Below are 115,343 nucleotides of genomic sequence, written 5' to 3'. Positions count from 1 at the left end.
CGCAACGGCTACTCTCTGGTACTGAACGGACTGGAAAAAGGAATTAATGACCAAGCCAAACAACGTGCCATCGTGATGCACGGCGCCGCTTATGCCAACCCTAACATAGCCGCTTCTGCCGGCCGCCTGGGACGAAGCCTGGGTTGTCCTGCCCTGCCGCAGGCACTTGCCAAACCGATAATCGACACGATTAAAAAGGGCAGTGTGCTCTTTATCTATGCTAACAATAAGGATTATCTGGCCAACAGCACTTTCCTGTCCCCACGGCAAACGGAGTATCTTTCATGGGCACAGTCTGCCAATTGAAAATTTTATCATACCTTTGCGGAAAGGTATATTCATTCTAACAAAGACAATTATGAAGAAATTTACTTGCGTACAAGACATCGGCGACCTGAAATCAGCCCTGGCCGAATCATTCGAGATCAAGAAAGACCGGTTTAAATATGTAGAACTGGGACGTAATAAAACCCTGTTGATGATCTTCTTTAACTCCAGCCTCCGCACCCGCCTCAGCACTCAGAAAGCTGCGCTTAACCTGGGTATGAACGTAATTGTGCTGGACATCAACCAGGGAGCCTGGAAGCTGGAAACGGAACGTGGCGTCATCATGGACGGTGACAAACCAGAGCATCTGTTGGAAGCCATTCCGGTCATGGGATGTTATTGCGACATTATCGGTGTACGTTCGTTTGCCCGCTTCGAGAACCGCGAGTACGACTATAACGAAGTAATCATCAATCAGTTTATACAACATTCCGGACGCCCGGTATTCTCCATGGAAGCGGCCACCCGCCATCCGTTGCAGAGCTTTGCCGATCTTATCACCATCGAAGAATATAAAAAGACTGCCTGTCCGAAAGTAGTAATGACCTGGGCACCGCATCCGCGTCCATTGCCACAGGCAGTCCCCAACTCGTTTGCCGAATGGATGAATGCCACTGACTATGAATTTGTCATCACCCACCCTGAAGGTTATGAACTCGACCCGAAGTTTGTAGGAAACGCACGGGTAGAATATGACCAGATGAAAGCATTCGAAGGAGCCGACTTTATATATGCCAAGAACTGGGCAGCCTACACAGGTGACAACTACGGACAGATTTTGAGTACAGACCGCAACTGGACCGTAGGCGAACGCCAAATGGCCGTAACCAACAACGCCTACTTCATGCATTGCCTTCCGGTAAGACGGAACATGATTGTGACGGACGATGTTATCGAGAGCCCCCAATCCATTGTAATCCCGGAAGCTGCAAACCGCGAAATATCAGCAACAGTAGTATTGAAAAGACTGTTGGAAAATCTATAATAACAATGAACGATCAACGATGAACAGGGTTGCACATGATTGCTGTTCATCGTTGATCGTTATTTCTCTACTTTCTCTCCCGCTTCCTGCCAGGCATTAAATCCCTTATCCAGTTCGTAAACTTTATAACCTTTCTCACTGAGGATGGCAGCCGCTTTCTTGCTGCGCTTACCACTACGGCAATACAAAGCTACCGGCTTATCTTTCTGAAGCGTAGAGTCTGCCATAGCGGCAAACGAATCATCAAGCACATTGATATTGATAGTCCCCGGGATATGGCCTTCAGAGTACTCGGCCATTGTACGGACATCCAACCGCTGTACGCTCTCGTCCTGAATCAGTGAAGCAAACTCCTTTACCGGCACTGTCTTGAAATCCCCTTTCGACTGCTGGCAAGAAAAGAGAGATGACAATAAAAACCATATTCCCATAAGCATTGAATTCATTTTCGACATATAATTTAGTAATTGTTTGATTCTATAACGACGTGAGTTCAACAGGATTTAATCGTTTGATTATTTGATAAATAACAATAATACCCGCAAAGTTATAATGCTTAATTATAACATTTTCAAGTCTCTTATCGCTATGTTTGCTGAAAACAAAGTTATTGAAATATTCTGTTTAACAAATGATTTCTGTTAGTTTTTTGATACCCTGTTGAAAAATATAACATAAATTCTGAAACACTTCTCAAAAGCAGAAATATCACCAAAATCTAAGAATGCCGTAGGTGATTCAATTCTCATTATGTTTCATACCTTAGATTACAGACGTTTGGAACATTATTATCAGCAATATGTATACACACATTTGACTCACCTGTTTCTCCATCTGATTTCCTATGATCATTATCGAAAACAAAGGACATATAATCAAAAACTCCTCAAAAAGTTGTTTATTAACTGAATACAATTGATTACCCTACTCAACAGCAACACACCGGAGAACACCTATGAGCATTCACGACAGAATATTGCTCAAGAAAAAATCTATCACCGAAACTATCAATGATGAACTAAAGAACATCGTCCAAATAGGGCATTCCAAACATAAGCTTTTCAAATCTTGTTGTAAATCTACTGAGCAGCATTGCTGCATATTGTTTCTTTCCCCAAAGTTGATTGTCAACATCGAAAGAGATGTCAATAATTCGATTACCATATTTTAACAACACCCATTGTGTTTACATCAAGTTATCCCATAATAATCAAGAAGTTAGGAAACAATATTTAATTAAAGCCCAATATATTATATTACAATTTTACAACTCAGAAATTATTCCTCAAACAAGTTCCTAGAAATATCGTTTTTTCATTGTTTTCAGATAAATATCTGTATAATTAGGGAATTTGTTTTCAGGTATAAAAAGATGTTGGACCTTTCCATTTATCAGCAAAAAATAACATACATACATGGAGCCTTCTATTTTTAATCCACTTTTTTTCTTACCAAGATTTATTGTCCCTTCCTCACTAAATTTCATTTTAGGATTAAAATCAGAAGTTAAAAACCATACACATTGCCCCATATCAGTAGGCTCAAAGGACTCTTTTATCTTATTTAAAGCATACTCAACACAAATGCCACATGATTGAGCAGAATAATAGCAGACAAATACTGTATCTAAATGAATCCAAGGCAAATCTAACTCTAAACCATTATTCATACTGGCCTCATAAATATTATCCTCAATATACATTCTCTCTATTCCAAAGTCAGGATTATCTTCTTCTTTTGGTTTCTGAGTAATATTTGCGCACATAAATAATATTATAACTGTTATTATTAAAATCGAAAAAGCCATCAAAAGGCCAGAAAACAAAATCACTTTTATTCTCATTTCTGTCATTTAAATGTATATTTAATTATTATTGGATTATCGTCAAAAGTTACAGTTTCAAATTTCAATCGGTCTCTACTATTAAGTACATCTGGATTCAATGCAAAATTTAGTTCCCGAGGGCTTACATAAAAGTAGAGATAATTATTATCCATTAAAAACGGGAAACAGTCACACCCCTCCTTCAAAGAATTAAATGTGAGACAGGTCCCTTCTTTTTTATTTAATATCAAATGGTAATATCTCTTCTTCAGTCTAAAACGAGTTATATAATAATCAGAATTCTCACCATAAGCTAAAAAACATGTTGCATAATGGCTACTTACGTTACGACTATGATTAACATAAAATTCGATCGACTCCTCTTTAAGAGTCGAAATATCAAAATTATATTCCATAAAATTCCATTGAAATCTAGGTTTCAGAGTTCCATCTTCACAAATGGTAAATACATCGCCATTATAAGCTTGCACAAAGCAAACAGTATCATTATGCATATAAAATGGACTATAAGAATGATGATAAGGGGTATTAGTAAAAATAAAACTTGGTACATCATAATTCTCAGAAGTTATTTTTTTCTCTTTTATATCATAAAGCATAATCTTATTACCTTCTTTTGTGTTACTAAAGAAAACATATTTGTCGGGAGATAAATTTGCAAAATAGTTAATAGAATGTACTGTTTTGGGTAAATTTACACGCTGCTTAAAAAATTCCCCAGAATGATCATAAATATTAATATATCCCATAGCAGACATTAATTCCAAATTTTGGTTATAAGGATTAAAACTGAAATCATATAATAAAGTATACTCTTCTGGAGCAGAGCCTAATTTATTAATCTTATCTAAATATTTGCCACAAGAGTCAAATTTAAAGATTGTATTTTGAGTGTAATCTAAAACATAATAATTTCCATCATTCACTAAAATTTTTCTTAGAGGATAGCCTAATGCAGACTCCTCAGTCATCTCTAAAGGAATTATTTCCACCTTAGAAAAAATATCATAGATAGAAACTACATTATTTTTATCTATATTTACTGTCTTTATGCCCTTTACATCTCTTGGAGTGATTGTAGACGAACGCCTACATGCTGCAAGTCCCATTGCTATAATAATAAAAACAAGTATATTTTTCATAATTTAAGCCTCAGAGAAATAAATATTAAAACAATTTGAGTAAAAAGCTATAATACATTAGCACATTGTATATTAACACTTTTTACTCAAATTCATAGTTTCTGCTCTCAAAAGTTATACATAACCCTCAAAATCATTTTATATCGATACGTTTAGATCCCCCCTATTATTGTACAAAAATTCACCAAGTTAACATACCAAGAACTACAATAGTCGCTTTGATATCCAGTAAAAGTACAAAAGAAGTAACAAGTACCATATAATCCCTCTTGATATCCCATTTTGAAACAAGTACCAGAACTACCTCCACTACAAGTTACTTCAACAGGGCCAATAACCTCAGCATAAGATAGCTGTTCCACGCCAACCAAAGAAAACAAATCGGAATTCACATTCTGAGTTCTTGATATAGAGACTCCCAATGTGATAACCATAATAAATAACAAAACACTCCCCAATAAAATGTTCTTTTTCATAAGCTTCTTTTTTAAGATTAATCAAATATCGTTTAATGGTCACAATATACACATAAATAAAGAGGGTGTCCGAAAAGGGTACCCTCTAACTTTTTTCTTTTTTTGTGATTTATCCAACAACTTATAAAAATGCCCCTCATGAAACTCAATTTTCTCCCTTTATCAGTCTTATAATCCTTTCCATCCCTCCCTTTCTTAGCCTTTTTCTGCTTGCAGATCATTTTTCCGATGTTAAATGCAATAGCCAATATTCCAAAGTCCATGACAATCTTCTCCAAGCCTTTATGCCTGAACCTCTTGTACTCTTTATTCCATTTTATTTGCCCGAAGACCGCTTCCACCTCCACCGGTCTTTTGCTCCTATGTTCAAGCCCTTTTGATGAAGTGAGTTTCTCACGTGCCAGTTGCTTGTACCGCCTTAATTTATGATTCACCTTGATCTCCCTGTTTCCTCTCCCTTTGTGACATTTATTTTGTAGGGGACATCCCTGACAGTTCTTAGCACGGTAAACACTTATTTCACTTTCATATCCATTATCATTGACAGCCTTTATCGTGTAGGCAAATTTCATATACTGTCCCATCGGACATACAAAGTAATCTTCCGGTTCGTTATAATACAAATTATCTTGTTTGGAGATGTCACATTTCCATTTTTTTGTTTGTTCCATATGAAAATAATTATATTTCACATAAGCGCTTATACCGAAGCGTTCCATAAACTCATAATTTTCCTCACTTCCATATCCGGCATCCGCACAAACCTCTTTCATGAACCGGCAGTATCTCATCCGGCCATACAATAGAAATGAAATCAACGTCAACGTATCACCCGGATTGTGATAGAAAGCATAGTTTGTTATGAACTGGTTTTCCGTGGATATCTGTAGATTATATCCCGGTTTAAGCTGACCGTTCCTCATGTGGTCTTCTTTCATGCGCATAAAAGTCGCATCAGGATCTGTTTTGGAATAGCTGTTTCTTTCCCCCATTATTTCCAAGTGTTTCTCATATTCCTGCAGCTTAGGTAAGTACTCCTCATTAAGCTTTTTAATCTGACGAAGTTCACGTTTATTGCGGTTCTCCAGATTAATGGCATCTATTTTTTCTTTCAGAGCATGGCTGTCAATAGGAAGAGTTGATTCTCCAGGAGCGGTGTTGTCACCGAGAATACCCTCATCAATTTGAGAAAGTATACATTGAATCTTATTTTCCAGACGATCCTTATACTTTTCCACACTTTTGCGCCAGACGAAAGTATAACGGTTGGCTGCCGACTCCATCTTGGTCCCGTCGATATATTGTTTTTCCAGGCTGATATATCCCAACTCAACAAGCATGAGCACAATCTGAGTGAACAAACTGTGGATACAACTCTTCAAACGCTTGCTGCGGAAATCATTGATGGTACGGAAGTCGGGAGTGGACTTGCCCGAAAGCCACATGTAAAGGATGTTCTCCTGAAGTAGACGTGCTATCTTACGACAAGAGTACACATTGTTCAGGTAGGCGAAGAACAACACTTTCAAAAGCATGCGGGGATAATAAGCAGGACAACCACCACCCTTATAAGTAGATAACAACGGACTGATGTCAAGCTTATCAACAATCTGGTTGACAAGCCGGACCGGAGCATCCGAAGAAATATTTTCATCAAGACGGCAAGGAAATAAGGAATCCATACCTTGAGAATACTCCTTAAATTGTATATTTGCACTATCGATTAACATGCTCTAAGATAAACATTTTAGAGCAAATTAAAAAGTCCGAGCTTGGGAAAGTTCGGACTTTTACATAAAAAAAGAGGGTACCCTTTTCGGACACCCTCTTTTAATAAATTCTCAAGACATGGTGAAATGAGAACACAAAATAAGAATAATATCTAAAGTCGTTTAATAACAAAAACGCTTTCCAATATCACTTAAATATACTCCACCCAATACAATCATACACATCTCTACAGAATTAAATAATAAATTCAAAACACAACTTTTTAGTAATTAATGATTAGTGACTGGGTACGTACTCAAACTGATAGGTCTTCACCTTCCCGTCATACGTATGCAAGCTGAAATAAATCATTGCCGGTTCGGCAGCACTTGCCGCATACCGGCCCAACGACACCGAGACATAAGCCCGTTTGGTATAGGCTTCCATATCTCCTCCATTATCATGATAGAGCATCAAACGGACAGTTAACCGCCCTGTTACGGCATCCCTCACAACGGACTCTTCAATGAAATGGAACCTGTGTTTCTCACTTTGTGCTTTGATGGAGAGGGTCATATTCAGAAAATCACGCCCCATCCAGATACTCAGCACATCAACCGGGTCCAGTTTCAAACCATTTCCGAACTCCGCAGCGGGTACCGGGGCAGGAGATACAGTATTGGCCAATGCATAAATCCGCACCTCCTTCTGCCCACCGGCGGACGAGATTACTTCATAATTACTCACCACGCGGCTACTTCCATTCGGGAATAATTCCGTCCGGGTGCGGTCTTCTGCCACCACCAGACGCTCTCCCTTATCCGTTACCAATGTTTGCAAAGTACCGTCTGCTCCCGCCTCAGCGGTCAGAAACTCCAGTTTCACAGGAGGGTAAGAGGCTCCCTCTTCTTCATTACAGGAGATCAGGAAAGCAGAGAGCAATACAAGTCGGGCGATATGCAGCACCCATATTCTCATTGACGTGCAGCTAAGTAATTCACAAGCGGATTAGCATACATCAGCAACAACTTTTCACGCAAGAATGGAATATCCTTATCGGGTATCTCAATCTTTCCAAGCTGTTTCTCCATATAGGCTTCGAAACGTTGTTTGTCGGCCAATGTATAATGGGACTCAAAATCATTTTTGCCGGTCAGCAAGTCATGAGCCACATAATTGCCCGGGTAGAGTCGATAATTGCCATGAATGCGTTCGTCGATCCATGTAGAGATGCGTGTAAACAACTCAGGCTTAGGCAAAGAACGATCCACTGTCGAAAGCAAATCATTGAGGCAGGCCCCGGTCTGGAAGTGTACCTTACCTTTATAACCAAACAGACCGGTCTGCATATTTTTCAGATCGTCTTCCATGGTCTTCTTATACCCCTCTATATCACGTTTCAACTGGAACTCCTGTGCTTTCAGGTAATCGCAAGGATCATATTCGTAAGAAATAGCAAGAGGAGCAATATTCATCTCCATCAGACGATCCACTACATCACCCTCTCCACCCATCGCAAGCATCTTGAGCACACTGTCCTGGGTGCGGTCATTGGAGTCCTTGGCACGTCCTTCACGCTGTGCAATCCAGATGGACTGGTTCTTTTGACCAATCGTATAGTGCATATAACGGGACATACGTGCCGATGATTCAAGCATTTGCCGCATAGTCAGTGCGCGCTGTACGATAAATGATTTATTGACCCGGACAAACTTTTTGATCCACGGATAAATCAGCAGGTTATCACCAATGGCAATTTCCACCGTATCCATCCCCTGGTCGACTAACAGTACCGACAAGAAGCCGGAATCGAGGATTATATCCCGGTGATTCGAAATGTATGTGTATGCCTTACTCTTGTCCGGAATAGCCGTATGATCTAATGAGATACCATCAGTACACTCCCCCGCCAGTTTCCACAGCAGACCGTAACAGAAGGTCTTCTGAAATTCCAGTTTCGTTTTGCAGGCACGCATCTTTTGTGCCAACATCTCAAAGGGAACATCCGGTATCACCCCGGCAACCACTTTCTGAAAAGCCGGATCGGCAATCAGTTCTTCGAAAACTCCGGGGAGCTCTTCGTCGTTGTAAGGACGGATTTCATCAAACTCGGTTGTATTCATAGCTTTCATTCTTTGTATAAGCTACGAGAGCCACGCTATCTTATACCACACCAAACTTGCGGTTTGTGCAGCCTGTAGCCCATTGCTCACAGCTTACAGTTAAAATTTATTCTCAATAATATCAGTCATTACATCTTTTATATCCATTCCGGCAGCACGCACCTGTTGGGGAATGAAGCTGGTAGCGGTCATACCCGGTGTGGTATTCACCTCCAGAAGATTAATCTTTTCACCTTCCGTAATGATATAGTCTACGCGGATAATGCCCGAACATCCCAATATATCATAGATAGCCGAAGTCAATGCCTGTACCCGTTCGGTCAGTTCTTCCGATACACGTGCCGGAGTGATTTCGTCTACTTGTCCGTTGTACTTCGCATCGTAATCGAAAAACTCATTATGCGTCACTACCTCAGTCAACGGGAAAACGACCGATTTTTCTTTCGTCTTATAACAACCGCAAGTCAATTCTGTTCCGGCCATAAAAGCTTCTATCATTACCTCTTCCGCTTCGCCGAAAGCTTTAGCGATAGCCGGCTGAATTTGTTCGCGCGTTTTTACCTTTGTCACTCCAAAACTGGACCCTCCTAAATTGGGTTTGATGAAGCAAGGCAGACCGATCTTCTCTATCACATCCTCATCGGAAACAGTCTGTCCCTGACGCAACAACAATGATTCGGAGATACGTACGCCAAATGCCTTGAGATACTGGTTGCAGACAAACTTATCGTAAGTGATGGCAGCAGCCAATACACCACAACACGAATACGGAATGCGCATCATGTCGAAATACCCCTGCAAACGTCCGTCTTCACCCGGCGTCCCATGAATGGTGATATAGGCAAAGTCGAATACAACCTTCTCCGCCCCATTCATAAAACTAAAGTCGTTTCTGTCTACCGGCGTTTTACTTCCGTCCGGCAACTGCACTTCCCAGCGACGGCCTTCCATTTCTACGATGTACAAATTATACTTCTCCTTATCAATGAAGGAGTAAATGCCCTGTGCACTACGCAGGGAAACTACGATTTCGGAGGTATCGCCTCCTGCCACGATGGCAATGTTGCGTTTCATTCTAAATCTCTGTTGCTAATATAGCCTCGCCACTTCTCTATCAACCGGGTCATATCATCCGGCAACTCCGAAGTGAAATGCATCTCTTCACCAGTGACGGGATGCACAAACCCCAGCGTCATGGCGTGCAAGGCCTGCCGCGGACAAGTGTCGAAGCAATTGTTTACAAATTGTTTGTATTTACTAAAGTGAGTTCCCTTCAGGATTTCGTGACCTCCATACCGTTCGTCATTAAAGAGTACGTGACCGATATGCTTCATGTGTACGCGTATCTGGTGCGTACGCCCTGTTTCAAGAATACATTCCACCAGAGTGACATATCCCAGACGCTCAAGTACCCGGTAATGGGTGACAGCATGTTTTCCTTGAGCCGGGTCGGGCATAACGGCCATTTGCATCCGGTCTTTCGGATTACGGGCGATACTCCCCACGATGGTACCTTCGTCCTGATCGACAATTCCCCATACGAGTGCACGGTATCTGCGTTTGGTAGTCTTGTTGAAAAACTGAATGCCCAAATTGGTTTTGGCATCCGGAGTTTTAGCAATGACCAGTAACCCCGAAGTATCTTTATCGATGCGATGTACCAATCCCACATGAGGGTCGTTAGCATCATAGTCCGGATTATCTTTCAGATGCCAGGCGATGGCATTGACCAATGTACCATGATAGTTTCCGTGTCCGGGGTGCACAACCAGCCCGGCAGGCTTGTTCACCACCATCAGGTATTTGTCTTCGTAGACAATATTCAAGGGAATGTCTTCAGGAATAATCTCATTATCGTAGCGGGGACGATCCATCATCACCGTAATCACATCCAGCGGTTTCACCTTATAGCTACTCTTCACGGGCTTGCCGTTAGCCATGACAAAACCGTCTTCAGCAGCCTTCTGTATGCGATTGCGCGAAGCATTGACGATGCGTTCAAACAAATATTTATCTACCCGGACCATCGCCTGCCCTTTGTCCACTACCACACGGAAATGCTCGTAGAGCTGGTTCTCGTCACCTACAGGTTCTATATCATCCAATTCGTCCTGTTCAAGTTCGTCAGGCAATTCTTCTATCATGCGTTTTTTCTACGTATACGTTTCTTACATTAAAACCAGGAATCGTCTTCAGTCCCGGAATCATCAGCAGAAATGGCAGCATTTTCTACCATATCGACCGAATCGGCTCCGGCAGATTGTACCCCGTCACCCACCATCAGAGTCAAAGTAGCACCGATAGGAGCTTTATCTCCAATCTGCAACTGGCGTCCCTGATAAATGACACCATATACCCAGTCCTTCTCTCCGCTCACCATCCGGTTCTCGGTCAGCTTAAAGCCGGCAGCCATTAACTTTGCCTGTGCCTGACGCACGGAGCTGTTATCGGCCACATCGGGCACTACGCACAAAGGAGTACTGAGTGTATTTATTGTGAGGTAGATCGTTCGTCCTTCTTTCACTTTCTGCCCGACCGACGGATTAAGATCAAGAATGATGCCGGACGGTTTGTTCTTTACATAATTGGAATCGGACACAACATAAGTCAGTCCCTGATCCCGGAACATCTTTTCAGCCTCGCTTACAGACATCCCTTTTACGTCGGGCACCACTACAGCTTGGCCATGGCGTGTGTATATATCCAATCCTTTAAGTGCGCCGAACACAATGAGCACAGCCACCACAACCATGGCTATGATGTTTACCCAGAAGAATCTATTGGCTTTGAAAGAAAAAAATTCTTTTATCGTCATAATTATAAGCTGTTAATCCGGACAAAGATACTATTTTCGCTACACAGTATCACAGAGTTTCACTGAGTTTTTGATAAAAGCTTATTAAAACAAAAAGAAGCAAAGGAATCTTCCTTCACTTCTTCTTATTCGTTTGCTATGGCTAATACTTATGCCTTCACTCCGTTGTATTCGTCAGAAACAGTCAGTTTCTTACGACCTTTAGCGCGACGCGCAGCCAATACTCTACGACCGTTAGCTGTAGCCATTCTCTCACGGAAACCGTGTTTGTTTTTTCTCTTTCTGTTAGAGGGTTGAAATGTTCTTTTCATTACTGTATCTTGTTTTATGTTATTATTTCTACGGATTCGGGCTGCAAAAATAGGCACTTTTTTTAAATAAACCAAGAGTTAAGTCATTTTTAGTCAAAACATTTTGTGTTTTTTGCCGATTTAGATTACTTTTGCACCCGAAAAGGTTCGAAGATAACTCAATAACAATCTATAAAATAAAGAATATCAAGTATGATTAATGCTCAAGACATCAAGAACGGAACTTGTATCCGCATGGATGGCAAACTGTATTTCTGTATCGAATTCCTCCACGTTAAACCTGGAAAAGGTAACACTTTCATGCGTACTAAACTGAAAGATGTGGTAAGCGGATACGTTCTCGAACGTCGCTTCAACATCGGTGAAAAGTTGGAAGATGTACGTGTAGAACGTCGTCCCTACCAGTTCTTATATAAAGAAGGTGAAGACTATATCTTTATGAATCAGGAAACTTTCGACCAACACCCGATTGCCCACGACTTGATCAACGGTGTAGACTTCCTGTTGGAAGGTGCCGTTCTGGAAGTAGTATCTGATGCTTCTACTGAAACCGTACTTTACGCTGATATGCCTATCAAAGTTCAGATGAAGGTTACTTATACAGAACCGGGCATGAAAGGGGATACAGCTACTAACACATTGAAACCGGCTACTGTAGAATCAGGTGCAACCGTTCGTGTTCCGCTATTTATCAACGAAGGCGAAACAATCGAAATCGATACTCGTGACGGCTCTTATGTAGGTCGTGTAAAAGCATAAACAGGTTAACTGCCGAAAAAAAATGTGGCCTCTATCCCTTACGGGAATAGGGGCCGCATTTTTTTATTACCATCCATGACGGTTATCGAAAAATAATGGCATATATTTGCAAGTCAACAACCGATTATCATTAAACCTATGCGATACTCCGTTATTATCCCCGTTTACAATCGTCCCGATGAAGTGGACGAATTATTGCAAAGCCTCACTACCCAACATTTCAAGGATTTCGAAGTCATAGTGGTAGAAGACGGATCATCTGTCCCTTGCGAAGCGATAGTAAATAAATATCAAGGGAAACTGGACATACATTATTACGCCAAACCAAACTCCGGCCCGGGACAGACCCGTAATTACGGGGCCGAACGCAGCGGAGGGGACTACCTTATCATATTAGATTCGGACTGTATCCTTCCCGAAGGATACTTCGATGCAGTGGAACAGGAACTTTCTGCCACCCCGGCCGATGCCTTTGGCGGACCGGACCGGGCACATAGTTCTTTCACTGATATACAGAAAGCGATCAATTATTCGATGACTTCTTTCTTCACTACCGGAGGCATACGCGGGGGTAAAAAGAAAATGGATAAGTTCTATCCGCGAAGTTTCAATATGGGTGTCCGCCGTGAAGTCTATCAGGCATTGGGAGGCTTCTCTAATATGCGCTTCGGCGAAGACATCGATTTCAGCATTCGCATTTTCAAAGGAGGATACCGATGCCGTCTCTTTCCCGGTGCCTGGGTATACCACAAACGGCGCACAGATTTTAAGAAGTTCTTCAAGCAGGTACACAACTCCGGCATTGCGCGTATCAACCTCTATAAAAAATATCCCGAATCGTTGAAAGTCGTCCACCTGTTACCGGCTGCATTCACATTAGGAGTTACACTTCTGCTATTATGTACTCCCTTCTGCCTGTTCAGTCTTGTCCCGATTCTGCTTTATACATTGCTGGTCTGTCTGGATTCTGCGCTGCAAAACAAAAGTTTACGCATCGGCATCTATTCCATCGCTGCCTCTTTCATCCAACTTATCGGATACGGAACGGGATTCTGGCGTGCGTGGTGGGAACGCTGTGTATTGGGAAAAAACGAGTTTGAAGCTTTCCGCAAGAACTTCTATAAATAAAAAAGGCGGTCTTTCAGTTGTTGATATAAAAAGAATACAAACACTCTCTATCCGACTTATGAAAAACAAACAAAAACTAAACATCAACCAGTGGTCCAAAGCCGATAGGCCACGCGAAAAAATGATGGCAAAAGGTGCCGAAGCATTGAGCGACGCCGAGCTGTTGGGCATCTTGATAGGTTCGGGCAATACGGAAGAGAGTGCCGTTGAACTGATGAGAAGGGTACTTGCCTCTTGCGACAATAACCTGAATGAACTGGGGAAATGGGAAGTACGGGACTTTTCCTCGTTCAAGGGCATGGGACCCGCCAAAAGTCTTACTATCATGGCAGCTCTTGAACTGGGGAAAAGGCGCAAACTACAGGAAAGCAAAGAGCGTAAACAAGTCAGATGCTCAGAGGACATTTACAGGCTGTTCCACCCATTAATGTGCGACCTGCCACAAGAGGAGTTCTGGATCCTACTTTTGAATCAGGCATGCAAAGTAATCAGCAAATTACGTATCAGTACAGGGGGGATTGACGGAACATACGCCGATGTACGCACCATCTTGCGGGAAGCCCTGATAGGACGTGCCACACAGATAGCTCTGATTCACAATCATCCGTCGGGCAATGCAAAACCAAGCCAGGAAGACAAACGCCTGACGGCAGCTATACAAAAAGCGTCGCAAACAATGAACATTACCCTGACGGATCATATCATTGTCTGCGACGGTTGTTTTTATAGTTTTGCTGACGAAGGGCTTATCTGATTCGTCTCCGGCAACTGACTCCGGAAAATTAAAGCTGTGTTTCTCCCTCGATGTAATTCTCAAGAAACAGGTTCTCACCATCAAACACCGCATAAGAGAAATAATTGATCCAGTCGCCCAGAATAAGTATACGTGCGGTAGCACTTAACATCAAGTCAAGTTCAATGTGACGGTGACCGTAGATGAAGAAGTTTATATCGGGATGATTTTTCAGATACTCCTTTGTGTAAAGCACCAAGAACTCCTTATCTTCACCCATATAATCAGGCTCTTTCCCCCCTTCACGTTTCAATCGGCTATGTTTGGCCCAATTCAGTCCTAAATCCATACTCCAACGGGGATGAATGGCGGAAAATAAAGTCTGCAACGTACGACTATGGAACATCGTGCGCAGTAACTTAAACTTTTTGTCCGGATCGCCCAGTCCGTCACCATGCGCCAAATAGAACTCTTTCCCATAGATTTCCGTAGTCACCGGCTCACGGTGAATCGTCACCCCACACTCCCTGGTCAGGTAATCGCCACACCAAAGATCATGGTTGCCCGTAAAGAAATGCACCTCTACTCCCATATCAGTCAGTTCAGAGAGTTTTCCTAAAAAACGGGTATAACCTTTGGGCACCACCAAACGGAACTCATACCAAAAGTCGAACATGTCACCCAGCAGATATACCGCGGCAGCTTTATGTTTTATGCTGTCGAGAAAATTGACCAGGCGCCGCTCCTGTGTACGTCCGTGCTCTATGGCACGTGAACCCAAGTGGGCATCAGAAAGGAAATATACGTTCTTCATACTGTAAGAATGGATCGTTTAAGAATAGAGGTAAAACAGTAACGATTATAAAAAGCCCAGTTCCAGTTTAGCCTCTTCACTCATCATATCTTTGTCCCACTCCGGCTCAAAAACCAGATTGATAGTGGCGGAATTCACTCCCTCAATTGACTCTACTTTCTGCCGCACATCTTCCATAATGAAATCTGCCGCAGGACAATTAGGAGCGGTCAGGGTCATATCGATAGAGACCTCTCCCTCTTCGGCGACGTCTATCTTGTAGATCAGTCCCAGATCGTATACGTTTACCGGTATCTCGGGATCGAATACGGTTTTGAGCATATCTACTATCTTTTCTTCTATTTCAAACTTAGTCATTTCTATATTTCTTTGAAAGTTTACAAGACAAAGCTAAAGAAATTCTTTGAAAGATAGAGAATATTGAGGATAAATTAACGTCAACGAGGCAAGTTCATTACAAAACACACAGAGTACACAGAGTTTATTAATACGTATATCAACAAATCCTCTGTATACTCTGCGTGCTCTATGGTGAACTTATCTGCCGGTTACTTATATCCGCCCGCTTTTGCAATGCGTCTCGGAATCTCTGTATTATCCATTTTACCGATGAACAGATCAGAACCGGCACCGATAGCAAACACCGGCACATATCCTGCAGAATGCCCACCGCTGGTCCAGCCTACCATAGCGATCTGATCCATCACCTCTTTGGCTTTGGCTGCCATCGGTTCAGTCTTGGCATACATACTCTCGGCAAATTCTACTTTATTTTTCACGAATGACTTTTCATATTCGTCACGCAGTTTCTTTTCCTGCTCCCACGAGATAGGAAGTACAGACCAGAAGCCCATCTGTTCGGACAACAGATTTTTAACGTCTTCCCAAGCCACATGGTTGTTCTTAGCTTTGCGCAAATCACTGATCTTCTTAGACAATTCTTCAGCAGATGCCTTCTGGTTTTCAAGTGCTTTAAGATTCAGAGCGTATCTTCCGGTTCCCAATGCCATACCACCTGTCTCATGATCGGCAGTTACTACAATCAGGGTTTCTTTCGGATGTTTTTTGTAAAATTCATAAGCAACTTTGATCGCATTATCCATATCGGCTACTTCGTGGAACACTGTAGCAGCATCATTTCCATGGCATGCCCAGTCTATCTTACCACCTTCTACCATCAGGAAGAAACCTTTATTTTTTCCTTTGGTCAGAAAATCAATCGCGCTTTCCGTTATCTGTGTGAGGGTTAAGTCACCTTCTTTACTGTCGATAGCATAAGGCAAAGAACCCGCATCGGCACCTTCCTCCTGAATCAAAATCATCTTACCGGCTGTGGCAGCTTTAGCCTTATAATCGTTATATCCACGGGCAATGGTGTAACCGGCTTCTTCGAACATCGGGAAAACGCTCGGAGCTTCTTTTTTGTCGTAAGTAGTAGTCGGTTTCAGGAAACCGGCACCGGCATAAAAGTCAAAACCGGCTTTAGGAAGATCGGTAGCTATTTCATAATACATATTACGATCCGGCTGGTGTGCATAGAAAGCTGCAGGAGTAGCATGATCGACGCTTACACTGGTAGTAACCCCAACCTTCTTGCCGGCTTTCTTAGCTTTCTCGGCAACAGTCTGTAAGGGATTCTTCTGATCATCCATGCCAATAGCACCATTATAGGTCTTTTCACCGGTTGAAAGGGCTGTCCCGGCAGCAGAAGAATCTGTCACAGAGTTGGTAGCAGAAAAAGTAGTAGCCATCGTTCCGACGGGAAACCGGGTGAAAAGCAAAGGCTCCACACCAATGCGCCCTTTCTGGATTTCGGCACGGTACATCTCCGTACCATTTACTTGGTTCACACCCATTCCATCACCAATGAAATAGAAAACATATTTTGCCTGAGCATTCGCAATAACTGCCACACAGACAAAAAGAAAGAAATAAAAAAGTCGTTTCATTCTTGTATCATTTAAGTTTATTTGAGTTAGTGATAGCAAAGATAAAACTTTTAAAATGAAGAAAAGGAGAAAGGGGTATGAATATTCTGTTAAATAGCTCGTCCCCGGCTGCTTAGCGCTCAAAAACGGATTGCCTCCCTCCACACCCAAACTATATAAAAAGCCGGAGTACAGAGAATAAATCTCCGCCTCCGGCCTTTCCTCTATATTACTTATCAACCTTTATTTATCCAGGATAGCCATTGTATCAGACGCAATCAGCAATTCTTCGTCTGTAGGGATCACCACTACCTTCACTCTTGAGTCATCAGCTGAGATAATGGCCTCTTCACCACGAACCTTATTCTTTTCAGCGTCGAGTTTCACGCCCAGAAATTCCAGTCCTTCACAAACACCGGCACGGCAAGTTGCCTGATTTTCACCGACACCACCTGTGAACAGGATAACGTCTACGCCTCCTAAAGCAGCAGCATATGCACCAATATATTTCTTAATGCGGTAGAAATACATCTGTTCTGTCAAGATAGCCTGAGGATCACCTTTTGCAACGGCAGCCTCCAAGTCACGCATATCACTTGAACCGTTCATCATACCAGCCACACCGCTTTTCTTATTCAACAGGTTGGAAATGCCTGTAGTTGTCAAACCTTCCTTATCCATAATGAATGTTACAGCTCCGGCATCGATATCACCAGAACGGGTACCCATCATCAAACCTTCCAACGGTGTCAATCCCATAGAAGTATCGATACATTTGCCATCTTTGATAGCGGCGATCGAACCACCATTTCCGATATGGCAAGTAATCAGTTTCAGTCCTTCCGGTTTAATCCCCAGATATTCGCACACGCGCTGTGAAACGTAACGATGGGAAGTTCCGTGGAAACCATAACGACGTACACCGTACTTTTTGTACAATTCATAAGGAATAGCATACAGGTATGCATATTCCGGCATGGTTTGGTGGAATGCAGTGTCGAATACACCGATTTGCGGAACATTCGGCAGAATAGCCGTAATGGCATCAACTCCTTTCAGGTTAGCAGGATTGTGGAGGGGAGCCAGATCGTTGCAGGCAGCGAAAGCTTCAAGCACTTCTTTAGTCAGTAATACTGATTTACTGAAGCGTTCACCCCCGTGTACCATACGATGACCTACGGCATTGATCTCTTCAAGTGATTTGATAGCGCCATATTCCGGGCTTACCAAGGTATTCAGGATGAACTCTACCCCTACAGTATGTTCCGGAATATCCTTCTCAAGGATTTTCTTCTCACCGTTGGGCAAAGTCAGTTTCAGGAATGAATCTTTCAAACCGATTTTTTCGATTCCTCCCTGGGCAATCACTTCTTTGCTGTCCATATCGAACAGCTTGTATTTGATAGATGAACTACCACAGTTCAACACTAAAACTTTCATATCTGATTTTCGATTTAATTATTTACCATTCTTTGCAGCAATCGCCTGATTGGCTGTGATTGCAATCATTCTGTATACGTCTTCAATAGAACATCCGCGTGAAAGATCGTTTACCGGGCGGGCAATACCCTGAAGAATCGGGCCTACAGCATCGGCATGTCCCAAACGCTGCACCAGTTTATAAGAAATATTACCAACTTCCAGACTCGGCACAATCAGCACATTTGCCTCACCGGCAACCGGAGAACCGGGAGCCTTGCTCGCACCTACCGAAGGAACCAGAGCAGCATCCGCCTGCATTTCACCATCGATATTCAAATCGGGTGCCATCTCTTTAGCTAATTTCAATGCCTCTACCACCTTGTCCACATTTTCATGCTTTGCCGAACCTTTAGTAGAGAAACTAAGCATTGCTACTTTCGGATCAGCTATTCCTGCTACCGCCTGAGCAGTACGCGCTGTACAAACGGCAATCTGTGCCAGTTGTGAAGCGTCCGGAACCGGAGTTACAGCAACATCCCCCATCACCAGCAGACCATTCTGACCGCATTCCGGTGCATGTGTCAACAGCAGCATAGCACCCGACACACATGTAATCCCCGGAGATGTCTTTATAATCTGGAGAGCCGGACGAAGCACATCTCCCGTAGTATTACGGGCACCCGCCAATTGTCCGTCAGCGTCACCACTTTTAATGATCAGACAGCCCAGATACAACGGATCGAGTACCAATTTACGGGCTTCTTCGATAGTCATACCTTTTTTCTTACGGAGTTCGCACAACAATTGCGCATATTCTTCTTTCTTCGGATGATTCTCAGGATCAATAATAGTGGCCCTGTTGATATTTCCGAGTCCCCATTTGGCAGCGGCAGCGTTAATTTCTTCCGGATTACCCAAAAGAATCAAATCTGCAACTTCATCTGTCAAAATCTGATTGGCAGCTTTCAAGGTACGTTCCTCTGTACCTTCGGGAAGGACAATGCGCTGGCGATTAGCTTGCGCACGCGCAACGATAGAGTTAATTAAATTAAGCATAGATATTTAATATTGTATATAAATTCAGTAGGGTGTGTTATTTCACGCCGCAAAAGTACACAATATTGCAATATCAACATTGCAATTCGGGGTATTTTTTACCCCGAACCTGCAATTATTATAATATTTAACACTAACGGATTATTTCCGGAGCTACACTCTTGAAACGATCCATACACATTCCTATCGGTGCACCGATATAAGTAGGATCACAAATAAGATATTTTTTACCATCCAGCAAGATGTAGTCACCCGAGATTTCTTCGTTGAACCGGACAGCCGAAGCGATATGGTTCGGATAGTCGAGCAGCACAGCGTCCAATCCCATCAAGTCTTTCACCAGATTGGAGAACAAGATGGCACGGTCCTCACAGTCACAAGCCGGATAATAAAAGTTCTCGTCCATGAAGAAAGGCTTTTCATAGCCAAATTGTTCACCATCTGTCTGATATTGAAATGAATTCTGTACAAAATCAATCAGAATGTTCGCAGCATCCTTCTCTGATTTTCCCTTTATAGCTGTCTGCAAAGACGGATAAAGGGCACTCTTCAACTCTTTGCTCATGGGTGTTTTATAGTAGACAGCAACTTCACATTGCGGATAATCTTTATAAAAGTCCATCAGGTTCTTATTGACAACCGCATTGATTTGAAGAAGAGATTTTTCCGAAGGAGACACTGTTTTACCCAACTCTTGCATACCGAACTGTGGCACAGCGTTCAAATCCATACACACCAGATTCTTGGCATTGGCAAAATCCTGACTGTAGGTATAAACAGCCATCGAACCGCCCTTATCTGCTTCAAACACATAGTACTTGACGCCCTTGAAAGTAATATACGGAACACCGAATATAGTTCCTGCCGGAGCCACCAACAACTTCAGCTTATCGTTTATTTTAGACAGACGCACCTTATATCCACATTTATTGAGAATAAACATCTGTAAAAAAGCAACATCATCTTTCCGGACAGCACCACACATTTGTACCCCTAACTGTTTAATGAACAGCAAGAATGCCCAGTCGTTCATCCGGTGCTCATTCTTCAAACGGACGCAATCGTTAATCAATTGCTCGTGATCGGCTTTACACAACCGGCTCCAAGCAGCCGCAACTTTACTCTCGCTTGTCCCCCCCAGTACAAAGTCTTCAATAATATCCGTAGCCACCTCAAACTGAGTACCATAGAACTCAATCACATTGCGACGGGCCGAACTTCCGGGCAGCGGAACCGGGATATCAACTTTCACAGGAGTATAAGGTTTACCCGGTACATAGACACTGGGTGCCGGCTTATCTGCTACCGCAGGCAGATCCGGCTTTTTAACTTCCACATTTACTTTATCCCCTACTCCCGGTCTATCGGACACAGGTATTTTGGGAGCCGCCGGCTTAATCTCTACCGGAGCAGGGACAGGTTTCTTTTTATCGAAAAGTGTCGGTTTCACCGGTTCCGGTCGCGTCGGCATTGAATCCCCCACAGAGGCATTATACTTTTGCCACACTTCCTTCAGAAATGTGGCAAACTCTTCGTCTGCTTTATTTTTAAAGTCTTTATATTCTTTCTGCTGTTTCTTTTGGAAATTATCAAACTCCTTCTGATAGTTCACATCCTGTGCCATAGCAACGGATGGAACCAGAAAGAGTGACGCAAAAACGAAAGAAAAGTAAAATTTCGTTTTCATCATAATAAGTGATTAATGATTAACGGTCAGTAGTTCGGGAACCACTATTTTATAAGTACCATATCATAAAAAGCACAACGCTGAACTGCCGGAATAGAGTACACCCACTCTAATACATTCTGATAAGTGACCTCTTTAGTAAACGGAATATCCTCTTTAGTTGCCACCATCATCATATTTATCTTCTCGCTCTCCTTGTTATGCTGTTTCTCCATACGATAGTCCACAGCATTACTGAAAGGAATCGAATATTCTTTGCCGGCTTTCAACAACGTATTGGGTTCGTAACTATTAGGATAAAGCAAAGCTCCCCCATTACTGTCGAACCAGAAAAACTTCAAGTATGAATCCGTACCATGTACAGTCAATTTACAGTGAAACACATCCCCCTCACGATAGAGTGTCTCCACCCCTTTCACTTCGAGAGCATACGAACTGTCCGGTTTATCCTCTTTCTGCACTTCGGCATCGATGGTTACTACCTTATACAAGCTGCGTGTATCTGTGTCCCAAACCTCTTCTACCTTTTTATTAGTAATATTCACCATTCCTCCGATAGCAAGCACATTCATTTGCGAATAAGCTTCGTGGAGCTCCTGTCCGTCTTCCTGGGTAATCTGCCCAAAAACAGACCACACATTCTCCATCACGCCCGCCTTTTGCAAAGCAGCTTTCTTTGCTTCCATAAAAGCACGCTCTTCCGCCTGCTTCAATGTGATGTCATCGCTGACCTGCCAACGCCCTTGTACACCTTTCACTTTTACGGGTTTCTGCGCGTAAAGAGCGCTGGCAGCGGTCAATAAAAGTACAGCTAAAATTCCTAATAGCCTGTTTACGTTCATTCAGTTTGCCTTTTTATATTAAAACTCACTGAGCAAGTTTATCCAGTTCTTTAGCCAGTTCCGGTGATTTTTTAGCCAATTCTTCGCTAAGCGCTTTGACAGCAACTTTGTTTGCCGCCTCCAGACTGTAACCAATGGTAACCATTACCTCAACATTTTTATTTGGCAATGTCCTGTACACTTCCACCAAAGGAATAGTGCGCCCCAACGTTCCGCTGATAATACTTTTTCCGGCAGCTACAGCACTCGACAGGCTGGCCGCTTCTTCCTGTCCCATATCGTCATTGGCAACTTTCGATTCAATCAGTTGAGTCACCTTTGTCTGAACCTGTCCGGCAATGTCAATCTTAGCAGTATTGGTTGCCTGCATAGCCGCAGCCGACTGATTTCCACCAATCACTCTTGCAGTTGCTATATACCAATATGGATTGCCATTCATATCGATTTCCATCTGTTTTTCCCATGAATTTTCCAGCTGTTTGTCCAACGGCAATTTACCTACCGGAGTCTTGAAGCCTTCTTTTGCCAACGCTTTCGCCTCTTTGCGGGCTTCTTTAATCGCTTTTTTCTGCAAATCTTTGTTGATTACTTTTTCGTCCTTTTGAATTGCTTTATAAGCCTTACCTGTCGCTTTTTCTTGTGCAAATGCATTTAAAGAAATCATCATTGCCAGTGTTGCAAAAACACTGATTAATAAACTCTTTTTCATGTCAATTCTGTTTTTAGTAGTTAATATTCGTTATGTATATTCGTTTTTCATTTTGCAAAAATAGATAAAGTAATCCATTTCGTTTACTTTTTCTTGATTTTTTTGTAGTTGCCCACTGTTAAAAAAGAATCTTCGTACCATATTAGTTGATACCCTAACTCTATTTTTCATAACTTTGCAACGTTTTCAAAATTCAATAGGTAATAGTATGATACGTCAGTGTGCCATTTTATTTGGCTGTTTGGCTTTGGGTGAATTGATTGTTTATCTCACGGGGATTAAGCTCCCGTCCAGCATCATCGGGATGTTGCTGCTCACCCTTTTTTTAAAATTAGGTTGGATCAAATTGCATTGGGTGCAAGGAATGTCCGACTTTCTGGTTGCTAATCTTGGTTTCTTCTTCATCCCCCCGGGAGTGGCCCTGATGTTGTATTTCGACATCATTGCGGCGCAATTCTGGCCGATTGTGATAGCTACCTTAGTCAGTACCCTGCTGGTGCTTGTCATCACCGGATGGGTTCATCAATTAACACGTAAACTCAAATGAACTATTTAGAAAATGAATTTTTCCTGTTGGCAATCACTTTTGGGATTTACTTCTTTGCCAAGCTTTTACAGAAAAAGACAGGAATTCTGTTGCTAAATCCGATCCTGTTGACTATTGCAGTCATTATTATCTTCCTCAAAATAACAAACATCTCTTTTGAGACTTACAATCAGGGTGGACATCTGATTGAATTTTGGCTGAAGCCGGCAGTCGTAGCACTTGGAGTTCCTTTATATCTGCAACTTGAAACCATTAAAAAGCAGCTGCTTCCCATCATTCTGTCCCAATTGGCCGGCTGTATCGTCGGTGTGATATCAGTAGTATTGATAGCCAAGTTAATGGGAGCCTCGCAGGAAGTAATTCTGTCACTTGCTCCTAAATCGGTAACCACTCCGATTGCTATGGAAGTCACTAAAACATTGGGGGGAATTCCGTCACTGACAGCAGCTGTAGTAGTATGTGTAGGTCTGCTGGGTGCTGTATTAGGTTTCAAGACCATGAAAATCATGCACGTAGGTAGTCCTATAGCTCAAGGACTCTCCATGGGTACGGCCGCACATGCCGTCGGCACCTCAACGGCTATGGACATCAGTAGCAAATACGGAGCCTATGCAAGTCTTGGCTTAACACTCAACGGTATATTTACCGCATTGTTGACTCCAACTATTTTACGAATGTTAGGCATTCTCTAACAAAATCGTTTTATCTTTGTTATATATAAACAGTTAATTAGGAAACAAAAACTTTATGATCGCATTCAAAGATATAACGATCCAGGATAAGGATACCATCACAGCTTACACGATGAATAGTTGTCGCCGCAACTGCGACCTATCTTTTTCAAACTTATGCAGCTGGCGGTTCTTGTATCACACCAAGTTTGCCATAGTCGATAATTTTCTGGTTTTCAAATTTTGGGCCGGTGATGAACTGGCTTATATGATGCCTGTCGGTGAAGGAAACCTCGAAAAGGTATTGAACGAACTGGTTGAGGATGCCCGGCAGGAGGGCGAACCTTTTTGTATGCTGGGTGTCTGTTCGTGTATGCGCGAAGACCTTGAGGCTATCATGCCCGGTCAGTTTGGATTCACGGTTGACCGTGATTATGCCGACTACATTTATTTGCGCAGCGATCTCGCAACACTGAAGGGAAAAAAATTCCAGTCAAAGCGGAATCACATCAACAAATTTCGCAACACATACCCTGATTACGAATACACTCCGATCACCAAAGACAGAATCCAGGAGTGTCTGGAACTGGAAGCAAAATGGTGCAAAGCCAATGACTGTGACCAGCAGGAGGGAACCGGAAACGAGCGCCGTGCTTTGCTCTATGCCCTCAACCATTTCGAAGAGTTAGGATTAACGGGAGGTATCCTGCATGTCAATGGTCAGATTGTAGCTTTTACTTTCGGCATGCCGATCAATAAAGAAACCTTCGGTGTACATGTAGAAAAAGCAGATACGAATATTGATGGAGCTTATGCCATGATCAATTACGAATTTGCCAACCACATCCCCGAACAATATATTTACATCAACCGTGAAGAAGATTTGGGAATAGAAGGGTTGCGTAAAGCTAAGCTCTCATATCACCCGGAAACGATTCTGGAGAAATATATGGCTTGTTTGAAAGAACAACCTGTAGAAATGATAAAATGGTAGCATACTGATGATAAGAGAACAGGTAAAATCATTATGGAAATTGTGTTTCGATGATAGCGAAGCATTCATCGAACTCTACTTCCGGCTTCGTTATAACAACGAAGTCAACTTAGCCATCCAAAGTGGCGAAGAAGTGATTGCTGCGCTCCAAATGCTCCCTTATCCCATGACGTTTTGTGGTCAAACCGTGCCTACTTCATACATATCCGGCGCATGCACTCATCCCGACTATCGAAGCAAAGGAGTGATGCGCGAACTACTGTCACAAAGTTTTGCACGTATGCTCCGCAACGGTGTCCTGTTTAGTACGCTTATTCCCGCTGAACCCTGGTTGTTCGGTTATTATGCAAAAGCAGGTTATGCCCCGGTTTTCCGCATCTCTCACCAATCCTTCTCTCTTTCAGAATTACCTGCCGATTCGGAAACGGGCAGCATTGAGGAAGTTACAGAATACCAAGAAGATGTTTATCAATATTTGAACGGCAAATTATCAGAACGTACCTGTTGTTTACAACATACGTCTACTGATTTCAAAGTAGTTCTTGCCGATCTTGCCTTGACACAAAATACCGCTCTCGTAGCCCGAAAGGACAATCGAATAACGGGTATAGCTGTTGTCTATAAACACGATAATACCTCGTATATCAACGAGTTATTTGCTGACAATGAAGCTGTCCGGGCACAATTGCTCTGCCGGGCCGGGCTAAGGAATGGCACCGACCGGATCATTCTTCAACTTCCTCCTGTAGCCTCCCTGCCCAACGAAACATTAGGAATGGCACGTGTCATTGATGCCCGGACAGTTCTTCAGCTCTACGCAGCCAGTCATCCGGAAATAGAAATGAACATTGAACTGACCGATGAACAATTGTCAGCCAATAACGGATATTATTATCTTTGCAATGGAAAGTGCATGACCAGTGAGGTCCGCTTACCGGGAGCACACACCCGAATGACCATCGGTGAACTATCAGAAAAAATACTGTGCGAGATGCAACCGTATATGAGTCTGATGATGAACTAAACCTTTCAGTCCTCAGGAAAAAAGAGGTTCACAACAGAATTAACAATATTAATTCATCCAGTTAGTAATAAGCACACATCTTTATTATTACATATTTATAGTCACCAAAAAGAAGCCATCTTCTTCTGTGTAACCAACGGCATAAATACAATGTCTGCGTTCATCAATTGTCAAACAACGCAAGTTTAAATCTAACTGATATATCTTCTGAAGGTTGCCTTGCCAGTCAAATACTAAAATTTTTTTCCCTAACAAAGGATTCTCTTCTGCTGTTTCTCCATTGTAAATAGCATAAACGGCACTATCAGTCACAGAAACATCCTCAAAGCCATAAACCCACCCCTCATGTTCTTTTGAGATTTGCGACTTTTTGATAGGTACCTCCAGTTGCCTGGAGTACACATGATGTATTGAATCGGGCAGCCCCTTTAAATCATAGAACTGAATTAACGCACCCCTATAAGTTGCAAAAACGGCTTTTCCCCAGTCGGGAGATATCTTAAACAAAGCAGGATCAAATAGCATCTTTTGCAAATCATTCTCCGGATCCACCAGCAAATCTGACAATGCGGGGTAGTTTCCCAATTGGTTCATAATCTGGCAAGCACTATCCAATACGGCAAAACGCCTCTGTTGAAATATGCCACGCTCCCCTAAGGCGATATAATGCTTACCACAAGGAATCATTTCTTTAAAATGTGTATCTTTGCTTCCTTCCATCCCCCTTAAAAAGTGACTATCACTATATTTAAAAAAGTCTCCATATTTACGATAAGTTACCAGAGCCCTTTTATTGGCACTAAAATAAGATAAAGTTCCTTTTGTCCGGTCCCATACAGTATTCAAAGTTGCATCCGAATATTCCCCCGGTCCATCTCCCCAAAGACAAAACTCTTCTTTCAATAACCCATCCGTCAAGTTTATCAGATGGAAAAGTTTGGTAACAGCCCGTTTATCTTGAACAATCAAGCAATCACCATCTATCCACATACACTCCGGATAAGAGAATAAATAATCAGTCCGTACCACCTGATAAGGAACAGAAGTAGCAGAAGTTAAATCTAACGGTAAAACAGGAATAGACACCTCCTCCGGTTGTCTTTGGCATGAAACAACCAAGAATAATATTCCTAAAACGGCTGTAAGTTTAAGTCGCATGTCTTTTAATAGCAATATCTCCATAGTACACCAATTAAGATTAGACCCACAAATATATAACATATCCACCTATACACCATCGCACACCCGACTTTTATAAATCAAACGTAAAAGTTTGCCTTCCATTTTTATAGATAAAAACCTGTTCTTCCCGTCCTTTGGTACAGTTCCTCAACCACAATAAGGCATTCTGCGGAACTAAAAATTCAATTTTTCTTTCCGTCGCCACTTTCCTGCCTAATGACTTCCATCCATTGATTCCGTCTTGATAGAATAACTCATAATTATCCCCGGGCCAAATGTAATTATCATCGTTACGCGGAGAGAAAACAATTCTTTCAATCGGCATACTTTCTCCCAGATCATAGGCCAGATAAGAAGATGTATCACGTGCCTGAAAATAAGTCAATATATTGCCATCTGTAACATACTCTAATTTTGCAATCGGTTCTATACTGTTTATCCTCCTCAACCGAATCTTCTCCTGACACAGTGAATCCTTAAATAGTGCCAGTTCCGCCAACTCCATTCTTTTCCCTGCCGGAGCAACATACCGCACATACCTATGCTTCTTTCTTGAAGGCGGAGTTAATATGCAATAATTGGTGGTAAGCGTATCCTCAAATTGCCATAACAGATCTGCATGTATAAATGACAAATCATTGGCAGCTTCAATCTTTGCCCCTATAACTGCTCGATAAGCCCATTCCGCAATTGTCTTTTGCTGAGGCATTTTCCGCCTTAATATAGCTTCCTCCATCAAATCGATATTGGGTTTCAGCAAAACAAACTCACCCCCCCTTTTAGATATGAACGGATATCCCGCCGGATAAAGTTTTCCTCCATCTCCCTGATAAAGAGTCTGATAAATCACATCGGGTTCTATATCCCGGAAAGTAACCTTACCCGCATTACCAAGTGCCATATCTACAGGAATCCATCCGCCGGGACTGAATATCCCTAAGTAGATGTATTGCTCTCCAGGTATTTGTATCGGTATTGTCGTATCATTGCTTCCAAAATATTCAGATGTCACATCTTTCACAAATCTATTTCTAAACACAGGATACAACCGTTTATTGCCCGAAATCCCGGAGATTTTCTCAGGTTGTACGCCAAAACAATAGCGATACACCTTCCCCTTTTTCCTTCCGTCATGCCGTAAGGTATCACGTGACGCTTCAAACTCATTAAATCCGAATTGAAGAAAAGTTCCCGTTGTGTCACGCAACATCGTCCAACAATGATAATGTTGATAATCGGGTGAATAAACAAAATAGTCGGTCGCAACAGGAATTCCACAAGCACGCATAGCATATATTGTCAGGTCGCATGCTTCACGACAATAACCAATCCGATTATGATAAAGAAAAACAGCATCCAAGTGAGGTATCCGAAAATCAGTATTGTAGATGTAATACAGCTTTCTCAGTTTCCCGTCAATGATCTTAGAAGCTTCAATAACATCATCCCCCTTATAAAGAGAATCGAGTAGAGTTCCATAATCTTCATAATACAATTTACGCCAATCCGATAAAGGTTCATCGGCTATTCTGTAAGGTAATATCAGTTCGCAAAAATCATCGAACGGCAAATTTCTATTCCAAGGATATTTCCTCCAAACTTCAAAAGCCAGGTCTATATTATCTATCAAATATTCCGCTGTTATCACTTGGGCGTCATATATCTTGGAGAGAGAGTCAAAGGAAATTCTGTTCCATTTATTCTTCTCCCTTTTAGATATAGGACGCCCTTCACAAACCCCAACTAATAAATGATGAATAGAATCGAGTTCATTTCCTTCATAAGAATACCATCCCGGCATATTACGAATTAAAAAACGAGCTGCCTCCAATTTTTCCGGATCGGTTCTATAATGTTCTAATACCTTTTCAAGCTCCACGCAATTATCGCCGGCAAATTCCAAAGCATATTCCAACCGCCTATCTTTCTCCGATTGACAAGCTGCCAAAGTTAAAACTAACAGGATAAACAGTATATATTTCATAGTTAAAACAAATGCTTATTTTCTATTCAGACTTATTCTTTCTAAGATATTCATGTTTTAGGATTGAATTTGACATCGGAGGCAATCCTATTATTTTAGTTGATGAATTCATAAGCCTGTGTTAGGAACCAAGAAATCATCCAGGTCTAAATAAAGCACGTCATCTATTTGGGGATTTGTCACATATAATCTATTTCGGATAGGATCTATCCACATCTGCCCAATGCTATAATCCGTCTCTATTTTTTGTATCAGATTCCCATCCCAATCATATACATGAATGATATTCATGTGTGGAGTCTCAAAACGTTCCCAACGCTCTTTTCCCCAATATACTGCATATATGTAATTGTCATCCGCCTGAACCCTTGTAAAATACGACTTTATTTTTTCATCACTTTTAAAAACAGAAAAGTCCGGTTCACCTTCCAAACGATAGCCGCTCACATGACCTGTTTCAAGATCCAGAATATTCAATTGCGCAAGATGAACCATAGCTTGCACCACTTTAGTTCCATCCGGTTTAATGGCATCATTCGAGTAGAAAAAAGACTCCGGCAGAATGGAAGCTTCATCGTTCCTTATCGACTTCTTATAGCTTGAAAAGCTCTTCAGCAACTTATTCGTGTCAAGTGTCCGTTTTTGATAAACGGGCAAAGTAGCTTCTTTATCATTAAGCGGGAACGGCTGTAACTCTGTAATTAATGTATTTTCATCCTTCAGAAACATCAAATAGTATGGAGCACCTCCATTCTCCTCTCTCCAGGGATAGGAGATTTGCTTATCCATAACAGTGGTGTCCCGCTTGATCGACTGAGTTATATTCCAGATAAATAGCTTCTCTTCATTAGGAGCGAACAGTAGAGTTTTCAGATCCCCTTTTTCTTTAAAGAAATGAAAAATCGAACCCAAAGCGGCAACTTTCCCAGGACCACTTCCTCTATAACAAAAAGTGCCTATTTCTTTTCCGGTGTCTATATTAAATATATTATAAAAGCGATCCGGTAATTTAGGATTCATAAAAAACATCAGTGAGTCGTATGTGGATAGCCATCCAAAATTCGCTCCATCCAATGGAAGTATTTTCAATGTAGCTTTCTTCGTGTCTTTGATACTATCTTCAATCGTTTGAATTTTACCATTGAAGTATGCGGTGTCATCATTTTCATGACAACTAACGCAAATATTCAATATTAGTGCAAGGCTAAATATTACTTTAATGATATGCATATCTTAAATTCAGTTTATATAGTTATGATTATTTAAAAATCAACAGAATAGTCATTTTAATCTCAAAAGACTAAGTATCGCAGTTTGCTCATTTATCTCCTGTTGCTGATAAGCGGACGGAAATGCATCATTCGGGAATTCATCTGTATAAACTGTGACAAATGTATTAGGGATATTAGATGAAACCGGACGTCCCATTTCCGAATATCCCGGAATATCCATCTTGGTCAAATTTCCTTGCTCTATCCGTCCATCCTTCTTAAAATAGACAGACCACATCCCTTTATTGGGTGAATTAAAAGACCAAAGAGAGAAAACAAGATTCTTTCCATCCACCGTGAAAAGACTGTATGTACACTCCTCTTTCGTCTCGTACAATTCCCGGTCCGAGCAGTGAAAATCCGCCAACATAGGCAAATTAGACTTCTGCCTCATGGTTCTTACCACTGTATCATTCACAGCATCATATTGATAATAGCTTCCATCCACCGGATTATAGATTTTTATAGTTCCATCCTCTTGAGCACACAGCGTATTCCAATAGGAGTTCTTGCAAGGAGTCCCTTTTTCATATTCTAATAAGTTCTTCACTCTTCTCCCTTTCTGATCCAGAATCCAAAGCCCCTTACAGTTTTCAGACTGAGAAGGACGATGGCAGAGAAAACGGCCATCCGGCAACTCAACAACATCATTGAAAACAAGAGAATAAGGGAAACTCAACGAATGAAGAAATTCTCCATCAAAACCGTAAGAATAAATAGTCCGTTTACCCATATCACAGACATAAACACAATCTTTTCCTACGAAAAAAGAGTCCATCTCTCTATACTCTCCCGGTCCCTCACCCCGCTGGCCAATCGTATTCAAAAAAGTACCATTCTTATCAAACCGGAATGCCATTTCTTGCTTTCTATCCGAAATGTAATAACAAGAATCTTTTGAAATTACATTATCGACCATACCCCAAAAATAAGGAGAAGGTAATTGCAGCCTGACAGACTCAATGGTGTCCACCAATACAGACATCGGCAGATATGGATTAGAGACAGACAGATCAATTACTATATCTCTCTCTTCCAAAGATGTTTCTCGATGACAGGCTATCGCACTTCCAACGAGTAATAATCCCAATAAAAATTGATTCAGTTTCTTCATAAATATTGTTTTAAAGAAGCTGATCAAAAGTTGAAAAGGCAACCATATATTAATTTATAAACACCTTTATGAAAAATAATTATTATACTATCTAACTTCTGATCAGCCTCACAATAATCTCTTAACAACGAGCTAATCCTTTAGCACATCCACTGTATTTACTATCACATTTTTCACAACAGGGAATTTCAGTTGTACCATTCATCCCCGGTAACCAATAATCGCTAGAACTCAGATAATAATAAGGTTCCAGAGTCGTATCAATATTTCCATGATCACTATTTCCTTCATTCTGAGCCAATGACTCAATATTTTGTAATACTAAAGTTGATACGTTTTTATCCTCTTTGTTCGCTTGAACATGATAAATACCACACAGCGAAAAAACGCTTAAACATATCACAAATAATAACTTTACTTTCATAATACACTTTTATTTATCGTTAAACAAATAGTTAGTTCTCACTAACTCCATATATTCTTTATTTATCTTTTGATTAACAGTTGGATCTCCAATATAAATAATCCTATTGTTAGAATCCAACAACCAAACATGAGAATCATTATCTGATATTTTATTCATACTTCTAAATGTGTTATTAGTATCAATAAATACTGGAGTCATAAATTGATGAGATCTCAACATCACGTAGACATCATGCTGATAAATAGGCTCTAACACAAAAACAAAACCAACTTTAAAAGATGTGATAGAATCTACTTGTTGAATCAATTCTTGCCATTTAGCCACATCAAACTTACAACTTATACATTGTTCTTTTCCAATTACAAGAACAATCTTATATGGAAAAGAGCTATAGTCATATACCACTGAGTCTCTCCCAAATAACAAAAAATCACTTTCCGAAGGTAAACTTATTTTTTTGCCGTGCCAGCCTTTTACATATTCCATATCTTTCTTTGATTTACTTGTACAAGCGTGCAAAGAAAGCAATAAAAACAACAACGGTATAAAGAAAAAAATATTATAACCCTTCATAGTAATAAATAAAAAGAAATGAAAAAAATATCGATAATAAGCACTCCAATAATTTCCCGCTTATCATTTCCACGGAAAAGCAATCCAATTGCCTTCTAAATCAAACTTTTTCCATAGGCTAACATTCTCCATATTTTTTTAAGGTTAACTATTAGTTTTCTTTATCAACCGCATTACCCCGAATCTTCAAACGTATTGGAGAGGTGGGAGTATTACAATATACAGTAATGGTCTTCTCAAAATGTTCGGGATGTTCTGCACGGTAAGTAACCTGAATATCAGCAGACTTCCCCGAAGGCACAGGTTCCTTGCTGTAAGTGACGGATGTACAGCCACACGAAGCATTTATGTCCTCGATAATCAGAAGATGATCGCCAAGATTCCGCAAACTAAAAGTAGCAGTCTGGGGAGTTTTCCAATCAAAATCGCCCATTTCATCGAGGTTTTTATCCAAAACCACTTTTGTTTGGGAGGAGGTAGCGACTCCGGTTTGCTGTCCGGTAATAATTTGCAAATAAAGGTCACGCACCTTTTTATTATGGACAGGATTACCAATCGCAATCACCCTGTTCTGACTGTCCAAAAGGAAAGTTTGAAAGTTCACATCCGAAGGGAAATGATTCAAAGCATCAAAACCTCCCTTTTCATCGATAAAAACCGGATAAAGGAATCGATCTCTTTTCAATAGAAAAGAGATTTCATTTTTGTTTTTCGGATGGAAAGCAAAGAGAAAAGATACCTTTCCATTTGCCATTGTGTCGACCATAGAAATGAAATATTTCCATGTAGGAAGTTGCAATTTACAACTGGTGCAGCCCACCGAATCCACGTAAGTCATTATGGTATATTCATTTTGGGGAAACGAATAACCGGCACTGTCCTTTCCCAAAACACTGAATGTCATATCAGCGGGATAGACAATCGTTCTACCCTCCCATTCGTGGATCAAACGGGATATTTGCTGCTCTTTGGTCTCTTTACATGAGCAAAGTGCCATCAGAAAGCATAAATAGCCGATAAGTTTAATGGGCCGTCCCATTATTCTTCACGGTATACTACCTCAACTTTCAGATATGTGAACGGACAGTCCACAGATCCGTCACCGAAACAGGCTATTTCTCCATCCGGGAACGACTCTCCTGTAGCCAAAGCCTCCACATTTTGCAATAGTAAACCGGCTTCTTGTACCTTTCCTTCTTTTCTCACAGAAACAAGACCTATTAACAATAGCCCGATAAGTCCAATAGTAATTTTTGCGTTTTTCATACTCTATGTTTTTATTGCAAAGGTATGGCTTATCTCGGCCACCGCCAGTGAGAAAGACTGATTTCTCACTGATTTTTCACTGATTTCTTACTATTTTCTGAACGAAAGTGGAGTTGATAGCCTCCATTTACCAAAGTAACACCAAGATTAGCCCCTATTTTACTTAAATCGGTACGTAAATCAGTAATCAGTCGGTTCCTGCGTTCCATACAAGAATCTACATCCTCTAATTCTTTCCAGAATAGTTTTTTCAGATCTTCATTCAACAGCAAATGATCGGGTTTAAGAAATGCCAGCAATACCTCAGCAACTCGTTTTCGGAGTATACAAGTCTGTTTACGATAAGTGATACTCCTCTCCAGATAATCAAATGTAAGTCCATTGACTTCCCAAACAAATTCACCTTTTTGTTGAGCTGGCAGTTGTGATGATTCAATAAATTCAAAACAACCAGTAAATGCCATCACCACACAACAGTCAGCTCTTTCCTTCCTTCTATTCTCTTTTCAACCGATAACGATATAACGAATCTTTCACCACACATGACACAACAAAAGAGACATCCTCTTCACTATCTAGGAGAATAAATGGAAATGCATCGGCAGAAAGACTAACCAAATGTTCACAATCAGGTAATTTATATCTATCATCAACTATAACCAGTACCAAGTCTGAGCCTTCAACAAGGTTACTTGATAATTCCACATCATCAAGCTTCTTCACAAACCGAAAGTATTTATACCCCTCATGCTTCCTATATACCGAATCAATTTTAGCCGATCGAAAATAAATTTCTTTAGAAGCAGCAAGACTTTTACTCACCACTTCCGTCATTAACACCCGAACTGCATCTGAATAAAAAAACAGATAACAAACGACTATCATGATAGCGAAAAAAAACCTGACAATTCTTTCTATTCACAATTATTGTTTTTAAGATATTTAGAAGCTGTTTTGAATTATAAAACATTAATATAACATATTATTTATCAGTAGATTAATTAAATATCATTTCTTAACTTTATGGCTACCAAAACATAAGTTATGAGTAATTATCCAACCAACCTAACTGATAAACAGTGGTAAGTTATAAAAAATATAGTAGAAACCAAAGAAAGGAAACGAAAACATCCTTTACGTAAGATGATAAATGCTATGCTGTACCTTACTAAGACCGCCTGTCAGTGGCGAATGCTTCTCAAGGAATTTGGCCCTTGGCAAACCATTTACTTCTATTTCCGTAAATGGAAGTTGGAAAGAGTCTTTGAGGAGTTGATGCACCATCTCCGAGAATCGGTCCGAAAAGCTTTTGGCAAAGCTATCAGCCCCATAGATTCCAAAACTGTAAGAACTTCTCATCACATTGATACGCTTGGCATAATTCCGGTGGTAGTTATTCACACTGCAAACATACTCAGGCCTGATGCCGCCAAACAGTTCACAGTACCATCCAAAAGATGGATTGTGGACAGAACTTTTTCATGGTTCGAAAGTTTTAGAAGGCTCAGTAAAGACAACGAAGTACTTCCAGAAACTTCACAAACCATGATATACCTAACAATGATACAAATGATGCTTAACAGGACCAAATGATAAATTCGAATATAGGGACTTAGTCGCAGCGAAATGCCCCACTCTCTTCTGAAATTATGGAATGTTATCGAACGATACTAAAGTAGGTTCAGGCATATTACCCAATCCTATTATTTTATGCAACTTCGTGCATAAAGCTATCCGGTATATTCTTTTATCTAATAATAATTTTGCAATAGGCAATCCTTTATAGTCGAAAATTAATATTTTGTTTGCCATTGATTTATGTGGGTCTTTAAAATCATAATCACTTAATAGCTGGTCTAAATATAATACATAAATATACTTGTCATCCATTGCTAAATCTAATACTTGTCCAAAACTTCTTTCTTTACTAAACAGAAGGTCGCTGTTTTTACATTCATAAAAAGATTTATCAAAATAAAAACTCCAATCTTTTATCATGACATCGTTTTCCAAATGGTATTTTGCAAGGTATGGCAATTTGTTAGGAGTAAATACCATATTGCCCTCATAAGCAGATAAACACCCCTTTAAATTCATTCGTGACGATTGCATAGACAATTCTCCTTCAATAGGAGAATTTCCAAATCTTTGTAATGGTTGTAAATTACTATCTAACAGCGAAAAGAAACTTCCATCTTTTCCGCATAATAGCGAAACAAAATGTCTGTCATCCAATTTCACAAAGTTATAATCTGCCGGATTTAGTTCACCTTTCTTACGCTTATAAGGTACTCTATTTCTTGATAACTCTTTAATAACCATACCATCTTTACTATCATTCAAAGACATTACAGCCAAAGTTTGCGTATTGATATCGTTCAAACCAAATGTGTTTTCATGAGCGTATGTAATCATCGGTTGAAGAAATTCACCCGGACCATTTCCTAAAGATCCATAAGCATATATTTTTTTCATTCCTGAAGGTATCGAATATACACTGCAAAAGTCCTTTTGGGCGATATGGGTCATTACTAAAAAAGTATCAACACAACCAATCCATCCCATATTAATCAATAATTCTGTATCTGATTGTTCGCATTTTACTTCTATTACCTTATCGAATGTTGAGATATTCGTATTATCCCTCAAATTACAGCTCGACAATAAGCATGAAAGAATTACTATAAAAAAGAACTGTTTCTGCATAGGTTTACATACTATGTGTGGAAAAATTATAGACATTTGTGCCAAAACATGACACTCATTCCTTTTAAGGTGGAATCAAAAACCTTTTCCTGTTTTGATAGAATTTGCTACTTTTGCACACATCACCTCCTTTCGTATTGGTTGATAATGATGGGGTATGAGGAGCTTCATTAACAAAGGTTGCAAGTCTGTGTATGTGTATTGAAGCTTCCTTTTCTCCCTTTGAAATATGCAAATCATTATGGTATATTCATTTTGAGGAAACGAATAGTCGGCACTGCCCTTTCCCAAAACACTGAATGTTATATCAATCAGCGGGATAGACAATCGTTCTACCTTCCCATTCGTGAATCAAACGGGATATTTGCTGCTCTTTGGTCTCTTTACATGAGCAAAGTGTCATCAGAAAGCATAAATAGCCGATAAGTTTAATGGGCCGTCCCATTATTCTTCACGGTATACTACCTCAACTTTCAGATATGTGAACGGACAGTCCACAGATCCGTCACCGAAACAGGCTATTTCTCCATCCGGAAACGACTCTCCTGTAGCCAAAGCCTCCACATTTTGCAATAGTAAACCGGCTTCTTGTACCTTTCCTTCTTTTCTCACAGAAACAAGACCTATTAGCAATAGCCCGATAAGTCCAATAGTAATTTTTGCGTTTTTCATACTCTATGTTTTTTTTGCAAAGGTATGGCTTATCCCGCCCACCGCCAGTGAGAAAGACTGATTTCTCACTGATTTTTCACTGATTTCTTACTATTTTCTGAACGAAAGTGGAGTTGATAGCCTCCATTTACCAAAGTAACACCAAGATTAGCCCCTATTTTCCTTAAATCAGTACGTAAATCAGTAATCAGTCGGTTCCTGCGTTCCATACAAGAATCTACATCCTCTAATTCTTTCCAGAATAGTTTTTTCAAATCTTCATTCAACAGCAAATGGCCGGGTGCTTTAAGAAATGCCAGCAATACCTCAGCAACTTGTTTTCGGAGTATACAAGTCTGTTTACGATAAGTGATACTCCTCTCCAGATAATCAAATGTAAGTCCATTGACTTCCCAAACAAATTCACTTTTTTGTTGAACAAGCGGTTGCGGCGATTTAACATGATTATCTACTATTCTGAACTTAGATAAAACTTGAACAAGAAAAAGACGAACACCCGGAACATAAAACAAACAAAAGATCAGTGAAAAAAGAACATAGCTCCAAGTCCAGATATTATTCCAATGCGCTTTTAAAATAACGCTCGCCCAAAAAGGTCTTATAAAAGCATCCATTTTTATACCATAACCGACCCCTGTACTATAGGCTAATAAAAAACAATCGGGTTCATTTAGCCCACTCGATGCCGATATCCGCTCTCCGTTCTTTAGAGAATTTGTTAGTTTTATTCCGGTCTTAGCACAGATTCCATCCATACGAAGTTTCAACTGCCATTTCTGATTCAGAGAATCTACATGAATAGGGTTTCGTTCTATCAGGAAAGATTGCTTGGCTTTCTGTATAAAAGATGTATCCGTATAAACAGTATCAATGGCAAATTGACATACATTGCAAGTCCCACTTTTATCTGTAAGGGTTACTTTCTTATGCTTTGTTTGTTTCTTTCCGGTAGCGTACGCATGATTGGGATTCAATTTTCGGAATCTACATTCCAAGTCTTCATCAATTGTACGCAACAAGAGTTTTTGTGCACTTGCATTTACAATAGGCAGACCCATACGATAAAGATAGGATCCAAAAGTAATTGTAACCCCTATCCAAAGTAAAGCAAATAAGATACTATAAATAAATTTCATTGTTCATCATTTTCTTTTGCAAAGAAAATCAAAAAAAGAGTTGATTGCAAATAAAATATAATTTTTCTACCTCCAGTTTCATCTATAAATCTTATCAATAACAGTCCGGCATTATCCAACTGAGCTACATGCAAATACACTATTGATTCATTACTCTTCACACAATTTCCCAAAGACCTTTCCCCCTGCACAAATAAGGAAGAGACCAACTTGATTTCCCCCATATCATAAACCTTTATGAACAAGATAATTACCATTTTTCATACGATCTTTACTCCGGCCCGCATACGTGGGCTCATGGGCCCGCATACCGGGGCTCATCGGCCCACGTACCCGGGCTCATGGGCACAGACATGCGGGCCCGGATAAGATTCAGACCATTTTCGCTAAAGATACTAAGGAAAACAAAATGCTTTTATAGGTATAAGCAGAAAGAACAGCCCACCCATCATGCTATATATAAATAGATTACGCTTATTTCCTTTACTAAAATGAAGGGTGGAAGATGGAAGATAGGGGTGGAAGATAAAAGCCCTTAAAAACAGCATCTTCCACCCGCTAAGAGTCTGTTTATCAGAACCAAAATTCTTAAAAGGTGGAAGATGGAAGATCGAAATGCATTTTTTGTATGAGAGCGTGATATTTAGCTTTCCTTTGTCAGCAGACTTTCAAGTTCTTCAGCACTCTGGCGAAGATAGAACTGTCCGCGCCATGCAACAGAAATTGCTCCGGTTTCTTCGGAAACGATAATGGCTAAAGCATCCGAGACTTGAGATATGCCCATTGCTGCCCGATGACGGAGTCCCAGTTCTTTGGGTATATCCAAATTATGTGACACAGGAAGAATACATCCGGCAGCTTTGATACGCTTCTTACTGATTACCATTGCACCGTCATGCAAAGGACTGTTCTTAAAGAAAATATTCTCTATCAGGCGCTGGTTGATATTGGCATCGATAATCTCACCGGTACGAATGACATCGTCAAGAGGGACATTACGTTCCATCACGATCAAGGCCCCCACCTTCTGCTTTCCCATACTGATACAGGCCATCACGATGGGCATGATATCATCATGCTGAAGTTTTTCTTTTTTATTTCCGGTAAGGAAACGTACCAAGGCACTGGCATGTTGATGCGAACCGAGCGTGAGAAGGAAACGCCTGATCTCATCCTGAAACAAAACGATCAGTGCCAATACTCCCACGCTTACCAACTTATCGAAAATAGAACCGAGGAGTTTCATCTCGAGCACTTGCGAAACAACCAGCCAGATAAGGATAAACACCAGAATACCGGTAAACACATTGATAGATCCGGAGGCTTTCATCAGCTTGTATGTATAGTAAAGCAGGAAAGCCACCAACAGGATATCAATAAAATCTTTTATGCCAAATTCAAAAAACACGGATTAAAATATTAAGAGTTAAATATTCGGATATCAGGAATGAAACGATACGCTTTTCAGTTTTTCAATCAACCGGACCGCCTCCACTGCTTCACGTACATCATGGACACGTAGTATATCGGCTCCCTTCATCAATGCCACCGTATCGAGCACAGTCGTCCCGTTGAGTGCCTCTTGCGGAGTAGCTCCGAACAAGCGATAAATCATCGATTTGCGCGAGACTCCTACCAACAAAGGCAATTCGAAGATACCGAACTCCTCCAGATGTGCCATCAGTTCGTAATTATGCTCCAGTGTTTTGCCAAAACCGAAACCGGGATCAAGAATAATATCTTTCATCCCCAAATCACGCAACTGCCGGACTTTCCGTGCAAAATACATAAAAACCTCTTTCAACAAGTTTTCATAGTGGGGTTCCTTCTGCATGTTCTGGGGAGTGCCCTGCATATGCATCATGATATAGGGAACGTTCAGACGGGCTACGGTTGGGAACATCTGCTCGTCCATCTCACCCGCCGAAATATCGTTGATAATGGCGGCTCCATACTCCTCGACACACTGCCGCGCCACTTCGGCACGGAATGTATCCACGGAAATAATAGCATCCGGGTGATTACGGTTCAATATTTCCAGCCCGGTACGCAGCCTTTGCATCTCTTCTTCCGGTGAGATATGCTCGGCATTGGAACGTGACGAATAAGCACCGATATCAATAATTGATGCACCTTCATCCAATATCTGACATGCACGCGCAGCGATCTCGGCTTCAGTCCGGCTACGGCTGCCTGCATAAAAAGAATCGGGCGTGACGTTGAGTATTCCCATGACCTGCGGAGTGGAAAGATCGAGTAAACGTCCGTTTACATTCAGACTTTTGAGAATCGTTGAATCCATTTTCTGTTTTTACAGTTGATTGTCGCAAAGATAAAGAAAAATAAATGTCCCTATGCTATCTGCACACTAAAAATAAAGTTATCTTTGCAGGTATCAAGACTACTGAAACAATGTTTATCAAATTATGCCGTCACATCATATTACCTATACTGGTTTTGTTCTGCTTTCAATATCAGACAAGAGCTGAACACACGCTTACAAAGACGGACAGCGTTTTGCGTAGCTACTTCTTAAAATGTAAGGCAGAAATCAACAGTCCGGCTTTCCTGCAAATAAACGATACCCTTGCCCGCCTGTCAAAACAGAAAAAGGACAGACACATGGAAGCTGTTGCCGCTTCGCTGAAGCTGGACTATTATTATTATAAAAATGATCTCGACAGCATTCTGATTGAAGTAGAGAACGTGAAAAAGATAAGCAAACAGAACGGGCAGTTGAAATACTTCTATTTTGCCTGGGGAAGCCGGCTGATTATTTATTACATAAAGCAACATCAAACCAGTACGGCCATTTATGAGGCGCAAAAAATGCTCCGGTCGGCCGAAGCTGATAATTTCATCCCCGGAATCGTACAGTGTTATCGGGCATTGGCAACCATTTATATGACTCAGTCGAATCCCAAACTGGCATATGAGAATTTCAAAAAACAAATAGAGCTTATCGAGCAAAACGGAATAGAAGACATCAACCTGCCTACCCAATACGCATCGCTTGCCCAGTGTGCCCTTGAATTGCACCAACCTGAGGATGCCAAAAAAGCGCTGGACGAAGGAAGCAAAAAGATAAAAAGTGCCTATCAGAATTTTACAATAAACAAGGCTTACATTCTGTACTACATCGAAACGAAAGAATACGATAAAGCGAAGAAAATACTTCGGAAGATGGAACAACTATTCGAAGAGGACAAAACACTTACCATCTACAGAAACGGATTATACTATGTACAGACTGAGTATTACCTGGCTACCGGAGAATATAATAAAGCGCTCGAAGTGATCGACCGGATCAAAGCCGACTCTCTCTTTTCAAACAAATACTTGAACTACAGCATCACTCAAAAAGAAGGAAATATTTACTGGGCAATGAACGATAGAGCACGGGCGGCCCAATTTTACCGGGACTACATCCTGGCTACAGATTCGATACGCACCCAGGAAATACAGAACTCTACCAGTGAGTTCTACGCCATCCTGGAGGTAGAACAGTTACAGAAAGAAAAAAGCGATTTGCTGCTTCACATGCAAGAGGAAAAGCTACAGACTATTTATACAATCCTGATCTCACTCGTTGTCGTCCTGTTAGTAGTAGCAATGATGTTCTGCCGCATTTCTAAACTGAATCAGAAATTAAAGAAGTCGGAAGCAATTGTGGTACAACAGAACAAGGAATTGACAGAAAACGGTGAGGAGCTGCGCAAAGCCAAAGAACGTGCGGAAACTGCAAGCCAGATGAAAACAACATTCATCCAAAGTATGTCACACGAAATACGTACGCCGTTGAATGCGATTGTAGGATTCTCGCAAGTACTGAGTGCTTACTTTAAAAACGAAGATGAAACAAAAGAGTATGCCTCTATCATAGAGACAAGCAGCACTAACTTATTGCGGCTTGTGAGTGACGTACTCGACATTTCGTATCTTGATCAGTCGGAAGAATTGCCATACAATAAACCCGACGACATCAACAATTGCTGCCAGACAAGTATCGAGCGGTCAAGAGATTCTGTGAAACCGGGGGTCAGCCTTTACTTTGAACCACAATGCAGACAGCTCACCATATTGACTAATCCGACAAGAGTAGCGCAAGTACTGACCCATTTGCTACACAACGCAGCTAAATTTACGGATAGAGGAAGCATTATTCTGGCCTACACTATAGCGGAAAGTCCAAGCCGGATCATATACACCGTTACCGATACGGGAAAAGGCATTCCTGCAGAACAACAGGAATATGTATTCGAGCGTTTTGCCAAACTGAACGACTTTTCTCAAGGTACCGGACTGGGACTCCCGATATGCCGTATTATCGCAGAAAAGTTAGGTGGCAGCCTCATCATAGATAAGGAATATACAGGAGGATGCCGTTTTATCTTCACCCTTCCTTTGATCCGGGCCAATGTGTGAAAAGAAAAAGGTTGCCCCTCAGGCGGAAACCGCCCTCGGAGCAACCTAAACAAAAAAACGGTAAAGCGTTACCGCTACTACTCAACAATGGTTACTCTTGCACCATTGAATACATTCAACCCCAACTTGTTCATGATGTATTTAATGGCCAACTGTGCTTTCACAGAGTTGCCCGAACCATCCAAAGGAGGTGCAAAGGCAGAAATACCGAATACGCCCGGCAATACCCCCATCACACCACCACCTACACCGGTCTTGGCAGGAATACCAGAAGTATACATCCAGTCACCCGAATGTTCGTAGAAACCTACGGTGGCAATCATAGAAGTGATTTTAGGAGTCAGTTCGGCATCGAACACCTGCTTCTTGGTAACAGGATTCACACCACCATTGGCAACCGTACCGGCAGCCACCGACAACATCTGTGCAGTAACTCCCAAAGAGCACTGACGGGTATAGAGGTCGAGCGACATATTCGGATCATCATAGATACGGTTATAATTCTTCAGCAGCCAGGCAATGGAACGGTTGTTGAAGTTGGTAGCTGTTTCCGACTTATAGAGTTCTTCAATCAACTGTGGAGCAGAGCCGCAAAGATCGGTAATATTCTGTACAATCGCATCCCACTTCTTATCGGAATTACCAACCGGCGTCACCATGGAACAAGCAGAGATAGCTCCGGCATTGACCAACGGAGTAGACGGATGATCATTCTCCAATAAGATGGCGATGATAGAATTGAAAGGCAGTCCGGTAGCATCCGCTCCAATCATTTCCAACACCTTCTGCGCCCCGTATTGACGGAGAATCAGAATGGCTGTATGTACTTTAGATACGGATTCGATACCGAAACGATAGTCAAAATCACCTACGGTAATAGTTTGACCATTCAGCAAACAGACACTGATACCAAAAAGGTTCTTGTCAATATTAGCAAGATAGGGAATATAATCGGCATTCTTACCACCGGTATTACCCTTAACTTGCTCATAAGCCTGTTGTACTACCTCTTTTATTTGGGAAATAGATATTTTTTTGTCCATACCAATAATGTTATTTATTTCTTAGCAACTTGCGGTTTACCGGTATGGTTAAACACTTTGGTTTCTACCGGCAAATTCTTTTCCTGGGCGATACGAGTGGTTGTCGGGTATTCCAGTTTTTCAAGTTCGGTAATAGCATTCTTGATATCTCCCAACAGCATATCGGCCATATCCCGGCTGAATCCCTGACGAACTACCACACGCATAACCACATAATTCTCCAGTTTAGAAGGCAGTGTATATGCCGGAACCATCCAGCCGTGCTGAGCCAGTTTATCCTGCAAATCATAAAGAGTCCATTTGGCGTTCTTTGCATATTCCGGTTTCATGTACCAGATAAACAACGGGTTCACTACATCTTCAGAGTAGTTGACAAACGGAGCCATCTTAGCGATCTGGCTGTGGATATATTTAGCTATTTGCAGAGAGTTATACTGTACTTCCTTGTAACCCTGGAATCCTAAACGGATGAATTGATAATACTGTCCCAGAATCTGAGCAGCCGGACGTGAGAAGTTCAAACCTACCTGAGTAATGTTAGCTCCTAAATAGTTTACGCTGAAAGCCATTTCTTCGGGCAGATATTCTTTACCTTTCCAGACAACCCAACCTAACCCCGGATATACAAGACCGAACTTATGACCGGATACACTGATAGAGAGTACCCATTTCAGGCGGAAGTCCCACTTGGTTTCCGGATACAGGAACGGAAGGATAAAGCCACCGCTGGCGGCGTCTACGTGAATAGGAATGTCATAACCGGTCTTAGCGTTATAAGCATCGAGGGCTTTGTCAAGCGCTTCAACGTCGTCATTCAGGCCTGTCCATGTAACACCCTGGATAGGAACTACACAAATTGTATTTTCATCACACATCTTCAAGGCTTCTTCCGGATCGAGTGTGGTCTTGTCCAATGTCAGAGGAACCTGACGCATCTCAATTTGCCATAACTGCGCAAATTTCTCCCAAACTACCTGAAAGCCGGTTGAAATCACAAAGTTTGGTTTGTCAAACGGTTTGCCCTGTGCCTGACGTTTTTTACGCCAACGCAGCCAAGCTGCAACACCACCCAACATACAGGCTTCTGAAGAACCGATAGCCAGCGCACCTGTCTTCCAGGTATCTTTCTCCGGAGAATTCCACAAGTTGGCTACAATGTTGATACATTTACCATTCATTACGGCAATACGCGGGTATTCTGTCTCGTCAATATAGTTGATATTGATAGCTTCATTCATCAGCTTCGTTGCATAGTCATCCATATAAGTAGTCACGAATGTAGCAAGATTCAGACGGGGCTGAGTTTGAGCAAAAGTTTCGTCCTTCACCATCTGGTAGGCGATTTCCGGAGTCGTAGGTCCATCAGGTATTTTCTCCACCGGAGAGGGTTGCAACATTTTGTTTGAACCAAATACATCGGTTTTAGCATCACCTTTTCTGAAATTTAAATCTTCCATAATTACTCTTATTTTTAATTGGGTTTAGGCGATGGGGATTTTCCCCGTCGAATTTCCCACAACAACATCGAAAGGATATGAAAGTTCTTCGGTTTTACATTATTTGGCGTTTATTAAAAAGGGAGGGAGACGGAAAAGTTAATAAGTTATCTTCAATCCTGCAGGAAGATATCCCAACACACTTTCTGCTGCTTAGATGCCGAACATTCTGACGAATCGTTTGTTCTTCACACACCTAAACTTTATAATACCTATACAACTATGCGTATTCAAACTGGCCAAGGGACTATACCCCTTATCACCCTTATCGGCATCTGGTCTATCTCGGCCCTGAATGCCCTACCCGGTCTGGCGGTTTCTCCTATTTTGGGGAAGCTATCCGTCATCTTTCCACACTCCACCGAACTGGACATACAGATGCTTTCGTCTCTGCCCTCACTACTGATTATCCCATTTATCCTTCTGGCGGGCAAACTGACCGAACGGGTCAATTTCATACATCTATTACAAGCCGGGCTTGCCATCTTTGCCTTAAGCGGAATACTTTATCTACTTTCGGGACAAATGTGGCAACTGATTGCTGTAAGTGCTTTACTGGGAGTAGGATCGGGGCTGATCGTTCCGTTGTCCACCGGCCTGATCTCAAAATACTTCACCGGTTCATATCGTGTGAAACAGTTCGGATTAAGTTCCGCCATTACGAATATAACCCTTGTGATAGCTACGGTGGTCACCGGATATCTGGCTGAAGTCAACTGGCATCTGCCATTTGTGGTCTACCTGTTGCCGATTGTCTCACTTATCCTGTCAGTATATCTGCAACGCAGCATGGCAAGCGAAGGAAGCACCTCACTTACCAATGATAAAGATACGGCAAGCCAAGAGGAGGATGTAGATACGGGAAACAGTAAATACGGCATTCATATCCGCCATCTTGCAGGAATCATGTCTGTTTACGGGCTTGCCACTTTCCTGGTACTGGTAGTCAGTTTCAACCTGCCGTTCCTGATGGAAGAATATCATTTCACCAGCGGTAACTCCGGCATTATGATCTCACTCTTTTTTCTGGCCATCATGGCTCCCGGCTTCTTTTTAAGTCGCATCGTTGGTACACTGAAGGAGAAAACTAAATTCTACAGCTTCCTCAGTATCGGCATCGGGCTGGCACTGATCTGGATCTCACCCAAGGAATGGATGATAGCTCCGGGATGTATCTTGGTAGGATTGGGATACGGAGTCATTCAACCTGTTGTCTACAATCAGACAACCCACACGGCAATCCCCCGCAAAGTGACATTGGCATTGGCATTTGTGATGGCGATGAATTACCTCGCCATCCTGTTGTGCCCTTTCATTATCGATTTCTTCCAATCGACCGTGTTTCATATCAAATCCCAACAGTTTGCTTTTGTATTCAATTTATGTATCAGCATTGTGATGCTCGTCATTTCTTATACCAAACGAAATTCGTTCCTGTTTAATGATAATCTGAAATAGAAAATGTAATTTTGCAGCAACAACAGAAGAGGGTGTTACTAAAGTCTGTGATGAGCTTTTGCAACACCCTCCGTAAAAACGGATTATTATGAAACTTTCTGCTCTCTACCAGATATTCCTGGATTGTGCCGTAGTGACCACCGACAGCCGTAACTGCCCTGAAGGTTCACTGTTTATTGCCTTGAAAGGCGAATCGTTCAACGGAAATGCTTTTGCCGCCCAGGCTCTGAAGGACGGTTGTGCCTATGCTGTGGTGGATGAAGCGGAATATGCTCCGGAAGATAATAAACACATCATACTTGTGGACAACTGTCTGCAAACCCTGCAACAACTTGCCAATTACCATCGCCGGCAGTTGGGTACGAAAGTGATCGGTATCACCGGAACCAACGGTAAGACGACGACTAAAGAATTGATTTCTGCTGTTCTGGCGAAAGCCCACAATGTGCTTTACACGGAAGGTAACCTGAACAACCACATTGGCGTACCGATGACCTTGCTTCGCCTAAAGGCGGAACACGACCTGGCAGTGATCGAGATGGGGGCTAACCATCCGGGAGAGATTAAGTTTCTGGTACATATTGCTGAACCGGATTATGGAATCATCACCAACGTGGGTAAGGCCCATTTAGAGGGTTTCGGTTCATTCGAAGGAGTGATTCGGACAAAAGGTGAATTATATGACTACCTCCGTGAGAAGGATGATTCTACCGTATTCATCCACCATGATAATGTTTATCTGATGGACATCGCACGGGGGCTGAACCTGATTCCTTACGGAAGTGAAAATTCGCTGTACGTCAACGGCCACGTAACCGGTAATTCTCCTTACCTGACTTTCGAATGGAAAGCAGGCAAAGATGGAAATTTACATCAGGTACAAACACAACTTATCGGTGAATATAACTTTCCGAATGCACTGGCTGCCGTCACGATCGGACGATTCTTTGGAGTAGAATCCTCAAAGATAGATGAAGCTTTGGCCGGATATACTCCCCGCAACAACCGTTCGCAACTAAAAAAGACCGCGGATAATACACTGATTATAGATGCTTACAATGCCAATCCGACCAGTATGATGGCCGCTCTGCAGAACTTCCGTAACATGACTGTGGAACGGAAAATGCTGATATTAGGTGATATGCGCGAGTTAGGAGCAGAAAGCGCAGCCGAACACCATAAAATCGTAGAATACCTGCAAGAGTGTTCGTTTGAAAAAGTCCTGCTGGTAGGAGAATTATTTGCATCAACCAATCCTCCCTATCCTACATATGCTAACGCACAGGAATTAATAAAGGACTTGCAAACGGAAAAACCCCAAGGCTACACCATCCTGATTAAAGGCTCAAATGGCATTAAGCTAAGTACGGTCGTAGAGTTCCTATAATAAGTTACTTTGGGTCTACCATCCGTGGACGAACTACAAAATACCCTATCAGACTGGCCAATACCGCTCCTGTGGTATTGGCTGCAAAGTCCAACCAATCTCCTCCGCGATAAGTAGTGCAATATTCCTGTAGCAATTCTACACATCCACTGAATAATACAGGACAAACGAAAGCTCCTACCCATGCATGCCATATCGGGGTATGATCTCTACGGTGTGCCCGCAAAAACTCCAGCCACAACATACCGGACATGCCGAAGTACATACAAATATGAACAATCTTATCGATATTAGGAATTTTACTGATCTCCGTTGAAGGAGGTTTAAAGAACGATAAATAGATGACCGCAAGAATAATAAAGAGCGATACGGGATATTTCTTAATATAAGATAGCATACCTAAATAAATTACAGATGAGTCGCAAATATAAGGAACATTTTCTATATTTGCACGTTTAAAACAATAAAATCTATCGAATTGTAAGATAACATACGCTTTCTATGACAAAAAAAGACAGGGGTAATTTTGGTAGTAAATTAGGTGTGATATTAGCTTCTGCAGGTTCAGCTGTCGGGCTGGGTAATATATGGAGATTCCCTTATGAAACAGGTAATCATGGAGGAGCTGCTTTTATCCTTATTTACCTGGGATGTATCCTTCTACTGGGATTACCTATTATGATAGCCGAATTCTTAATCGGACGACACTCACAAGCCAACACCGCCCGTGCCTACCAGATACTGGCTCCGGGCACTCAATGGCGTTGGGTAGGGCGAATGGGAGTTTTGGCAGGATTCCTTATTCTTGGCTATTACTCCGTAGTAGCAGGATGGACATTAGAGTATATATTTGAGGCTGTCAGCAATAGTTTTGCAGGTAAAACTCCGGCAGAGTTCATCTCTTCTTTCCAAAGCTTCTCCAGCAATCCCTGGCGTCCGGCCTTGTGGCTCACTCTGTTTTTACTCGCTACCCACTTCATCATTGTAAAAGGAGTGGAGAAGGGTATCGAAAAGTCATCCAAAATTATGATGCCGACCCTTTTCATCATTATTCTTGTATTGGTGGGATGTTCCGTCACTTTACCCGGAGCAAGCAGAGGCATCGAATTTCTACTGAAACCGGATTTCAGCAAAGTGGACGGTAACGTGTTTCTGGGAGCTATGGGACAGGCATTCTTTTCGCTTAGTCTGGGCATGGGATGTCTATGTACCTATGCTTCTTATTTCAGCAAAGACACCAACCTAACCCGGACTGCTTTCAGTGTAGGCATTATCGATACATTTGTAGCTGTACTGGCGGGATTTATCATCTTCCCTGCGGCTTTCTCGGTAGGCATCCAGCCGGATGCAGGTCCAAGCTTGATCTTCATCACCCTGCCCAATGTATTCCAACAGGCTTTCAGTGGAATACCTGTCCTGGCATACATCTTTTCGGTGATGTTTTACGTATTGTTGGCATTGGCGGCCCTTACTTCTACCATCTCGTTGCATGAAGTAGTAACGGCCTACTTACACGAAGAATTCAACTTTACCCGGGGAAAAGCGGCCCGGTTGGTGACTGCCGGTTGTATTCTGCTGGGGATACTCTGTTCACTCTCTTTGGGAGTTACCAAAGATTTCACCATATTCGGATTAGGCATGTTTGACTTATTTGACTTCGTGACCGCCAAACTGATGTTGCCGTTAGGAGGATTGCTTATCTCCATCTTTACCGGATGGTATCTGGACAAGAAGCTTGTCTGGTCGGAAATAACCAATAATGGTACACTGAAAGTACCTATCTATAAACTGATTATCTTTATTCTGAAATATGTAGCCCCGATTGCCATTTCAGTAATCTTCATCAATGAACTGGGGCTGCTGAAATAAAAATGTGGAAAAACTTCTTTTACTTTACACGTACAGAACGGCAAGGTATCCTGATACTTGCCGTTTTGTGTATACTGGTATTCATTGGCGGATGGTTGATACCCGACAAAGAGAATACCGCCACGAACGATACTGAGAAATTCAAAAAGGAATATGCAGAGTTCATGGCCTCCATACAAGAGAAAAAAGAAAGAGGATATACACACAACAGCCACTTCCGGCACCGACGGGAAATAGTTCTGGCACCTTTCGATCCTAACACAATAGATTCTACAGGATTTCTCAACTTAGGGATTCCTGCATGGATGGCAAAGAATATACTCAGATACAGAAATAAAGGAGGAAAATTCCGCCGGGTAGAAGACTTCCGGAAAGTATATGGACTGACACAAGAACAATACGCCACTCTCCAGCCTTATATCCGTATAGCTCCGATCATAGAACAAAAAGATACATTTCACCTCTACATCCGGAAAGCGGAGAAGGATACACTGAAAGACTTTAAATACGAAGCCGGAACAGTAGTCGAACTGAACCAGGCAGATACTACAGAATTGAAAAAGATTCCCGGCATCGGTAGTGGGATTGCGCGTATGATAACAGGATATCGCAAACGATTGGGTGGATTCTACGATATAGCCCAGTTGGAAGAGATACATCTCGATGTGGATAAACTCCGTCCCTGGCTCTGTGTGACAGCCGGAACGACTCAACGAATAAACCTCAACAAAGCCGGCATTGAACGACTCAGAGCTCATCCCTATATCAACTTTTATCAAGCCAAAGTAATCGTAGAATACAGAAAGAAAAAAAGAACATTGAAGAGCCTGAAACAATTATCCCTTTACGAAGAATTCACGACTCAAGATCTGGAACGGATCAGTCATTACGTCTGTTTTGAATAATCAGATGATCTTTCCATCCACCATATGAATCGTACGGTCGGTGATTTTTGCTAATGTTTCGTCATGTGTCACAATCACAAAGGTTTGTCCAAACCGGTTTCTCAGATCAAAAAAGAGTTGATGCAGTTCTTCCTTGTTATGGGTGTCCAGACTTCCCGAAGGTTCATCGGCCAGAATAACCGCCGGCTGATTGATCAATGCACGAGCTACAGCCACCCGTTGTTTTTCTCCGCCCGAAAGTTCATTAGGCTTATGTGATGCACGCTCCGTCAATCCCATAAAATCAAGTATCTCCATGGCATGTATAGAAGCTTCTTTGGTAGACACACCCGCAATAAATGCAGGGATCATCACATTTTCCAATGCCGTGAACTCAGGCAGTAATTGATGGAACTGGAACACAAAGCCAATGTGTGTGTTCCGGAAAGCAGAAAGTTCCTTCTCCTTCATCTTGCTTACGTTCGTACCATCAACATTTATCGTACCTGTATCCGGACTATCCAAAGTCCCCATAATCTGAAGCAGTGTGGTCTTTCCGGCTCCGCTGGGACCTACGATACTTACTATCTCTCCTTTGGCTATCTCCAGATCTATCCCTTTCAACACCTGCAACGAACCGAAACTCTTGGTTATACCTTCTAAATGAATCATAATCTTACAATCTTTTTATAACGTACTCTGCCAGATAACAGCCAAACACAGCCGGCATATAACTCACTGTTCCACAAGTCGATTTCTTATTTCTCTCGTCCTCCGTCAGCAACACTGCTTTCGGATCGGCTTGTTCCGTACTAAAGACGACGGGCAACTTACGTTTCACTCCCATCTTTTGCAGACGTTTGCGGACAGCTTTGCTAAGACCGCAATGATACGTATCCCAAAGATCGGCAAAACGCACCTGAGTGATATCACTTTTCGCTCCGGCACCCATACTCGATACTATCTTTATACGGCGCTGAAGAGCGTGATAAATCAAGTAACACTTCGGACTGATGGTATCAATGGCATCAACTATAAAATCGTATTTTGAGGCATCCAGCAACTCCGGTATATTTTCGTCTTTCAGATAAACAGGCAATACGTTCAACTCTATCTCCGGATTAATATCCCTGAATCTTACTTCCAGCACCTTTGCTTTCTCCATACCCAAGGTGGCATGCGTAGCCGGTAACTGGCGGTTGATATTAGTAGGTTGCACAGTATCGGCATCCACTATCGTCATTCGGCCTACACCTGCACGGCAAATCATTTCGGCCGCATAAGCGCCTACTCCACCTAACCCAACAACCAACACATGTGATTTTCTTAAACGTTCCGTTTTCTCTTCTCCTAAAAGAAGTTTAGTTCTCTGCTGCCAGTTTTCCATCAATTCTTTTTTAACCATTTATAGAACCATTTACCTACCTTATCGTAATGCTGAGATTCGTTGTACCCCCGTGGATCAGAAAAAGAGACTATCTCCTGAGGCTCGCCAAACTGATCGGGATACAGGATGATCAAGCTGTTGTTAGAAAAATATTTGCTAAGCTGGTTGGGTAACCGCTCAAACGCAGGATCATACGAAATAGATCCGCGCCGCGCACTGATAATCACTAACAAATGATCAAAATTCACTTGCCCGGTCAGCAAAAGCAGGTCGTCCCATTCATCCAGTCTGGAAAATTCGGTGGGAGTACTTCCATACTTCTTCTTCACTAACTGCTGCAACCGCATCAGGGTCTGCTCATTGGCAAAAAAATGTACCCGACAACCCAACAGACTTCCCATACGGCAGAAATGTTCCACCCATTTAGAGAACCCGGTCTCGTATTCAGCTTTTGGGGGTACGGCAATAATGATCCGCCGAAGTGTATTGACCGGCATAAGGAACTTGGCAATAATCACTTCCCGGTGAGTACCTTTCAGCAAACTCTCAGCCAGATTACCAAAGAATGAATCGACAATATTTGCCTTACGGTGCAGACCGATTACTACGTCCGTCGCATCATACTCTTTAATGGTATGGATAATGCCTGAAGCAATATTAAGGTCGTAACGACTCACCATATTAACCGAAACATCGGCAGCGGCAGCAATCATTGCTGCTTTTTCCAGATTCCGTTTACCCTGTAACTCCTTATTTTCCGAGTTGTTATTATCATTAATTACGTTGAGTGCAATCAGTTCTTTCTTCTGTTTGGTATCTCTGATAACCAATGCGAGGTTAATCAGCTCTTCAATAGTATCCGGATTCGCTACCGGAATCAGGATTTGTTCCTGTTCTGTTCTCTCCTTGTTATCTTCGAACTGCATCTCTTCATGCAAAGCGAAACGTCGTGCAGAGCGTTCGGTCACAAGTGAGCTGATTACGCATGTAAAGAGAATCATCACCACCGTACCGTTCAGCACATCGTCATTCAGCAAACGTTCCCCATTCTCCATTATAATGCCATGCCCTATCAGCACTGCTGCCAGAGTAGCAGCCGCCTGCGCATTGCTCAAACCGAACATCATGCTCCGCTCATTGGGCTGCATACGATAAATCTTCTGTGTAATCCAGGCAGCGAGCCATTTACTCAAAGTAGCGAATACCGTCATCACTACCGCAACCTTTAAAGCTTCGCCTCCGGCAAACAAAGTGCGGACATCAATAATCATCCCCACACCAATAAGAAAATAGGGAATAAACAAAGCGTTTCCGACAAATTCCAAACGATTCATCAAAGGAGAGACATGCGGAATGAGACGATTCAGTACCAACCCTGCAAGGAAAGCCCCCAAAATGCCCTCCATGCCAACAAACTCCATCAAGCCGCTACCCAAAAACACCATTGCAAGTACAAAAACAAATTGCATCACGCTATCATCGTACTTACGGAAAAACCAACGGCCGATACGCGGAAAAAAGAATACGATCAAAAAACTCAGGAATGCAACCTTTGCCACCAGCAGAATCCAGAACATGCCGTCGACAGTCCCTTTATACATACCTCCAATGACAGCCAGAATAATCAAAGCCAAAGTAACGGTTACGGCTGTCCCCCCAATCGTTATATTTACACTTCTTAGCTTAGATAGGCCATAACGACTGATAATGGGATAGGCAATCAATGTATGGGAAGCATACATGCTGGCCAAGAGCACAGCTGTGGTAAATCCATATCCCAACAACTCCATACTGCTCCATACGCCCAATGCCATCGGAATAATAAATGTAAACCACCCGAAGACCAGCCCTTTGGTCCGGTTCTTCTTAAAATCTTCCATGTCCATCTCCAGCCCGGCCAGAAACATGATATAGTAGAGTCCCACTTTCCCAAACAGCTCAAAACTACTATCCCGTTCGAGAACATTGAAACCATATTCACCAATAACTACCCCGGCCAGAATCATACCAATGATATGGGGGATATGCAAGCGTCCCAGTATCATCGGAGCAAATAGAATAATGATCAGAACCAAGAAAAACACCCATGTAGGGTCTGTTATCGGAAGTTGTAAACTGAGATCAAACCAGTGCATATATCGGGATTTTTGTATTTAACTGCAAAATAACAAAAAAGTTATCACACCGCCAATTCATTAGGAAAGAGATTTTCAATGAGAAATCTTCTCCCTAAAATGCTTATTATATTGCAAAATGTTATAATTTTGCAGCCAAATCCTTACGATTGATTTAAATTGTAGAGGATGAGTATTCACATAAAACAAAAGAAAAAGATGAAAGTAGCTATTGTTGGCGTAAGCGGAGCCGTAGGACAAGAGTTCCTGCGCGTGCTCGATGAGAGAAATTTCCCGTTGGACGAGTTAGTTTTGTTCGGCTCTAAACGTAGTGCCGGGACCAAATATACTTTCCGCGGTAAACAGATCGAGGTCAAACTTCTGCAACACAACGATGACTTTAAAGGGGTGGACATTGCTTTCACTTCGGCCGGTGCAGGCACATCTAAGGAATTCGAGAAAACCATTACCCAATATGGTGCGGTAATGATCGATAATTCCAGCGCTTTCCGTATGGATGCAGATGTACCTTTGGTGGTGCCCGAAGTGAATGCAGCCGATGCTAAAGATCGTCCGCGCGGCGTGATCGCTAACCCGAATTGCACAACCATCCAGATGGTTGTCGCACTGAAAGCCATCGAAGAGCTTTCTCATATAAAAACCGTGCATGTATCTACTTATCAGGCAGCCAGTGGTGCCGGCGCAGCCGCTATGGACGAACTTTATGAACAGTATCGCCAGGTTTTGGCCAATGAACCTGTCACTGTTGAGAAGTTTGCATACCAGCTGGCCTTCAATCTGATTCCTCAGATTGACGTATTTACAGAAAACGGATATACAAAAGAAGAAATGAAGATGTTTAACGAAACCCGCAAAATCATGCATTCTGACGTAAAGGTTAGTGCTACTTGCGTACGTGTTCCGGCACTTCGTGCACATTCCGAAAGCATCTGGGTAGAAACAGAACGTCCTATTTCCGTAGAAGAGGCTCGTGAAGCTTTTGCCAAAGGCGAAGGATTGGTACTTCAGGACAATCCGGCAGAAAAAGACTATCCGATGCCGCTGTTCCTGGCAGGCAAAGACCCTGTTTACGTTGGCCGTATCCGCAAAGACTTGACCAATGACTGCGGACTGACTTTCTGGATTGTAGGTGACCAGATTAAGAAAGGTGCCGCACTGAACGCTGTTCAGATTGCCGAATACCTGATTAAAGAAGGAAATATCGGATAAGCCAAAATATTCATATCAAATCAAAAAAGGGGAAGCGGTGCTTCCCCTTTTTATTTACTTATTCTCCCAACCGGGAGTTTGACTCAATTTATAACCCTGATCGGCATACTGATCGATTTGTGCTTTGCCCACAGGAGCCAAATAACATTCATCGCCAAACACATCACGGGCTACCGCCTTCAGCGGAACAAAGAAGCCAACCATATCGTCAGCATTACTACCATCATAAGTAACCACGGTACCGTCCATCTTACGAACCTGATAAGCGGTATACTTTCCGTCTTTACCCTGTTCCAGATAAGAAGGAAGTTCTTCTTTCAGGTTAATCCACAATCCTAACATCGTATCCGGGTATTTATTATTATCCATATAGTCGAGTTTCTTCCAACGTCTGATATCGGCCAAACGAGTATGCTCGTATACAAATTCCATACGACGTTCACGACGGATCTCCCAAATCAAAGCAGGCACATCGGCATCACGATCGGGTGCAAAAGCTTCAGTGATATCGGCAAGTTTCATCGGAGCTGTTTTCTGTACCCCTTTAGCAATAGCCTCAGCGTCGAGATCTCTATTGCGAATCGCATTGATTGAAATATCAATATCACCTTGTGTGACTGCCGCTTCTCCCATGATTGCCAACTCTGCTTTAGCTTCTATCCAGTTCAAAAGCACTTCGGAATAACGCATAACAGGAGCATCGTTGGTGTTGGTCATGCTTCCGTACTGAGGTGGTATAGTTGCAGCATTCCAGTATGTTGGCCCGGTGCGGTCGATAAATTTACAAGCGTATAAAAGCGTACTGGCCTGTACTCTCGGTTCATCCCAGAAGGTAGCTTCAAAACGGGGATCACGGGTTTTAACCATGTGTTTGATATCCAGTTTCGCGGCATCAGGCACTGCTGATGCTTCATACGGTTTACCATCATTACATAAGAATGACTTAGCCAATGCCAGATTAGGAGACGGGGACTGCCCCTCGTAACCATTCGAATAAGAAGCCACGTGATGTGTCGCATTCGCAGCATCATAGTGCCTGTACATCAACATCTCTTTGTGTCCCTTCAAGTCCTGAGAACCGAACAGGCTTCTGAAATCTCCGGAAATCGCATATTTCCCGGTACCAATCACATAATCACCCGCTTCCTTGGCAAATTCCAGATATTTTTTTGCCAATGCCTGATCTAAATTATGATATTTCTGCCAAGTGCCTTCATACAACATAATCCGGGTAATAAAGCCGGCTGCTATATCTTTATTCAAATACATCGCACCGTCTGACAAACGAAGATTCTCAAAAGCAAACTTCAAATCGTCATAAACCTTCTCCATGACTTCAGCTCTCGGCGTCCTGTCTTTATACATTTGAGCTGCGTCTGTCTCCACAAAAACCTTATCAAAATAGGGGACGTCTCCAAAAGACCAGACCAAACGATGATATTCGAATGCCCGGAAGAAGCGGGCAACCCCCATCCAGTGATTGTATGCTTCTTCTGTCAGGTTTACTTTGCCATACATATCAAGTCTGTCGATCATCGTATTAATTTTACGTACCCATGCAAAATTCCAAGTTGCACTTCCATACTTAGTCAACCAAAGGTCGCTACCGGTAGACAAGCTGCTCGATCCCCTGCTGGACGGAACGGCATTTTCCATCACAGACTGCTTTCCTGCCCATGCGTTATCATCCGAAAAATAATATCCACGCAACGGAGCATAATCCACTCCCCATGTATTGTTATAGCCAACAAAGTAATTAGGATAACATTCATTGGCATACAGACGGAAATCTGTTTCGCTTCGCCAATAGTTCGTATCAACCGGTTTCGTCAACTGAGGACGGTCTAACACATCATCGCAACTGGTGAAACTCAGTGCGGCAAGTGAAAGTAAAGTAAATATATATTTTTTCATATTGTTCTTTATTTTAGAAATTCAACTGAATACCAACGGACAAGCTCTTAAAAGTAGGAGTTCCGACACCGGTACGACCCGAATTATAATTATCTGTATTAAACATCGAAAATCCTTGTACCTCTTCCGGATCGATAGGCAGACCATTCAAATTATCCCAAGTCACAAAGTTCTCTAAAGACATATAGATACGCGCTTTCTGCATCCGCACTTTTCGTAGGATATCGGCAGGTATGGAGTAACCTATCGTGATATTTTTCATTCTCAAATAAGACATATCGAGAAGGTAACGCGACTGAGTTACCATATTCAAAGAGTTATTGGAACCGGCTAAATTGTAAGGACGCGGATAAAAAGCATCAGTACGGTCTTCCCGCCAATAATTTCCGGCAATAGCCTGAGGCATGGCACCATCCGAAGAGTTATATCCGGCAATGGCAAGAAAACCATTACCCCAAACTTCGCGTTTGCCAACACCTTGGAAGAATACAGAAAAATCAAACCCCTTATAGTCGGCTCCCAAACGGAAACCATATTCGTAGCGCGGAGTAGAATTACCGATTACTTTACGGTCACCCGGATCATCGACTGTTCCACTTCCGGAATCAATCAATCCGTCGCCATTCAAATCAGCAAATTTTACGTCACCCGGACCAAAAACAAAGTTGCCACTCTGCAAAAAGTCCTGATAAACAGGATTATCCCCTTTCAGTTTATTCACTTTTTTAGCACCTTTAGTTCCCTGAGCAACCTCTTTACCATTCAAAGCCCAAGTTGTCACAATCTGATCTCCATTATATACGAAATCATCTTTCTGATATAGACGTTCCGTCTGATATCCCCAGATCTCTCCATACTTTTTACCAACATACCAATCACTAACGACCCGGGTATCACTATATTTAGTAATCTCTGTTTCAGCATCAGACAGGGTAGCCATCGCATTTATACCTAATCCGTTAGAAAAACGGTGATTGTAATCAAGTGCGATTTCCCATCCTCTGGTTCTCAAAGATCCAAAATTTCCTTTCGGGGCTCCGGTACCAAACGCCAAAGTAACACCGGCACCCGGGACAATCATATTTTTTGTATCACGTTGATACCAGTCAACAGTTAAACCGAGTTCGCCATCCAGAAAACGTGCATCCAAGCCAACATCGACAGTCTGAATGTCCTGCCAAGTGATGTTACTTGCCACTGCACTGGGTGTACTTACATAAACCAGCTTATTTCCACTCTCGTCCAGCCAATTCAGTTGACCGGTAGACATGGTGGGGATATATAAAGAATTGGATACAGTCTGGTCACCGATAATACCCCACGACCCTCTGAATTTCAATGATGTGACAGCAGGTTTCATCCACTGCATGAAAGCTTCTTCACTTGCACGCCATCCGGCTGAAAAAGATGGGAACCATCGCCATTGCAAGTTATCCGGAAATTTGGAAGTTGCATCATAACGGAGATTAGCCTCCAATAAGTATCTATCCTTTAAAGCGTAATTGATACGTCCGAAGAACCCGAGTTGACCCTCCCAATCGTATCCTCCACTTGCCTCTTGTAAACCTACAGCGAGGTCAAACTGTGGATTGGTAATATCAGATAAGTCACCTTTCCGCGACCAGTTGTATTCTTCATCATAAGTCACCCGGTTCATGCCGACCAAGAACTTAAACGCATTATTCTTATCTACTTTCCAGTCATATGTAGTAGAAATATTCCAAGTGTCCTGATTCGTTGTCTCAGAACGTCGATACATATGGTCGGGATTCGCTCCATGAGCCGTATACTCTGTCATACCTAATTTATAGGCAGGCATTGCTCCCGGAGTTCCGGCAGCAACTGTTTCACCGGCTTCATTGACATAAATACGATTACCACTGGCATCATTTTTAGCTACTGCTCCACCCCATGAATTAAGAGCTGTATAGCGGGTACCAGGAGTTTTAAGTACATATTCATTGGCAGCATGTGTATAGTCAATATCCAACTTCCAGTTTTTCATAATATTGACCGTAGCCCCTACGTTTACATTTATATAGTTGTATGCACGTGATGCCGTATTGGCTTGAGCTACTTCCGAATGCGGGCTGCGGATAATATTTCCTTCATCATCATACCCCATCGGCATGTTCGGTCCCCAGCGGTATAAATACAACCAAGGATCAGCAGTAGTAGAGGAGGTAGCATAGGCGTATCTCTTTTCACGTTTAGAATACATGGCTCCAGCTCTCACTGTGACATATTTATTAATATCGGTACTGATTCTCAAAGAACCATTATAGCGCTTAAAATCATCATCTTTCGCCGGTTTCATCAGTCCTGTTTGATCCAGATAACCGAAGCCAATATTATAAGTCGTACGTCCACTTTTACCATTAACCGAGAGATTATGAGTCATTGAGGGAGTCCACTCTTTAATCATATAATCATATGGATCGAAAGTTCTCAAACCAATCTTACGGTTATTAGCGTCTACATACCAGTCACGACCATACACGTAAGGATCATTAGGACCTAACTTGCCACCATACTTTTGGTCCCACTCTTTGGCTTTGACAAGACCCTCTTCAGTAATCTGAACAAATGCACCGGCTACGGTTCCTCCCACACGTTTAAAAGCTTCGACCGAATACTCCAAGGCATCAATTCCTCCCATCTCCATTTTCTTGGAAATATTCTGCCAAGAAAAGTTTCCGGAGTAGCTCACATTTATACTTTCCTGCTTAGCTCCTTTTTTAGTAGTAATCAATACAACACCAAACGCAGCTTTTGCACCATAAATAGAAGATGCTGCCGCATCTTTCAAAACTGAAATAGATTCAATATCGTCCGGATTGACCATCTGAATACTTGGAATCTCAACATTGTCCATTAAAATAAGCGGAGCGGAACCTCCGTTAATAGACCCAATCTGGCCACGGATCTTCATGGTAGGATCCGAACCAATTTCTCCACTCGGGATTACAACAGAAAGTCCCGGTGTCGTTCCTTGCAAGCCACGTCCAACATCCGCAATCGGACGGCTACTTAGTGTTTTATTCACATCTACTGAAGCCACTGCACCTGTCAGGTTCTCTTTCTTTTGAGTGCCATAACCTACAACCACAACTTCATCCAAAAGCTCACTGTCCTCTTTCAAGATGATTTTCATTATTCTTGTAGCTTTCACTTCATGTGGCTTATAGCCCACAAATGTGACTTTCAAGACAGCCCCGGGTTTAACATTTAAACTGAATTTGCCATTAATATCTGTAATAGTACCATTTGTTGTCCCTTTCTCTGAAACACTGGCACCAATAACAGGCTCTCCGTTTGCATCAGTCACTACACCACTAATAGCTTGCGACTGTAATTGTTCTGTCACTTCATAAGCACTGCCGGAAGCAGTTGAAGCAGCCACCGCATTACCACTGCCTATAAACAAAGCAGTTATTGCCACGGCCGTAAGGAGCTTGCTGTTTGCTAGTCCTCGTTTCTTGCGATCTTCATTCATAAAAGATAGATGATTAAATTGTTTGTTAATCGATTGATTTCTCAAAATGCAGGTAAGGTAAAATTAGGAAGTGGGAATCATCCCACCACAAGAGGTTGTTTATTCATCATAGGCTTCTTGTCATTTAAAGGTTTTAATTTTTATATTATCTCTATTATTAACTGAGTTAAAGTTCCATTAGAACTTTGGTTTTCGCCAGTTTAATTAATGTCAATTAGCTTTATGGTTCTTTTAAGAGATAAATTGTCCATTATTAACAAAGGTTCAAAACCCTTCCGAGTTTCATCATAGCAAAGATATATATTATTTTAATATCAAGAACAAATATTTATTATATTTTAGATTTATATCTATATATTCACATAGAGAGTGATTTGACTTTAAGAGTTTTGGCTCATACTGACAGATAAAAATGCGGTATTTAAGAGTTCGAAACTATTATTTAGATATAGCTGTGTATTTTTAAGGTTCTTCAATGTTCATTGAATGAAATTCAATTAAGCCATTCATTGGAGTTTCTTCTATAACGTCAATCTCCACTCCAAATTCTCTGGCTACTTTACGCAAAGTATCTGAATACGCATAGGCAAGTGATCCTACAAACCGAATAGGATAATTCATATAATCGTATTGGCACACGCTACGGTTAAAGAAGCTTCGCAGATTATTGGTTAACAAATTATATACGTATTCATTGTCCATATAATCTCCTAAAAAATATGCAATCGTACCTAAAAAACGGTTAGGGAAAGGTAAATTATATACAGATTCCATCACATCATTGGCAGATATGCGAAATTTTTCATGGAATTCACTCGCCAATTCTTTGGGAGCTAACCCTTTAAGAAGATCAGCTAAAAATAGTTTTCCGAGAACAGCTCCACTGCCTTCGTCACCGAGAATATATCCTGCAGCTTTCACATTTTTGACAACGATTTTACCATCGTAAAAACATGAGTTCGATCCGGTACCTAAAATACAGGCAATTCCAGATTCACATTTGAATAGTCCTCGAGCCGCTGCCAACAAGTCACTTTCAACTTGGATAGGAGTTTTAAACTGTGCTACTAAGGAAGCACCTAAAATGTTTTTCTTTTTATATGAACTACATCCGGCACCATAATAATATACTTGGTCCAGTTTCTTTTTGAAGAAAGACTCCGGTAATCCTAGTCTGACACTTCTGCTAATTTCTCTTCTGGTCTGAAAGAAAGGGTTTAACCCCTCGGTAAACACACGTTGTACGAGATGATTGTCTTCAACCAATGCCCACTCTGTTCTTGTAGAACCACTTTCCGCAATAAGTTTCATTTCGCAGTTTTTTTTGATTTGGATACAAATATATAACATTTTTTGTAATTTAATTTATTTTGATCGGAAAGTTTTTCTATAACGCAATAACCACCCCAAAACTTTATTTATAGTTGGTAGAAAAATCCATGTGTTTTTTCTGCATATGCCGAATATTTGAGATCGTCAAAAACAATATTATCTAATATACTCTTTTATCCATAACCTAATATCCGAGAATCTTTTATATATATAATAATGTGATGATTATCTATATGCAATAGAAGTCATCAGTTCATTAGAAGACACTTTGATTTAACATAACATTGATATATTATGACTTATTTTAAAACTATCAATATCAAAAAACAGGTTGCCAGATACTTACAGGACTTGTGTTGGATTGGACGCATATTATTAGTGCTAATTAGAAGATTAACTACTCAGAACAGGTGCAGATATATAAGTACACTAATTTTCATATAAGTTCTAATGGGACTTATCAGGAAGTTGGCATAAAGAACTTTGCCTCATATCCTCAAGCAAACAGTAAATGACTAAACCAACAGTTCTTATACCCATATGGAAGCTTTCCTTAAAGCAAATATTATCAAAGGATTAACTTCAAATGCCAACTATATATTTAACTTCAATAATACAGCCATTAAACCAGTAGATTGCCGACAGTGTATTGAAATTCCCAGGGAGAAAAAAATAAATACTTCTCCCCCCAACAGAAGTCAATGAAGATACAGAGTAGATCAGAACTCAGTACGTGGCAATTCTCATGAACTAAATGCCCTAATGAAAGAAATATATCCGGCTATGTGAATACATTTTATGAACAACTCTTAGGATATGATAATGGCACAGGCTGCGGAGAATTATACTTTAAGACATTATCAATTGCGTAAAATCCGCAATTAGGCCTCAACATCCCCGGTTGGTAATCAGGGATACTCAGCAAAATACAAAGCCCATTCTATTTCTATAACGATTTGAACCATAGAAATAGGAAGAGTTTTATATTTTACCTTATAGCTTCAGATAAAGATTCAATTTGCAAATTATTGATTATAATATAAAATATATCTGAATATATGTTTTTGATATTAAAATAAAGACTATCTTTGCTACAAAGAAATTCCTGCTAATACTATTTTTATGAAAAAGATCCTACTTATACTCACTTTATTATGCAGTACTCTCTTTTGTCAGGCACAAAAGAAGGAGGTAATTGTAGGTGCCGAGCAAACCAATGAATACTTTCCTATCCTGAAAAATAAGCGAATAGCTATTTTTTCCAATCATACCGGAATGATAGGAAACAAGCATCTTCTGGATGTTTTGCTGGAAAACAAGTTCAATGTAGTCGCTATTTTCTCTCCCGAACATGGTTTCCGAGGGAATGCCGATGCCGGTGAGCATGTATCCAGTACAGTAGATTCAAAAACAGGAGTCCCCATTCTTTCTCTCTACGATGGAAAATCCAAGAAACCCAGTGAGAGTTCCATACGAAAGTTCGACATATTGATTGTAGATATACAAGATGTAGGGCTGCGCTTCTATACTTATTACATATCCATGGTACGGCTGATGGATGCCTGTTCTGAATACAACCGCAAGGTTCTTATCCTGGATCGCCCCAATCCGAATGGGCATTATGTCGATGGACCAATATTGGATATGAAATATAAATCAGGAGTAGGCGGATTACCTATTCCCATTGTACATGGAATGACACTGGGTGAGTTAGCCCTGATGGTCAACGGTGAGGGTTGGTTGCCCTCCTCACGGACTTGTGATGTGACAGTCATTCCTTGTAAGAACTACACTCACCAGACGATGTATCGCCTGCCCATTCCTCCTTCACCTAACCTGCCGAATATGAAAGCGATCTACCTATATCCTTCTACCTGCTTCTTTGAAGCGACCCCGGTAAGTCTGGGACGCGGGACCAGTTTACCTTTCCAAGTTTACGGACATCCTAATATGACCGGATACAACTACAGTTTTACTCCTCGAAGTGTCCCAGGAGCAAAGAACCCACCACAACTTAATAAATTGTGTCATGGAGTAAATCTAAGCAATCTCAGCGACGAAGATATATGGAAAAAAGGAGTAAACCTAACCTACATAATCGATGCCTATCGTAATCTAAATATGGGGGACCATTTCTTCAGACCATTTTTTGAGTTGCTGATCGGTACGGACTATGTACGTAAAATGATAGAAGAGGGCAAAAATGCCGACGAAATAAAAGCAAGATGGAAAGAGGATGTCGAAAAGTTCAAAGTACAGCGAAAGCCTTATCTACTCTATCCAGACAATTGATTAACTCTTAACCGGAAATATTATATTCATTAATCTGAAAAACATGACACCTATAGCGGTATTAATCACTATTGCTGCTTATTTCCTGATATTGTTTACCATTTCATACATTGCAGGAAGAAAAGCTGATAACGAAGGGTTCTTTGTGGGTAACCGCAAGTCGGCTTGGTATGTGGTAGCCTTTGCCATGATTGGTTCCAGCATATCCGGAGTCACCTTTGTATCGGTTCCCGGCATGGTTGGAGTCAGTAATTTCTCATATTTGCAAATGGTACTTGGTTTTGTAACCGGACAAATCGTTATAGCCTTTGTTTTGATACCCTTGTTCTACCGGATGAATTTAGTATCCATTTATGAGTACTTGGAGAGCCGTTTCGGGACCTCTTCTTATAAGACAGGAGCATGGTTTTTCTTCATCTCCAAAATGCTGGGAGCAGCTGTACGGTTATTCCTCGTATGCCTCACATTACAATTTCTGGTTTTCGAACCTTTTCACATGCCTTTCATCCTGAATGTCATTCTCACAGTAACATTGGTCTGGCTCTACACATTCCGTGGAGGAGTGAAATCATTGATTTGGACTGATTCACTGAAAACATTCTGTCTGGTAGTATCCGTCGTACTATGTATTTACTACATTGCCACCGATCTGCGGCTCAGTTTCACAGAGATGATTTCCAGTATCTCCGACAGTTCCCTGTCACGTATGTTCTTTTTTGACGACGTAAATGACAAACGTTACTTCTTCAAGCAGTTTCTTGCCGGTGTGTTTACAATGATAGCCATGACAGGACTCGACCAAGACATGATGCAGCGTAACCTAAGCTGCAAAAACTTCAAAGACTCACAAAAGAATATGATTACCAGCGGCATCTCCCAATTTTTCATAATCCTCTTATTTCTGATGCTGGGAGTACTGCTCTACATCTTCACGTCACGCCAGGGCATCGCAAATCCGGCAAAAAGTGACGAGCTTTTCCCTATGATCGCTACAGGTGGATATTTTCCAGCCATTGTGGGCATCTTGTTCATCATTGGGTTGATTTCAGCAGCTTATTCCGCAGCAGGATCAGCCCTGACAGCACTGACTACCTCGTTCACCGTAGACATACTGGGAAGCAAAGGGAAAACAGAAAAGACTGTACAAAAGATACGTAAACGAGTACATGTCGGCATGGCGGTCGTGATGGGAATTGTCATCTTCGTATTCAATCTACTGAATAATACCAGCGTTATTGATGCTGTCTACATCCTTGCCAGCTATACATATGGCCCTATTTTAGGCCTGTTCGCCTTTGGCATTTTTACTAAAAAACAAGTACGTGACCGATATATCCCCCTGGTAGCCATCCTCTCACCCATCCTCTGTTTCATTTTGCAAAAGAACTCGGAGACCTGGTTCAATGGTTATCAATTCAGTTACGAACTACTGATATTTAATGCTTTGTTCACTTTTATAGGACTATGCCTCCTGATTAAGAAAACCAATTAACTTAACATCACAATGAAACCAATCCGCACTTCCCTGATTCTGCTGCTTGCAGCCGGCTTATTCCCACAAGCCGCAGCAGCGCAAGACCTGCCCAAAGACCTACGCTCCCAAGTAGGTGAGCTCCTGAATGAAACTGCCCGGAAAGAAGTTTCTATCGGGAAAATCCGTATCGATTCTATCAATATGAAAAAAAACGAACTGATATTTTTCGCTAACATGAACTGTTCATACATTCCTTTCCGCGAAAACAACGTAGCCGAAATCTATCAGAGTGTAAAAGCGCTGCTCCCCCCAGAGTTGAGCAAACGGAAATTACAGATCCGGACAGACCACCATGCCATCGAAGAACTGATCCCCCTGGCACTTCGAAGTAAAAAGGGCAAGATGAAAACTCTGACATTCAGCCACAAAGTAGACAACCCCCTGATTACCCGGTTATCTGCTCCGTATGCCCCCACAAACGGATTACAGAACCGGCACATCGCTTTATGGCAAAGTCACGGCTTTTATTACGAACCGAAGCTAACCCGTTGGGAGTGGCAGCGTGCACGTATTTTTCAGACCGTAGAAGATCTCTACACTCAAAGCTATGTACTCCCTTTCCTTGTTCCGATGTTAGAAAATGCCGGAGCGACTGTCCTTCTTCCTCGTGAAAGAGACTGGCAGACAACTGAAATTATTGTCGACAACGATGGATGCAGAGACGGACACTCAATTTATACAGAACAAAACGGCAGTAAGGCATGGAGCAACGGAGCCAAAACAGGATTCGCCCACCTGAGGGCAACGTACAAAGACTTTGAGAATCCCTTTTGCGAAGGCAGTTACCGCCAGACAGAAACGATTAAGAAAGGAACCGCAAGCATTGCCGAATGGATCCCCGAAATTCCCCGGTCAGGCCGATATGCTGTTTATGTCTCCTATAAAACGGTGGACAACAGTACAGACGATGCTCTATACACCGTCTATCACCAAGGCGGCACATCACAGTTCAAAGTAAACCAGCAGATGGGAGGAGGAACCTGGATCTACTTAGGCACTTTTAGTTTCAGTGCAGGCAAAACCGATCACAAAGTCGTCCTCAGCAACCAATCCTCCAAAGCGGGCCGTCTGGTGACAGCCGATGCTGTAAAAATAGGCGGTGGTTATGGAAACATCGCCCGCAGCATCTCTGAAGAAGGGGGTGTAGATTATCCTTATGAGATCAGTAACTACCCTCGTTTCTGCGAAGCAGCACGCTACTGGATGCAATGGGCAGGCATACCGGATAGCGTTTACTCAGACAGTCGCGGTAAGAACGATTATACCGATGACTATAAATCACGTGGAATTTGGGTGAACTATCTCGCCGGAGGTTCGGCTGCCAACCCCACTGAAAAAGGACTGAATATTCCCATAGACATGGCTTTCGCCTTCCATTCAGATGCCGGCACCACCTATGGTGACACCATTATCGGCACATTAGGTATTTTCCAAACCTCTGCCTATGACGGGATATATGCAAATGGCACTTCACGGTATGCCTCCCGGGACTTGTGCGACCTGATACAGTCCAACATCGTGAAAGACATCCGCACTTTGCATGAACCGGAATGGACCCGCCGGGGAATGTGGAACCAGTCCTATTATGAGGCCCGTGTGCCACGAGTACCAACCATGTTGCTTGAACTCCTGTCTCACCAGAACTTTGCCGACATGCGTTACGGACTGGATCCTCGTTTTCGTTTCACCGTCAGCCGTGCCATCTACAAAGGAATGCTGCAATTCCTCTGTTCCCAATATAAAATGGATTATGTGGTACAGCCTTTGCCCGTCGATTCTATAAGCCTGCGCTTCATAGAGGGCAACCGGATAATGCTTTCATGGCAACCGGTAGACGATCCGCTGGAACCTACCGCAAAAGCAGACCAATACATCGTATATACCCGCATTGGAGAAGGAGACTTTGATAATGGCGTGATTGTAGACACTCCGGATTACCAGACAAACATCCCTTCAGGCGTAGTTTGCAGTTTCAAAGTAACCGCCCTCAACAAGGGAGGTGAAAGTTTCCCGTCCGAAATTCTTTCTATCGGGAAAGCCCTCAACGAAAAGGGAACAGTACTGGTAGTGAACGGGTTTAGCCGAGTCAGTGGTCCGGCAGACTTTACGGCAGATGCAGACACCCTGGCCGGATTCCTTGACGAACTGGACCACGGAGTACCTTACCAGACAGACATCAGCTATATTGGTCCGATGAAAGAGTTTCGTCGACAGATCCCATGGATGGACGACGACGCCTCCGGATTCGGCGACAGCTATGGTACGCACGAGACAATGGTAATTGCCGGAAACTCATTCGACTATCCGGCTGTACATGGAGAGGCGATTCTGAAAGCAGGATATTCATTTGTATCGTGTGGTCTCACTCCCTGCTCTTCACTCAAGAAGAAGAACGGGAGAGATAGTATCGCCAACCAGACGGATGCTGCGTCAGGGGGCATTCCTGTCCTGCGGATGAACGACTACAAATACGTAGACCTGATTTTGGGTAAACAATGTCAGAGCAAGATGGGACGGGAAGGAGTAAAACCATTGGAGTTTAAGACTTTTAGCGAAGAAATGCAGAATGCCATCTCAGATTATTGCCGGACAGGGGGTAATTTCTTCGTATCGGGAGCCTATGTAGCATCGGACCTATGGGATAATCGTTTAGCGAAAGCGGACGAAAAAGACAAGAAGTTCGCGATGGAAGTATTGAAATACAAATGGCGCACAGGACAAGCCGCCCGTAACGGAAAAGTGAAAGGCGTTGCTTCCCCATTCCCTGCAATCAAGGGAAATTACACATACCATCAGGAGTTGAATCCGGAATCGTATGTCGTAGAGTCGCCCGATGCCATCGAACCGGCCGTCCGGGGAGCATTCACCGTATTGCGATATTCGGAAAACAACCTGAGTGCCGGTATAGCCTATAAAGGAGATTATAAGACCTGTGTATTGGGATTCCCGTTCGAATCGGTACGTACCCCCGAAGAGAGAGAACAGTTAATGAAAGCCATACTGGCTTTCTTTGAACAATGATAACACAGGTGGAGTAACTGCACGTATAGGGTGCATACCCTCATCAAGGCAGTAACCGTCCCACTGACAAGAAACTGAAAAGTGTAGTAATAACAAATAAAATCATCATCTATGAATAGAAGGCTTTCTATATTCGTAATCATTTTGTTTTTCCTGTTGCCTGCCGCCGTGCAGGCACAGGCAACAGGTTCTTTCCGCTTTGCACAACTGACGGACATACACCTCAGTCCCAACAACCCGAAACCGGCAGAAGATTTGAAGCGTTCTGTCGAACAGATTAACACCACGCCGGGAATAGACTTTGTATTAGTCACCGGAGACCTCACCGAAGAAGGTGACCGTGCCACCATGTTGCTTGTAAAGTCCATACTCGACCAGTTGAAGGTGAAATACTATGTCATACTGGGTAATCACGAAACCAAATGGAGCGACTCCGGATGCACCGCGTTCAGCGATATTTTCGGAGGAGAGCGATTTGAATTTGAACACAAAGGCTTCCTGTTCCTTGGATTCAATTCCGGTCCGCTAATGCGCATGGCCTACGGGCATGTAGTGCCGCAAGACATCACATGGATGAAACAGGAAATGAACAAAGCAGGGAAAGACAAGCCTGTGATTCTGGTCACCCACTACCCCATGCTGGATGGAGATGTTGACAACTGGTATGATGTCACCGATGCCGTGCGTCCCTACAATATCCGCACCTTTATCGGAGGGCACTATCACCGTAACCGTCTCCTCTCGTACGACGGGATTCCGGGCATTCTCACCCGCTCAAACCTACGGGACAAAGATGGCATAGGCGGTTATGGCATATTTGATGTCACTCCGGATTCTATTATCACTTACGAACAGCGTATCGGTGAACCGATGAAACGATGGGCTGCCTTGTCACTCACTAAACCTTATTACGACCGTTCCGGAAAAGCAGTGAAATATCCCAGTTTCGCGGTGAACGAAGAATATCCACAAGTGAAAGCAGACTGGTTAGTGCAGACCGGAGCCGGTATTTACTGCTCACCTGCTGTCTGGAAAGACAAAGTCTATGTCGGTGACGACTTGGGTTTTCTGACCTGCTATACCTTGAAAAGCGGACAGAAATTGTGGAATTTCCAATCCGGGAAACGTATTGTAGGCACTCCCGATGTAGCCGACGGAGTCGTCGTCTTTGGCTCTGCCGACCATAACATTTACGGCCTGGATGCCCGAACCGGTAAAGAACGTTGGCGGGTGACCGCAGGAGAACCGGTATTGGGAGCCGTAACCATTGAAAAAGGAGTTGCTTATATCGGTGCCAGCGACTCCACCTTCCGTGCCATCCACATCAAAAGCGGAAAGGTGTTGTGGAGCTATGCCGGCATCAAGGGCTATGTTGAGACAAAACCTCTGATAGAAGGAAACAAAGTCATATTCGGTGCATGGGACAATACGCTCTATGCCCTTGACAAGACTAACGGCAAGGAACTCTGGAAATGGACCGGAGGACTCACCCGCATGCACTTCTCACCCGCTGCCGTATGGCCGGTAGCTGCACACGGAAAAGTATTCATCACCGACCCGCAACGTGCCATGACTGCCATCAACCTGGAGACAGGAGAAACTGTATGGCGTACCTTCCAGTCGATGGTACGCGAAACCATCGGATTATCCGCCGACAAAAAAAGGATCTATAGCAAAACAATGAATGACAGCGTAGTCTGTTACTCCACCATCGGAGACGTCCCGAAAAAGCTCTGGGCCTCTAATGTCGGTTTCGGCTATGAACATGCCCCATCCATGCAGATGGAAAAAGACGGCATAGTGTTCAGTAGTACCAAAGAAGGACTTATCTTTGCACTGGAAGCAAGCACCGGGCAGGTACTGTGGAAACATAAGATCGGTAATTCACTGATTAATACCGTGATTCCCGTCAGTCGCCACCAGGTACTGTTTACAGCTACCGGCGGCGAAGTGGGAAGACTCAACTGTTCTCCCCTCCCGTAATGAGGAGAATAGAGAGGTTCATCCGGTAAATGCGTAGTTTAATAAATGACTCTATTTATCAACGCGTTACATTTACCGGCTTTTTCGAACGGATGTAAAAGCATTTACCTCGGCGTGTAACGGCTTTTACCCCGGCGTGTAAAACCTTTTACCCCGGCATGTAAAGCTCTTTACCCCGGTATGTAAATGGAGTGATCGTGAAAAGAGACGAACGCTTTATTCCGGTTATCGGAATTACGCATCTATCGGATGAATAAAAAAAGAGACTACCTGCCTTAGTGACAGGCCGGAAGACAATAAAGAGAGAAAAAAATGAAATAATAACAATAATAATCGGCAGTATCCCTCCTCCCCTCCAATGTAGGAGAGATTTTGGGAGAGACCGTCAATCGCTTATGGAATCAACAATCAATTGCTTCATCCCCTATGCGGGAGTGGCACAAGCAGAAAAAACAGTTCAAGGATTACAGGCTACAGATTTAGTGAAGAAAATCTACCTCCTCGCCACCTCTCCCGACATCGATCCACTGCCGGGATGCGAACTGCTCTATGTGGACAAACTCACTGACAGTGCTGCCATGTACGCCATTGCTGAGCGTTCCGATGCAGACTATGCATTACTCTATACCAAACATACCACACTCGAGTTGGGCATGTTCGCACTCGAACGGATGATTCATATCGCCAAAGACTCGGGAGCCGGCATGGTATATGCCGACCACTATCAGGTGACGGAAGGTAAGCAGAGCAATGCCCCTGTCATCGACTATCAGTTCGGAAGCCTCCGTGACGATTTTGACTTCGGCTCTGTACTCCTATTCAAGGCCTCAGCCCTGAAAGAGACTGTCAAGAGGATGAAAACCAGCTACGACTTCGCCGGTCTCTATGACCTGCGCCTCAAACTATCGCAGAAATATCCGCTGGTACACATCAACGAATATCTCTACTCGGAAATAGAGAATGATACCCGCAAGAGTGGTGAAAAAATATTCGATTATGTAGACCCGAAGAATCGTGAACGGCAGATCGAAATGGAAGCAACTTGCACCGAACACCTGAAAGAGATAGGCGGTTATCTGAAACCGGAGTTTGAAAAGATAGAGTTCAGTGCCGATAACTTTGAATACGAAGCTTCCGTGATAATCCCGGTACGTAACCGCATCCGCACCATACGCGATGCCATCCGTTCGGTGCTCAGCCAAAAAACAGAATTCAAGTTCAATCTGATCGTTATCGACAATCATTCTACCGACGGCACTACCGAAGCCATCGACGAATATAAAGAGGATGACCGCCTGATTCACCTCATTCCCGAGCGTAACGATCTGGGTATCGGCGGTTGCTGGAACCTGGGCGTGTACCACCCCCTGTGCGGCAAGTTTGCCGTGCAACTGGACAGTGACGATGTATATGCTCACGAGAGAGCGCTGCAACTGATGGTCAATGCCTTCTACGAACAGAACTGTGCCATGGTAGTAGGCACCTACATGATGACAGACTTCGATATGAACATGATTCCGCCGGGCGTCATTGACCATAAAGAGTGGACCCCGGAAAACGGACGCAACAATGCGCTTCGTATTAATGGTCTGGGTGCTCCCCGTGCATTCTATACACCGATGCTCCGCGAAGTGAAAGTGCCCAATACCAGCTATGGTGAAGATTACGCATTGGGACTGAATTTCTCACGCCGCTACCAGATCGGCCGTATATACGAAGTTGTCTACCTCTGCCGCCGATGGGACGATAACTCGGACGCCTCACTCGACATTGTGAAGATGAATGGACACAACCTTTACAAAGATCGCATCCGTACCTGGGAATTGCAGGCACGGATCGCATTAAACAAAAAACAAAGATGAACAAGGAATTACAAAACCTGCTGAATGAGCAGCTCACCTCGTGGGAAATGGCGCAAAAGAATTACGATGCGTTGAAGCGTGTACGTGTAAAAGAGGTAGAAGTGAATGGCTGTCTTTACAAAGTGCAGTTCAACCCGGCACGCATTGTTTCATCGGCAGCCAAAGTAGACAGCAAGTCGATTCAGGAACGTAAGTGTTTCCTGTGTCCGGCCCATCTTCCGCCAATGCAAAAGGGGATTCCTTTCGGAGACCATTATCAGATATTGGTCAATCCGTTTCCCATATTCCCCAGGCACCTGACAGTTCCCGAACTACAGCACGTCGACCAGCGCATCTTGTACCGTTTTGCTGATATGCTCGATCTGGCTGATTGTGCGGAAGATTATATTGTCTTCTACAACGGCCCCCAATGTGGCGCATCAGCCCCCGACCATATGCATTTCCAGGCCGGTAGCAAAGGCTTCCTTCCCATCGAACAAGAATGGAAGGAGAAAAGGGCAGAGAAAATAATTACCAATGAAGCTGCCACTCTATGGGCACTGGACGACTCTCCCCGTACAACACTCTTAATTGAATCGGAAAGTAAAGAGGCAGCCGTCACACTGTTCAACGCCGTATACGGAGCCATGAATCTCAAATCCGGCGAAGAGGAGCCGATGATGAATGTATTGGCATGGAAAGAACGAGGCAAACAGATTGTCTGTATCTTTCCCCGCGCCAGACACCGCCCTGCATGTTATATGGCCCAAGGAGATACCAATATACTGATCAGCCCGGCGTCAGTAGATATGGGTGGCGTTTTCATCACTCCATTGGAGAAGGACTTTGAGAAAATCACAGCAAATGATATTGCCGACATTCTCAGTGAGGTATGCTTGAAACCGGCAGACTTCCGTGCATTGATAGAACGCATAAAACAACGATCATGAAAGAACCTAAAGTACAGGTCGGCATTTTGTCCGAACCTCAAATCGAATTCATACTGCTGAACTCTTACCATATCAAAGGAAAAGAGATTGCCGGCAGACAGGTCGTGACCTATGTTGACGGACAAATCCGCTGGCAAGGACACCTTTATGACGAATTGCTGTTTGAACCCATGCACGAAGAAAGTGATGCTTTCGAATTACTGAATGTCACCATCGGCATTAACTTCCATTGGGAACGGAAAGAAGACCAACGCTTTATGGGAGCATTGAAAATCATTGTCGAGAACGAAAAGCTGACAGGGATCAATGTAATTCATGTGGAAGACTACCTGACCAGTGTCATCTCATCGGAGATGAGTGCAACGGCAAGCCTCGAACTGCTGAAGGCCCATGCAGTGATCTCAAGAAGCTGGTTATTGGCCCAAATTCATAAGAACAAAGCAATTACGGCATCTCAAAGCCTCTATTCAGCTTTCACACAGACCGGCCAGGAGCTTATCAGATGGTACGACCGTGAAGATCACACCCACTTCGACGTTTGCGCCGACGACCATTGCCAGCGCTACCAAGGCATCACCCGTGCCTCAACCGAAATGGTGAGGCAAGCCATCGCTGCCACCCGCGGACAAGTACTTATGTGGGAAGGAAACATTTGTGACGCCCGTTTCTCAAAATGTTGCGGCGGTGCTTTCGAAGAGTTCCAATATTGTTGGGAAGGTATCAAGCATCCGTATCTTTCCAAGCAAAGAGACAGCAAAACAGGATCCGGACTGCCCGATCTACGGGTAGAGTCCGAAGCCGACCAATGGATTCGAACCTCACCCGAAGCTTTCTGTAACACAAAAGACAAGAAAATATTGTCTCAGGTTTTAAATAACTACGATCAGGAGACCACCGACTTCTATCGTTGGAAAATAGAGTATAAACAAGACGAACTTTCCGAGCTTATCCTGAAACGTTCGGGCATTGATTATGGACAGATACTCGACCTGATTCCGGTGGAACGGGGAACCTCCGGACGGCTTGTCAAGTTAAAAATCAGAGGGAGCAAACGGACCATGACTATCGGTAAGGAACTGGAAATACGCCGTACACTCTCTACATCTCACCTTTACAGTTCCGCTTTCGTCATCGACAAGGCAGATATCGTGGATGACGTACCGGGACGGTTTATCCTCACCGGTGCCGGATGGGGGCACGGAGTAGGACTTTGCCAAATAGGAGCAGCCGTCATGGGCGAACAAGGTTACCCATACGATACTATTTTATTGCATTACTACATCGGTGCAACGATAGATAAACTTTATTAAACACACACTCTTATCATGAAAAACAAGACCATATCACCATGGGCATGGATTCCGACCCTGTACTTTGCACAAGGATTACCTTATGTAGCCGTAATGACTATTTCGGTAATTATGTACAAGAATCTGGGTATCTCCAACACGGATATTGCACTCTACACCTCCTGGCTCTATTTGCCCTGGGTCATCAAACCCTTTTGGAGCCCGTTTGTCGACTTATTGAAAACCAAGCGCTGGTGGGTAATCAGCATGCAGTTGCTGGTTGGTGCCGGACTGGCAGGAATCGCTTTCACCATACCCATGCCAAATTTTTTCCAGACTACCCTTGCCATCTTCTGGCTGGTGGCCTTCAGTTCGGCTACGCATGATATTGCTGCCGACGGATTTTATATGCTGGCACTAAACGTACAAGACCAGGCACTTTATGTAGGGATACGCAGTACCTTCTACCGCATTGCCACAATTGCCGGACAAGGTTTGTTGGTGATGCTTGCCGGCGGCCTGGAAATATGGACAGGCAGTATTAAATACGGATGGAGCATCACCTTCTTTATCCTTGCAGGACTGTTCCTCGCTTTTTGCCTCTACCACAAATGCGTATTACCGAAACCTGACAGTGACAAAGCAGTAGTAGGTGAGAACAGCGCAAGCGCCATTTTCAATGGATTCATAGAAACCTTTGCCTCTTTTTTCCGCAAAAAACAGGCTGGAGTAGCCATCCTCTTTATGCTATTCTATCGCTTCCCTGAAGCACAGTTAGTGAAGCTCATCAACCCATTCCTGCTCGATCCTGTCGAGAAAGGCGGATTAGGACTGACTACCGCCGAAGTAGGATTGGTTTACGGAACCATCGGCATCATCGGACTGACATTAGGAGGCATCGTCGGCGGTATTTGTGCAGCCAAAGGAGGACTGCAAAAATGGTTGTGGCCAATGGCATGGAGCCTGTCGCTGACCTGCCTCACCTTTGTATATCTGGGTTACTTCCAGCCACAGAACTTTGTGATCATCAACCTGTGCGTATTTATCGAACAGTTTGGTTACGGGTTCGGATTCACAGCCTATATGCTTTACTTGATTTACTACTCTGACGGAGAACATAAGACGGCGCACTATGCCATCTGCACTGCTTTCATGGCATTAGGCATGATGCTGCCGGGCATGGCCGCCGGCTGGTTACAGGAACTGATCGGATACGAAAACTTCTTTATTTGGGTAATGGCTTGTTGTGCCGCCACAATTGCCGTATGTGCCTTCATCAAGATAGACCCCGATTATGGGAAGAAAAAAGAGAATATTGCCGAGGAGAAGAAATAAAGTTACTCCAGGCATTGGTAGGATAACTAAAAAAAGATAAGATTATGACACATAAAAGAAGTATATTGAGACTTTTGCTCATTCTTTTTATCCTTGTTTCCAATACTCCCCTTTCCCAAGGGATGGAACCAGGTGTAAAACCTCCGGGAATCCGTATCAAAACAGGTATTGAAGTCCTAAAAGAACAAAACTTCAAATGTCTTGAAGGGAAACGTGTAGGACTGATCACCAACCCGACCGGTGTAGACAATCAGTTGCGGTCCACTATCGACATTCTTCATGAAGCGCCCAATGTCAACTTAGTGGCTCTGTACGGACCGGAGCATGGTGTACGGGGTGATGTGCATGCCGGCGACAAAGTGGATAACACGAACGACCCCACTACCGGACTACCCGTTTATTCACTCTATGGCAAAACGCGTAAGCCGAGCCCCGAAATGCTAAAAGACATTGATGTATTGGTATATGACATACAGGACATCGGCTGCCGCTCGTTCACCTATATCAGCACCATGGGAGTGGCTATGGAAGCTGCCGCCGAAAATGGTAAAGAGTTTATTGTCCTTGACCGCCCCAATCCGATAGGCGGATTAAAAATAGAAGGGAATCTCGTAGAAGATGGATACATATCTTTTGTCAGCCAATTTAAAATTCCGTACCTTTACGGACTTACTTGTGGCGAGCTTGCACTGATGCTCAATGGAGAACAAATGTTGGGCAGGCCATGCAACCTGCATGTTGTGAAAATGAAGGGGTGGAAGCGAAAAATGGATTATGTACAGACAGGACTCCAATGGATTCCTTCGTCCCCACACATCCCGCATCCGCATTCCGCTTTCTTCTATCCCGTTTCGGGGATACTCGGCGAACTGGGCTATATGTCGATTGGTGTGGGTTATACCATTCCGTTCCAAATGTTTGCCGCTCCTTGGATAGAGGCAGACAGATTGGCTGATAACCTGAACCGTCTGAACCTGCCGGGAGTGATATTCCGTCCGATGCACCTCAAACCCTTCTATTCGGTAGGCAAAGGGGAACATCTGCAAGGCGTACAAGTACATATTGTGGACTTTAATAAAGCTGCACTAAGCGAGATACAGTTTTACGTGATGCAGGAAATAGCTGTACTCTATCCGGGCCGGGCCGTATTCGACCATGCCGATAAAGGACGTTTCCGTATGTTCGATCTCGTTAGTGGCTCCAAAGAAGTACGCGAACGTTTCAGTCGGCGCAACCGCTGGGAAGACGTCCGCGATTATTGGTACAAAGACGTTGACGACTTCCGCCGGCTGTCGAAGAAGTATTATTTGTATAAATAAAAACTGGGACCGAGGAGTGCCCGACAAACAAAGAAACAATGAAAACGGAAAGAAACTATGACGAATTCCTGCGAGACATCAGCCGATTTATCCCACAGGATAGAATATTTACCGACGAGCTCCATCGCCTGGCATGGGGGACAGATGCGGGTTTCTACCGACTGATTCCTCTAATTGTAGTTAACTCGATCGACGACGATGAAGTATTCGAAATGATCTATCTGGCCGACAGATATAATATACCGGTAACTTTCCGCGCTGCCGGAACCAGTCTTTCGGGACAGTCCATCAGTGACTCTGTTCTGATTATAGCCGGCAAAGGCTGGGATCACTACGAACTCTCACCCGATCACGAACAGATTTACCTGGAGCCCGGTATCATCGGACAACGGGTAAACGAGATCCTCGCACCTTACGGACGTAAATTTGCTCCCGATCCGGCTTCCATAAAAAGCGCCATGGTAGGTGGAATCGTAATGAACAATGCTTCGGGCATGAACTGCGGGACACATGCCAACAGTGATAAGATGCTGCTGTCGGTACGTATCATACTCCCTGACGGATATTATCTTAATACCGCCAGCCAGGAATCCCGAGAAAACTTTGAAGAAGATCATCCCGATTTCCTCCGCCGCATCTGCGAGCTACGTGACCAGGTACGTAGCAACAAAGAACTGAGTGCACGTATCCGTTATAAATATTCAATCAAGAACGTAACAGGGTTGAATATTCTTCCCTTCCTCGTATACGATGATCCGTTCGATATTATTGCCCACCTGATGGTAGGCTCGGAGGGCACATTAGCTTTCCTTTCCGGTGTGACTATGAAAACGGAATACGACTATCCGCACAAGGCAAGCGCCATGCTCTATTTCAGCGACATCAAAGAAGCATGCCGTGCAGTGGTAGCCATGAAAAAACTCGTCAACACAGATGGGGAGTGGATTGTAAAAGGTGCGGAACTGCTCGACTGGAAATCCCTGGCTTCTGTGAATGATCCGACGGGAGAAGGGCTAACAGCCGTATTGACCGAAACCAAAGCACGCACACAGGAAGAGCTCAACCACAACATCACTGTCATCGAAGATACATTAAAGGCATTTAAAACCTACATCCCGGTCCACTTTACCGACCGTCCCGAGGAATATTCCAAATATTGGGCAATCCGTTCGGGCATTTTCCCCTCTGTAGGAGGAACCCGTCCTCCGGGAACAACCTGTCTGATTGAGGATGTGGCCTTCCACATTGAAGACCTCCCCGAGGCGACAGCCGAACTGCAACAGCTCATTGCCCGGCACGGATACGATGACGCCTGCATTTACGGTCATGCGTTAGAAGGCAATTACCACTTCATTATCAACCAGTCATTCAGTAATGAAGTTGAAATAAAACGGTATGAAGCCCTGATGAACGACATAAAAGAACTGGTAGTGGACAAATATGACGGCTCATTAAAGGCAGAACACGGCACAGGACGAAACATGGCTCCGTTCGTAAAGCAGGAATGGGGAGAAGAAGCTTTCGCTATCATGAAGGCGGTAAAACAACTCTTTGACCCCAAAGGATTATTTAATCCGGGTGTTATCTTCAACGACGACCCTCAATGCCATATCAAACATTTCAAGCCTCTCTCGCCATTGACAATAGGAGAAGGCTCCGAAGTGACACGCCAGATAGACCGGTGTATCGAATGCGGATTCTGCGAAGTGAACTGTCTCTCGTGCGGATTCACGCTCTCCTCACGCCAGCGTATTGTCATACAGAGGGAAATCTCACGCCTGAAAAAAAGCGGGGAAAATCCGCAGTTACTGGAAACACTGTCCAAGTTATACCGGTATCCGGGTAATCAGACCTGTGCCGGTGACGGCCTGTGTGCCACGTCTTGTCCGATGGGTATCAACACCGGTGACCTGACCCACCTCCTGCGTCAGGCAGAGCTACCGTCCAACAGCACCGGTTATAAAGCGGGAAAATTTGCCGCCAATCATTTCGCAGGAATAAAAAATGCTCTGCGACCGGTACTGTCACTTGCCAATGCGACACACAGCCTGCTGGGAACTTCCAGGATGACTTCCATTACTCGAAAGATGCACAACGTATGGGGACTTCCGCAATGGACACCGGCCATGCCTATGAGCTATAAGATACACAAGAAGGACAACAACAAGGCACCGGATGCAAAGAACAAGGTGGTCTACTTCCCCAGTTGCATCAACCAAACTATGGGATTGGCAAAAAATTCTCCCGTAGAGCAACCTTTGGTTAACAAAATGCTCTCTCTGCTTCAGAAAGCGGGATACGAAGTCATCTTCCCGCCCAAGATGGAGAAACTCTGTTGCGGAACCATTTGGGAAAGCAAAGGTATGCTGGATATAGCCGACAGCAAATCGGCTGAACTGGAAGCCGCCTTATGGGAGGCCAGCGAACAGGGACGGTATCCGGTACTTTGCGACCAGAGCCCTTGTCTGCACCGTATGCGTGCCACTATCCAAAAGATGAAGCTATACGAACCGGCTGAATTTATCTATACGTTCCTGCGGGATAAACTGGAATTCACTCCCACAAACCGTCCCGTAGCCGTACACATCACATGTTCCATGCGTAAAATGGGATTGTCGAATACACTGATTTCACTGGCCGGACTATGTTCAACGCAAGTGCTTGTTCCAGAAGAGGTGGGTTGTTGCGGCTTTGCCGGAGATAAAGGATTCACCCGGCCGGAACTCAACGCTTATGCTTTACGCAAACTACGTCCGCAACTGGAGAAAGCAGGAATCAGTATCGGCTATTCAAACAGCCGCACCTGTGAAATCGGTTTAGCCACTAACACCGGCATCCCCTATGTATCGATTGCCTATCTGGTGGATCAGTGCACTCGTCCACGTGAAACAAAAGAATAACTTAACACTTAAATAAGAATGCAATGAATCAAACAGCCAACAAACGTCTACTTGCCCTCGATGTGTTGCGGGGTATCACTATCGCAGGAATGATTATGGTCAACAATCCCGGCAGCTGGAGCTACGTATATGCTCCCCTCGGTCATGCGGCATGGATCGGCCTGACTCCGACCGACCTGGTCTTTCCTTTCTTCATGTTCATCATGGGCATTTCCACCTATATATCATTAAGAAAGTATAACTTCGAATTCAGTCATTCTGCAGCCTTGAAAATACTTAAAAGAACCATTGTGATCTTTGCCATCGGTTTGGGAATCGCATGGTTCTCCATGTTTTGCCACACTTGGAATTCACTATCCGGCGAAGATATTCCATTCTTCTCCCGTCTGGGGGAATCAGTCTGGACTTTCGGTCACATTCGCATCCTGGGTGTCATGCAGCGATTGGCCCTCTGCTACGGCGCAACGGCTATCATCGCTTTAATCATGAAGCATAAATACATCCCATACCTGATAGCCGCCTTGCTAATCGGTTACTTCATCATCCTGATCACCGGAAACGGATTTGAATACAACAGTACCAACATCCTGGCGGTGGTGGACCGTGCCGTATTGGGCGAGGCACATATGTACAAAGACAACGGCATCGATCCGGAAGGTGTATTAAGCACCATACCTTCGATAGCCCATGTGCTGATAGGCTTCTGCGTAGGCAAACTGCTGATGGAAGTAAAAGACATCAATGAAAAAATAGAACGCCTGTTCCTGGTTGGCACTATCCTCACCTTTGCGGGTTTCCTACTCAGCTACGGCTGTCCAATCAGCAAGAAGATCTGGTCACCGACATTCGCGATTGTCACTTGCGGACTGGCATCCAGTTTCCTGGCACTCCTCGTATGGATTATCGACGTAAAAGGTTATACACGATGGAGCCGGTTCTTCGAATCGTTCGGAGTCAACCCACTATTCATCTACGTGACCGGAGCCGTTCTCTCTATTCTGTTGGGCAACATACTGATACCTTATGACGGTCATACCATCAGCCTTCACGGATTTGTGTATAAGATCATCCTCCAACCCCTGCTCGGCGATTATCCCGGTTCTTTAGCATTCGCCATCTTATTCGTAGGGCTGAACTGGTGTATCGGATACATCCTGTATAAGAAAAAAATATATATAAAGATATGATACTAATAGCAGACAGTGGTTCTACTAAGACCGATTGGTGTGTAGTAGAGCATGGACAGTTAGTCCAGCAGATTTTTACGAAAGGCACTAACCCTTTCTTTCAGTCTGAAGAGGAAATCAGTAATGAAATAGCAACCGCCCTGATTCCTCAATTAAAGACAAACAAGTTCGAGACTGTTCACTTCTATGGAGCCGGTTGCGCTTTCCCCGACAAAATAGAAACGGTGCGCAAAGCCATAGCTGCGCATCTGCAAGTAAGCGGAGAGATTGAGATCAGTACGGACATGCTTGCTGCCGCCAGGGGACTGTGTGGCCATCAACCGGGCATCGCCTGCATCATGGGCACAGGATCGAACTCTTGTTATTATGACGGTAAAAACATAGTCAGCAATGTATCACCATTAGGATTTATTCTGGGTGACGAAGGCAGTGGAGCGGTTTTGGGTAAGCTGCTGGTAGGCGATATCCTTAAGAATCAAATGACTCCGGGACTTAAAGAAAAGTTCCTGGAACAATACAACCTGACGCCTGCCGAAATTATCGACCGGGTATATCGCCAACCGTTTCCAAATCGTTTCCTGGCAAGTTTCTCTCCATTCCTGGTCGAACACCTCGATGAACCGGCCATACGCGAACTGGTTCTGAACAGCTTTAAAAAGTTCCTGAAACGCAATGTAATGCAATACGACTACCAGCATGCCCGGGTCCATTTCATCGGTTCAGTAGCGTTCTACTACAAAGAATTACTGTCGGAGGCGTGTAAGGCAATGGAGATTCACCTGGGAACGATTATCAAGAGTCCGATGGAAGGACTGATTAAATTTCACGAGTAACGTATACGAATTATAGAACAAAAACATGAATAGTAATATAGAAAAATCAGATAAAACATCCTTCGTCAAGATTTCCGAGCAACCCTCGCTCTACAGTGATCTTGAGAAGAAGTCGGTCCGCGAAATACTGGAAGATATCAATACTGAAGACCAAAAGGTGGCTCTTGCCGTACAGAAAGCTATTCCTCAAATTGAAAAGTTAGTCACACAGATTGTCCCCCGCATGAAACAGGGGGGACGCATCTTCTACATGGGGGCCGGAACCAGCGGACGCCTCGGGGTTCTCGATGCTTCAGAGATCCCTCCCACTTTCGGGATGCCTCCCACATTGATCATCGGGCTGATTGCAGGCGGAGATACCGCCTTGCGTAATCCGGTAGAGAATGCCGAAGACAATACCACCCGGGGGTGGGAAGAACTGACGGAACATAACATCAACAGTAAAGATACCGTCATCGGTATTGCAGCCTCAGGTACGACTCCCTATGTGATCGGAGCCATGCATGCGGCACGCGAGCACGGCATCCTCACCGGTTGCATCACCAGCAACCCGAACTCGCCGATGGCCGCAGAAGCCGATGTACCCATCGAAATGATTGTAGGCCCCGAATATGTAACAGGCAGTTCGCGCATGAAATCAGGAACAGGACAGAAGATGATTCTGAACATGATCACAACCTCGGTTATGATTCAACTGGGACGCGTGAAAGGCAACAAGATGGTCAATATGCAGCTTAGCAACCAGAAGTTGGTGGACCGCGGCACACGCATGATTGTCGAAGAACTCGGGTTAGAATATGACAAGGCTAAAGCACTGTTGCTGATGCACGGTTCCGTGAAAAAAGCGGTGGATGCATATAAAGCCGGATAACAAAACCGAACCCTCCTAAACTTACAATACCATGAATACGAAAAACAAAGTTCACTTCTCCCCCATCTCTCTGCAGGAGAGAAAAGGGACGAAATCTCTGCTCACCGCTTTGGCGTTTCTGTTCTGCAGCCTGCAAGCTGTCGCACAACCTCTGCCACGCGTTGCCCCCGAGCAAGTAGGCATGGATTCTCACCGTCTGTTGCATGCCGACGAGGCTATTCAGAAGGCGATCCTTAACAAAGAAATACCGGGAGCCGTACTCGCCGTAGTCCGTCATGGCAAAATGGCCTATCTCAAGGCTTATGGTAACCGGCGGATCTATCCCAATATAGAACCGATGGAGATAAATACCGTCTTCGATATGGCTTCTTGCAGCAAGCCGATGTCGACTGCTGTTTCTGCCATGATTCTGATTGAACGCGGACAACTGCGCCTACTCGATCGCGTCAACCTCTACCTGCCTGACTTCCGGGAATGGCAGGGAGAGAACGGAGAGAAACAGGACATCCGCATTGTAGACCTTATGACTCACACTTCGGGCCTTCCACCTTACGCACCGGTAGCCGAGTTACAGAAAGAGTACGGTTCACCCAATCCGGAAGGGCTCATGAAGTATATTTCCACTTGCAAACGTGACTTCAAGCCTCAAACGAATTTTCAGTATAGTTGCCTCAACTATATCACCTTGCAACATGTCATCGAAGTCATTACCGGACAAAACCTGCGGGACTTTGCCAAAGAGAATATCTTCAATGTCCTGGGCATGCAGCACACCGATTATCTGCCCACTGTACAGCAGAAAGACGGAAAGTGGATAAATACCGTAGATTACCCCTGGATGGATTTGATTGCACCTACCGAGAAGCAAAAAGACGGAAGTGTACTCTGCGGACAGGTACACGATCCGTTGGCGCGCATCCTGAACGGAGGAATCTCCGGCAATGCAGGGGTCTTCTCGGACGCCAATGATATTGCCGTTCTCGCAGCTGCCTTGCTGAATGGGGGCGAATATAATGGTCGCCGTATTCTCAGCCCACTGGGGGTAAAAACCATGCGTACCGTTCCCCGCGAAGTAGCCGGACTGGGACGCACTCCGGGATGGGATGTCTTCTCAGCTTATGCCTCAAATCATGGCGATCTCTTCGGGCCGAACACCTTCGGGCATACAGGATATACGGGTACTTCCATCCTGATTGACCCAGATAACGACACGGCCGTCATCCTGCTCATCAACGCCGTGCATCCTGAAGACGGACACAGTGTAGTCCGCCTCCGTTCGCTGGTTGCCAATGCAGTAGCCGCTTCTATCTGCCCGCCCGCACAAGTATATACGGATCATTATTACAAACGTTTCCTGGAATTTGAAGCAGATGCTCCCATCGGACCGAAGGATATCGTAATGGTGGGCAATAGCCTCACCGAAAACGGCGGAGACTGGAGCATACGCCTGAATAAAAAGAATATAAGAAACCGCGGAATCATTGGTGACGAAGCAATGGGAATTTACCAACGTCTTTTCCAGATATTGCCCGGCACTCCCCGGAAGATTTTCCTGATGGCAGGAATAAACGATGTGTCACACAACCTGAGTGCCGATAGTGTGGTAGAACTGATTACTCTGGTCATAGACAAAATACGAACCGGATCACCATCCACCGAACTCTATCTGCAGAGCCTTTTACCCATTAACGAATCGTTCGGACGATACAAAACAATGACCGGTAAAACCGACCTGATACCCGAAATCAACAGTAAGTTGGAAGCACTTGCCAAAGACAGGAAAATACCTTTTATCAACCTTTTCCCTCTATTTACGGAGAAAGGTAGCAATGTGATGCGGAAAGAACTGACTACGGACGGGCTCCATCTGACGGAGGAAGGCTACAAGATTTGGAGCAAAGCATTGAGAAGGGTGTGTCGAAACTCACCACAGAAGGCACAGAGTAAATTTTAAGCCATTGATTATCAATATTGATAATCTGTGGTGATCTGTGGTGAAAAGACTCTTGGCACAGCCCTTTCAAATATATTCTTTAAGTGCCACCATATCTTCCAGTGTCACCACTTTTTTATTGATTGAAATCAGGCCCTCCTTCATCATCTTATTTATTTCTTTCGAAAGTGCAGGGCGGGTTACCCCCAGATATTCTGCCAACTGGACCTGATTATGCTCCAATATAGCCGTATTCGGAGAAGTCTTATGCTCCATGAAGTAATAAACCAAACGGCTGCGCAGCATCTTGTAAGAAAGAATCCTCAGACGGGTGACCGTACACTTGTTACAATTGCCTGTGACACACAGGAAACGGTGCAGTAAATCGGGTACGGAACTGATCAACTTAAAAACGGAAGTACGGGTAGCCATCAGCAAAACAGAATCTTCGCTGGCAGTAAACGTAGCAGGCAAGAGATTCTTATCGCCAAACAGATGGGGTGTGGCAAAAGCACGGGGAGCACGGATATCTTCTACCTTCACCAGATTTCCTGCCACATCAACGATATTGACCTCCAGTTCTCCCTTCAGCAATACATACAAATGATTGCAATAGGTGTCCTGCTTCAATACGACCTCTTTCCTGGCAACCTCGTACACCGAAAGTTCCAGTTCCAAAGGCAGCCGACGTTGCAAACTGACATCCATATCCTTAAATAAAGATATCTGCCACAAGATTTTTTGATATTCGTCTGTAAACTCTACTTTTACCACAATGCTTGTCTTTTTAGCAAAGATAGCATTTTCTCCCGTACCAATCCTACCACTTGGTAAATAAAATACGCGGATTGATGTTCAGTGTCAGCCATCCCCAGTCCTGCCAGCTCTTATGGCTGCCACCTTTTACAATGTCCATATATTTAGTTCCAAGCATGGTCGAATAACCGGCTGTCAGTTTTACATCTTTCATCAAAGTATAATCTACCTGCAAATCGAACTCCGATCCCAGACTGCGTCCTTCTTTACCGTCTGTGGCCGTTACGTCATAAGTCGTAGAAAAATGGTGATAATTCAGTGAGAACCCTATCTTTTGGGTCGGCTTGAAGTCAACACTGAGTATTTTGTCCCACAAACCTTTGTTATAAGCCGATGCATAAAAATAATCCATTCCTCCATAGAATTTATGATGTGTCCCGTAAAGCGGATCAAAAGTAGTTACCTTCTTACTGTCGGGATCTCCGCTCAGGTAGTCCGTGCCGAGGCTTACACTCCACTTTGGATCAATCTTATACCCGGCTTTCAAGCTGAACATATAAGCAGATACCTTCTTGTCGGCTTTGTTTTTACCCGACTGGTAATAGACGCTACCGTTCAGCAACCATGCCCCGGGTGTATACACCAGATAAGTACCCATCGTCTGCATATTAGCAGTTTTACCCTTTTCTTCCGTCCCTGTTTCAAATCCGGTATTCATAAAAAGCAGTGAAGCAGTGAAATCTTTAGCCCACCGGCCATTATACCATACCGTTTGCATGGTTTTATAAGGCTGTCCACCGGGAGCATAATAAGTGCCACCATAGGAACGATCTTCATTATTCTGATTAAAAGCCAGTATCAAATGCAACTTGTGCATCTTGCTTTCATACCCCAACTTCAATGCATCGTGGAAGCGGCCTGCCACATTCCAGTCCAGTCCGCCAAGCAGACGTTCATCATCATACGAGAGTGGCTGACGCCCCAACTGCGCAAACAGACCTTTTGAAAAATCAAGCCGTGCCCAAGCTTCGTGCAAAATAAACCGTCCGTTTTTATCGATCTGCGGATCCTGCCCCCACACCCCTACATGCTGTGCAGCAAGTTTCATTTGCAGGCGATCGCGCTGATAACCTAAGGATAGCCGTGCCCGCTCGTTGATAAAGAAAGTCGGACTTGCGCCTTCGGGACGGGGGTTCAACACTCCATTGCGGTATTCACCACGAGTACGTATTTGTGCATCAATTGTAAACTGATTCTCCTTTTGTTGCTGTGCAAAGGCGGACAGCGGTGCAAAAAGCATTGCTGCCCAGATTAGATTCGTGATTCTCATAACTCAATTAGTAATTAGTAGTTAGCGATTTATCAATTCAAATTATACGTATGTACGCTGGTTCCCTGTGCCGATGGCAGATAATTAATGCCATACCAACACATTTGCAGCAATGCAAAACAGATGAGGAGCCCGACAAGTGCCACACGTACTTTTTGCCGCCTGTTCATCCGGTAGTGGATATAACAGAGATAGCCTATCCACGTGGCTGCCGCCCAGGTTTCCTTCGGATCCCAACTCCAGTAATGCCCCCAGGCCTCTTTAGCCCACAAAGCTCCGAACAACATTCCCAATGTCATGAAGGATAGTCCTACATTGACCAAATTATCACACAGTTCCATCTCACGTTCTTCGGTAGCTTTTTTCTTGATCCAAAGCAGGTATACCGCCATAACGGCCGCTGCGCCCAACATAGCATAAGCAAACATATATACAATGACATGCGGTGCAAACCAAGGACTTTGCAAAGCAGGCATCAAGGTTTTATTATGTATCTCGGGTTTAAACAGGTTGATACAGATGAATACAAGCGAAAGAACAAAGCTGAAACTCAGAATCCACTTATATCGCCAGCGGCTATAAGTGATGATGCCCGCCAAAGGTAAAAAGAAAGAATACCACAATCGGGTTTCACCCATTGTACGCATCGGAGGCCGTTCCAATGAAATCCACATCCCAAGGATAAAAGCAAAAAAGACGGCCAGTCCTGCCAACGTGGCTGCATAAACAACAAACTGGCGTTTCTCTTTCCATGCGGCAACGGCACCGATAGCCCAACACAGAAGAGCTGCCATGGCAAATATCACAAAATGATCCCAACTCATACGTTGTCCTCCTTTCTTTTCTGTGACAGGGCGAACAGGCAGACAGCTCCGGCTATCATCATCCAGATACCGGTATAAACCACCGGTAACCACGGATCACGAACCAGTTCAAACACGCTTATATCGCTCCAGCGACCTTTCGACTCGTCATAACTTAACTGATATATTTTCCATCCCTCCAACTCAAAAGGTTTATTTACCTCAATCGTAGCCGAATCACGGCGTCCCGACTCCGTATAAACTTTCACCTCGGATGCAAAACGGCGAGGTTCACGCTCAGGCATTACCAAACTGGTCTGATCGTCAAGACGGATAGCCTTATAAGGAAACATAAAACTGCCACAACTCACCCATCCTTCATGTTTCCGGCCTGTTTTATCATTCACTGCCGTCAGATAGACAGCATAAGCAGCTCCCATTGAAGGAAAGTCCACAAAGTTCAAAGTATCCTGAGTCGCTACACTGGCTGCCAAAGGGAGTTTCTTCTCTATGTGGATTTCCCAATCGAGCAAATGCCCGGCATGAAAATCATCTTCAATCAGCAGGTTTTCCGGCTTCCCGACCGGCAGTGCTTTACCTGTTTCATTGTCAATCAACATCAATTTCGGGGGATATTCATCGATCGTAAAGTTCTGAAGCTCGATAGCCAAAGGCAGCTCCCGCATTTTCTGATTTTCATCGGAAGCCCGCCATTCGGCTTGTCCTATCTTTGTAGTCATATGCAGACGCTCCATATCGGCATTTCCCAATACAGCTCCGGTCAGTGCAAGGAAAAGTCCCAGATGGTTCAGCACAAAAGGAACGTCCCGCCAATGGAAATGATGAATCCGCCGAATGGTGGTCAACCCCAACAAAGTGACCATCCAGAGGAACAACAGCACAAACGAACAGGCGGACAACATTTGGGAAAATCCCAACCAGGTTTCAATACCGGACAAAGGTATATCGGACTTCACCTGGCGGATCAGTCCCATCACTACAGTGAGCACGGCCACTGACACCATGGATGAAACGGCAGCCTGACAGCTCCCCATCCACCGGATAAAATAACTCTTTTGTGAAAAGGTGTAGGTCGATAACAAGATAACGACATATAGCAACCCTACACACACATTCACAGGGTAAGAAAGAATGGAAAGTGTGCACTTCCCCAACGTCATTTGCAGGAAAATGCCTGTCAGAAAAAGTCCGCCACAGATGGCGAACCCTTCTTTATATCCCCAAGGTTTCTGCCACATAGTTTACAGTTTAGCCAGACGACCGTTAGCCTTCGCTTTCTCCAACCATTCGGGTACTACTGTTTTCAGGAATTTATCTTTCGCTTCACGCTCTTTCTGCATATCGAGACCGATATACTGCTGCGCTTTCTCTTTAGTCGAAATATCAGGCATCGGCACATCGGCTGTATAGCCATGCTGAGCCAACACTTTTGAGATGGCAAGACGGGCCTGCAAAGCTTTATCAAGTCCGTGTCCCAGAATGCGCTGTATCTCTTGCGGAGCATGGAACGCACCACCGTGTGAAGCCACACCGAAATCCCATCTCCACTGGGCCTGGCGGATCAACTTCAACGCCTCTGCCATCTGAGTATCCGTCGCACCTTTATCCCAGGCGAATTTAGCTTCAATATGCGCTTTAGCCAACTCCTGTTCCAGACGGCCACGAATTTCATTCGCTTTACGCTGACGGTCATATACATTATTCCGCAATGTCTCTTCGCTCTCACGATGACAAACCTGACAAGTCCGGTCGATCATAGCTAACGGACTCTGAATGTGGTGATCGCTGAATTTCATGCCTCCCTCGCTTTTGTAGGGCATATGACAATCGGCGCACGACACTCCGCGTTGGGCATGAATTCCCATCTGAGAAATCTCGTAATCCGGATGTTGTGCTTTCAGTATACGGGCTTTGCTCAGTGCATGTGTATAATCGGCAAAGTCGGCCTCGTCATAGTAGGCTTCCATATCTTCTACCGAAAATCCTTTATCCCAAGGGAAAGTCAGGTATTTGCCATCTCCCTTGAAATAATATTCCACGTGGCATTGTGCGCATACCAACGAACGCATTTCCTGCGGAGTCGCTTTATCGATATCTTTCCCCTGACGGGCAAATGCCTCGCGCAAAGCCGGACGGCTAATATGAAGTTTCATATTCGTCGGTTCATGACAATCGGCGCAACCTATCGGATTGACGATCTCACTACCGAAAGCTCCCCACTTATTATTATAGAACGAATCCACTCCAATAGCTTCCATCATGCGAGGAACGTCCGGACTCTTACAAGTCCAGCAGGTAGAAGGTTGCGGCCCGCTTTTATCATCCATCGGCGCACCGGTACGGAGTGAATGTGTAATGTCCTCAATAGCATGCATATGTCCCCTCGGAGTCGAATAATCTTTTGAGAATGCATAGCCGGCCCAAAGCACCACCATCTCGGGACGTTGTGCAAGTACATCTACCGCTTCGTTACCGTTAAATTCACTCTTGAAATCGGTCTTAGCCGTTTCTTTCCATGTTTCATACTCACGTGGGTAGTTATCCCCAAACACTTCGTTTCGTGGTTCTATTCCGGTAATTTCCACCCGTTTGTTATTGAAAACGCTTACCGTCTCTGCCCGGCGTTCCATCAGCGCCGAGACAACAAGCCCAAGCACAAAAACGACTACCATCGCTCCGCAGAACAACAACCATCCTTGCCATGATTTCAGTTTCTTTTCCATAATTCTGTTATCTTGATTTTCTATATTATTCGATCATTTTTTTCAACCATTCCGGTGTAGGAGAATCCGGATAAGGGACTAACGCATTAGGAGTGGATGCGACACTGTTACTTCCTCCATGCGGTACGTCCCGATGACAGTCCCAACAAGCTTTCCCTTCACCTACCTGAGACATCATATAATCTATCCGTCCTGTACTTACAAATTCAGTGTTCAGCTGTGTATGACAACGAATACAATTATTCATAATCACCTCCGAGCTTTCACCATTGGCACGAACCACATCTTTTTCTCCATGGGTGAGGAATACGGCAACATGACGCATACCGTCCATTCCCTTGAATACCCATTTCTTCACTGCATTTTCGTGTGGAACATGACAGTCATTGCATGTAGCATTCCTGCTATGCGAACTATGAAACCACGTCGCATAATACGGTCCCATGATATGGCAATTAACACAAGCAGCCGGATCATCGGTCAGATAGGTATGTGCCCGAAGCATATAAAGGGTCAGAGCCCCTCCACCTACAATAACACCTGTTATAATGATCGCAAGTACTCTCCACTTACGCGAAGGGAGTAACCATTGGATATATTCTTTTACCTTCATAGTATGTATGCTATGTATTTATGCAAAGAAAGGGATTTCCATTTAAAAAGAATGTAATCCAGATTACATTTGCGAAAGAAAAATAACCCATGCTAAAAAAATAAAAGATAAACAAAGGAGAGATAAGGCAGGGGCTTCTTAATAATCCGGACAGGGCTGATTCATTTTCTTACACTTACCGGATATTGTTTTAATAACAAGTTTCAAGACGTGGGTACGGTGAAAAGACTTTTCCATATACTTCAACCCCACCTTTTTATCTTCCGGAGAATATTTATCAAGCAGAAGTTCCAATGCCTTTCGCTTCTCAGTTTCTTCTAACTGACAAATCATAGTCCCGTTAATCACGATACTTTCATACTCGGTACTAAATTGATTGGAAACAACGCGCGTGCGTCCTACCACGCAAAACGATGCCTGATTACAGTCTTGAAGTATACAAAGCTTACGCCCTTCGGGAGCACAATGAAAATAGATAGACTGTTGTTTATCCCATACATAATTAATGGGAATGCCATAAACACCTTCTTCAGGTGAAGAAATAGATAACACTCCGTATTCTCCATTTTCAAGTAAACTCATTGCTTCGTCTTCCGATAAAAGGCGGTCCTTCCGTCGGATTAAATCGTTGATATATTCCATTCTATCAAAATTTAAAAAGTAATATCAATTATTATTTTTACAAAATTTGTTACCTTTACCTTCCGAATAAGCAAAAATATAAAGATGAGACAATATTTACTAAATATAATACTGTTATTTTTAGGATTCACTATCATTTATTCTTGTTCACAGCATCAACAAATAAACAGAACCATCTTTCTGGCAGATTCCATTATGGAATATCAACCCGATAGTGCGTTTAAATTATTAAAAACAATAAATCAAACAGATTTATCTGTTTCAGAAAACGCAAAATACGCATTATTATTAGCACAAGCACAGGATAAAACCGGCTATCAATTAATCAACGATTCATTAATTTTGATTGCTATAAACCATTATGATCACTTATCAAAAGACAACAATAAAGCAAAAGCATACTTTTATTTAGGACGATTTTATCAAAACAATAATGATTATGCAAAAGCCATTAACTCATATCTCATTGCAGAAAAAGCAACATCAGACCATGACACATTATTAACTTTGATATACGATAATTTGGGTACATGCTATAAAAGCCAGGATTTTTATGACAAAGCTTTAGAAGTATATAAAGACGCATACTACATTTATAAACAATACAATAGCAAGAATATCCTATATCCACTTCGAGGAATGGCAAGCATATATGCTATTCAAGAACAGTTTGAGAAAGCTCTTAAATATTATCAAACAGCTCTCACCATTGCATCAAGTACCAATGACTCTACATGGCAGTCTATCGTATTTTGTGATATTTCCCGGATTTATGACAATGAAAACCTCTATGAAGCGGCATATAGTTATATAGTACGCTCTATTCAATATGCTCCACGCAGTAGCGATCTATCTGCCATGTATTTTTGGAAAGGAGAAATATTACACAATCTGAATCAATTGGATTCTGCTTTTTACTATATCAATTTAGCTAAAAAAAGTTCAGACTTAAATACACAGGCATCGGCATACCAAGCTCTATATGAAATAAAAAAAGAACAAGGAGAATTAAATGATGCAATTCTATACAATGACACGTCTCTCATTCTATATGATTCTATACAAAATTTAAACCATAGTGCAGAAATAAGTCACATACTAAAGCAACATGCGACAGAGACATTACAACAGGCCGAAGTTATAAAACGGCAAAAGCATGCAGCTTTTCTTATTGTAACTACATTATTACTCATTGCGTGTATCACATTTATCTTTCTTTATAAAGATAATAAAAGAAAAAAAGTATACATTAAAATACAATGTGAATTAAGAAATAACCAAATAGAGAAAGATGAATTAAAAGAGAAAATCAAAACGCTGATTGATAGTAATACATATATTGCGGAAAGGAATAAAGAATTGAAAAAAGAAGAACTAAAGCAGCAACAAGTTGAATTATGGAAAAGAACACTTCAAATATGTACACGACTGTTTCATACTTCCACATCATATAAAAAATTACATGCAATAGAAACAGCCAAATTTAAAAAAGGAAAAGAAGAAAAACAGAAAGAAATTAATTCCATACAGAAAGAGATAAACGAAGTTTTCATCGAAGCAATTCAGGATTTACGAGAACAATATCCAAAACTAACACAAGAAGACCTCTTCTATTGCATTCTACAATATTTGCGTCTATCTACCTCTACAATCAAATTTTGTATGAGAGTTGAAAGTAACCAGGCACTCACCCAAAGAAAGTATCGCATAAAAAAACAAATCAGTCCCCAGACTTTTTCTATAATTTTTAATGAGAACTCTCCTTCAGAAGGAATTTTATGACCTTTTATCATACGGTTCCTCCTCCTTGTTATATCAAAATTCATAAACAGCTGATTATCAGTGATCATAAATCCTTCAATTGTTATCTCACATCAGTATCATCACTTGGGCATTGGACTATCTTTGCAGAAACATAAATTCATTTATCATGAAAAAGTTAACCTGTCTAATTACCCTATTCTTATTCATTAGTGTTGGCTATATAAATGCAGAAACAATGGCCTCAAGAAAGAAAATTAAAATGAAAGTAGAAACTCAGCACCATCAACGTTCTCTGCCCCCACCTTGTCCCGCAGAAGCTTTTATCTGTGGAAATACGGTTGATCTTATTTTCAGAGAAATAAATAAAACTGCAGTTGTCACAATTATGAATTTAGATACGGGAGAAGCCATTCATTACAATGTTTCAACAAACGATTGTAGTATCTCTATAGATTTAGGCAACAATCAAAGTGAATCAAACTATAATATTGAATTAATACTGGATAACAGAGCATATACCGGAGAATTTACAACAAATGAAATCTGAGATTTTATTTTTAAATAATAACAAGCTCTTTCTCTCAAAGAGCATAAATCTTTATTATATATGAAAACCATATCTAAATTATTTTTGCTATTTTCAATTATTCTACTTTCATCATGTGATGAAACAGAATTGGATCAAACGGTGACTAATCAAGTAAATCCGCAAAAAGAAGAAGATTCCAGAATTGTATTCAATAGTGCAAAAGAGTTTTATAACACCCTTGACACACTATCTTACATGACTTATGAAGAACAAACAGAATGGGTTCGTGCCTCGGGTATTAAATATCCGCTATATACAGACCTTGAATTTTGCGAAGATGAAATCATGGCAGAAATGCCGAGAGCATTTCAAGCACTATTCAACCATAAAATGGAAATGCAAATAAATGATACCATAATTGCATTTGAAAAAGGAAATATGTACGTGAAATCAATTAAAGGAAAGACATTGACTGTCCCACTTTTATATGGGCAAGTAGGAGTTAACCAAGAAGAATCAGAAATAACAACAAGAGCGATATACAAAACACAATATGGAAAGATTGGGACATCATATCAACATGAATTTAAAATACCAGGATCCAAATTCAGATACAAATATGTCCATGAACTTAAATCGGTCATTATTCGCGAAAACCTCCCACCCCATACCACATGGAGTAATCTTTTCTTGGTTTTAAAGTTAGAATGGAAAGGTAAGAAGAAATGGAAAGTTGCAGAAAAAGAAGAAAGGAACATCTCCATAAACTTCAATGTGTGTAAACGTAACTTAGGAAAAGTAAAACTCAATCAAGAGATCCGCATAGACGTTCAAAACACAACCTCCCAATCGCACTCCATAAATATAGAAGGTTATATTATTCATGAAGTAGTCGGAATACCAAGCACTAAAATGTATAATGGATGGAGTTACCCATTAGTAGAATGGCAACCTCAATAAAAAGTCTGCCACACAGTAAGAATATCATAAAACAAACCCTAAAATAACCTCTCCTGATTATTGCATTAATAATCAGGAGAGATTAATCATATCCTATTCATTTACAATTTTTTGTAATTGTATATCGAAAATCAAAGTCGAATATCCTGGAATATCTCTATCCCCTTTTTCACCATACCCCATTTCATAAGGCAAATATATAGTCCAGTGTTGTCCTACACGCATCCGTTGTAGAGTCTCTCCCCAACCACTAATGACAGATATATACTTTGAAGTTTGTGTAGTACTCTTAAATGGATCTACATAACACTTCAAAGGTACATCAAAGTCAAGATTCGGCTGACTACCAGTAAAATTACCATCAAAAGATTCCCCAAAAATATAATAACCACGATAGAATACTTCGACAGAATCCGTATAAAGAGGTTTATCGCCCAATTGTCTATCAGCAGGTGTTTTATCTTTATAGTAAATTCGCAACTTAGGATTTATTTCCGGTGCAAAAGCTTTCAGCTCGGGATCCTTCTTGTCATCAAATACCGTCTTCAAAGAATCAATATATCCTTCATTACGTGCCCTCCAATTATCAAACTTTGTAGCTTCTTTCGTCTCTTCACAAGAAACAAAGATAAGGGCCAGTAACAGCAACGGTAATAAATAGATTTTTTTGTTCATTCGCTAAAGAGTTATTGGATTGTTTTCAACAACGAGGTAATACTTACCCGGTCGGCAATGATATTATTCAATTCAGAGATTGCCACACGTTCCTGCTCCATAGTGTCGCGATTACGCAGTGTCACACAATTGTCTTCCAATGTCTGATGGTCAACAGTCACACAGTACGGAGTACCGATGGCATCCTGACGACGGTAGCGTTTACCGATACTGTCTTTTTCATCATACTGACAATGGAAGTGGAACTTAAGATTGTCAATGATCTCACGAGCCTTTTCAGGCAGTCCGTCTTTCTTTACCAACGGCATTACAGCCAACTTCACAGGTGCCAATGCGGCAGGCAATTTCAATACGATACGACTTTCACCGTTCTCCAGCTGTTCTTCACAATAAGCGGCAGACATAATGCTGAGGAACATACGATCGACACCGATCGAAGTTTCGATTACGTACGGAGTGTACGATTCATTCAACTCGGGATCAAAATATTTAATGCTCTTTCCGGAGAACTTCTCGTGCTGGGAAAGATCAAAATTAGTACGAGAGTGAATACCTTCTACTTCTTTGAAACCGAATGGCATCAGGAACTCAATATCGGTGGCGGCATTCGCGTAGTGAGCCAATTTATCGTGATCGTGGAAACGATAATGATCATCGCCAAAACCAAGTGCCTTGTGCCACTTCAAACGAATTTCTTTCCATTTCTTGAAATATTCCAATTCGCTGCCCGGACGAACGAAGAACTGCATCTCCATCTGTTCGAACTCACGCATGCGGAAGATAAACTGACGGGCTACAATTTCGTTACGGAAAGCTTTACCGATCTGTGCAATACCAAAAGGAACTTTCATACGACCGGTCTTCTGTACATTCAGGTAGTTTACGAAAATACCTTGCGCGGTTTCCGGACGAAGATAAATTTTCATGGCTCCATCGGCAGTAGACCCCATATCGGTAGAAAACATCAGATTAAACTGGCGGACTTCCGTCCAGTTCTTGGTCCCGGAAATAGGACATGCTATTTCTTCGTCGATAATGATCTGGCGAAGTTCTTCCAGATTGTTATCATTCAGTGCTTTTGCAAAACGTTCGTGCAATGCATCACGCTTTGCCTGATGTTCAAGAACACGGCCATTCGTGCTGCGGAATTGGGCTTCATCGAAAGCTTCGCCAAATCTCTTGGCAGCCTTGGCTACTTCCTTATTAATTTTATCGTCGTACTTAGCCAGTTGATCCTCGATCAGTACATCGGCACGATAGCGTTTTTTAGAGTCTTTGTTGTCAATCAACGGATCATTGAATGCATCCACATGTCCGGAAGCCTTCCAGATGGTAGGGTGCATAAAGATTGCAGAGTCAATGCCGACAATGTTTTCGTGCAGCAGCACCATGCTGTCCCACCAGTATTTTTTAATATTGTTTTTCAGTTCAACACCCATCTGTCCGTAGTCATACACTGCGCCCAATCCGTCGTAGATATCGCTTGAGGGGAACACAAAACCGTATTCTTTGCAATGTGATACTAACTTCTTAAAAACATCTTCTTGTGCCATCGTCTTATTTTCAATTTAGTCATTTACAATTTACATTTCATACATCTGCCTGTAAGCCAGACTCAGAAATAATCTGCAAAGTAAATGATTTTTTTCAATTAAATTCGTATTTTTGCCTGCACATCACCCAATAATGATGTAAAAAAGATAATTTGTTGTTAAAACCAGAGGGAAATTTGATTTTATGAGCGAAGAGAACAACGAGATTACGGAAGGACATTCTGACTATAAGCCGGCGGACTCACATAACGAAAGCATTAAACATCAACTTACAGGAATGTACCAGAACTGGTTTCTGGACTATGCTTCATACGTTATCCTCGAGCGAGCCGTGCCCCATATCAATGACGGACTGAAACCGGTGCAACGCCGCATCCTGCACTCCATGAAACGCATGGATGATGGACGGTATAACAAGGTGGCTAACATTGTAGGACATACGATGCAGTTTCACCCCCATGGCGATGCATCTATTGGTGACGCATTGGTACAGTTGGGACAGAAAGACTTATTGGTCGACTGCCAGGGTAACTGGGGTAATATCCTCACCGGTGACGGTGCGGCCGCTCCCCGTTATATCGAAGCACGCCTGTCAAAGTTTGCACTCGATGTAGTGTTCAACCCTAAAACAACCGAATGGAAACTGTCGTATGACGGACGAAACAAAGAACCTATCACCTTGCCGGTGAAGTTCCCACTTTTGCTGGCACAAGGAGTGGAAGGTATCGCCGTAGGACTTTCATCCAAGATCTTACCACATAACTTCAACGAACTTTGCGACGCTTCCATCAGTTACCTGCGAAACGAAGAGTTCAAACTATATCCCGACTTCCAGACCGGAGGTTCTATTGACGTGTCGAAATACAACGACGGTGAACGCGGTGGAGCAGTAAAGATACGGTCTAAAATCAATAAAGTAGACAATAAAACACTCGCCATTACCGAAATTCCTTATGGCAGGACTACGACTTCGGTCATCGACTCCATCCTGAAAGCCGTCGACAAAGGAAAAATAAAGATACGCAAGGTAGACGACAACACAGCAGCCAACGTAGAGATCCTTGTCCATCTGGCTCCGGGCACTTCATCGGACAAAACAATCGATGCCCTCTATGCTTTTACGGATTGCGAAGTAAGCATCTCGCCCAACTGTTGTGTGATTGATGATCAGAAGCCTCACTTCCTCACCATCAGCCACGTCCTGAGAAAATCTGCCGACAATACATTGTCCCTGCTTCGCCAGGAACTGGAAATCAAGAAAGACGAACTACAGGAAAGCCTGCATTTCGCTTCTCTTGAAAAGATATTCATTGAAGAGCGCATTTATAAAGATAAAGAGTTCGAACAGTCTAAAGATATGGATGCCGCCTGCGCACACATCGACGAACGGTTGACTCCTTTCTATTCGCAATTCATACGTGAAGTGACGAAAGAAGACATCCTCCGCCTGATGGAAATCAAGATGGGACGTATCCTGAAGTTCAATTCCGACAAGGCGGAAGAGGCTATTGCCCGCATGAACGAAGACATTGCCGAGATCAACAATCATCTGGCCAACATCGTGGAGTACACCATCCAATGGTACCGGATGCTTAAAGATAAATATGGGAAAAACTTCCCCCGACGTACTGAGTTGCGCAACTTCGACACCATTGAAGCCGCCAAAGTGGTGGAAGCCAACGAAAAGCTCTATATCAACCGTGAAGAAGGCTTCATCGGAACGTCATTAAAGAAAGACGAATTCGTGGCATGCTGTTCGGACATCGATGATGTGATCATCTTCTACCGGGACGGGCGTTACATGGTCACTCCCGTAGCCGACAAAAAGTTTGTGGGCAAAAACGTAATCTACGTCAATGTATTTAAGAAGAATGACAAACGCACCATCTACAACGTAGCCTACCGCGACGGTGCAGAAGGAACACACTATATCAAACGGTTTGCAGTCACTTCCATCGTACGCGACCGTGAATACGACGTGACACAAGGTAAACCCGATTCACGCATTTCTTATTTCAGTGCCAACCCCAATGGTGAAGCTGAAATCATCAAGGTCACCTTGAAACCTAATCCTCGTGTACGCCGCATCATCTTCGAGCGTGATTTCAGTGAAGTGACCATTCGCAGCCGACAAAGTCAGGGCGTCATTCTGACACGTCTGCCGGTACACAAAATTGTATTGAAACAACGGGGAGGCTCTACACTGGGCGGACGTAAAGTATGGTTCGACCGCGATGTGCTCCGCCTCAATTACGACGGCCGGGGTGAATATTTGGGTGAGTTCCAGAGCGACGACAGCATCCTTGTTGTGCTGAACACCGGAGAGTTCTATACCTCAAACTTCGATCTCAGCAATCACTACGAAGATAATGTGAGTATCGTCGAGAAGTTCGATGCCAACAAGATATGGACGGCTGCGCTTTATGATGCCGACCAACAGAACTATCCGTACCTGAAACGTTTCTGCTTCGAAGCCACTGCCCGCAAGCAGAACTATCTGGGTGAGAACAAACATAACCGCCTGATTTTACTGACGGATGAGTATTACCCAAGATTGGAGATCATCTTCGGAGGTCACGACAATTTCCGCGAACCTGTTGTCATTGATGCCGAAGAATTCATTGCCGTCAAAGGTTTTAAGGCCAAAGGGAAACGTCTCACTACTTATACAGTAGAGACCATCAACGAACTGGAACCGACCCGTTTCCCGGATCCGCCACAAACCACGGATGATGAAAACACGGATGAAGAACCGGAAAATCTGGACCCGGACAATGGTAAAACAGAAAACGACATACTCGATGAAATGACCGGACAGATGAAGCTGTTTTAGCACAAGTCCAAGATAAAACTGCGTATGAAAGTAAATACAAGTATATTGCTATTATTAATGATAGCAATCGCTCTCCCTTCTTTTGGAGGGAACGGAAATGGTAACGGCACAGACTCACTTCAAGCTACCCGCTATGTGACACGTGCCACCATGTACGGTGTGGGATACACCAATGTATTCGACACCTATCTTTCTCCGCAGGAATATAAAGGTATCGAATTTCGTATCTCACGCGAAACAATGCGTATGACCGCCTGGGGCGATGGCAATGTCTCGGTACAGAACTTTTTCCAGGCAAACCTGGCATATACTCACAACCGGGTAGATAACAACAATACATTTGCCGGATTAGTGAATTGGAACTATGGACTGCACTATCAGTTCCGCATAACAGACAACTTTAAGCTGCTTGCCGGAGGAATGGGAGATTTCAACGGCGGCTTTGTCTACAATCTGCGCAATACCAACAATCCGGCCTCAGCACGTGCTTACATCAACCTGGACGCTTCGGGAATGGCCATCTGGCATACAAAAATAAAAAATTATCCGTTGGCATTACGTTACCAGGTTAATCTTCCGGTAATAGGGCTCATGTTCTCTCCCCATTACGGGCAATCTTACTACGAAATATTCACACTCGGACACGCCAGTGGCGTAGTCCGTTTTACTTCTCTGCATAATCAGCCGGCGTTACGACAGATGATATCAGTCGACTTTCCAATCAGATATACCAAAATGCGCCTTAGCTATTTGTGTGATCTCCAACAATCCAAACTGAACGGAATCAAAACACATACTTATTCACAAGTTTTCATGGTGGGATTTGTACACGATCTGTTCCGTATCCGAAATAAGAACGGAACTCCCCTGCCACCTGCCGTCAGAGCCTATTAAAACAGAAGTGAATCATGAAGAATCCTCCTATCCATAGTATCCTGCAACAAAGCTTCTGCCTGATTTTCTTTCTGGCTCTCCTCTCTTCCTGTATCCGGGAAGAAGAGTATGCCAACGATCCACAAGGAAACTTTGAGCAGTTATGGAAAATCATCGACCGGCAATATTGCTTTCTCGATTACAAACAAATCGACTGGGATGATATCTATACCCAATATCAAAAACGTATTACCCCGAATATGAGCAACGAAGGGCTGTTCGAAGTTCTGAGTGAAATGCTTTATGAATTGCAGGACGGGCATGTCAATCTGGCTTCGGCACACAACGTGTCTTACTACGACGCCTGGTATCAGGATTATCCCCGTAACTTCCGTGCAGACCTGGTTGAAGATTCTTATCTGGGCCGTGCCAGTACGGACTATCGTACGGCAGCAGGCCTCAAATATAAGATACTGAAAGACAACATCGGCTATATACGGTATGAAAGCTTTGCCGACCCGATTGGCAACGGCAACTTGGACGAAGTGCTCTCCTACCTGGCCATATGCAATGGACTAATTATCGATGTGCGCGATAATGGTGGTGGAAACGCGACAAATTCCGCCCGCATCGCTTCCCGATTCACTAACGAAAAGGTTCTGACAGGATACATCTGCCATAAAACAGGAACCGGACACAACGACTTCTCTAAACCCTATGCCATCTATCTGGAACCGGCCAATGGGGTACGCTGGCAAAAGAAAGCAGTCGTGTTGACCAATCGCCGTTCTTTCAGCGCAACCAACGATTTTGTCAACCACATGCGTTGCCTGCCTAATGTCACCATCATCGGAGATAAAACCGGAGGAGGATCGGGTATGCCCTTTACCTCCGAATTACCCAACGGGTGGAGCGTACGTTTCTCTGCCAGCCCTCACTTCGATGCACAGATGAAGCACATCGAGTTCGGCATTGAACCGGACATTAAGGTAGATATGCTGCAAGAAGACGAAATGAGAGGAAAAGATACACTGATAGAGATCGCCCGCAGATTCCTCAGTGAATAACTGTCTGGTGTCTCACAACATGCCGGTTCGAGCCTTGTCATCCGAAAAACCGGTATATCTCACCTCCCAGAAAGCATTAACGCGGATTCTGCACCATATTCGGATTAGCATCTATCTCCGCCTGCGGAATAGGTAATGCTACCCGCGGATCAGACGGAGCAATAACCGCAGCAGCAGCTACAGAAGGCAAATGCCAACCACCGGTACGATTTACAGACAAACCATTTCGCATGGCATCAAAGAAAGCATGTCCCTCTCCTACCAATTCCTTACGGCGCTCTTTCAAGATACGCTCCAGGCTCAACTCCGATTCTGTCACGCACTTCGCCGGATTAGCACGGCTCACGATGGCATTAAGACAATCCAAAGAAAATTTCAGATTTTCTGCTCCCCCCAACTTAAAGGCAGCTTCGGCAGCATTCAGGTAAACTTCGGAGAGGCGGATTATACAAATGTCATTATCCTGCGGATTATCCCCCGTCTTACCCGGATATTTATTCAGATATTTAGGATGACCCTTGGAACCTTCGGGCAATAGGTCCTCTTCCGGTTTCTCCGGCAAACGATTCAATGAATGACGCACATCATCCGGATCTTCTCCCAACAGATCGAGGAATGCTTTGGTCAGTACAAGGTTGTTCCAATCCTTCACATTATCGGCATAAACCATCGGAGCACCTTCACCTCCCGTTCCGCCATCAGGCTCGGAAAGAGTGTAGTAAAACTCAAACAGTGACTCAGAATTGAAGTCTTTTCCCCATACAGTAGGATATTCATCGTGTGTGAACAACTGATACAATCCACCGTTATTCATCACTTCCTTGGCCAATGCGAGAGCCTTTTCATTATCATTCATATAAAGATATACCCGTGAAAGTAATGCTTTGACACTCCACACATTAAGATAACCGTTTTTCTTATCAGCGGAAAGTGCCGAGAGTTTCAGTGCACCTGTCATATCGTCTATCACCTGCTGATAGCATTCGGCCACCGTATTGCGGGCAGGCTGGTGAGTAGGCAAAGTTGTTTTAATCTCAATAGGTACTCCCAAAGAAGTACCATTGTTCAAGGTATAGGGCATAGCAAACAGACGGGTGAGATCGAACAAAGCCAGTCCACGCAAAGCAAGCGCTTCAGCTTTGATACAGTTGAGAGCCACAGCATCATCGGTAACCACCGCACCGGATTCTATTCTTTCCAGCAGACTATTTGCCTGATGAATGACACTATAAGGCTGATTCCATACACGGGTAATATTCAAGGCATCATCTGCCGTGACATTGAACTCATAATAAGGTGATACACGTTTTCCGGCTCCCTTGCTGACACGTGCTTGAACATCTTCACCACGGCAATCGGCATAATAGAGATAATTATCACCATAATAACTATGTGAAGCGGCAATGCGATAAATGCCGTTCAAAGCTATTTGTGCTTCCTCAAGTGTACGGATGGCTTGCGGAGTAGTCACAGAGGTAGATGGATTTAAATTCAGCCAGTCGCCGGAACAAGAAGAACCCACAAGCGACATAGCGGCAAACATGTATATAAGTGTACGTTTCATATATCTGAATATTAATAATGATGAATGATTTAGAAAGTTATCTCAACCCCAAAATTGAAGGTACGCATGGGAGGAGCCTCACAGAACACCTCACCATTAACCGGTACTTCAGGATCATACTGTTTCCATTTGGCCCATGTCAGCAGATTACTTCCTGAGAAGTAGACACGTGCATTCTCTATCAGTGCCTTTTGTACCCATCTGCTGGGAAGTGTGAAACCGAGTGTCAGGTTCTTGAGGCGGATGTGATCGGTACTGTGAATATAGCGGGATGAATTTTGTGGACCGGCTCCCTGTTCCAATACAAAACGAGGCACATCAGTTCTATCTCCCGGCTTCTGCCAACGGTCCAAAGCATATACAGGCAGGTTGTATGACTTTTCTTTGCTGCCGTCGGTTTCTATCAGAGTACCTGTCTTGTCAAAAGAATATCCTCCCAACGAATAGGTAAAGGTAAGTCCCAGATCAAACCACTTATAAGAAATGATGTTAGTGAACCCTCCCGATATCTTAGGATCAGCAGATTTATACGGAATAGCTTGTGCTTTAGAAGCATCGTCAGTCATCTCTCTATTATAATTCCCCTGTTCATCTTGTGTATTGAGATAATAAAGAGCTTTCCCGGTCGACGGGTCTACTCCGGCAAACTCTTTCACGTAGAAACTATTGTAAGGAAGACCTATTTTATGAATAAACCAGGAGCCCTCGACAGATTGCTTTATATCTCCGTCCAGTGCCACGATTTTATTACGGTTATGTGTTAAATTCAGCACCGATGTCCAGTTGAAGTCAGGACCGGCAAAGTTAATCGTGCGCAGTTCGAACTCCACCCCTTTGTTGTTGAGCTGACCGATGTTTGCAAGATAGTTCAGGAAACCGGTAGTAGAACTGATAGGGCGATTATAAAGCAAGTCCTTTGTATCGCGGTTGTAGTATTCGAGATTCACAAAGATACGGTCAATAAAAGTCAGGCTAAGCCCAATATTCAGATTATAGTTCTTTTCCCATTTCAGTTTGGGATTGGCTTGGGCAGACTCGTATGAACCTGCTGCCCCCATGTAGTTCTGCCCGTAGCTGTATAGCCCCATATATCCGTAAAAAGCTCCCGGCTGATTCCCATTGACACCATAAGAAGCACGGATTTTTACATCATTCAATACCGGCTTCACAGCCTCCATAAAAGGTTCACTGCTCAGATGCCACATACCGGAAACAGACCAGAAGTCTCCCCACCGGCTTTCCGGAGCAAGACGTGAACTGCCATCGCGGCGATAACTACCTGCAATGTAATAACGATTATCGTAATCATAGTTCAAACGGGACAGGTAAGAAATCATTCTGTATGCCTGTGTAGAAGAAACAAAGCTCTTCAGCACAGCGGCATTATCCGGCTCAAGCAACACATCCGAGGGGAGTTTAGCCTTCTCTCCCATAGCTTTATCACTCTGATAGCTTTCCAGTTCATAGGCAGCCAAAATATCAAGGTGATGTTTAGCGGCAAATGTATGGGTATAGTTGAGTGAAGTAGACGACAATAGCTTACCATATTCGGTAAACCCCTTTGAGGTCTGAGCATCACTTCCGCTCTTGGGACCTGCCCCGCTAAGCGGATTCAAATAGCGGGAATCTTTCTGCACAGTATAGTCATAGCTCAGAGTCTCTTTCAGTTTCAATCCTTTGATGATATCTACCGAAGCATAACCGGTGGAGAACATACGTGTCATACGACTGCGGTTATAGTCGGTACGGATGTCACGAAGCGGATTCACATTGGTACCTATGTAAGACCCCACATAGTTGCCCGAAGCGTCACGCACAGGCATAGAAGGTGTGGCAGACACAGCAACACAAAGGAAGGGATTGATATTGGAACCGCGCTCCTCGTTCATCTCCTGACTTATTTGGGTGAACATCATGTTACCTCCTACCTCGACACGGCTACCTATTTTATGTGTCATGTTCAGGCGGGCAGAGTAACGGTCCAGATTAGAATTCTCGACCAGACCTTCCTGACGGTTAAAGCCGAGAGAAGCATAAAAAGTAGTTCGCTCGTTACCTCCGGAAGCCGTCACCTCGTAGTTTTGATTATGAGCGGTTCGGATCAGTTCTTTCCTCCAGTCCGTATATCCCAGTTCCGGTATCCCTGCATATGTATCAATATTGGCGTTTGCATATGCTTCGGGAGATTGAGGTCCCTTGTCTACTGCAGAGTTGTAAAGACCTTCATAAATCATTTCACGGCGTTGTTCACCGTTCAATGTGGGACGGAAGTTGACAGCTGCATTAGAAAAGCCTCCGCTGGCGCTCAAAGTAACTTTAGTCCGCCCTACCGTTCCTTTTTTGGTAGTGATCAGAATCACCCCGTTCGCGGCACGCGAACCGTAAAGAGAAGCGGCGGCGGCATCCTTTATCACTGTAATATTCTCGATATCGGCAGGATTAAGAGTACTCATCACATTTGTTTTCGCATTGTTCATATAGGCAGCATCGGCCCCCGTACCGGCTCCCATACTGCCGGAAGTGACCGGTATACCGTCAATCACAAAAAGAGGTTCATTGGATGCATTGAATGAACCCATACCACGGATACGGATACTCTGATTAGCTCCTGGCTGGCCGGAACCGGAAGTAATATTTACCCCCGTGGTCATACCTTGCAACTTCTGTTCTACAGAAAGTACCGGTACGTTTTTCAGCATGTCGGCCCGTAAGGTGTTAGCTGATCCGGTAAAGGATGACTTTGAAAAATTTCCGTATCCGGTCACCACAACTTCATCCAGATTAAGTGATTCGGGCTGCAACACCACATTCAAGACTCCATTCCTCGGCACTTTGACCTCAGACGATTTCATTCCTATATAGGATATGACAAGGATTTTATCTGATGGTTCTATTTTCAGAGTGTAACGGCCGTCCATATCCGTTACCACTCCCCTTCCCGGTACCCCTTTTACGGCAACCGTAGCTCCGATAAGCGGCTGTTTATCCTCCGATGACGTCACTAAACCTTTTATTTCCAACTGTTGTGCTTGCACATGTATACCACACATACACAACAAGATAATCAACACTGTTTTCAAACTTCTCATTGGCTAATCATTTTAAATCTACAAATACCTATTTGCACTTGTACTCCAATAATTGTACCTCAAAAGTATTGATGAAATCAATAAAGTCTAAACATCAGTAAATAAGAGTATTAAATATTCAAGAAAAGCTAAAAATGAAAAGAAGGGTTGTAGAACTGCTCCACAAAGATGTGGAACTATTCTACAACCCTCTTGACAAGAGCCCCTGAGAGGAAAAGCTACATTGATAGAGATCGCCCGCAGATTCCCCGGTAAATAACTTTATTGCTTATAAATTTGTAAAATCGGAAAAAGTATCTATCTTTGCAGCGCAAAACTCCAAACGAGTGAGCATTTAGTGAGCGGATGTGGCGTAATTGGTAGCCGCGCCAGACTTAGGATCTGGTGTCTCGCGACGTGTAGGTTCGAGTCCTATCATCCGCACAAACTTTCAATGTTGTAAAAAAGCCTGCTAAAACAATTGTTTTGGCAGGCTTTTTCTTTAACCCGCAGACCTACTACCAGATCAAGGTCACAGCGGAAAAGAACGGCATCCCGTTCTCCGCACTCTCCGAACATAAGTACGAAACCCTTCCGGCAGCAAACACCGCCCTTAGTGCCGTAACCGCCACAAGTACGGTCACAGTTGCCGAAGCCCGGTGCAAGGAGGTCAGCCAAGAACTGCCGCAGCGTGGACGCCGGGAAAGTCACTGACCACCACGCCCTGATTATCACCGAATGTCTGCCCGGCGAACTATCGGACGACGAACGCAAAATCTACGATATGGTTGCCGCCCAGATCACCGAAGAACTTTTGCAGGTGCAGGTATCGGTTACGGACGGTGAACGTCTCCCTTGCCCCAAATGCCAGTCCGGGCGTATCCTCTTCTATCCGAAAGTCGCCAAGTGTAGCAACGTGGATTGTGGGCTGACCGTTTTCCGCAGCAAAGGCGAGAAGCAACTCACGGATAATCAGATTGCCGACCTTGTAATCAAAGGCAAAACGTCCCTTATCAAAGGCTTTAAGAACAAGGACGGCAAAACTTTCGATGCGCACGTTACCTTCGACAAGGACTTCCGCACCGTGTACGAGTTCCCGCCCCGCACGGACAAGGCAAAAGGAAAGGGCGGCAGACGATGAACGGCTGGTTATCCGTGGAAGAAACCGCCCGTATCTGTGGAACGGACGTGCAGCGCATCACTCTTTGGATGAATAGCAACCACATCGCTTTTGCCCGTTTCGATACCGTCCTGATGACCGACAGCACATCCCTTTTCGCCCTTTTCGAGCGTAACCGGGTAGATACCATCTATGACGATATGCAGACGGAGAAAGGACGGGGCAGACCGGGCAAACACCGCAGGCTGTTAGACACCCCGCTGGATGATTTCGGCTTGTCGCAACGCATCGTCAGGGCTTGCCGTGAACTAAGCCTGTTCACGGTCGAACATCTGCTTATCCACCTGAAACGGTTCCGCTTCGCCCGCCTGTACTGTGTCCGCAATTTCGGCAGCCAGGCGGCGAACGAAGTTCTCTTGCGCTTGCGCAGGGACGGGCTGATAGATGGGGGCGGCAGCCGGGATTTTAAGGTATTACATCCGTGATGCACAATTAAGTTACGGGTGTTCGGGGCAGAAAACCCCGTACACCCGTATAACCCCTATAAAATCAAAATAAATATGGCAAGTGTTTTGTATTTCAAGAGAATAGTTTTACCTTTGCAGCAACATGCTTACCCCGCTTCCCGTCAGATCAGCGCGCTCAGGGTAAGCCTTTTATTTTTTATACCCCTATGACTAAAATTCCTTATCCCAAACAACTCATATCTTTTCCGGATCAGATTGCTTTGCTCAAACAGCGTGGGCTTGTTTTCACAGACGAAACCAAAGCCTTGCACCTGCTACGCAATATCAGTTATTACCGTTTGAGCGGCTACTGGTATCCTTTGCTGGCAGACAAGCAAAAACATTTGTTCAAGCCCGGCAGTACATTCGATGCCGCTTACAATATCTATAAGTTTGATAGCGAGCTTCGCAAGCTGATTATTACGGAACTGGAAAAGATCGAAGTGGCTGTACGCACACAGACCGCCTATATACTCTCTTCCCAATGGGATGGATATTGGTTTGCCGATGCTTCCCATTTTAACAATCCGGTACGTCACGCCAAGATATTGTCAAAGATAGATGAAGAGTACCAGCGCAGTGACGAGGAATTTGTCACTACTTTCAAATCCAAGTATTCCGATCCTTTTCCGCCAAGTTGGATAACAATGGAGATAACTTCTTTCGGTACATTGTCGATTCTATACAATAATCTGCTTCCCGGAAGGGCAAAGCGGAGCATTGCGGCTTATGGAATCGGACACTTAGCATCCGCCCGTTAATGCCCCGTTCACCACGCAAACCCTTTGTCACGCTTTCGGCGAATGGCACACAGCAGGTTTATTTCATATTGAGCATGACCGTTTATCTGCTGGATATAATCAATCCGAACCACTCGTTTGTCGAAAGGTTCAAGGATTTGCTTTCCCGCTATCCTTCGATAGATGTCCGTGCGATGGGCTTTCCGGCTGGTTGGGAAAACGAGGATATTTGGAAATAGGCCACAATGTTGCCTAAATTATGGGTAAATAAGGTATAACCATTTCTCTGTATGCTCCAATCCGCTATGTCCTAAAAGGCTGGCTACGGTTTTTACGCTGATCCGAAAAATACAAACACAAAATCGGTGACTAATTCGGTGCCATAATTTGTTTTCTTTCCCCTCTCATACAAAAAAAACATTCCGATCTTCCATCTTCCACCTTTCAACACCTATCTATTTAATATACAATATGATATAGTGGTGGAAGATAGCGTTTTCAGCCCATTCATCTTCCACCCTCATCTTCCATCTTCCACCCGCCGGTTTAGAGATATATCAGAATATAATCCACTGATTTACAACAGAAAGAAGTTCACTTTTCAAGTAAAAATATCGTTTAGAGCATTTTGTTTTCCTTTAATGTTTAACCGAAAATGGTATACTATTTATCTCAGCCCGCATACCTGGGCCCATGAGCCCCGATGCCCGGGCTGATGAGCCCTGCTACCCGGGCCCATAGGCCCGGGTAGCAGGGCTGAGATAAAGAAGCATAGATTCATCATAAAACACTTAGATACAACCCATTAAAGAGTTTATATTTTAAGATACCAACTGCCTTGTTTCTTCCCGATTCTTACTTGATATTGATTTGAGAACTCACTAACCTGACCGATAATCTATCTTAAGGTTAAACCCAATAGCGTCACTTAGTCTGATAATTGCAAAGCAAAAAGAGAACCGCTGTCCTCCGGGGGGATAGAGTGACAGCGGTTCGGCGAGCTAACTGGTTAGGTGAGCAGAATTTAGATTCAAGGCCAATTATAAAAGAGAATTTATTATGAAAAATCAAAGTACTATAGCCCGTCTATAATGACAGATGTTCTGTGGTAACGGCTCTTTTTGCACATTTGGTTGATTCGGGGTTTATATTTAGAAGTAGCATAGGCATAACTTGGGTTGACTTTCAAGCGAGAATATTTCACTTTGTGGATTTCCAAAAGAAGTTCGGCCACATAGACAATCACTTCTGAACGTTCGGCAATGCAGGGGGAACAGAAACTTTCTAAATATTCATAATCCCGGGTAGAGAGTGTATAATGCAGAATCTTTTTACCTCGCTGAAAAATATATTCCAACTTATACCAACCGCTTGCGTTGGTTTTGCGTCGATGGAAATACAGAATTTTGATAGTAGATTGTTCGCCCATAATTCAAACGTAAATCGGGCAGGGAAAAATGAACGGCCCTGCTGACCCGCTTGCGTTATGTAATTTCGATGCAGAGCAAGGAAAAGCATATGCTAACCCATTACGGTATTAGTCCCGGGGGCAGAGCCGTTTTTATCCAGAAACTGTAGGCATATAAAATTATACACCTACAGTTAGTGTAAAACAAAGAAATGCAGTCCCTTTATTCTACATCAAAAAAATCACATAACGCATTACAAAGATGGTGATTATTTCTGAAATACCATAGCAAACGGACGAAAAAAGTACAATGAAACACTTTTATTGATAGGATTGTTTACTGAGCGCCATTAGTATAGGGTGATTTAACGAAAATAGAACGGCTCTGCTGACCCGTTTAAACTATCAAACTTTCAATGCCAAGGCAAGAAAGAAAAATATGCCGACCCATTACAGTATCAGGCACGGGAGCAGAACCGTTTATCTAAAGTTTTTAAATAGTCGTCTCTCAGCAGCCGCCAAGTAACCGGCAAGGCCTACACTGCTGGAAACATACAAAGGTGCACATAATTTCCGGTATCACCAGCGCAGCCCCTACACATTTTTTTCCTTTTTTCTTAAACATCCATCCGGACACAGACGGGCAGCCAGCAATGAATTTCGACAGAAAATACCGCACGACGCAGGAGCGCAGGATATTTTGTGCTGAAATAGCGTAGCGGTCATTGATGGATGAACGGCTGCGATCTATCTTTGTGCATGAAAAGAGGAAAAATACCCCTCTATCGGTTTCCGTCATTTTCCGGGTTAAAGATGTAGTTGTATTCGCTGATCGTCATACAGTCAAACGGCGGTTCGGGTTTGAGTAGTGTCCGGCTGGGTTTAATCTGAGTTTGATTGTTGTGTATGGTTTCGTCTACTATACTTTGATATTGCCGGATGATTTTTTGTTGTTCTACAATGGCGTATATACCGATGATCCATGTACTGATCACAAAGAAATAAGCGACTTTACGCGGTAGCCCGAAGAAGTTTTGTTTGTCGTAATTTTCCATATAGCAGATTTAAAACCGGGACGTGCCCGTATTAGTGAATATAATTCTCAGAGAGGGAAGCGGCATCAACCCAGCAAAGCAATTATAAACCTAAACGGACACGTTTATTGTGTGTAGTAAGGATACAACACAACCAGTCCGTTTAGTCGTTGCTTTGCTTGGAAAAAATTGCCGCTTTTTCTCAGAGCTTTGACTAAACGCGATAAAAACAAAGTGCCCTCTCGGTAGAGAGCACGGAACAAAGATACATAAAAATTTGTAATTACTGAACTTTCTGCTTGCTTATGTGTCATTTATACATTACCTTTGCGTAATGGAAAAAGTAAGGAAGGTTACTACGTATAAAGGATACTTTGAGGATTTTTTCGGGAAACAGTCACGAAAAGTCCAAGAAAAGATAGCCAAAATATTAAGTTTAATAGAATCCGTAGAACGTATTCCGACAATGTATCTTAAATATATGGAAGGCACTGACGGATTGTTTGAGATACGTGTTTCCCTGGGTAGTGATATATTCCGGGTATTTTGTTTTTTTGATGATGGGAAGTTAGTTGTGTTACTTTCGGGCTTTCAAAAAAAGACACAACGAACCCCTAAAAGAGAGATTGACAGAGCTGTCCGATTGATGGCTGAGTATTATGCAGAAAAAAAAGAGGAGGGAAAGAAATGGAGCTCAAATCATTAGACCAAATTAAAGACGAGTATTTCGGTGTAAAAGGTACACCAGATCGTGATCGTTTTGAACGTGAGTTGGAAGCTTTGTGTATTGGCGTTCAAATCCGCAATGCCCGTCAGAAGAAAGAAATGACGCAGGCACAACTGGCCGAGCGCATTGATAAAAAGCGTACGTTTATCTCTAAAGTAGAGAATGACGGAGGTAACTTGACACTAAAAACCCTGATAGATATAGTTGAACGGGGGCTTGGCGGTAAGCTGAATATCGAAGTACAAATTTAAACGGTTTCGCCCGGGTGATGAAAATATCACCCGGGCGAATTGTTTATGGCCGGTCCATTCAAGGAGTCATATATAAAACATACAACTTCTATCAAAAATCTATTAAGGTATTGACAGCCGCCACGGAATATTACTCACTCATACGGGGATATCTCGGTGTTGAGATCGTTACATCCGGATAGAAACTCAATGCGGAAGCCAAAGGCGTACAATAATCTACGAAAGCATTGGCAGTCCAGTCACTGGGTGCTGTACCTTGTAAACGATTCAGGCGTAGTCTGGCATCAGCACTTGTCGTTCCCTCGACAGCGGGAAATACCTGACCTACATCTGTTTTGATATTAGCCATAAAATAGAGATACTGTGCAGAGCTGGGCACACCGCTGATAGTACCCCCTTTTCCACTTGTCGCCGCAAAGGAAGTGTTGGCTAGCGTAGTCACTTCTGCTGGTGTCAACTGGCGTTGGAAAATACTGGTATAAGCATTATCGAGGACTTATCATCACAAGCAAACAGTGCCCCAACTAACATTGTCAGTAAAATCGTTTTTTTTAATCATAACTAATTTTTTATGAGTTGATAATAGAGATTTCGCCATTTTGGACACCATCTATCATGAAAAAGTTTTTTTCGTAATTCTGGAAGACTTTTATAATCTCCTTAGACATAGGAGATTCGGAAGAAAGACCAAAAAAGAGGTAATGATTTGGCAACCGTATCTATTTCTGCGCTTTGCTGTGAGTTGCTTTCATTGTCACTCGTCTTAATGCAAAAGTAGTAATAAAAATCAAAAACACATCAAACAGACGTGTAATATTTTTCAAAATCCACTCCAATAGAGCTTACCACATCCAAAGTTTGCTATATTATTTTTCCCGAGAAATCCAAACCAAAGTGAGGTAATCTCTAATTAATTTCTTATCTTTGCAAATAGATTAGGAGTGCTATGGATATTAAGAAACATATTACAGCATTAGGATTTGTCCCCAAAAACGGGACGAATGGCATTTATCATAAAATATATGTTGATTATGCCATAGAGATTGACTTTGAAAAACAAAGCATTAACTACGGTAGTGGTATTATCGCCGAAAGTAAAACTACACAAAATTTTTCACAACCTGAAAATTTTGTCGTGCTTGAATGTGTTGATAGATTACTTACCAAAGGATATAAACCTCAGAGCATAGTTCTTGAAAAGACTTGGCCATCTGGACATGGCACATCTGGGCGATTAGATATTTGTGTTAATCGTGAGGGTGCCACACCATATATGCTTATTGAATGCAAAACTTATGGCAAAGAGTATAACAAGGAATTAGCTAAAATCCATAAGGACGGAGGTCAATTATTTACTTATTTTCAATTATCTGGTGGCAAGGCGGATGTGATAATGCTTTATGCATCAGAATTGAAAGGAAGCAAATTTATATATGTTAATGAAATAATAAAGATTGAAGATGATTATCGTAATGGTGATGTGAAAGACATTTACGAGAAATGGAATAAACTCACCAAAGATAATGGTATCTTCGATTCTTGGGTACAACCATATAATTTCCAAAGTAAGGCTTTAACAAAGGAACAGTTAAAGGAGATTAAAGCAGAGGATTCAAGCTTTATCTTCAATCGTTTCCTTGAAATACTGCGCCACAATGTGGTATCTGACAAGGGCAATGCTTTCAATAAGATATTTACACTCTTCTTGTGTAAGGTTTATGATGAAACAACTACGGGTGAGGGTGAAGAATTAAAGTTCCAATGGCTTGAAGGACGAGATAACCACGTTGATTTTCAACTTCGCTTGACAGACCTTTATAGCAAAGGTATGAAAAAGTTCTTGGATAGAACTGTTAGCGATTTCAACAATGAGGACTTTGATAAGCGTTGTGCTAACCTGAATGAAGATACTAAACAGTATCTTTTAAGAGAGGTAAACAAACTTCGTCTTGAAAAGAATAATGAGTTCGCAATCAAGGAGGTGTATGACAATGCTTCGTTTGAAGAGAATGCGAAGGTCGTAAAAGAAGTGGTAGAGCTGATTCAAGGTTATAGAATCAGATATAATAAACGTCAGCAA

The 115,343-nt window shown here is 43.1% G+C and carries 100 protein-coding genes, 1 tRNA gene and 3 pseudogenes (2 of these 104 cut by a window edge); 45 read left to right on the top strand and 59 right to left on the bottom strand.

Annotated elements, in window-relative coordinates; genetic code table 11:
• Positions 1-306, top strand: partial view of a murein L,D-transpeptidase catalytic domain family protein gene (locus DBK98_RS06495; protein WP_032535396.1) — the final stretch only. The gene continues 423 nt to the left of window position 1, outside the view; only the last 306 of its 729 coding nucleotides appear in the window; its start codon lies off the left edge, out of view; its stop codon occupies positions 304-306.
• 52 nt (positions 307-358) lie between these two features.
• Positions 359-1,312 carry an acetylornithine carbamoyltransferase gene (locus tag DBK98_RS06490; RefSeq protein WP_032535391.1) on the top strand — a complete coding sequence of 318 codons (954 nt, stop codon included), beginning with the start codon at positions 359-361 and terminating at the stop codon, positions 1,310-1,312.
• A gap of 59 nt (positions 1,313-1,371) precedes the next feature.
• On the opposite strand, the gene DBK98_RS06485 is transcribed toward DBK98_RS06490, so the two are convergent.
• A complete protein-coding gene (locus DBK98_RS06485; protein ID WP_005778968.1) occupies positions 1,372-1,767 on the bottom strand; it encodes a rhodanese-like domain-containing protein in 396 nt (131 codons plus the stop codon).
• 500 nt (positions 1,768-2,267) lie between these two features.
• Between DBK98_RS06485 and DBK98_RS23575 the strand changes: the two genes are divergently transcribed.
• Positions 2,268-2,483: a transposase gene (locus DBK98_RS23575; RefSeq protein WP_080594398.1), complete on the top strand. Its 216-nt coding sequence runs from the start codon at positions 2,268-2,270 to the stop codon at positions 2,481-2,483.
• A gap of 126 nt (positions 2,484-2,609) precedes the next feature.
• Here the strand turns inward: DBK98_RS23575 and DBK98_RS06475 are convergent, their stop codons facing one another.
• From DBK98_RS06475 to rpmH, 10 genes are all read right to left on the bottom strand, one after another.
• Complete coding sequence (locus DBK98_RS06475; RefSeq protein ID WP_005810788.1) at positions 2,610-3,164, bottom strand: hypothetical protein; 555 nt, start codon at positions 3,162-3,164, stop codon at positions 2,610-2,612.
• Positions 3,161-4,300, bottom strand: a complete 1,140-nt coding sequence (locus DBK98_RS06470) for a 6-bladed beta-propeller (RefSeq protein WP_005810790.1) — start codon at positions 4,298-4,300, stop codon at positions 3,161-3,163. Before DBK98_RS06470 ends, DBK98_RS06475 begins: the two co-directional genes overlap by 4 nt.
• A gap of 152 nt (positions 4,301-4,452) precedes the next feature.
• Complete coding sequence (locus DBK98_RS06465) at positions 4,453-4,776, bottom strand: hypothetical protein (protein ID WP_005810792.1); 324 nt, start codon at positions 4,774-4,776, stop codon at positions 4,453-4,455.
• 32 nt (positions 4,777-4,808) lie between these two features.
• Positions 4,809-6,506, bottom strand: coding sequence for an IS1182 family transposase (locus DBK98_RS06460; RefSeq protein ID WP_033572489.1), 1,698 nt, complete (start codon positions 6,504-6,506; stop codon positions 4,809-4,811).
• 277 nt (positions 6,507-6,783) lie between these two features.
• Positions 6,784-7,464 carry a NigD-like protein gene (locus DBK98_RS06455; protein ID WP_032535535.1) on the bottom strand — a complete coding sequence of 227 codons (681 nt, stop codon included), beginning with the start codon at positions 7,462-7,464 and terminating at the stop codon, positions 6,784-6,786.
• Entirely contained in the window at positions 7,461-8,609 is a 1,149-nt protein-coding gene (locus DBK98_RS06450; protein ID WP_005778973.1) for a 1-acyl-sn-glycerol-3-phosphate acyltransferase, read from the bottom strand. The genes DBK98_RS06455 and DBK98_RS06450 overlap by 4 nt, the downstream gene beginning before the upstream one ends.
• A 99-nt stretch (positions 8,610-8,708) precedes the next feature.
• Complete coding sequence (locus DBK98_RS06445; RefSeq protein ID WP_022011444.1) at positions 8,709-9,683, bottom strand: D-alanine--D-alanine ligase; 975 nt, start codon at positions 9,681-9,683, stop codon at positions 8,709-8,711.
• A complete protein-coding gene (locus tag DBK98_RS06440) occupies positions 9,680-10,753 on the bottom strand; it encodes an RluA family pseudouridine synthase (protein WP_005810796.1) in 1,074 nt (357 codons plus the stop codon). The genes DBK98_RS06445 and DBK98_RS06440 overlap by 4 nt, the downstream gene beginning before the upstream one ends.
• Before the next feature lie 29 nt (positions 10,754-10,782).
• Positions 10,783-11,424: a PASTA domain-containing protein gene (locus DBK98_RS06435; RefSeq protein ID WP_005778979.1), complete on the bottom strand. Its 642-nt coding sequence runs from the start codon at positions 11,422-11,424 to the stop codon at positions 10,783-10,785.
• A 149-nt stretch (positions 11,425-11,573) separates the two neighbouring features.
• Entirely contained in the window at positions 11,574-11,735 is a 162-nt protein-coding gene (gene rpmH, locus DBK98_RS06430) for a 50S ribosomal protein L34 (RefSeq protein ID WP_004292199.1), read from the bottom strand.
• 192 nt (positions 11,736-11,927) lie between these two features.
• Between rpmH and efp the strand changes: the two genes are divergently transcribed.
• The 3 genes from efp (at position 11,928) to radC (ending at position 14,376) form a co-directional block, all read left to right on the top strand.
• A complete protein-coding gene (efp, locus tag DBK98_RS06425) occupies positions 11,928-12,494 on the top strand; it encodes an elongation factor P (protein WP_005778982.1) in 567 nt (188 codons plus the stop codon).
• Positions 12,495-12,632: 138 nt separating this feature from the next.
• Positions 12,633-13,622, top strand: coding sequence for a glycosyltransferase family 2 protein (locus tag DBK98_RS06420; RefSeq protein WP_005810799.1), 990 nt, complete (start codon positions 12,633-12,635; stop codon positions 13,620-13,622).
• Between the two features lie 58 nt (positions 13,623-13,680).
• Complete coding sequence (gene radC, locus DBK98_RS06415; protein ID WP_005810801.1) at positions 13,681-14,376, top strand: DNA repair protein RadC; 696 nt, start codon at positions 13,681-13,683, stop codon at positions 14,374-14,376.
• Between the two features lie 28 nt (positions 14,377-14,404).
• On the opposite strand, the gene DBK98_RS06410 is transcribed toward radC, so the two are convergent.
• From DBK98_RS06410 to DBK98_RS06375, 8 genes are all read right to left on the bottom strand, one after another.
• Positions 14,405-15,169, bottom strand: a complete 765-nt coding sequence (locus tag DBK98_RS06410; protein ID WP_005810803.1) for a UDP-2,3-diacylglucosamine diphosphatase — start codon at positions 15,167-15,169, stop codon at positions 14,405-14,407.
• Between the two features lie 45 nt (positions 15,170-15,214).
• The gene (locus DBK98_RS06405) at positions 15,215-15,526 is read right to left on the bottom strand and encodes a metal-sulfur cluster assembly factor (protein ID WP_005778989.1); all 312 of its coding nucleotides are present in this window, start codon (positions 15,524-15,526) and stop codon (positions 15,215-15,217) included.
• A gap of 191 nt (positions 15,527-15,717) precedes the next feature.
• Positions 15,718-17,118: an alkaline phosphatase gene (locus tag DBK98_RS06400; protein WP_005778990.1), complete on the bottom strand. Its 1,401-nt coding sequence runs from the start codon at positions 17,116-17,118 to the stop codon at positions 15,718-15,720.
• Positions 17,119-17,340: 222 nt separating this feature from the next.
• Positions 17,341-18,537 (bottom strand): acetate kinase, encoded by a 1,197-nt coding sequence (locus DBK98_RS06395; RefSeq protein ID WP_005810807.1) that lies wholly within the window; start codon positions 18,535-18,537, stop codon positions 17,341-17,343.
• A gap of 18 nt (positions 18,538-18,555) precedes the next feature.
• Positions 18,556-19,575: a phosphate acetyltransferase gene (gene pta, locus DBK98_RS06390; protein ID WP_005810809.1), complete on the bottom strand. Its 1,020-nt coding sequence runs from the start codon at positions 19,573-19,575 to the stop codon at positions 18,556-18,558.
• Positions 19,576-19,708: 133 nt separating this feature from the next.
• The gene (locus tag DBK98_RS06385; RefSeq protein WP_187143825.1) at positions 19,709-21,262 is read right to left on the bottom strand and encodes a hypothetical protein; all 1,554 of its coding nucleotides are present in this window, start codon (positions 21,260-21,262) and stop codon (positions 19,709-19,711) included.
• A gap of 44 nt (positions 21,263-21,306) precedes the next feature.
• Positions 21,307-22,104, bottom strand: coding sequence for a DUF4384 domain-containing protein (locus DBK98_RS06380; protein ID WP_005778994.1), 798 nt, complete (start codon positions 22,102-22,104; stop codon positions 21,307-21,309).
• Positions 22,105-22,129: 25 nt separating this feature from the next.
• Entirely contained in the window at positions 22,130-22,813 is a 684-nt protein-coding gene (locus DBK98_RS06375) for a hypothetical protein (RefSeq protein WP_005778995.1), read from the bottom strand.
• 208 nt (positions 22,814-23,021) lie between these two features.
• Between DBK98_RS06375 and DBK98_RS06370 the strand changes: the two genes are divergently transcribed.
• The 4 genes from DBK98_RS06370 to eis are packed head-to-tail and all read left to right on the top strand — an operon-like array spanning position 23,022 to position 26,049.
• Positions 23,022-23,360 carry a CidA/LrgA family protein gene (locus tag DBK98_RS06370; RefSeq protein WP_005784314.1) on the top strand — a complete coding sequence of 113 codons (339 nt, stop codon included), beginning with the start codon at positions 23,022-23,024 and terminating at the stop codon, positions 23,358-23,360.
• A complete protein-coding gene (locus DBK98_RS06365) occupies positions 23,357-24,052 on the top strand; it encodes an LrgB family protein (protein WP_005778997.1) in 696 nt (231 codons plus the stop codon). Before DBK98_RS06370 ends, DBK98_RS06365 begins: the two co-directional genes overlap by 4 nt.
• A 55-nt stretch (positions 24,053-24,107) precedes the next feature.
• Entirely contained in the window at positions 24,108-25,025 is a 918-nt protein-coding gene (locus tag DBK98_RS06360; RefSeq protein WP_005778998.1) for a DUF2156 domain-containing protein, read from the top strand.
• Between the two features lie 7 nt (positions 25,026-25,032).
• The gene (eis, locus tag DBK98_RS06355) at positions 25,033-26,049 is read left to right on the top strand and encodes an enhanced intracellular survival protein Eis (RefSeq protein ID WP_005778999.1); all 1,017 of its coding nucleotides are present in this window, start codon (positions 25,033-25,035) and stop codon (positions 26,047-26,049) included.
• 87 nt (positions 26,050-26,136) lie between these two features.
• On the opposite strand, the gene DBK98_RS06350 is transcribed toward eis, so the two are convergent.
• The 10 genes and pseudogenes from DBK98_RS06350 to DBK98_RS23570 form a co-directional block, all read right to left on the bottom strand.
• Positions 26,137-27,231, bottom strand: coding sequence for a BF3164 family lipoprotein (locus tag DBK98_RS06350; RefSeq protein WP_164932440.1), 1,095 nt, complete (start codon positions 27,229-27,231; stop codon positions 26,137-26,139).
• 70 nt (positions 27,232-27,301) lie between these two features.
• Positions 27,302-29,215, bottom strand: a complete 1,914-nt coding sequence (locus DBK98_RS06345; RefSeq protein ID WP_005810824.1) for a discoidin domain-containing protein — start codon at positions 29,213-29,215, stop codon at positions 27,302-27,304.
• Between the two features lie 108 nt (positions 29,216-29,323).
• Positions 29,324-30,445 (bottom strand): BF3164 family lipoprotein, encoded by a 1,122-nt coding sequence (locus DBK98_RS06340; protein ID WP_032535539.1) that lies wholly within the window; start codon positions 30,443-30,445, stop codon positions 29,324-29,326.
• 51 nt (positions 30,446-30,496) lie between these two features.
• A complete protein-coding gene (locus tag DBK98_RS06335; RefSeq protein WP_187143819.1) occupies positions 30,497-31,600 on the bottom strand; it encodes a 6-bladed beta-propeller in 1,104 nt (367 codons plus the stop codon).
• Between the two features lie 121 nt (positions 31,601-31,721).
• Positions 31,722-32,024, bottom strand: coding sequence for an NVEALA domain-containing protein (locus DBK98_RS06330; RefSeq protein WP_032535544.1), 303 nt, complete (start codon positions 32,022-32,024; stop codon positions 31,722-31,724).
• 9 nt (positions 32,025-32,033) lie between these two features.
• The gene (locus tag DBK98_RS06325; protein WP_005810848.1) at positions 32,034-32,513 is read right to left on the bottom strand and encodes a hypothetical protein; all 480 of its coding nucleotides are present in this window, start codon (positions 32,511-32,513) and stop codon (positions 32,034-32,036) included.
• A 238-nt stretch (positions 32,514-32,751) separates the two neighbouring features.
• A complete protein-coding gene (locus tag DBK98_RS06320) occupies positions 32,752-33,639 on the bottom strand; it encodes a DUF1573 domain-containing protein (protein ID WP_005810850.1) in 888 nt (295 codons plus the stop codon).
• Positions 33,639-33,866, bottom strand: coding sequence for an NVEALA domain-containing protein (locus DBK98_RS06315; protein WP_005779008.1), 228 nt, complete (start codon positions 33,864-33,866; stop codon positions 33,639-33,641). Before DBK98_RS06315 ends, DBK98_RS06320 begins: the two co-directional genes overlap by 1 nt.
• 65 nt (positions 33,867-33,931) lie before the next feature.
• Positions 33,932-34,309: pseudogene (locus tag DBK98_RS06310) on the bottom strand (hypothetical protein); the annotation flags it as partial.
• A 52-nt stretch (positions 34,310-34,361) separates the two neighbouring features.
• Positions 34,362-34,751, bottom strand: coding sequence for a hypothetical protein (locus DBK98_RS23570; protein ID WP_032535549.1), 390 nt, complete (start codon positions 34,749-34,751; stop codon positions 34,362-34,364).
• A 258-nt stretch (positions 34,752-35,009) separates the two neighbouring features.
• Between DBK98_RS23570 and DBK98_RS06300 the strand changes: the two genes are divergently transcribed.
• A complete protein-coding gene (locus DBK98_RS06300) occupies positions 35,010-35,459 on the top strand; it encodes a transposase (protein ID WP_080594400.1) in 450 nt (149 codons plus the stop codon).
• 54 nt (positions 35,460-35,513) lie between these two features.
• Here DBK98_RS06300 and DBK98_RS06295 read toward each other — a convergent pair whose 3' ends face one another.
• From DBK98_RS06295 to folP, 7 genes and pseudogenes are all read right to left on the bottom strand, one after another.
• On the bottom strand, positions 35,514-36,572 hold the full coding sequence (locus tag DBK98_RS06295) for a BF3164 family lipoprotein (RefSeq protein ID WP_032535545.1): 1,059 nt from the start codon (positions 36,570-36,572) through the stop codon (positions 35,514-35,516).
• A gap of 237 nt (positions 36,573-36,809) precedes the next feature.
• A pseudogene (locus DBK98_RS23565) lies at positions 36,810-37,017 on the bottom strand (hypothetical protein); the annotation flags it as partial.
• Complete coding sequence (locus DBK98_RS06290) at positions 37,017-37,244, bottom strand: NVEALA domain-containing protein (RefSeq protein WP_005779008.1); 228 nt, start codon at positions 37,242-37,244, stop codon at positions 37,017-37,019. The pseudogene DBK98_RS23565 and the gene DBK98_RS06290, both read right to left, overlap by 1 nt.
• A gap of 65 nt (positions 37,245-37,309) precedes the next feature.
• The gene (locus tag DBK98_RS06285) at positions 37,310-38,380 is read right to left on the bottom strand and encodes a hypothetical protein (protein WP_005811871.1); all 1,071 of its coding nucleotides are present in this window, start codon (positions 38,378-38,380) and stop codon (positions 37,310-37,312) included.
• Positions 38,377-38,604 carry a hypothetical protein gene (locus tag DBK98_RS06280; protein WP_005811873.1) on the bottom strand — a complete coding sequence of 76 codons (228 nt, stop codon included), beginning with the start codon at positions 38,602-38,604 and terminating at the stop codon, positions 38,377-38,379. Before DBK98_RS06280 ends, DBK98_RS06285 begins: the two co-directional genes overlap by 4 nt.
• A gap of 419 nt (positions 38,605-39,023) precedes the next feature.
• The gene (gene cdaA, locus DBK98_RS06275; RefSeq protein ID WP_005779023.1) at positions 39,024-39,788 is read right to left on the bottom strand and encodes a diadenylate cyclase CdaA; all 765 of its coding nucleotides are present in this window, start codon (positions 39,786-39,788) and stop codon (positions 39,024-39,026) included.
• 33 nt (positions 39,789-39,821) lie between these two features.
• Positions 39,822-40,682: a dihydropteroate synthase gene (gene folP / locus DBK98_RS06270; RefSeq protein WP_005779025.1), complete on the bottom strand. Its 861-nt coding sequence runs from the start codon at positions 40,680-40,682 to the stop codon at positions 39,822-39,824.
• 110 nt (positions 40,683-40,792) lie between these two features.
• Here folP and DBK98_RS06265 point away from each other — a divergent pair, with 110 nt between their 5' ends.
• Positions 40,793-42,805, top strand: a complete 2,013-nt coding sequence (locus DBK98_RS06265; protein WP_032535550.1) for a HAMP domain-containing sensor histidine kinase — start codon at positions 40,793-40,795, stop codon at positions 42,803-42,805.
• A gap of 77 nt (positions 42,806-42,882) precedes the next feature.
• On the opposite strand, the gene glsA is transcribed toward DBK98_RS06265, so the two are convergent.
• Positions 42,883-43,848: a glutaminase A gene (glsA, locus tag DBK98_RS06260; protein ID WP_005811878.1), complete on the bottom strand. Its 966-nt coding sequence runs from the start codon at positions 43,846-43,848 to the stop codon at positions 42,883-42,885.
• Between the two features lie 14 nt (positions 43,849-43,862).
• On the bottom strand, positions 43,863-45,305 hold the full coding sequence (locus tag DBK98_RS06255) for a glutamate decarboxylase (protein ID WP_005779031.1): 1,443 nt from the start codon (positions 45,303-45,305) through the stop codon (positions 43,863-43,865).
• A 261-nt stretch (positions 45,306-45,566) separates the two neighbouring features.
• Between DBK98_RS06255 and DBK98_RS06250 the strand changes: the two genes are divergently transcribed.
• Both DBK98_RS06250 and murF read left to right on the top strand, forming a co-directional pair.
• A complete protein-coding gene (locus DBK98_RS06250; RefSeq protein ID WP_005779036.1) occupies positions 45,567-46,802 on the top strand; it encodes an MFS transporter in 1,236 nt (411 codons plus the stop codon).
• A gap of 88 nt (positions 46,803-46,890) precedes the next feature.
• The gene (gene murF, locus DBK98_RS06245) at positions 46,891-48,189 is read left to right on the top strand and encodes a UDP-N-acetylmuramoyl-tripeptide--D-alanyl-D-alanine ligase (protein ID WP_005811881.1); all 1,299 of its coding nucleotides are present in this window, start codon (positions 46,891-46,893) and stop codon (positions 48,187-48,189) included.
• Positions 48,190-48,193: 4 nt separating this feature from the next.
• On the opposite strand, the gene DBK98_RS06240 is transcribed toward murF, so the two are convergent.
• Positions 48,194-48,586 carry a VanZ family protein gene (locus tag DBK98_RS06240; protein WP_005779039.1) on the bottom strand — a complete coding sequence of 131 codons (393 nt, stop codon included), beginning with the start codon at positions 48,584-48,586 and terminating at the stop codon, positions 48,194-48,196.
• Positions 48,587-48,690: 104 nt separating this feature from the next.
• Here DBK98_RS06240 and DBK98_RS06235 point away from each other — a divergent pair, with 104 nt between their 5' ends.
• Positions 48,691-50,058 carry a sodium-dependent transporter gene (locus DBK98_RS06235; protein WP_005811883.1) on the top strand — a complete coding sequence of 456 codons (1,368 nt, stop codon included), beginning with the start codon at positions 48,691-48,693 and terminating at the stop codon, positions 50,056-50,058.
• Between the two features lie 2 nt (positions 50,059-50,060).
• Entirely contained in the window at positions 50,061-50,963 is a 903-nt protein-coding gene (locus DBK98_RS06230) for a helix-hairpin-helix domain-containing protein (protein ID WP_005811885.1), read from the top strand.
• On the opposite strand, the gene DBK98_RS06225 is transcribed toward DBK98_RS06230, so the two are convergent.
• The 3 genes from DBK98_RS06225 to DBK98_RS06215 are packed head-to-tail and all read right to left on the bottom strand — an operon-like array spanning position 50,964 to position 54,464.
• The gene (locus DBK98_RS06225; RefSeq protein ID WP_005779045.1) at positions 50,964-51,614 is read right to left on the bottom strand and encodes an ABC transporter ATP-binding protein; all 651 of its coding nucleotides are present in this window, start codon (positions 51,612-51,614) and stop codon (positions 50,964-50,966) included. It lies immediately after the preceding gene.
• Between the two features lie 4 nt (positions 51,615-51,618).
• Positions 51,619-52,347, bottom strand: coding sequence for a ThiF family adenylyltransferase (locus DBK98_RS06220; protein WP_005811888.1), 729 nt, complete (start codon positions 52,345-52,347; stop codon positions 51,619-51,621).
• Positions 52,329-54,464: a cation:proton antiporter gene (locus DBK98_RS06215; RefSeq protein ID WP_005811889.1), complete on the bottom strand. Its 2,136-nt coding sequence runs from the start codon at positions 54,462-54,464 to the stop codon at positions 52,329-52,331. The genes DBK98_RS06220 and DBK98_RS06215 overlap by 19 nt, the downstream gene beginning before the upstream one ends.
• A gap of 198 nt (positions 54,465-54,662) precedes the next feature.
• Between DBK98_RS06215 and DBK98_RS06210 the strand changes: the two genes are divergently transcribed.
• Positions 54,663-55,673: an aspartate-semialdehyde dehydrogenase gene (locus tag DBK98_RS06210; RefSeq protein ID WP_005779051.1), complete on the top strand. Its 1,011-nt coding sequence runs from the start codon at positions 54,663-54,665 to the stop codon at positions 55,671-55,673.
• Between the two features lie 54 nt (positions 55,674-55,727).
• Here DBK98_RS06210 and DBK98_RS06205 read toward each other — a convergent pair whose 3' ends face one another.
• The 3 genes from DBK98_RS06205 to DBK98_RS06195 form a co-directional block, all read right to left on the bottom strand.
• The gene (locus DBK98_RS06205) at positions 55,728-57,587 is read right to left on the bottom strand and encodes a RagB/SusD family nutrient uptake outer membrane protein (protein WP_005811892.1); all 1,860 of its coding nucleotides are present in this window, start codon (positions 57,585-57,587) and stop codon (positions 55,728-55,730) included.
• A gap of 13 nt (positions 57,588-57,600) precedes the next feature.
• Positions 57,601-61,083, bottom strand: coding sequence for a TonB-dependent receptor (locus DBK98_RS06200; protein ID WP_005811893.1), 3,483 nt, complete (start codon positions 61,081-61,083; stop codon positions 57,601-57,603).
• A gap of 462 nt (positions 61,084-61,545) precedes the next feature.
• Positions 61,546-62,394, bottom strand: coding sequence for a hypothetical protein (locus tag DBK98_RS06195; RefSeq protein ID WP_032531130.1), 849 nt, complete (start codon positions 62,392-62,394; stop codon positions 61,546-61,548).
• A gap of 1,143 nt (positions 62,395-63,537) precedes the next feature.
• On the opposite strand from DBK98_RS06195, the gene DBK98_RS06190 reads away from it, so the two are divergent.
• The 14 genes from DBK98_RS06190 to DBK98_RS06125 all read left to right on the top strand — a co-directional run bounded on the left by DBK98_RS06190 (position 63,538) and on the right by DBK98_RS06125 (position 85,724).
• On the top strand, positions 63,538-64,707 hold the full coding sequence (locus DBK98_RS06190; RefSeq protein WP_005811900.1) for an exo-beta-N-acetylmuramidase NamZ domain-containing protein: 1,170 nt from the start codon (positions 63,538-63,540) through the stop codon (positions 64,705-64,707).
• 43 nt (positions 64,708-64,750) lie between these two features.
• Positions 64,751-66,199 carry a sodium:solute symporter gene (locus DBK98_RS06185; protein ID WP_032535546.1) on the top strand — a complete coding sequence of 483 codons (1,449 nt, stop codon included), beginning with the start codon at positions 64,751-64,753 and terminating at the stop codon, positions 66,197-66,199.
• A gap of 12 nt (positions 66,200-66,211) precedes the next feature.
• A complete protein-coding gene (locus DBK98_RS06180) occupies positions 66,212-69,262 on the top strand; it encodes a xanthan lyase (protein ID WP_032535547.1) in 3,051 nt (1,016 codons plus the stop codon).
• A gap of 111 nt (positions 69,263-69,373) precedes the next feature.
• Positions 69,374-71,245, top strand: coding sequence for a PQQ-binding-like beta-propeller repeat protein (locus tag DBK98_RS06175; protein WP_005811906.1), 1,872 nt, complete (start codon positions 69,374-69,376; stop codon positions 71,243-71,245).
• Positions 71,246-71,640: 395 nt separating this feature from the next.
• On the top strand, positions 71,641-73,107 hold the full coding sequence (locus DBK98_RS06170) for a glycosyltransferase family A protein (RefSeq protein ID WP_005811909.1): 1,467 nt from the start codon (positions 71,641-71,643) through the stop codon (positions 73,105-73,107).
• Positions 73,104-74,036 carry a DUF4922 domain-containing protein gene (locus DBK98_RS06165; protein WP_005811912.1) on the top strand — a complete coding sequence of 311 codons (933 nt, stop codon included), beginning with the start codon at positions 73,104-73,106 and terminating at the stop codon, positions 74,034-74,036. The genes DBK98_RS06170 and DBK98_RS06165 overlap by 4 nt, the downstream gene beginning before the upstream one ends.
• Entirely contained in the window at positions 74,033-75,346 is a 1,314-nt protein-coding gene (locus DBK98_RS06160; RefSeq protein ID WP_005811914.1) for a SpoIID/LytB domain-containing protein, read from the top strand. Before DBK98_RS06165 ends, DBK98_RS06160 begins: the two co-directional genes overlap by 4 nt.
• 15 nt (positions 75,347-75,361) lie before the next feature.
• Positions 75,362-76,660 (top strand): MFS transporter, encoded by a 1,299-nt coding sequence (locus DBK98_RS06155; protein WP_005779073.1) that lies wholly within the window; start codon positions 75,362-75,364, stop codon positions 76,658-76,660.
• A 44-nt stretch (positions 76,661-76,704) separates the two neighbouring features.
• The gene (locus DBK98_RS06150; protein WP_005811918.1) at positions 76,705-77,979 is read left to right on the top strand and encodes an exo-beta-N-acetylmuramidase NamZ domain-containing protein; all 1,275 of its coding nucleotides are present in this window, start codon (positions 76,705-76,707) and stop codon (positions 77,977-77,979) included.
• Positions 77,980-78,017: 38 nt separating this feature from the next.
• Positions 78,018-80,879, top strand: coding sequence for an FAD-binding and (Fe-S)-binding domain-containing protein (locus DBK98_RS06145; RefSeq protein ID WP_032535548.1), 2,862 nt, complete (start codon positions 78,018-78,020; stop codon positions 80,877-80,879).
• Positions 80,880-80,902: 23 nt separating this feature from the next.
• Positions 80,903-82,066 carry an acyltransferase family protein gene (locus tag DBK98_RS06140; RefSeq protein WP_005779079.1) on the top strand — a complete coding sequence of 388 codons (1,164 nt, stop codon included), beginning with the start codon at positions 80,903-80,905 and terminating at the stop codon, positions 82,064-82,066.
• Positions 82,063-82,899 carry a BadF/BadG/BcrA/BcrD ATPase family protein gene (locus DBK98_RS06135; protein ID WP_005811925.1) on the top strand — a complete coding sequence of 279 codons (837 nt, stop codon included), beginning with the start codon at positions 82,063-82,065 and terminating at the stop codon, positions 82,897-82,899. Before DBK98_RS06140 ends, DBK98_RS06135 begins: the two co-directional genes overlap by 4 nt.
• A gap of 25 nt (positions 82,900-82,924) precedes the next feature.
• The gene (gene murQ / locus DBK98_RS06130) at positions 82,925-83,770 is read left to right on the top strand and encodes an N-acetylmuramic acid 6-phosphate etherase (RefSeq protein WP_005811927.1); all 846 of its coding nucleotides are present in this window, start codon (positions 82,925-82,927) and stop codon (positions 83,768-83,770) included.
• 31 nt (positions 83,771-83,801) lie between these two features.
• Positions 83,802-85,724 (top strand): serine hydrolase, encoded by a 1,923-nt coding sequence (locus DBK98_RS06125; protein WP_005811930.1) that lies wholly within the window; start codon positions 83,802-83,804, stop codon positions 85,722-85,724.
• A 66-nt stretch (positions 85,725-85,790) separates the two neighbouring features.
• On the opposite strand, the gene DBK98_RS06120 is transcribed toward DBK98_RS06125, so the two are convergent.
• The 7 genes from DBK98_RS06120 to DBK98_RS06090 form a co-directional block, all read right to left on the bottom strand.
• Positions 85,791-86,477 carry a Crp/Fnr family transcriptional regulator gene (locus DBK98_RS06120; RefSeq protein ID WP_005811932.1) on the bottom strand — a complete coding sequence of 229 codons (687 nt, stop codon included), beginning with the start codon at positions 86,475-86,477 and terminating at the stop codon, positions 85,791-85,793.
• Between the two features lie 46 nt (positions 86,478-86,523).
• Complete coding sequence (locus DBK98_RS06115; protein ID WP_005811934.1) at positions 86,524-87,789, bottom strand: alginate export family protein; 1,266 nt, start codon at positions 87,787-87,789, stop codon at positions 86,524-86,526.
• A gap of 32 nt (positions 87,790-87,821) precedes the next feature.
• A complete protein-coding gene (gene ccsA / locus DBK98_RS06110; RefSeq protein ID WP_005811936.1) occupies positions 87,822-88,613 on the bottom strand; it encodes a cytochrome c biogenesis protein CcsA in 792 nt (263 codons plus the stop codon).
• Complete coding sequence (locus DBK98_RS06105; protein ID WP_005811938.1) at positions 88,610-89,851, bottom strand: cytochrome c biogenesis protein ResB; 1,242 nt, start codon at positions 89,849-89,851, stop codon at positions 88,610-88,612. The genes ccsA and DBK98_RS06105 overlap by 4 nt, the downstream gene beginning before the upstream one ends.
• A 3-nt stretch (positions 89,852-89,854) precedes the next feature.
• A complete protein-coding gene (nrfA, locus tag DBK98_RS06100; protein WP_005811939.1) occupies positions 89,855-91,336 on the bottom strand; it encodes an ammonia-forming cytochrome c nitrite reductase in 1,482 nt (493 codons plus the stop codon).
• Positions 91,337-91,361: 25 nt separating this feature from the next.
• Positions 91,362-91,949: a cytochrome c nitrite reductase small subunit gene (nrfH, locus tag DBK98_RS06095; RefSeq protein ID WP_005779097.1), complete on the bottom strand. Its 588-nt coding sequence runs from the start codon at positions 91,947-91,949 to the stop codon at positions 91,362-91,364.
• A gap of 138 nt (positions 91,950-92,087) precedes the next feature.
• Complete coding sequence (locus tag DBK98_RS06090) at positions 92,088-92,591, bottom strand: pyridoxamine 5'-phosphate oxidase family protein (protein WP_005811941.1); 504 nt, start codon at positions 92,589-92,591, stop codon at positions 92,088-92,090.
• A gap of 84 nt (positions 92,592-92,675) precedes the next feature.
• Here DBK98_RS06090 and DBK98_RS06085 point away from each other — a divergent pair, with 84 nt between their 5' ends.
• From DBK98_RS06085 to DBK98_RS06075, 3 genes are all read left to right on the top strand, one after another.
• Positions 92,676-94,373: a lipopolysaccharide assembly protein LapB gene (locus tag DBK98_RS06085; RefSeq protein ID WP_005811943.1), complete on the top strand. Its 1,698-nt coding sequence runs from the start codon at positions 92,676-92,678 to the stop codon at positions 94,371-94,373.
• Between the two features lie 148 nt (positions 94,374-94,521).
• Positions 94,522-94,902, top strand: a complete 381-nt coding sequence (locus tag DBK98_RS06080; protein ID WP_005811944.1) for a DUF3244 domain-containing protein — start codon at positions 94,522-94,524, stop codon at positions 94,900-94,902.
• 60 nt (positions 94,903-94,962) lie between these two features.
• Complete coding sequence (locus DBK98_RS06075) at positions 94,963-95,844, top strand: hypothetical protein (protein ID WP_005811945.1); 882 nt, start codon at positions 94,963-94,965, stop codon at positions 95,842-95,844.
• A 93-nt stretch (positions 95,845-95,937) separates the two neighbouring features.
• On the opposite strand, the gene DBK98_RS06070 is transcribed toward DBK98_RS06075, so the two are convergent.
• Together DBK98_RS06070 and DBK98_RS06065 are read right to left on the bottom strand one after the other, a co-directional pair.
• Positions 95,938-96,519 (bottom strand): FKBP-type peptidyl-prolyl cis-trans isomerase, encoded by a 582-nt coding sequence (locus DBK98_RS06070; RefSeq protein WP_005811946.1) that lies wholly within the window; start codon positions 96,517-96,519, stop codon positions 95,938-95,940.
• A gap of 11 nt (positions 96,520-96,530) precedes the next feature.
• Positions 96,531-98,072: a glycine--tRNA ligase gene (locus DBK98_RS06065; protein ID WP_005779103.1), complete on the bottom strand. Its 1,542-nt coding sequence runs from the start codon at positions 98,070-98,072 to the stop codon at positions 96,531-96,533.
• A 184-nt stretch (positions 98,073-98,256) separates the two neighbouring features.
• Between DBK98_RS06065 and DBK98_RS06060 the strand changes: the two genes are divergently transcribed.
• The 3 genes from DBK98_RS06060 to DBK98_RS06050 are packed head-to-tail and all read left to right on the top strand — an operon-like array spanning position 98,257 to position 102,845.
• Entirely contained in the window at positions 98,257-100,905 is a 2,649-nt protein-coding gene (locus DBK98_RS06060) for a DNA gyrase/topoisomerase IV subunit A (RefSeq protein WP_005811947.1), read from the top strand.
• Positions 100,906-100,962: 57 nt separating this feature from the next.
• Complete coding sequence (locus DBK98_RS06055; RefSeq protein ID WP_229066957.1) at positions 100,963-101,799, top strand: DUF3316 domain-containing protein; 837 nt, start codon at positions 100,963-100,965, stop codon at positions 101,797-101,799.
• Positions 101,800-101,813: 14 nt separating this feature from the next.
• Complete coding sequence (locus DBK98_RS06050) at positions 101,814-102,845, top strand: S41 family peptidase (protein WP_005811948.1); 1,032 nt, start codon at positions 101,814-101,816, stop codon at positions 102,843-102,845.
• Positions 102,846-102,921: 76 nt separating this feature from the next.
• On the opposite strand, the gene DBK98_RS06045 is transcribed toward DBK98_RS06050, so the two are convergent.
• Positions 102,922-104,409: a RagB/SusD family nutrient uptake outer membrane protein gene (locus tag DBK98_RS06045; protein ID WP_005811949.1), complete on the bottom strand. Its 1,488-nt coding sequence runs from the start codon at positions 104,407-104,409 to the stop codon at positions 102,922-102,924.
• A gap of 29 nt (positions 104,410-104,438) precedes the next feature.
• Complete coding sequence (locus DBK98_RS06040) at positions 104,439-107,498, bottom strand: TonB-dependent receptor (protein WP_032536768.1); 3,060 nt, start codon at positions 107,496-107,498, stop codon at positions 104,439-104,441.
• Between the two features lie 341 nt (positions 107,499-107,839).
• Here DBK98_RS06040 and DBK98_RS06035 point away from each other — a divergent pair.
• The 5 genes and pseudogenes from DBK98_RS06035 (at position 107,840) to DBK98_RS23160 (ending at position 110,082) form a co-directional block, all read left to right on the top strand.
• A tRNA-Leu gene (locus DBK98_RS06035) sits at positions 107,840-107,921 on the top strand.
• Positions 107,922-107,978: 57 nt separating this feature from the next.
• Positions 107,979-108,618: pseudogene (locus DBK98_RS23560) on the top strand (topoisomerase C-terminal repeat-containing protein); the annotation flags it as partial.
• Positions 108,615-109,082, top strand: coding sequence for a hypothetical protein (locus DBK98_RS06025; RefSeq protein ID WP_005811956.1), 468 nt, complete (start codon positions 108,615-108,617; stop codon positions 109,080-109,082). The pseudogene DBK98_RS23560 and the gene DBK98_RS06025, both read left to right, overlap by 4 nt.
• 188 nt (positions 109,083-109,270) lie before the next feature.
• Positions 109,271-109,864, top strand: a complete 594-nt coding sequence (locus tag DBK98_RS06020) for an Abi family protein (RefSeq protein ID WP_005811957.1) — start codon at positions 109,271-109,273, stop codon at positions 109,862-109,864.
• Positions 109,864-110,082, top strand: a complete 219-nt coding sequence (locus DBK98_RS23160; RefSeq protein ID WP_005811958.1) for a hypothetical protein — start codon at positions 109,864-109,866, stop codon at positions 110,080-110,082. The genes DBK98_RS06020 and DBK98_RS23160 overlap by 1 nt, the downstream gene beginning before the upstream one ends.
• Before the next feature lie 836 nt (positions 110,083-110,918).
• On the opposite strand, the gene DBK98_RS06015 is transcribed toward DBK98_RS23160, so the two are convergent.
• Together DBK98_RS06015 and DBK98_RS06010 are read right to left on the bottom strand one after the other, a co-directional pair.
• A complete protein-coding gene (locus DBK98_RS06015; RefSeq protein WP_005779117.1) occupies positions 110,919-111,272 on the bottom strand; it encodes a hypothetical protein in 354 nt (117 codons plus the stop codon).
• A gap of 761 nt (positions 111,273-112,033) precedes the next feature.
• A complete protein-coding gene (locus DBK98_RS06010) occupies positions 112,034-112,306 on the bottom strand; it encodes a hypothetical protein (protein ID WP_005811959.1) in 273 nt (90 codons plus the stop codon).
• Between the two features lie 313 nt (positions 112,307-112,619).
• Here DBK98_RS06010 and DBK98_RS06005 point away from each other — a divergent pair, with 313 nt between their 5' ends.
• Positions 112,620-112,991 (top strand): type II toxin-antitoxin system RelE/ParE family toxin, encoded by a 372-nt coding sequence (locus DBK98_RS06005; protein WP_005811961.1) that lies wholly within the window; start codon positions 112,620-112,622, stop codon positions 112,989-112,991.
• A complete protein-coding gene (locus DBK98_RS06000) occupies positions 112,973-113,263 on the top strand; it encodes a helix-turn-helix domain-containing protein (protein WP_005811962.1) in 291 nt (96 codons plus the stop codon). Before DBK98_RS06005 ends, DBK98_RS06000 begins: the two co-directional genes overlap by 19 nt.
• 130 nt (positions 113,264-113,393) lie before the next feature.
• On the opposite strand, the gene DBK98_RS05995 is transcribed toward DBK98_RS06000, so the two are convergent.
• A complete protein-coding gene (locus DBK98_RS05995) occupies positions 113,394-113,612 on the bottom strand; it encodes a hypothetical protein (protein WP_234061401.1) in 219 nt (72 codons plus the stop codon).
• 597 nt (positions 113,613-114,209) lie between these two features.
• Between DBK98_RS05995 and DBK98_RS05990 the strand changes: the two genes are divergently transcribed.
• On the top strand, positions 114,210-115,343 hold the start of the coding sequence (locus tag DBK98_RS05990; RefSeq protein ID WP_005811963.1) for an N-6 DNA methylase. 2,589 nt of this gene lie beyond the right edge of the window; the window shows 1,134 of its 3,723 coding nt (coding positions 1-1,134); its start codon is at positions 114,210-114,212; its stop codon lies off the right edge, out of view.

Origin of the sequence: Bacteroides sp. PHL 2737 (assembly GCF_004115325.2) — a bacterium.
GTDB classification, from domain to species: domain Bacteria; phylum Bacteroidota; class Bacteroidia; order Bacteroidales; family Bacteroidaceae; genus Bacteroides; species Bacteroides hominis.
This window is presented reverse-complemented; position numbering and strand designations above follow the sequence as displayed.

Bases quoted from the DNA above. Each gene is read 5' to 3' on its own strand.
- DBK98_RS06055 (WP_229066957.1), top strand. From the start codon at position 100,963: ATGATAGCAATCGCTCTCCCTTCTTTTGGAGGGAACGGAAATGGTAAC.
- DBK98_RS06115 (WP_005811934.1), bottom strand. From the start codon at position 87,789: ATGAGAATCACGAATCTAATCTGGGCAGCAATGCTTTTTGCACCGCTG.
- murQ (WP_005811927.1), top strand. From the start codon at position 82,925: ATGAATAGTAATATAGAAAAATCAGATAAAACATCCTTCGTCAAGATT.
- DBK98_RS06440 (WP_005810796.1), bottom strand. From the start codon at position 10,753: ATGATAGAAGAATTGCCTGACGAACTTGAACAGGACGAATTGGATGAT.
- DBK98_RS06215 (WP_005811889.1), bottom strand. From the start codon at position 54,464: ATGCACTGGTTTGATCTCAGTTTACAACTTCCGATAACAGACCCTACA.
- DBK98_RS06080 (WP_005811944.1), top strand. From the start codon at position 94,522: ATGAAAAAGTTAACCTGTCTAATTACCCTATTCTTATTCATTAGTGTT.
- DBK98_RS06345 (WP_005810824.1), bottom strand. From the start codon at position 29,215: ATGAAATATATACTGTTTATCCTGTTAGTTTTAACTTTGGCAGCTTGT.
- DBK98_RS06010 (WP_005811959.1), bottom strand. From the start codon at position 112,306: ATGGAAAATTACGACAAACAAAACTTCTTCGGGCTACCGCGTAAAGTC.
- DBK98_RS23160 (WP_005811958.1), top strand. From the start codon at position 109,864: ATGCCCCGTTCACCACGCAAACCCTTTGTCACGCTTTCGGCGAATGGC.
- DBK98_RS06210 (WP_005779051.1), top strand. From the start codon at position 54,663: ATGAAAGTAGCTATTGTTGGCGTAAGCGGAGCCGTAGGACAAGAGTTC.
- murF (WP_005811881.1), top strand. From the start codon at position 46,891: ATGAAACTTTCTGCTCTCTACCAGATATTCCTGGATTGTGCCGTAGTG.
- DBK98_RS06320 (WP_005810850.1), bottom strand. From the start codon at position 33,639: ATGGGACGGCCCATTAAACTTATCGGCTATTTATGCTTTCTGATGGCA.
- DBK98_RS06265 (WP_032535550.1), top strand. From the start codon at position 40,793: ATGTTTATCAAATTATGCCGTCACATCATATTACCTATACTGGTTTTG.
- DBK98_RS06135 (WP_005811925.1), top strand. From the start codon at position 82,063: ATGATACTAATAGCAGACAGTGGTTCTACTAAGACCGATTGGTGTGTA.
- DBK98_RS06460 (WP_033572489.1), bottom strand. From the start codon at position 6,506: ATGTTAATCGATAGTGCAAATATACAATTTAAGGAGTATTCTCAAGGT.
- glsA (WP_005811878.1), bottom strand. From the start codon at position 43,848: ATGGACAAAAAAATATCTATTTCCCAAATAAAAGAGGTAGTACAACAG.
- DBK98_RS06195 (WP_032531130.1), bottom strand. From the start codon at position 62,394: ATGAAACTTATTGCGGAAAGTGGTTCTACAAGAACAGAGTGGGCATTG.
- DBK98_RS06020 (WP_005811957.1), top strand. From the start codon at position 109,271: ATGACTAAAATTCCTTATCCCAAACAACTCATATCTTTTCCGGATCAG.
- DBK98_RS06160 (WP_005811914.1), top strand. From the start codon at position 74,033: ATGAAAGAACCTAAAGTACAGGTCGGCATTTTGTCCGAACCTCAAATC.
- eis (WP_005778999.1), top strand. From the start codon at position 25,033: ATGATAAGAGAACAGGTAAAATCATTATGGAAATTGTGTTTCGATGAT.
- DBK98_RS06470 (WP_005810790.1), bottom strand. From the start codon at position 4,300: ATGAAAAATATACTTGTTTTTATTATTATAGCAATGGGACTTGCAGCA.
- DBK98_RS06050 (WP_005811948.1), top strand. From the start codon at position 101,814: ATGAAGAATCCTCCTATCCATAGTATCCTGCAACAAAGCTTCTGCCTG.
- DBK98_RS06140 (WP_005779079.1), top strand. From the start codon at position 80,903: ATGAATCAAACAGCCAACAAACGTCTACTTGCCCTCGATGTGTTGCGG.
- DBK98_RS06040 (WP_032536768.1), bottom strand. From the start codon at position 107,498: ATGAGAAGTTTGAAAACAGTGTTGATTATCTTGTTGTGTATGTGTGGT.
- DBK98_RS06380 (WP_005778994.1), bottom strand. From the start codon at position 22,104: ATGAACGTAAACAGGCTATTAGGAATTTTAGCTGTACTTTTATTGACC.
- DBK98_RS06235 (WP_005811883.1), top strand. From the start codon at position 48,691: ATGACAAAAAAAGACAGGGGTAATTTTGGTAGTAAATTAGGTGTGATA.
- ccsA (WP_005811936.1), bottom strand. From the start codon at position 88,613: ATGAGTTGGGATCATTTTGTGATATTTGCCATGGCAGCTCTTCTGTGT.
- DBK98_RS06155 (WP_005779073.1), top strand. From the start codon at position 75,362: ATGAAAAACAAGACCATATCACCATGGGCATGGATTCCGACCCTGTAC.
- DBK98_RS06180 (WP_032535547.1), top strand. From the start codon at position 66,212: ATGAAACCAATCCGCACTTCCCTGATTCTGCTGCTTGCAGCCGGCTTA.
- DBK98_RS06295 (WP_032535545.1), bottom strand. From the start codon at position 36,572: ATGCAGAAACAGTTCTTTTTTATAGTAATTCTTTCATGCTTATTGTCG.
- DBK98_RS06395 (WP_005810807.1), bottom strand. From the start codon at position 18,537: ATGAAAGTTTTAGTGTTGAACTGTGGTAGTTCATCTATCAAATACAAG.
- DBK98_RS06370 (WP_005784314.1), top strand. From the start codon at position 23,022: ATGATACGTCAGTGTGCCATTTTATTTGGCTGTTTGGCTTTGGGTGAA.
- DBK98_RS06300 (WP_080594400.1), top strand. From the start codon at position 35,010: ATGATAAATGCTATGCTGTACCTTACTAAGACCGCCTGTCAGTGGCGA.
- DBK98_RS06205 (WP_005811892.1), bottom strand. From the start codon at position 57,587: ATGAAAAAATATATATTTACTTTACTTTCACTTGCCGCACTGAGTTTC.
- DBK98_RS06200 (WP_005811893.1), bottom strand. From the start codon at position 61,083: ATGAATGAAGATCGCAAGAAACGAGGACTAGCAAACAGCAAGCTCCTT.
- DBK98_RS06315 (WP_005779008.1), bottom strand. From the start codon at position 33,866: ATGAAAAACGCAAAAATTACTATTGGACTTATCGGGCTATTGTTAATA.
- DBK98_RS06360 (WP_005778998.1), top strand. From the start codon at position 24,108: ATGATCGCATTCAAAGATATAACGATCCAGGATAAGGATACCATCACA.
- DBK98_RS06105 (WP_005811938.1), bottom strand. From the start codon at position 89,851: ATGTGGCAGAAACCTTGGGGATATAAAGAAGGGTTCGCCATCTGTGGC.
- DBK98_RS06455 (WP_032535535.1), bottom strand. From the start codon at position 7,464: ATGAGAATATGGGTGCTGCATATCGCCCGACTTGTATTGCTCTCTGCT.
- DBK98_RS06465 (WP_005810792.1), bottom strand. From the start codon at position 4,776: ATGAAAAAGAACATTTTATTGGGGAGTGTTTTGTTATTTATTATGGTT.
- DBK98_RS06090 (WP_005811941.1), bottom strand. From the start codon at position 92,591: ATGGAATATATCAACGATTTAATCCGACGGAAGGACCGCCTTTTATCG.
- DBK98_RS06045 (WP_005811949.1), bottom strand. From the start codon at position 104,409: ATGAAACGTACACTTATATACATGTTTGCCGCTATGTCGCTTGTGGGT.
- DBK98_RS06325 (WP_005810848.1), bottom strand. From the start codon at position 32,513: ATGGAATATGTAAAAGGCTGGCACGGCAAAAAAATAAGTTTACCTTCG.
- pta (WP_005810809.1), bottom strand. From the start codon at position 19,575: ATGCTTAATTTAATTAACTCTATCGTTGCGCGTGCGCAAGCTAATCGC.
- DBK98_RS06150 (WP_005811918.1), top strand. From the start codon at position 76,705: ATGACACATAAAAGAAGTATATTGAGACTTTTGCTCATTCTTTTTATC.
- DBK98_RS06405 (WP_005778989.1), bottom strand. From the start codon at position 15,526: ATGACTAAGTTTGAAATAGAAGAAAAGATAGTAGATATGCTCAAAACC.
- DBK98_RS23575 (WP_080594398.1), top strand. From the start codon at position 2,268: ATGAGCATTCACGACAGAATATTGCTCAAGAAAAAATCTATCACCGAA.
- DBK98_RS06085 (WP_005811943.1), top strand. From the start codon at position 92,676: ATGAGACAATATTTACTAAATATAATACTGTTATTTTTAGGATTCACT.
- DBK98_RS06420 (WP_005810799.1), top strand. From the start codon at position 12,633: ATGCGATACTCCGTTATTATCCCCGTTTACAATCGTCCCGATGAAGTG.
- DBK98_RS06335 (WP_187143819.1), bottom strand. From the start codon at position 31,600: ATGAAGAAACTGAATCAATTTTTATTGGGATTATTACTCGTTGGAAGT.
- DBK98_RS06410 (WP_005810803.1), bottom strand. From the start codon at position 15,169: ATGAAGAACGTATATTTCCTTTCTGATGCCCACTTGGGTTCACGTGCC.
- DBK98_RS06490 (WP_032535391.1), top strand. From the start codon at position 359: ATGAAGAAATTTACTTGCGTACAAGACATCGGCGACCTGAAATCAGCC.
- DBK98_RS06170 (WP_005811909.1), top strand. From the start codon at position 71,641: ATGGAATCAACAATCAATTGCTTCATCCCCTATGCGGGAGTGGCACAA.
- DBK98_RS06225 (WP_005779045.1), bottom strand. From the start codon at position 51,614: ATGATTCATTTAGAAGGTATAACCAAGAGTTTCGGTTCGTTGCAGGTG.
- DBK98_RS06290 (WP_005779008.1), bottom strand. From the start codon at position 37,244: ATGAAAAACGCAAAAATTACTATTGGACTTATCGGGCTATTGCTAATA.
- DBK98_RS06070 (WP_005811946.1), bottom strand. From the start codon at position 96,519: ATGAACAAAAAAATCTATTTATTACCGTTGCTGTTACTGGCCCTTATC.
- DBK98_RS06475 (WP_005810788.1), bottom strand. From the start codon at position 3,164: ATGACAGAAATGAGAATAAAAGTGATTTTGTTTTCTGGCCTTTTGATG.
- DBK98_RS06240 (WP_005779039.1), bottom strand. From the start codon at position 48,586: ATGCTATCTTATATTAAGAAATATCCCGTATCGCTCTTTATTATTCTT.
- DBK98_RS06485 (WP_005778968.1), bottom strand. From the start codon at position 1,767: ATGTCGAAAATGAATTCAATGCTTATGGGAATATGGTTTTTATTGTCA.
- rpmH (WP_004292199.1), bottom strand. From the start codon at position 11,735: ATGAAAAGAACATTTCAACCCTCTAACAGAAAGAGAAAAAACAAACAC.
- DBK98_RS06280 (WP_005811873.1), bottom strand. From the start codon at position 38,604: ATGGGGGAAATCAAGTTGGTCTCTTCCTTATTTGTGCAGGGGGAAAGG.
- DBK98_RS06075 (WP_005811945.1), top strand. From the start codon at position 94,963: ATGAAAACCATATCTAAATTATTTTTGCTATTTTCAATTATTCTACTT.
- DBK98_RS06255 (WP_005779031.1), bottom strand. From the start codon at position 45,305: ATGGAAGATTTAAATTTCAGAAAAGGTGATGCTAAAACCGATGTATTT.
- DBK98_RS06175 (WP_005811906.1), top strand. From the start codon at position 69,374: ATGAATAGAAGGCTTTCTATATTCGTAATCATTTTGTTTTTCCTGTTG.
- DBK98_RS06285 (WP_005811871.1), bottom strand. From the start codon at position 38,380: ATGAAATTTATTTATAGTATCTTATTTGCTTTACTTTGGATAGGGGTT.
- DBK98_RS23570 (WP_032535549.1), bottom strand. From the start codon at position 34,751: ATGATAGTCGTTTGTTATCTGTTTTTTTATTCAGATGCAGTTCGGGTG.
- DBK98_RS06400 (WP_005778990.1), bottom strand. From the start codon at position 17,118: ATGAAACGACTTTTTTATTTCTTTCTTTTTGTCTGTGTGGCAGTTATT.
- DBK98_RS06190 (WP_005811900.1), top strand. From the start codon at position 63,538: ATGAAAAAGATCCTACTTATACTCACTTTATTATGCAGTACTCTCTTT.
- DBK98_RS06250 (WP_005779036.1), top strand. From the start codon at position 45,567: ATGCGTATTCAAACTGGCCAAGGGACTATACCCCTTATCACCCTTATC.
- radC (WP_005810801.1), top strand. From the start codon at position 13,681: ATGAAAAACAAACAAAAACTAAACATCAACCAGTGGTCCAAAGCCGAT.
- DBK98_RS06330 (WP_032535544.1), bottom strand. From the start codon at position 32,024: ATGAAAGTAAAGTTATTATTTGTGATATGTTTAAGCGTTTTTTCGCTG.
- DBK98_RS06145 (WP_032535548.1), top strand. From the start codon at position 78,018: ATGAAAACGGAAAGAAACTATGACGAATTCCTGCGAGACATCAGCCGA.
- DBK98_RS06015 (WP_005779117.1), bottom strand. From the start codon at position 111,272: ATGGGCGAACAATCTACTATCAAAATTCTGTATTTCCATCGACGCAAA.
- DBK98_RS06435 (WP_005778979.1), bottom strand. From the start codon at position 11,424: ATGACGATAAAAGAATTTTTTTCTTTCAAAGCCAATAGATTCTTCTGG.
- nrfA (WP_005811939.1), bottom strand. From the start codon at position 91,336: ATGGAAAAGAAACTGAAATCATGGCAAGGATGGTTGTTGTTCTGCGGA.
- folP (WP_005779025.1), bottom strand. From the start codon at position 40,682: ATGGATTCAACGATTCTCAAAAGTCTGAATGTAAACGGACGTTTACTC.
- DBK98_RS06445 (WP_022011444.1), bottom strand. From the start codon at position 9,683: ATGAAACGCAACATTGCCATCGTGGCAGGAGGCGATACCTCCGAAATC.
- DBK98_RS06065 (WP_005779103.1), bottom strand. From the start codon at position 98,072: ATGGCACAAGAAGATGTTTTTAAGAAGTTAGTATCACATTGCAAAGAA.
- DBK98_RS06350 (WP_164932440.1), bottom strand. From the start codon at position 27,231: ATGGAGATATTGCTATTAAAAGACATGCGACTTAAACTTACAGCCGTT.
- DBK98_RS06450 (WP_005778973.1), bottom strand. From the start codon at position 8,609: ATGAATACAACCGAGTTTGATGAAATCCGTCCTTACAACGACGAAGAG.
- DBK98_RS06340 (WP_032535539.1), bottom strand. From the start codon at position 30,445: ATGCATATCATTAAAGTAATATTTAGCCTTGCACTAATATTGAATATT.
- DBK98_RS06365 (WP_005778997.1), top strand. From the start codon at position 23,357: ATGAACTATTTAGAAAATGAATTTTTCCTGTTGGCAATCACTTTTGGG.
- DBK98_RS06220 (WP_005811888.1), bottom strand. From the start codon at position 52,347: ATGGTTAAAAAAGAATTGATGGAAAACTGGCAGCAGAGAACTAAACTT.
- DBK98_RS06000 (WP_005811962.1), top strand. From the start codon at position 112,973: ATGGAGCTCAAATCATTAGACCAAATTAAAGACGAGTATTTCGGTGTA.
- DBK98_RS05995 (WP_234061401.1), bottom strand. From the start codon at position 113,612: ATGGCTAATATCAAAACAGATGTAGGTCAGGTATTTCCCGCTGTCGAG.
- DBK98_RS06375 (WP_005778995.1), bottom strand. From the start codon at position 22,813: ATGAAAAAGAGTTTATTAATCAGTGTTTTTGCAACACTGGCAATGATG.
- DBK98_RS06025 (WP_005811956.1), top strand. From the start codon at position 108,615: ATGAACGGCTGGTTATCCGTGGAAGAAACCGCCCGTATCTGTGGAACG.
- DBK98_RS06165 (WP_005811912.1), top strand. From the start codon at position 73,104: ATGAACAAGGAATTACAAAACCTGCTGAATGAGCAGCTCACCTCGTGG.
- DBK98_RS06185 (WP_032535546.1), top strand. From the start codon at position 64,751: ATGACACCTATAGCGGTATTAATCACTATTGCTGCTTATTTCCTGATA.
- efp (WP_005778982.1), top strand. From the start codon at position 11,928: ATGATTAATGCTCAAGACATCAAGAACGGAACTTGTATCCGCATGGAT.
- DBK98_RS06385 (WP_187143825.1), bottom strand. From the start codon at position 21,262: ATGAAAACGAAATTTTACTTTTCTTTCGTTTTTGCGTCACTCTTTCTG.
- DBK98_RS06125 (WP_005811930.1), top strand. From the start codon at position 83,802: ATGAATACGAAAAACAAAGTTCACTTCTCCCCCATCTCTCTGCAGGAG.
- nrfH (WP_005779097.1), bottom strand. From the start codon at position 91,949: ATGAAGGTAAAAGAATATATCCAATGGTTACTCCCTTCGCGTAAGTGG.
- DBK98_RS06005 (WP_005811961.1), top strand. From the start codon at position 112,620: ATGGAAAAAGTAAGGAAGGTTACTACGTATAAAGGATACTTTGAGGAT.
- DBK98_RS06230 (WP_005811885.1), top strand. From the start codon at position 50,061: ATGTGGAAAAACTTCTTTTACTTTACACGTACAGAACGGCAAGGTATC.
- DBK98_RS06060 (WP_005811947.1), top strand. From the start codon at position 98,257: ATGAGCGAAGAGAACAACGAGATTACGGAAGGACATTCTGACTATAAG.